The sequence below is a fragment of the Consotaella salsifontis genome, from assembly GCF_900167365.1.
GTDB classification, from domain to species: domain Bacteria; phylum Pseudomonadota; class Alphaproteobacteria; order Rhizobiales; family Rhizobiaceae; genus Consotaella; species Consotaella salsifontis.
Window position 1 is genome coordinate 164936 of sequence record NZ_FUXL01000003.1, and the last position, 113867, is coordinate 278802.

The following is a 113867-nucleotide window of genomic DNA, read 5'->3' on the forward strand; positions in this document are numbered from 1 at the left end:
TTTCGCCGCCCGGCTCTCGATGGCGTGGCGACGGGCAGGGGGCTCGGGCCCACGGCCAGTCACCCATCTTCGTCAAAAGCCCGCTATCCGAAACGCTTCCGATCGGCTTTGGTTGAGAGTGGACCGAAATACTTCAGGATATGGTTAACCAAAAGATAAAAATGTAGGTTTATCGCCGGTTTCTGCATTGTCTTCGATGCGAGGATGAGACGGTCTGTTAATCGCAAGGCGCTAACCTTTCTCCAGGAAGAGAGAGGCCATCATGCGCGCGAAAATGACTGCGTCACAACTGCACGAGCCGCGGTTGTCCCTGCTGCGCTCCAATGCCGACGTCGAGCGGGGTGTTCCTGTCGTGCTCGATCCGGAGCCCGTTATCGATGACGATGCGGACCCCGTGATCAAGATCGCCGGCGGGCTTCTCGTGGCGGCAACTCTCGGCTTCTTCATCACGGTCCTCCAGATCTCGCACCTCGACCCGGATTTCTTCGACGAGCAGTACTTTGCCAAGCTTGAGCGGCAGGAGCGGGCGCTCGACCCGATCGTCACCGGCTCGACCGAGAAGCTGCCGGATGGGCCGATACCCGTCCCGCAGGTGGTTCGCGCCCATGTGCCGGAGCCGCAGGACTTTTCCGTCGTCATGATCTTTGGAGACGAGGCGCTGGTCGCGACCAAGAGCGAGCTCTGGCGTGTCCAGGTAGGCTCCATCCTTCCAGGGCTGGGCGAGGTGGAGAAGATCGAGTCTTCCTCGACGGGGGGGACCATCGTCACCGAAAAGGCCGTGCTGGCGCTCCAGATCGATGATGGCGGGCCGGCGACAAAGGCCATGGCGCCGGGCGAGGACTGATGGTCCTCAGCCCGTGTCAAGGTGAGGGCGCCTGGATCAAACCAGGCGAGGATGCGGCCGCTATTTCTTTTCCAGAAGCAGCGTTCCCTCGCGCTGAATGACGCCTTTCACCTTGCCGGCGATGGCGGCGAGGAAGCCCGGGAGATCGACTTCGAGATGCACATGATCGTCGAGCACGTCCAGGCGTCCGACGACCGACTGGCCCATCATGCCGGCGCGAAAGTCCAGCCTGTCCCCGCTCCACGTGTCCTCGAACTTGACGAAGCCGCCGACGGCGTCGTTTCGGACTCGACCGAAGCCACTTTCGATGCGCTTTCGCGCATCCTCGCGGGTCAGCTTGTGAGGGATGTCGATCGTGATGGTCTCGGCCATGCTGCACCTCTGGATTGATCCAGGGCTTTATGTGGCGACGAACCATGCTCTGAACAATGTCGCTCAAGCAAAAGGCCGGAGCGTTGCCCCGGCCTTTTCCCAGTGATCAGATCAGGCGAAGGCGGTCAGCAGCACCTTCTCACCGTCGGTCCGCGACCCGCCGGCCTCGCCCCCGCCGCCCTTGGCGCGTTTGCCCCGCGGCGGGCGAGCCTTCTTCTCGTCGGCGACCCTGGGGGATGTCGCGACAGCCTTGCCGGGGCCCTTCCTGGGCCCAGAGCGCGCGTTGCGTCCGCGAGCCTCGAAAGGCTTTCCGCCCTTGCCCGCCTCGCCGGGTGAACGCCGGGGCTCGTTCCGGCGCTTCTGGGGCGCGGCCTTCCTCGGCTGCGGAGCGCTGTCCGGCACATCGGGCAGGGAAGGGTCGACCTCCAGCGTGAAGCGCTGGTCGGTGAGCTTCTCGATCGCCTTCAGCTTGGCGCGCTCGGACGGGTCGACGAGGGCAACGGCGAAGCCGGACTTGCCGGCCCGCGCGGTGCGACCGATGCGGTGGACGTAGCTTTCCGCCTCTTCGGGCAGGTCGTAATTCACGACGTGAGAGATGTCGTCGACGTGAATGCCGCGGGCGACGAGATCGGTGGCCACCAGCACGCGCGTGCGGCCGCCGTGAAACTCGGCGAGGGCCTTCTGGCGCGCGCTCTGGCTCTTGTTGCCGTGGATCGCGAGGGAGCCGATGCCCGCCTTCTCCAGATCCTCGGAGAGCCGGTTGGCGCCCCGCTTGGTGCGGGTGAAGACGACCACTTTCGTCATTTCGGGCTGGGCGAGCCGTTTGATCAGCCAGTGCTTCTTCTGCTTCTGGGGCACGAGGAAGGCGCTCTGGTCGATGGCTTCCACCGCCACGACCTGCGGCGTCACCTCGACGCGCACCGGGTCCTTCAGAAGATCGGCGGCAAGCGAGGAAATGCTCTCCGGCATGGTGGCGGAAAAGAGCAGCGACTGGCGCTCCTTGGGCAGCGCCTTCTGAATGCGGCGGATGTCGCGGATGAAGCCCATGTCGAGCATCCGGTCCGCCTCGTCCAGAACGAGATGGCGCACGCCGGCGAGCGACAGGGCATTCTGATCCATGAGATCAAGCAGACGGCCTGGCGTCGCGACGACGATGTCGAGCCCGCGAGCGACATTCTGTATCTGCGGGCGGATGCTGACGCCGCCGAAGATCACGGCGTGACGCAGCGGGGTGCCTTTCGTCAACGACTGGATCGTTTCGGCGATCTGGCTGGCGAGCTCTCGCGTAGGGGCGAGAATCAGCGCCCGGCATGTCTTCGGCGTAGGCTTAGCCTTGGACGAAAGGAGAGCATCGAGAAGCGGAAGCGCGAAGGCCGCCGTCTTGCCGGTGCCGGTCTGGGCGAGGCCAAGAACGTCGCGCCCTTTCATGACATGGGGAATGGCTTCGGCCTGGATCGGCGTCGGCGTGACGAGCTCCATCGCCTGAAGCGCGGAGAGAAGCGCATCGGCAAGGCCGAGCGCCTGGAAATTCGAAGAGGTCAAACAGAACCTTTGAAGAATAATGCAGGGATCTAGCGCCCCGCGAAGGGCCGGTTCTCGCCAGCGCGGGGCGATAAGAAACGGCGGGCCGTGTCCGGGTTTTGTAAAACCCGGCTGCGCTCCAGGAAATCCGACATAGGACGGGAGACGGGCGCAACGCGCGTCACGGCGTGACAGCACTGCATATCGGGCGTTTTGTCACATCCGTCAAGGGGAAGGGTTGGATCAAGGTTGCGGGCCTTTGATGAGGGCAGTGCTCGACGACGGCGCAATACGGGGAATGTCCATGCACGAAAGCTCGGCCATGAAGGGCATCATCAACGCGTTCCCTGCAAGCCTCATGCTCTGGCTTCTGATTTTTCGGGCCGCTGCGGCATGGTTTTGAAATCCGGATTTCGCTGATCGCTTCCTCCACTCCCTGCTATGACAGCGGGATGAAGACCAGCGTCGGATTCGAGAAGTGGTTTCACCGGGCGGAAGACGAGAGCTTTCCCGTCGTGTTTCCTGACGGCTGCCGCGACGTGCTCATCGTTCGCCGGAAGGGCGAACCAGCGAAGGTTGTCTTCACCGAGTTCGACCATCGCCCGCGCCGCGCCGCCTTGACCGCCGGTACGGAGATCACGGGTTATCGGTTGCGCCCCGGAGCGTGCATTGAGCCTGATGCCCTCGACGCGCTTGCGCTTGAGCCGGAGGCCGCGGCCATCATCCTCACCCGCGCGCTGGCAGTGGCGGCTGAGATCGACGAGGCGATCATGGCATTGACGAAGCCGCATGCGAGCCTTCGCCGTGTTTCCGCCGATCTCGGCGTCTCGCCGCGTACGCTTCAGAGGCGGTTTCGCCATCTTGCGCTGCCGGGACCGGATTATTGGCGGCTGTTGGCGCGGGCGCGACGAGCGGTGGCCATGTTGGCTCTTCCCGCGTCGCTGGCTGACATTGCGGGCGAATGCGGCTACAGCGACCAGGCGCATATGACGCGAGAATTCGCCCGCTGGTTCGGCGCGACGCCGCACGGCGTCCGACGAAACAAGCATCTGTTCCGTCTTCTGTCTCAGCCGGCGCTCGGCAACTGGATCGGAGAGCAGATTTCGACGAGATAGCCATCGGGATCGCTGACATAGGAGGTGGTCTGTCCCCAGGGCTCGCGGCGCACTTCCTGGACCAGCCTGGCGCCAGCGGCGAGCGCGGCCTGAAGCGCGGCGCTGACATCGTCCGTCTCGAAGGCGATTTCGAAGACGGGCGCTCCCGCATCGGCCTTGGCCGCAGCCTTGCCGAGGCTGCGCATCAGTGCCTTGGAGGAAAAGGCGAGCTTCGTCTGACCGGTGGACAGCTCGCCATAGTCGCCTGAAGGGTGCAGGAAGCCCTTTTCGAGCCCGAATGCGCGTTCGTAGAAGCCGAGCGAGCCGGCAACGTCGTCGACATAGAGGATGGTATATCGGAAGATCATGGCCTTGCCTCGCGTGTGCTCTGTCTCGGCGAGGCTCTATCGTGCAGCGTCTGGCGGGTCTTGAAGGATCGCGACAGGGGCGTTCGCGATCCTCCCCGTGTCCGCTCTTTCAGCCTTCGAGGTCCGCCCGCAGCATTTCGAGCTCCAGCCATTCGTCCTCGGCGGCGGCGAGATCGGCGCGTGCGTTTTCCAGCTCCTCGCTCGCCTTGGCAAAACGCGCGGCGTTCTTGGAAAAGAGCGCGGGGTCGGCAAGCTCCCCCTCCAATTTGGCGATCGATTTCTCCAGTGCCTCAATGCGGCCGGGCAGCGTCTCCAGCGCGTATTTCTGCTTGTAGGAAAGCTTGGTCGCGGCGCTCGCCGGCTTGGCCGCGGGGGGCGGCGCCTTGGACGCCGAGGCGGCCGGTTTCGCCGCTTTCGTCTCGTCCCGTCTCTGGCTCAGCATGTCCGAATAGCCGCCGGCATATTCGATCCAGCGTCCGTCCGTATCGGGCGCGATGGTGGACGTCACCGTGCGGTCGAGAAAGTCGCGGTCGTGGCTGACCAGGATCACCGTGCCGGGATAGGCTGCGATCAACTCCTGAAGGAGGTCCAGCGTCTCCATGTCGAGATCGTTGGTCGGCTCGTCCAGCACCAAAAGGTTGGCGGGGGTCGCCAGGGTCTTGGCGAGGAGCAGGCGGGCGCGCTCTCCGCCGGAAAGATTGCCGACCGGCGTCCTGATCTGCTCGGGCTGGAAGAGAAAGTCCTTGAGGTAGCCGGCGACATGGCGCGGCTCGCCGTTGACCATCACCTGGTCGCCACGTCCGTCCGTCAGCGCTTCCGAAACCGAGACGTCGTCGCGCAGCGCCGCGCGCTTCTGGTCGAGGAAGGAGAGATCGACATTGGCGCCGATGCGGATCGTGCCGGCATCAGGCTCCAGAACGCCAACGAGCATCTTCAGCAGCGTCGTCTTGCCGATGCCGTTGGGGCCGACGAGGCCAACGCGGTCGCCGCGCAGAATGCGCGTTGAGAAATCGCGGACGAGGGTGCGCTCGCCATAGCTCTTGGCGATGCCTTTCGCCTCGATCACCAACTTGCCGGATTGGGCAGTCTCCCCCATCGTCATTTCTACGGTGCCGACGGCGCGCCGTGTGTTCTTGCGCTCCGCTCGCATCGCGTGGAGCTGAGCGAGGCGCCTCTCGTTGCGGGTGCGCCGCGCGGTCACGCCATAGCGTAGCCAATGTTCCTCGCGCACGATCTTGCGGTCGAGCTTCTGGAGGTTTCTTTCCTCCTCCTCCAGCACCTTGTCGCGCCAGCCCTCGAAGGAGGCAAAGCCTTCCTCGAGGCGCCGCGCCGTCCCGCGATCGAGCCAGACCGTGGCGCGCGTGGTGTTCTGGAGGAAGCGGCGGTCGTGGCTGATGGTGACGAGCGCGCTCTTCATCGAGGCGATCTCGCCTTCCAGCCACTCGATCGTCGGCAGGTCGAGGTGGTTGGTCGGCTCGTCGAGCAGCAGGATGTCGGGCTCCGGCGCGAGAACGCGCGCAAGCGCCGCGCGCCGCGCCTCGCCACCTGAGAGATCGGCTGTGCGCTGGCTCTCGTTGAGGCCGAGGGCCTCGACAAGAAACGTCACCCGGTAGGCATCATCGCCAGGGCCAAGGCCAGCCGCCACATAGGCGCCGACCGTCTCGGCCGTGCCGAAGTCGGGCTCTTGCGGGAGGTAGCGGATGGTCGCCTGCGGCTGGCGAAAGACCTCGCCGCCGTCCGGTTCGATCTGCCCGGCGGCGATCTTGAGAAGCGTCGACTTGCCCGAGCCGTTGCGGCCGACCAGGGCAATGCGATCGCCCGGAAGGACGTTGAGCTCGACGCCGGCAAGAAGCGGCGTGCCGCCGAAGGTGAGGCGAACGCCATCGAGGCGCAGAAGGGGAGGGGGTGCCATGACCGGCTCCTTACCCGAAAGCGGGCTCAGAGAGAAGCGGGGACGGCCGCATCTCGCGCAGCTGCCTCATCCGCTTCTTCTTCGGCTTCCGCCTCGCGCTCGGCCTCCGCCAATTCGCGGTCGAGGCGTGCCTGGGCCTCGGCATGAGGACGCGAGAAGCGGGCGAGCGCCAGATAGGCGACCGGGGTGAGGAAGAGGGTGGCGATGGTGGCAAGGCCGAGGCCGCCGACCATGACATAGCCCAGCGCGGCGCGCGCCTCGGCGCCGGCCCCCGAGGCCACCACCAGCGGCACGCCGCCAAGAACGGTGGAAATCATGGTCATCATCACCGGGCGAAGGCGGATCATCGCGGCCTGCTCGATTGCCTCGCGAACGCTCATTCCCCTGTCGCGGAGCTGATTGGCGAACTCGACGATGAGGATGCCATTCTTGGCCATGATGCCGACCAATAGCACCAGCCCGATCTGGCTGTAGAGATTGAGGCTCTGATTGGTGATGACGAGCGCGAAGACGGCACAGGCGAGGCCGAACGGCACCGTCGCCATGATGATCAGCGCCGAGATGAAGCTCTCGAACTGCGCGGCCAGCACCAGAAGAATGATCACCACCGCGAAGCCGAAAGTGACGGCGAGCCCGCTGGAGGTGTCTTTCAGCGTCGCAGCCTCGGCCAGAGGCACCAGACGGTTGCCAGGCGGCAGAATTGTGGGCGCGAGCGCCTGGAGCTCCGTCCAACCCTGCTGGATCGACATGCCGTCTGGTAGATCGGCGGATAGCGAAACAGCACGGGACTGGTTTTCGCGCGTCAGCGTCGGCGCGATGGCGCGCTCCTCCGTCGTCGCGATCGTCGACATCGGCACGATCCGCCCGTCGCTCGCCTTGAGGAAGATGTTGGCAAGGTCGCCGGGATCGTTGACCGGATCGGAGGTCGAGACGAGGCGGATCGGCACCGCGTCGTCCTCGATATAGGTCGTGCCGATCTGGCGCCCGTCGAGAAGCGCCTGCATCGCGGTGGCAAGGCCATCAATGGAGATGCCGAGGTCGGACGCCTTCTCCCGGTCGATGACGATGGAAAGCTGGGGCTGCGTCGCATCGTTGGACAGACGCACGCTGCCCCAGCGCCCGTCCGCTTCCATCGCGTCCTTCAGCTTCTGCGCCGTCTCGGCAAGCTGGTCGTAATTGGAGCCCGCCACGGCGAATTGCAGGCCGTTGCCGCCTCCGCGAATGCCGAGCGAATTGGGCTGGATGGCGAAGGCGCGAACGCCGGGCACCTGCTCAATGCGGCGGTTGATCTCGGCGACGATTTCCTGCTGGCTGCGGGCGCGGTCCGCCCAGTCGGCGAGGGTGAGGACGACGAAGGCTGAATTGGAGCTGCCGCCCATCCCCGAGATGGCGAAGACGCTCCTTGCCTCGCCGCTGTCGACATAGGGCAGCAGGATGTTTTCCACCTTGCGCACCTGGGAATTGGTGTAGTCCAGGCTGGCGCTTTGCGGCGCCGTGATGCGGATCAGCGCGACAGCGCGGTCCTCGCGCGGGGTGAGCTCCTGCGGCAGGGACTGAAATCCGATCCAAGCGATGACCGCCGCGACCGCCGCCGCCGCAACCACCAGAAGCGGAAAGGCGAGGCAGAAGCGCAGCATGGCGCCGTAGATGCCGGCGAGGCGTTCGCCGACCCAGATCATGGCCCGCGCCACCGGCCCATGGCCACGCTCCTCACCATGGTCCTTCAGAAGCCGCGAGGCGAGCATCGGGCAGAGCGTCAGCGCGATGAAGGACGAAAGGGTGACGGCAATCGCCAGCACAAATCCGAATTCGCGGAAGAGCCCGCCGGCCTGCCCTGGCAGGAAGGAGATCGGAACGAAGACGGCGGCGAGCGTTGCCGTGGTGGAGATCACCGCGAAGAACACCTCGCGTGTGCCGATGACCGCCGCGGCCTGCCGCTTCATGCCCATGGACCGCCGCCGCACGATGTTTTCGAGCACCACGATAGCATCGTCCACCACCATCCCGGTGGCGAGCACGATGGCGAGCAGCGTCAGGATATTGATGGAAAAGCCGGCGAGATAGATGAAGGCGACGACGCCGATGAGCGCCACCGGCATGGTGACCGCGGGAATAAGCGTCGCGCGGAAATTCAGAAGAAAGACGTAGATGATGACGACGACGATCGCCACCGCCAGCATCAACGAACTCACCACTTCGGTGATGGCGCCGTTGATGAAGGTGGCGTCGTCGCTGGTCACGGTCATGGAGACGCCGTCGGGCAGGCTCTGGTTGAGCTCCTCCACGGCGGCGCGCACGCCCTCCGAAATATCGAGCGTCGAGGAACCCGCCTGCCGGATGATACCGAGGCCGATGCCCGTCTTGCCGTTGACGCGCAGCTGTGAGGCGGCCTCGTCCGGGCCGAAGCGCACGCTGGCGACATCGCCAAGGCGCGTTCTATCGTTGAGCGCGATGGCCTCGAAATCGGCGGGCCTCGTGACGTACGCATTGGCGCGTACCACGAGGTCCTGGGTCGGCGAGGCGAGGGAGCCTGCCGGAACGTCCATGGCCACGGTCGCCAGCGCGTTCGAGACATCGGCGAGCGTCAGTCCGCGCGTCGCCAGCCGATCGGGATCGACATCGACATAGATCAGGCGTTCGCGATCGCCGTAGACCTGGACATCCGCGACGCCCTCAACCGCGGCCAGCCGGTCTTCGACACGGTCATTCACCAGCGTCGTCAGGTCCTCGATACGCATGTTGGGCGCGAAGACGCCGAGGCGCATGATGGCGCTGGCGTCGGCATCCGCCTTGACGATACGCGGCTGATCGATGTCATCGGGCAACTGGTTGGCCACTCGCCCGACAGCATCGCGAATGTCGCTCGCGGCGACGTTGAGATCGGTGGAATCGGTGAACTCGGCGGTGACGCGGCTGTCGCCGAACCGCGACCTCGACGAGATGGAGGAGATGCCGGGCACGCGCGCGACGGCACTCTCGATCACGCTCGTCACCTGCCGGTCGATCGCCTCGGGGGCCGCGCCGTCAAGATCCGTGCTGATCGAGATCACGGGCCGGTCGACATTGGGCAGTTCGCGCACCTCAACGGCGTTGAGCGCGGCAAGGCCGGCAACGACGATGAGCATATTGACCACGATGGTCAGCACCGGCCGCCGAATGAAGAGGCTGGTGAAAGCCGTGACACCCGAAGCGTTCTTGCCACCGCTCATCGGGCAACGGTTCCGCTGGCGCGCGTCTCGGCGCGCGCGTCGGAGACGACGCCGTTGTTCGCCTCGGCCGGCTGAGGGGAAGCGTCTCCGGAGGAAGGGGCGGCGTGCGGAGTTTCCTGAATCGTCACTTTGCCGCCCGGACGAATGGACTGCTGGCCCTCCACCACGACCGGATCGCCAACCTGAAGATCGTCGGCGGCGACGAGAACCCGGTCGACATTGCGCTCGATGATGCGCACCGGGGTCTTTTGCGGCGTATCTCCATCCAATTTCCAGACAAACGGTCCCGCCCGCTCCCACTGAATGGCGAGAGGATCGACCGACAGATAGTCATCGCCAGGGAAGAGGAGTGTCAGCGCGAAGGACATCCCGGGGCGAAGCTCGTCCTTGGGGTTGTCCATGGTTGCTTCGACACGGACGGTTCGGCTCGCCTGGTCGAGGCGGCTGTCGATGGCTGAGACTTCGCCGCGATAAATCTCGGCCGGATTGGCGACGCTGACGGCCTCGACGGTCTGACCGATGGAAAGGCCCGAGACGAAGCTCTCGGGAACGTAGAACACCACCTTGAGGCGGGCGCGGTCGTCTATGGTGGCGATCAGCGTCTGGCTGGAGACAAGGTCGCCGACATCGATATCGGCGATGCCGACGCGCCCGGAAATGGGCGCGCGGATCGTTCGCTTGGCCAGCGCGATCTCGGCCGAGCGCAGATCAAGCCTGGCGTTTTCGACCTCGCGCTCGACATCGGCGACTTCCACCGCCGTGGTGGTGCGGGCGGAGGCGAGGCGCTGATAGCGGCCGAGCTTGTCCTGGGCCGCGCTGAGGGCGATGCGCGCCCGGTCGAGCGCGAGCTCCTCGGCCGACTTCTCGAGCACTACGAGGACCTCGCCCGCCTGGACCGCCGCCCCGGAAGAGAATGCAACTTCAGCCACAAAGCCGCTGACGTCCGGATAAACCGCGACGGAGCGCTGAGCCTCGCCCGAGCCGATCGCGCGAAGGCGGCTGCGGGTGGTGGCCTCGGTCACGGCATCGACGACGACCAGAGCGGTCTGCCCCCTGCCGCCGCGTGAGCGCCCGGCCCCTCCCGCCTTTGGCTTTTCATCGGCTGGCGTCGCGCCTGCGATCTTCGCATCGTCCTTCGGCGCGGCGATCAGCGCGATGGTCTTGAAGCTGTTGGGAAGCCAAGCCTGCTGGCGAATGAGAGACGCAGCGCGCTCGTCGAAACGCACCCATAGGATGCCGGCGATAGCGAGCACCACCAGGGTGACAAGGACCTGCTTCACGAAATTCATCGGCACTTCTTCAGACGGATTGCGGGGCGCGCGGGCAACGTGCGGCTCGTCGCGGCATCAACGCTTCCCCTCGGGCGATCCGTCGGGAAGGGTGCAAATCTATCATGCCGGCCCTTCAACGGAAAAGGCCCGCGCGGAGCGGGCCTTTTCTCTATTTGTTGATCGCGTCTTGATCGCGAAATTACTGCGCGGTCGTGGTCGACTGGACCCGCATGGTGTCGCGGTTCTGCGCGTAGGTGTCCTTATTGTACTCCGGAGCGTTCTCCAGCTGATCCTGGGTGAACTTGGTGTACAGATAGAGGGTGTTGTTGTCGTCGCGCATGATCTGGATGTTGTCCATGGCCAGGGCAACCGGCTTGGCACCGATGCCGAGGAAGCCACCGACGTCCACGACGATCGCGTCAACCTGGCCCTTGGCCGTCAGCGCGATATCGCCAACCGAGCCGATGCTATCATCGTTCGGACCATAGACCGTCGTGCCCATCAGGTTGTCAGCCGACAGCTGGTCGCCGGTCACGGGCTGAAGATTCTGACGCGTGTCACCACCGGTCGAGGCGGTCATGTCCGAATTGGCGGCAGGGGCGGTCGCAGCGCCCGTTCCGACCACGCCAGCAGCCGGAGCGTTGGCGGCCATCTGACCGTCATTAGCCTGATCGGTAGCGGGGGCGGTCTGCGCCATCTGATCGTTGGAGCCGGCCGGGGCCGCATTGTCCGCAGTCATGGCACCGGTGGCGTTGTTGGTCATCGTGCCGTCGTTCTGGGCCATGGCGGCATCACGATCGTCGTCGAACTCTGGCGCCGACTTCAGCTGATCCTTCGTCGCCTGCAGAACGCCCGTCAGCTCGTTGTTGTCGGTGCGATTGAAGGCAACGCGTTCGAACGGAACGGCAACGTCCTTCTCGCCAATGCCCAGGAACCCGCCGACGCCGATGACGGCCGCATCCACCTGACCATTCGAGGAGACGACGAGATCGTCAATTTCGCCGAAATCGTCGGAATCGTCACCTGCCGCCGAGCGCACATCCGCGCCGATCAGGTTGGAGGTCAGGTACTGGTCAGCGCCGACATTGGTCGCAAAGCCGGAAGCCGAAGCCATCTGACCGTCAGCTGCGCCATTGGCCGTGCCCGCTGTACCGGCGGCGGTGTTGTTCGCGGCCATCTGACCGTCAGTGCCGGTGCCTGCAGCGCCCGTCGTGGTGGTCGCGGCGTTGTTCTGAGCCGTGGTGGCCGCCGTGTTGGCGTCACCCGCCGGAGCCATGGCAACGCCTGTGCCAGCCGCGCCAGTACCGGCCGCAGGGGCCGTCGCAGCAGAATTCGTCGCAGCCGCAGCCTCAGGCGTCATGAAGGCAGGCGCCTGCTTGAGCTCATCAATGTTGCCCTTGTAGACGGCGCGAACGTCGTTGTCGTCATCGAGCGACCAGGCGATCTGCTCGAACGGCACGGCAATCATGCGCGACTGGTCACCGAGTGCCGAGCCGCTGTTGATGAGCGCGGCAGCAACTTTGCCATCCTTGCCGACGAGGAAGTTGTCGATATCGCCGAGGCTGTCGGCGTCCTCGGCATTGCTGCCGTAGAGCGACGTGTCAGAGAGGTTGCTGGCGAGATACTGGTTGGGCGAAAGCTTCTGCAAGTAATCGCCGCCCGTCTGGGCCTGGGCCTGCGTCTGTCCCGCCTGCATCTGCTGGTTGCCGGCCGGCGCGGTCGCCGCCGGCTGATCGGTCTTCGGCGTCGTCGCCGCGTCCTGAGCGAAGGCGCCCGTCGCAATCACGGTCGCCAGGGCAGTGGTAGCCAAAAGCGTACGGAGCATGGTCCTATCCTATGTTATATTTAAGTTTTTCCGCCAGATCTGAACTTTGAGCCAGGGCGGTATCGGTGAGCTAAACTCCTGATCACCTCATCGGTTCCGAGAGGCTTGGCCGTTTTTAAGGAAGCCTACCGGAAGGAGAGGCGAGTGGCGAAGAATTCGCCTTGCAAAATCTTCAACTTAGGCGAGAACCATAAAGCCGAAGAGAATCATCAGAAGAAGCCCGACGAGAACGATGAAGATCAGTATTTTGGCGATGCCCGCCGATGCGTTGGCAACGCCGCTGAAGCCAAGAAGGCTCGCGATCGCCGCGACGATCAAGAGGATGATGATCCACTTCAGCAAGGTCTGTTCTCCTTCGTTCCAAACTGACGCGCTTCGCGAGAGCGAGGCTGCCGGGAGAACGGGGAGGAGGGGAGTGGGTTCCAGATCAAATGCGGCTTTCCTTGGGTTTGCCTTTCTTCCTTCCTCGCTGCTTGCCCTAAATAGAAGCGCTACAAAGCATCTTCGGAAGGCTCCTGAATGCGCATCCACGTTATCCTCAACCGGCACGGCGGAACCCTGAAAACGGCCAACCTCGATGAGCTTTCCGGCTTCATCGGCGACGAGTTTGCGTTGCATGGCCATGCGCTGACGCTGGAAACGCCGGAAAAGGAAGAGCTGGCGAAGGCGATCGAAGCGGCCTCCCAACGCGCCGATATCGACGTTCTTCTGGTCGGAGGCGGGGACGGCACCGTCTCGGGTGCGGCGGCGGCGCTCACCGGCAAGTCAATCGCCCTGGGCGTCTTGCCGGCCGGAACAATGAACCTTTTTGCCAGGGCTCTTCAGATACCCCTGGATCTGAATGAGGCGGTGCGTCTGCTTGCCGCAGGGCGGATCACGGACGTCGACATCGCCACGGCCAACGGCCGTCCCTTTGTCCACCAGTTCGCGGTGGGTCTCCATGCGCGCATCGTCCGCATCCGTGACCGTCTCAACTATGCGTCCCGCTACGGCAAGATTCTCGCTTCGATGCGGGCGATGTGGATGGTGCTTCAGCGCCTTCCCATGATGGAACTCGAGATGGAAATCGACGGCACCGTTCGGCGCATCAAGACGCCCGGCGTGGCCGTTTCCAACAATATCTACGGCGAGGGCCACGTGCCGTACGCCGATGACCCGCGCGGCGGGGTGCTGGGTGTCTATATCTGCAAGTCGCGCGATCCGCGCCGGGTGGGCCGGCTGATCGTCGACATCATGCTCGGCATCTGGCGCTCCAACGCTTCGCTGGAGGTGCGCAGCGCACACAACGTCACCATCGACATATCGGGCCACAAAGGACTGCGCGCCGTTATCGACGGCGAATTGACGGCGCTCGAGCCTCGCACCTTCGTGGAAATCCACCCCCGCAAGCTGCGTGTGCTGGTGCCCGCTGAAGCCGCGTTTGAATCCGATAAAACGGAGACTACGACAGCGTCGCAGGTGCCACAATAAGCGAAATGCCCAGGCCAGAGGGCTCCGGGCATCGTCGATATCGAAACGGCGAAAGGCGCCGGCAGGAGTTCGCGTCAGGCTCTTTGCTCAGGATCGCCGTCTTCCACATCACCCGCGTCGGCCTCGTCGTCGAAGCCTAAAGCATCGACCGTTCCATAGGTGTGCCCGCCTTCGGCCAAAAGCGCCAAAGCCTCGCGGATCTGCATCTCGAGGAGGCTTGGCTCTCCCGGTTCGTCGCCGCGCTCGGCTGCGGCATAACGGGCCATCGCCTCGAGGCGCGCCTGACGGTCGTCAGGCTCGATCTCGGGGTCGTTCAGCACCGCGTGGACATCGTCGTGCGTCAGCGGCCGATCAGGACGGGGGAACGCCTCAGAACCGTCCGATGCCTCCAGGGCGGGACTGCGTTCGATGGGCTTTTCAGTCGTCATGTCTCATTTCCTCCCGTGACCAGGCTTACGCACCCTATCAACTCTATCAGTTTGTCTTCTCGGGGGCAGCCGGCGCCTGCTGAATGCCCGCGTCGGGAGACACGGTCACGGGTGCCGCGTCGGCAGGCGCGTTGGAGGCGTTCGCCGCCGGGCTCGCCCCTGCCGTCGGCGGCGGCGGCGCATCCGGCAGAATCCAACCATAAATGCCCAGACCGATAAAGGCGATGGCCGCCAAGCTCAGCGCCGCGATCAGGATAATCAGAATGGGTGCGCCCCTTCGGCCCTGGCGGGCATTCTCGGGATCAAGCTTCGGCATCGTCGAGAATCTCCGTTGTTCGAATTTCGTGCGGTGCTCGACGCGCGGCTGGGCCACCCGCCTCATCTGTAAACGCAAGGAGATGGTCGGAGGTTGCTCTCCGCGGCCACGGGGAGGGCAGGGAAACTCGCAAGCAAGAACCTGGGATGGCGAACCCGCATTTAATTGATGTGCGGCGCATGAGAGCGAATGAGCTCTACCCGGCGAGATCAATCGCCGAGCAGCGACCCATAAAACCCGCGAGGGCGGAGCTACTCGCTCCGCCCTTGGCGCTTGCGAAGAACGCGATAGGCGACCAGACCCCCGAGAAGGCCGGCGGGGACAAGAATAAGACTCTTGCGGTTTTTCACGGCGCCCGCCGCCTGCGAGGCCGTGGACATGGCGGCGACTCCGGCCAGGGAGTTGATGTCCCGCTGAAGGCGTCCGCTGGACGCCTTGCGTCCTTGACGGCGCGCCATGGCCAGCATGATCCATACGATCAACGTCACGACGAGCCAGAAGGCCGCGAAGCCCAAAGCGGCGTAAAGCGGCCCGAACTCGAGGGCCGCCCAGACATAGATGGCGAGAAGCAGAGATATCAGAAGACATAGGGCGCTTCCGGCAAGCAGTCCGTACAGGACCGCGAGCCGCTTCAGCCGGGCTATGAACGCCGTGACCTCGCCCAAGGCGAGGCCCATCAGAACTTGCGCTATCATGCCTTAGCGTCTGAACAAACGAGCGTAGAGATATCCTGCTGCCGCTGCGATCAGGACGCTTTTGATCGGCTCGGCGCGGACGCGCTCCGAAAGCTGCTCCTCGATTTCGCCGACGCTATCCTGCATCTGCCGCATGTAGCGCTCCCCGCGCTCGCGAACGTCATCGCGAAGGGCGTAAGCCTGCTGCCGGGCTCCCTCGGCGCGCTCACCCGCCAAAGACCGCAGCGCTTCGGCGACGCCCGCAACGTCTTCCCGCAGCTTGGCGACCTGAGCCTCGAGGTCGGAGGAAGCCGGTGTTTCTGCTCCAGCGGATGCGCCGGCATTGGGGATGGATTCGGACGGCATTGCAACCCTCTCTAATACTGACACGCCGGCTCATCGGCCGCGGAAGCTCGCCATTGGCGAAGAGGCCGGCCACTCGATGTTCCGCCAGAGCTGAACGCCGCTGGCGCCCGGCGGTTCCCGGCCGCCTCAGGCGGCCGGCGCGACGCCGATGATCTGCGACGCGACGGAGTCGGGGCCGTAGTCGCCGTCGCCTTCGAGGCCGAGCAAATCGGCCAGACGGGTACGGGCGCGCGAGACGCGGCTCTTGATGGTTCCCACGGCACAGTTACAGATCACGGCGGCCTCCTCATAGGAGAAGCCCGAGGCTCCGATCAGGATCAGGGCTTCGCGCTGGTCGTCCGGAAGCTGGTCCAGGGCGGCGCGGAAGTCCTGGAGGTCGAGGTGTCCCTGCTGCTCCGGATGCCCGGCGAGGCGCATGGCATGCAGGCCGTCGACGTCCTGCACCTCACGCCCCTTCTTGCGCATCTGGGTGTAAAATTCATTGCGCAGGATGGTGAACAACCAAGCCTTTAGGTTGGTGCCGGGCTGAAACGTGTGTTGCTTGTCCCAAGCCTTGACCAGGGTTTCCTGTACGAGGTCGTCGGCACGATCCGACGATCCCGCCAGCGAGGCGGCAAAGGCACGCAGGTTCGGGATGATCGAAATCAGCTCCCGACGAAATTCGGGCGAAGTGTCAGTCATGATCACTCCTCTCAGCTTGAGCGCTTCGAGGCTAATTCGGCAGCATCCAGCGCGTCGAGGAGACTCAAGAACCTGTCGGGGACCGGTTCACTCGCTACATCCTCGTAATACGCCTTGAGCCGGCGGCCGATGGCGGTGTTGGGGCCAAGATCAGGCGGCTCCGAGCCTCGTTCCGCGGGTGCAGTTTGCAAGGCGTTTTCCTCACGATCACTATCTTCCATTCGCCTTCTCGCAGGGTCCCGCTGGCGCCTAGCCTGGTCTCATAGACAGTGGCACCAAAATCGATCTCATTTCCGCATTAGATGTAGAGGTCTTCGCATTGCTCAACCCCTTACGTCCATCATCTCTCTTTTTGCGTTTCTGAATTATGGACCGAGCGGGAACTCTCGCATCTTCGAGGCGACGTCCTATCTATAAGGGCCGAACCGGCGTTGCGGTTCCACCACACTGGAACTTTCGCAACGCTGCATCATTTTTGCCAATCGATCTGCGTCGTTGTGGCGCGGGCCGATGCCATTCGATCTATCGATCGACAGGAGGGGTAGTAATCAATGTCGATGTCCTCCCGCATAGCGCCGCATATTCCTTATCTGCGACGGTATGCACGTGCTCTTACCGGCTCCCAGGCTTCCGGGGATGCTTACGTGGCCGCCGTCCTTGAGGCGCTGATCGCGGACCCGACGCTCTTTGATGCGGATAAAAACCCTCGCATCTCGCTCTACCACCTCTTCTCCTCGCTGTGGCAGTCGCTGGAGGTGAACATTCACGAGGACGCGCCGTCCTCGGCTTGGGAGGAGCGGGCGTCCCGGAACTTGCGTGCCATCGCGCCGTTGCCTCGCCAGGCTTTCCTGCTGGTAGCCGTTGAGGGATTCACGACGGCCGAGGCGGCGACGATCCTTGGGGTCGACGACCCCGAGTTCTCCAGCCTCATCGACCAGGCCAGCGCCGACATCGGGCGCCAGATGTCCACCAGCGTCATGATCATCGAGGATGAGCCGCTGATTGCCATGGACATCGAGCAGATGGTGGAAAGCCTCGGTCATAGCGTCACCGGCATCGCGCGCACGCACAAGGAGGCTATTCATCTGTTCGACGAGCAGAAGCCGGGGATGGTGCTCGCAGACATCCAGCTTGCCGACGGCAGTTCCGGCATCGACGCGGTCAACGATATCCTGTCTCAGGTTTCCGTGCCGGTTATCTTCATCACCGCTTTTCCTGAGCGCCTTCTGACTGGCGAACGGCCCGAGCCCACCTTCCTGGTCACGAAGCCGTTCAACCCCGACATGGTGAAGGCGCTGATCAGTCAGGCTCTGTTCTTCAACTCTGACAAGAAGGCGGCCGCATAGCGGATGGCCTTGCGATAGGGCGGCGGCACGCGGGAACGGGGCCCTGCCTCAGTCTCCCGGGCGTGCCGCAGCCCTTCCTCTAGGGGAGTTTTCCACAGGATCGGGACGGGGTATAGGAACCTTGGTCCGTCACTTTCGTTCTGGCTGGACGACTAGGAGTTTTTTCGAAGCATCGGGGAGATGAAGTCGGTTGGTCGTGATGGCGCCGACCTCAGTCGGGCGGTGCGCGTTTCGCTCGACTTCATGTTGTCGGCTTCAGAGAATGCAACGAGTACGCCTCATGTTTGTTCGATTGCGAGCGTCTGCGCATGGTCGCGTATAAGACGCTCAAGGCCCTGGCCAACACGGACCTTGCGGTGTTCGCGCAAGATGTCGGGTTGCGCTATCAGTGGGTCTTCAATGGCGGTAACTCTTGGTTGCAGTCGGATGTGACCGGCAAGTCCGACCTTGATGTGCTCGGCGGCGCGGCTGGGGAGAGGGCATCTGCCGTCAAGCAGGAAGTCCTGGACCGCCAAGTGCCGGCTCGGTTTGAGCTGGCCGTTCCTTCTCAGCGCGGGTTGAGGTGGTTCGACGTCCGTGTCGATGTGGACCGTGACGATGATGGGGTCGTGGTCGGCATCATCGGGACGTCGATGGAGATCACCGAGCAGAAGCGTCGCGAGGAAACCCTAAAGACGCTGCTGCGCGAACTTTCCCATCGTTCCAAAAATCTCCTCGCGATCATTCAAAGCTTGGCGAGTCAGACGGCGCGACATGCCGTCACCGTTCCGGAATTCCTCGTGCGGTTTCGCGGGCGCATCCAATCCCTTGCGTCGTCTCAGGATATTGTGACGGATGCCGATTGGCGCGGCGCCGATCTCGCCAGCCTTATCGCCATGCAGGTGGAGCGCTATGCGCCTGACGGCATGCAGCAGATCATGTTCACGGGCCCAGACGTTTATCTGACGCCGACGGCGTCGCTTCACGTTGGACTTGCGCTGCATGAACTCGCAGTCAACGCCGCTTCCTATGGCTCTCTGTCGGTGCCGGGCGGGCGGGTTGCCATCCGCACTGCCCTCGTCGAAAGTGAAGGGGGGGATATTCGCCTGAGTCTGTCCTGGGTCGAGACAAACGGCCCTCGTGTCAAAGCCGATCGCGACGCGCGGTTTGGCACCTCGACCCTTGAGCGCATCGTGCCCAATTCTGTGGGGGGCGAGGCGCGGCTCGAATACCTGCCGGAAGGCATTCGCTACACTTTGCTGGTTCCCGACTCTCAGTTCGAGCTGATCGATGAGAAGGCCGCGAGCTAGCGAGCGATGATTCGCGGCATTTGATCCGTTCCCGTTGACCGTCGTTCACGCTGTCGTCAAGTGCCATTCGTTGTTAAGACGGGAACAAGACTTCCTCTCCGACATTGTTCAGGCAAAGGAGAGGTATCATGGAACAGATTGCTGCTTTCATGTTGCTGGTCGGTTGTTCTTCCGATCTTGGCACGTGCACCGAGGTGCCTGTTCCCGTCGCCGCCTATGAATCCGTCGACGCTTGCCGGGCGGATCTTTCCCTGCAGATGCGGTTGAGCGGGTCGCCGGCTCCGAAGATGTTCGGTGCCTGCACTCAGATCGATTCGCGTATGTTCCACGAGGCCGCGACGGTGGCCTGGGAGATCAGCGGGGACGGGCGCCTGATCGTGGATGTCGAAACCGACCACAACCGCGAGCCCCAGAGGGTCGCATCTCGTTAAGGCTTTTTGAAAATCTTACCGAGTTAGGATGGACTGCATTTTTCGCGCGCCTACTTGGAACGCGGCCGGCTGTTGAGCATTGTGCGGCTGGGACGAAAGTTTAAGAGAGGCGTCTGACATGAAGAAATTGCTGGTCGTGGGGTGTGCTGCCCTGACACTCGGCTTTGCCGGATGCACCGCGGAAGACCGTGCCACTGGCACCGGCGCGGTGGTGGGTGGCCTCGGAGGTGCCGCGATCGGCGCTGCGGTGGGCGACACCAAGGGCGCGGTCATCGGTGGTGCCGTTGGCGCCATGAGCGGCGCCGTGGTTGGAAACATGGTCGGGCGCTCGCAGAGCGGTGACTGTATCTATCAGGATCCGCGCACCGGTCGGCGTTATGTGGCGGCTTGCCCGCGCTAAGCCCGCCAGTATTGTGAGACATCGGGGCACCGTCTGCGATCGCGGGCGGTGCCTTTTCGTAAAGGGGGATGCCATGCTCGCTGCCGATGTTGTCGCTTCGGCGCCAAAGCGCCGTGGACGAGCGCGGCGGTGCCTTCGCCTTCCGGCCCGACTGGCTGTTTTGAGCTGCGTCGGCATTCTTTCCGGGTGTACCGGCGGCGGCGACCTTCCTCCGGTTTTCAATGCGGTCTTTGGTCTCCGCAATGCTCGGGCCGTTCCCCATGAGGTCGGCACAATCCCCGAGCGTCAGGTCTCGGCGCGCGATCACCTCATCGGAGGAGCCGCCAACGATCCCGGCTCATGCATCTATAACGACACGGCCGGTCGGCGGTTCAAGGCTGCCTGTCCCGACGGCTACGAAATCCCTTGACAGAGTGAGCTTACAGCGGGCTCGCGGCCTATTCGGAGGCTTCCTCGCCGCCGCTGTCCAGCAACTGCTTGAAGAGCATGTCGTAATCGTCGGGCGTACGCGCAGGGCGAGAGAAGACGATGCGCTCGATCCGATCGCCCAACATCATCTCAAAACCGGTCGGGTCAAGCGTCGCCACCCGCCATCCGAGTTCGTCGGAGCGCAGGAGGCGGCTCGCCAAGTTTGCCGCCACGTCTGGCGCCGTGGAGAGGCGGTCTATGATGTCGGCCTCCGCCTCTGCGAGCGCCTCTTCGACAGACGCACACAGATCATCGGGCGAAAGAGCATAGGCGCGGGCAAAGCCGCCGTTGAGGCGGGCGCGCTCAATGGCGATGGCAACGAAGGAAAAATCACCAAAATCAGCATAGGTCGTGGATTTGCGGTGACGAGAGAGGAAGCGGCGGCGCACACGCGCATGCCGCGGGTCGCCGCTGGCGAGGAGCTCGGCGCGGCCCGACACGGTTAGTCGCGGATGGGCGAGGGGGTCTCCCTTGCCAGGTTCGCCGAATAGGAGCGAGCAGCGCGAATCATTGGCGAGAGCGGCCGTATGGGGCGCGAGGCTTGAGACGAGGAGAGTCGGCGCTCCGTCCGCGTCAGTCGCGACGGCGACGCGGCTTGCCATGGGATAGCCAGTTTCGGGCTCGACCGTGGCGAGGGAGGCGTGACGGGCTGTGCGCAGAAGAATTTGCGCCATGAGGCGCGCGTCATCGTCGAGGCTGCGCAGCACGTCGTCAGGCGGATTTGTCATCATCATCCTCGCTGTGGTTTGACCTTCCCCCTGGCAGAGGGTCTATAGCTGGTTTTGAAGTGGCTCGCCGCAAGGGAGAAGTATCGTGTCCGACACAGTGCGCCAATCCATTCTCGACATTCTACGTCAGATGAATCCCCCCGACGGGAAGGGCGACGTCGTCTCTCGAGGCATGGTCTCAGAAATCTTCGTTGCCGACGGTAAGGCATTCTTTTCATTGACGGTCCCGGCTGGTCAGGCAGCGGCGTTCGAGCCGTTTTGCCGTGCGGTGGAAGAGCGGGTGCGTACGGTCGAGGGGGTTCGCTCTGCCGTCGTGGCGCTCACGGGCGAGCGTGAGGCAGGGCAGGCTGGCGCTACGCCGCCATCGCGCCCGGCGGCCGTTCCGCAGGTGGGCCGTCCTGCCCGCGCCAAGCCGGAGGTTCCCGGCGTGAAGTCCATCATCGCCGTTGCTTCCGGCAAGGGCGGCGTCGGCAAGTCGACGACCTCGGTCAATCTCGCGCTCGGCTTCGCCGCTTTGGGGCTCAAGGTCGGCATTCTGGACGCGGACGTTTACGGCCCGTCCATCCCGCGCCTTCTCGGTCTCTCTGGAGCGCCGGCGTCCGAGGGGCAGGTGCTCCTCCCCAAGGAGGCGTTCGGGCTCAAGGCCATGTCCATCGGCCTTCTCGTGGAGGAGGACACGCCGATGATCTGGCGTGGTCCCATGGTCATGTCCGCCCTGACCCAGCTTCTGCGCGAGGTCGCCTGGGGCGATCTTGATCTTCTGGTGGTGGACATGCCTCCGGGCACCGGCGACGCTCAGCTGACCATGGCTCAGCAGGTCCCGCTGGCCGGTGCGGTGATCGTCTCCACGCCCCAGGATCTGGCTCTTCTCGATGCGCGAAAGGGCATCGCCATGTTCCAGAAAGTGGACGTGCCCGTGCTCGGCGTGGTCGAGAACATGAGCTATTTCCTCTGTCCGTCCTGCGGCACGCGTTCCGACATCTTCGGTCATGGCGGGGCGAGGGCGGAGGCCGAGCGGCTTGGCGCTCCCTTCCTCGGAGAGGTGCCGCTTCACATGGCGATCCGTGAAAAATCCGATGCGGGGCAACCAGTGGTCGCAACGGAGCCGGACGGGCCTCACGCCGCAATCTATCGCGAAATCGCGGCCAAGACGCTTGCAGAATTGGACCGCGTCGAGGTCGGCCGGGACAGCGGGCCGCGCATCGTCTTTGAGTAGCTGCCCATTGTTTGGGCTTGCAACAATGGCGAAAATGTGTGGGATGCCTCTTTTCGGAGAGCCCGCCGGCTCTCCCGAAATTCAGGGAGACGTTCTAGATGAAGACAACGATGAAGCTCCTCGCGGCGACCGCCCTGGCGGTGACGCTTGGCTCCGCCGCTTCCGCAAAGACTCTCGTCTACTGCTCCGAGGGTTCTCCGGAAGGCTTCGACCCAGGCCTCTACACCACCGGCACCACTTTCGACGCCGCCTCGCGCACGGCCTATAACCGTCTGGTTGAGTTCAAGCACGGCTCGACCGAGGTCGAGCCGGGCCTCGCCGAATCCTGGAAGGTTTCCGACGACGGCACGGAGTACACCTTCAAGCTCCGTCCGGGCGTCAAGTTCCAGACGACCGAGTACTTCACGCCGAGCCGCGAGCTGAACGCCGACGACGTCATCTTCTCCTTCGAGCGCCAGCTCAAGAAGGACAACGAGTGGAACCAGTACGTCGCCGGCGCGAGCTGGGAATATTCGGATGGAATGGGCTTCCCCGACCTGATCAAGTCGATTGAGAAGGTCGACGATCTCACGGTCAAGTTCGTCCTGTCGCGGCCCGAGGCGCCTTTCCTGGCCGATCTCGCCATGGATTTCGCCTCGATCCTGTCGAAGGAATACGCCGACAAGCTGGCGGCCGATGGCAACAAGGACCAGCTCAACCAGGAGCCGCTCGGCACCGGGCCGTTCCAGTTCGTCGCCTACCAGACCGACGCGGTGATCCGCTTCCAGGCCAACCCCGACTACTGGGGCGGCAAGCAGCCGATCGACGATCTCGTCTTCGCCATCACCAGCGATGCCTCCGTCCGCATGCAGAAGCTGCAGGCCGGCGAGTGCCACATCATGCCGTATCCGAACGCGGCGGACGTGGCGACCCTGAAGTCGGACCCGAACCTGACGGTTCTCCAGCAGAACGGCCTCAACGTCGCCTATCTCGCCTACAACGTCACGCAGCCGCCCTTCGACAAGCCCGAAGTGCGCAAGGCGCTGAACATGGCGGTCAACAAGCAGGCGATCGTCGACGCCGTGTTCCAGGGCGCGGCCTCTGTCGCCAAGAACCCGATTCCGCCGACGATGTGGTCCTACAACGACGACGTCAAGGACGACCCCTATGATCCCGAGGCGGCCAAGAAGATGCTGGCCGACGCGGGCGTCAAGGATCTCAGCATGAAGCTCTGGGCCATGCCCGTGAGCCGTCCCTACATGCTGAACGCCCGCCGTGCGGCCGAGTTGATGCAGGCGGACCTCGAGAAGATCGGCGTCAAGGCCGAGATCGTCACCTACGAGTGGGCCGAGTACATCGAGCGCTCGAAGGCGAAGGACCGTGACGGCGCCGTCATGCTCGGCTGGACTGGCGACAACGGCGATCCGGACAACTTCCTTGATACGCTGCTCGGCTGCGACGCCGTCGGCGGCAACAACCGCGCCCAGTGGTGCGACAAGGACTTCGACGATCTGATGACGAAGGCCAAGGAGACCTCCGATCAGGCCGAGCGCACCAAGCTCTACAAGCAGGCGCAGGTCATCTTCAAGGAGCAGGCTCCCTGGAACACGCTCGATCACTCGGTGGTGTTCATGCCGATGAGCAAGAAGGTCAAGAACTTCGTCCAGGATCCGCTTGGCTACCACCGCTTCGACGGCGTGGACATCGAGGAATAGGACGGCAATAGCAAAACCGGAGGGGCGGGCTTCAAGCTCGCCCCTTCTGCTTTGAAAGAAGCCAATCGCGCGCCGCACCGCTGCCGCACAAGAGCCGGGCCCGCCGGACCTTCACGGTCTTTCACCGAAAGACTTGCTCTGGCCCCTTGCAGGAAGCCTCGCGCTGCGGCAGACACCGGCCTAAAGCCGGTATGGTAGGCCGAACTCGCGGAGGAGGCCATGTTCAAGTTTCTTTTGTCTCGCGTGGCGGTTCTGATCCCCACCTTCATCGGGGTGTCGATCGTCGCCTTCGCCTTCATCAGGCTTCTGCCGGGCGATCCGGTCCAGATGCTCGCGGGCGAGCGCGTCGTCTCGCCCGAGCGGCACGCCGAAATCATGCATGCCCTGGGCTACGACCAGCCCATCATCATGCAGTACCTCGATTATATCTGGCGCCTTCTCCACGGCGATTTCGGCACGTCGATCGTCACCAAGCGCGGTGTTATCGGAGAGTTCTTCAAGCTCTTCCCGGCCACGCTGGAGCTCTCCTTCTGCGCCATCATCTTTGCGGTCGCCCTTGGCGTTCCGGCCGGCGTCTTCGCGGCGGTCAAGCGTGGCTCCTGGTTCGACCAGACGGTGATGGGCGCGGCGCTCGTCGGCTATTCGATGCCGATCTTCTGGTGGGGATTGCTGCTCATCATCCTGTTCTCGGGCACATGGCATCTGACGCCCGTCTCGGGGCGGATCGACCTGCTCTACTTCTTCCCGAAGGGCACCGGCTTCATGATCTATGACGCCGCTGTGTCGGGGCAGAAGGGCGCGCTGAGGTCGGCGCTTTCGCACCTCATCCTGCCGGCGATCGTGCTCGGCACCATCCCGCTCGCGGTGATCGCGCGCCAGACGCGCTCGGCCATGCTGGAAGTGCTGGGCGAGGATTATGTGCGCACGGCCAAGGCCAAAGGCCTGTCACGCTTCCGCGTGGTCGGCATCCATGCGCTGCGCAACGCGCTGATCCCGGTGGTCACGACCATCGGCCTTCAGGTGGGCGTGATGATGGCGGGCGCCATCCTCACCGAGACCATCTTCTCCTGGCCCGGCATCGGCAAGTGGATGGTCGATAGCGTGTTCAAGCGCGACTATCCGGTGGTCCAGGGCGGACTGCTGCTCATCGCCATGGTCATCATGTTCGTCAACCTCGTGGTCGATCTGCTCTATGGCGTGATCAACCCGCGCGTTCGCGTGCGCTAGCTCAAGCGGAAGGACCCTCATGAGCCATATCGAGGCCCAGGAAGCTGAAGCGGGCGTGGGCGAGAGCCTTCCCGATCGAGCGCCGCAAAAATCCGTGCGCCGGCAGATGCTGGCGGAGTTCTGGTTCTATTTCTCGGAGAACAAGGGCGCGGTCATCGGCCTGTGCGTCTTCGCGCTGGTCGTGATCATCGCGCTGGCGGCCCCGATCATCGCGCCGCATTCGCCGACTCTCCAGAATCGCGACGCGCTGTTGATTCCCCCCTTCTGGGAGGACGGCGGGCGCCTCAGCTACCTTCTCGGCACGGATGCCGTGGGCCGCGACATTCTATCGCGCCTCATCTTCGGCGCGCGCTATTCCCTCTTCATCGGCGTCATCGTCGTGGTGATCGCGGTGTCGCTGGGCATCGCCGTCGGCCTCATCGCGGGCTATGTCGGCGGCTGGGTCGATACCGTCATCATGCGTGTGATGGACATCATCCTCGCCTTTCCCTCGCTGCTCCTGGCGCTCGTTCTGGTGGCGGTGCTGGGACCCGGACTGACCAACGCGATGATCGCCATCGCGCTCGTGCTCCAGCCACACTTCGTGCGTCTGACCCGCGCCTCGGTGATGGCAGAGAAGCAGCGCGACTACGTGACGGCGGCGCGCGTGGTGGGGGCGGGGCCGATTCGGCTCATGGTGGTGACGATCCTGCCCAATTGCCTTGGCCCGCTCATCGTCCAGGCGACGCTGTCCTTCTCCAACGCCATTCTCGACGCCGCGGCTCTCGGCTTCCTCGGCATGGGGGCTCAGCCGCCGACGCCGGAATGGGGCACCATGCTGGCCGAGGCGCGGGAATTCATCCTACGCGCCTGGTGGGTGGTGACGTTCCCTGGCGTCGCCATCCTGATCACGGTGCTCGCCATCAACCTCGTCGGAGACGGCCTGCGCGATGCGCTGGATCCGAAAATGAAGAGGAGCTGAGCGAAATGTCTCTTCTGACCATTCGGAACCTCTCCGTCACCTTCGCCACCGCCTCCGGTCCGTTTCGCGCGGTGGACGGGGTCGACATGACCATCGCTCCGGGTGAGGTCGTCGGCATCGTCGGCGAGTCCGGTTCGGGCAAGTCGGTTGCCATGCTCGGCCTCATGGGGCTTCTGCCGGATTCTGCGACGGTTACGGCGGACGTCATCTCGTTCGAGGGGCGCGACATGCTCAAAATGAGCAATCGCGAGCGCCGCAAGATCATCGGCAAGGACATCGCCATGATCTTTCAGGAGCCCATCGCCAGCCTCAATCCCTGCTTCACCGCCGGCTACCAGATCGGCGAGGCGCTGAAGACGCATCTCGGCCTCGACAAGAAGGCGGCCCGCCGGCGCACCATCGAGCTGCTCAGCCAGGTCGGCATCCCCGAGCCCGAGCGCCGGATGACGGCCTATCCGCATCAGCTCTCAGGCGGCATGAGCCAGCGCGTCATGATCGCCATGGCCATCGCCTGCGAGCCTAAGCTGCTGATCGCCGACGAGCCGACGACCGCCCTGGACGTGACCATTCAGGCCCAGATCCTCGATCTTCTGCTCGATCTTCAGCGCGAGCGCGGAATGGCGATGATCCTCATCACCCACGACATGGGCGTGATCGCGGAGACGGCCGAGCGCGTGGTGGTGCAATATGCCGGCCAGCAGGTGGAGCGGCAGAGCGTTGCCAACCTTTTCGAGACGCCGCGCCACCCCTATACCTCCGCTTTGCTTGCCGCGATGCCGGAGCGGGCGCGCGGCGGCCGCCTGCCCACCATTCCCGGCGTCGTGCCGGGGCAGGGGGACCGGCCGACCGCCTGCCTCTTCAATCCCCGCTGCCCCAAGGCCGACGAGCGCTGCCGCACGGTGGTGCCGCCGCGCCAGCCGGCGGAGCTGGGCGAGGCCCTTTGCCACTATCCGGTTGGGGCGGACCCGCGTCCGCCCGAAGCCATCCCGCCCGGGTTCGGGCCGCTTTCGCGCCAGCCTCTCGAAGGCGGCGCCCGCGCCTCGACCATCGCTCCGGAAGTGCCGGGAGACGCCCGATGACCGCCATCGTCACCGCCAAGAATCTCAGCCAGATCTATGAGCTGAAACGCGGCATGTTCGCCAAGCCGCTGGCTCTGAAGGCGGTCAAGGAAACCAGTTTCACGGTCGAGCAGGGGGAAACCCTTGCCATCGTCGGTGAATCCGGCTGCGGCAAGTCGACGCTGGCGCGCATGCTGACCATGATCGAGCCGCCCACCGAGGGCGAGCTGACGATCGACGGCATCCGTATCGCCGAGGCCAGCGACAGCGATCTGAAACGGCTGCGCTCGATCGTCCAGATCGTCTTCCAGAACCCCTATGGCGCGCTCAACCCACGGCAGAAAGTGGGGGCGATCCTGGAGGAGCCCCTGAAGATCAACACAAGCCTGTCGGCGGCCGAGCGCCGCGAGCGGGCCGAGAAGATGCTGGCGGAGGTGGGGCTTCGGCCGGAGCATTACGGGCGCTATCCGCACATGTTCTCCGGCGGACAGCGCCAGCGCATCGCCATTGCCCGCGCCATCATGCTGGAGCCGAAGATCCTGGTGCTCGACGAGCCGGTGTCGGCCCTCGACGTGTCGATCCAGGCGCAGATCCTGAACCTCCTCGCCGAGCTGCAGGAGCGGCTGGGACTGACCTACATCTTCATCAGCCACGACCTTTCCGTGGTTCGCCATGTGGCGACGCGCGTGATGGTGATGTATCTCGGCCGGCCGGTCGAGATCGCGCCGGTGGAAGAGCTTTACGCCAATCCGCTGCATCCCTACACGCGCGCGCTGCTGGCGGCGACGCCTGCCGCCCGGCCGGGAAGGCGCGGGGCGCGCCAGCGGCTGACCGGCGAGCTACCTTCGCCCATCAATCCGCCGACGGGCTGCGCTTTCCATCCCCGCTGCCCCTACGCCGACGAGCGGACAAAGCGCGAGCGCCCGGAGCTGACGCAGCACGGCAAGACAATGGTCGCCTGTTTCGCCGTCGACGAGGGGCGGTTGCCGCCGCCCGACGCCGCGGTGGTGGAGACGCCCGAGCCGCGCGCCTGATCTCTCGCGGAAGCGGGGCAGGGGCTTGTAACGCTCGACGGACGCATGCTTCGAGAAACACGCTAGGTGGGCATCCTATACCGGGTGCCCGTCTCAGCTCGCGCAAAGCGGGGATCAGCCGTTTGACAGATTCGGCTGGCCGATGCCCGGATGTTCGGGTGTATATTTTGCCAGCTACAGGAAAAGCAGCGGAAATCGCGCTGATCTTGCCCTGTAGGTGAGTGATCACAGAGCGTCCATGCGTCTCATGGTTGTTCGAAACACTTGCGGTACGCCTCAAGTTAAGCTCTATTGGCTATCGACCCGGCGCTGCATGCCTGGGGAGATAGGGCGTCCGGGGTGGGGGCTTCACAGCAGCGCTCAACAAGAGTTGTCATCTCCCTACGGGGAACCTGAAAAGATGTCTGGTGTGAAAACACACGCGCCATGGCTTTTGCTTGGCGTGGTCGGCGCACTTTGTCTTGCCGTCGTCGCCACGCAAAGAAGCGAGCCGGTCAACGCGCTTTGGATCGTCGTCGCGGCGATCTCGATCTATCTCGTCGCCTACCGCTACTACAGCCGCTTCATCGCCGAAAAGGTGATGCGCCTCGACCCCGCCCGCGTGACGCCGGCGGTGCGCCACAACAACGGCCTCGACTACGTTCCGACCGACAAGTACGTGCTTTTCGGCCACCACTTCGCGGCCATCGCCGGCGCCGGCCCGCTGGTCGGACCCGTTCTGGCCGCGCAGATGGGCTATCTGCCGGGTACGCTCTGGATCATCGCCGGCGTGGTGCTGGCCGGCGCCGTCCAGGACTTTATGGTTCTCTTCGTTTCCATGCGCCGCGACGGTCGCTCGCTGGGCGAGCTGATCCGCTCCGAAATGGGGCCGATCCCCGGTGTCATCGCGCTGTTCGGCACCTTCATGATCATGGTGATCATCCTGGCGGTTCTGGCGCTGATCGTCGTCAAGGCGCTGACCAACAGCCCGTGGGGCACGTTCACCGTCGCCGCCACCATTCCGATCGCCATCTTCATGGGCGTCTATACGCGCTTCATCCGGCCGGGCCGCATCGGCGAGGTGTCGATCATCGGCTTCATCCTTCTCATGCTGGCGATCGTCTACGGCCAGTCGGTGGCGCTCAGCCCGACGCTCGCGCCCCTCTTCACCTTCACCGGCACACAGCTCTGCTGGATCCTGATCGTCTATGGCTTCGTCGCGTCGATCCTGCCGGTGTGGCTGCTGCTCGCACCGCGCGACTATCTGTCGACCTTCCTCAAGATCGGCACCATCATGGCGCTGGCCATCGGCATTTTCGTCATCGCGCCGCCGCTTCAGCTGCCGCCCCTGACCAAGTTCGTCGACGGCACGGGCCCGGTGTGGTCGGGCTCGCTCTTCCCGTTCCTCTTCATCACTATCGCCTGCGGCGCGGTTTCCGGCTTCCACGCCCTGATCTCGTCCGGCACGACACCGAAGCTGATCGATAACGAGAGGAACGCGCCGTTCATCGGCTATGGCGGCATGCTGATGGAGTCCTTCGTCGCCATCATGGCGCTGGTCGCCGCCAGCGTCATCGATCCGGGCGTCTACTTCACCATGAACAGCCCCGCCGCCGTCGTCGGCACCACCGCCGAAACGGCGTCCGCCGCCGTCACGCAGATGGGCTTCGCGGTGTCGCCGGACGTCATCACGCAGACGGCGTCCGACGTCGGCGAGACGACCATCATCTCGCGCGCCGGCGGTGCGCCGACGCTTGCGGTCGGCATGGCCCACATCCTGTCGAACACCATCGGCGGCAAGGCTATGATGGCCTTCTGGTATCACTTCGCCATCCTGTTCGAGGCGCTGTTCATCCTGACGGCGGTGGATGCCGGCACGCGCGCCGGGCGCTTCATGCTGCAGGACCTCATCGGCATGTTCGCGCCGAGCTTCCGCTCGACATCGAGCTGGGTGCCGAGCATCGTGGCGACGGCGCTGTGCGTCGCTGCATGGGGATACATGCTCTATCAGGGCGTGACCGACCCGCTCGGCGGCATCAACACGCTGTGGCCGCTCTTCGGCATCTCCAACCAGATGCTGGCCGCCGTCGCGCTTGTCCTCGGCACCGTGGTGATCTTCAAGATGAAGCGCCAGCGCTATGCCTGGGTGACGATCCTGCCGACCATCTGGCTCGTCCTCTGCACGTTGACCGCGGGTGCGCTCAAGGTCGTGTCCTCCGATCCCAAGGTCGGTTTCCTCGCCCATGCCCGCATCTTCTCGGATGCGCTCGCGAGGGGCGAGGTGCGCGCACCGGCCAAGGACATCGCGCAGATGAACCAGGTCATCATGAACGACTACGTGGACGCGGCGCTGTCCGTGCTCTTCATCCTGGTCGTGGCCAGCATCGTCATCTACGGCATCGGAGCCTGCATGAAGGCGATGCGCGAGCCCACCTGGACGGCGAACGAAGTGCCGTCCTCGGCCGTGGCCGCCGAATAAGGAGGCATGATGGAGGAAACCGCTTCTTCTTCCACCGTCGCGGGTCGCCTCTTCGCGATCGGGCGTTGTCTTTGCGACAGCGCCCGGTTGATGGTGGGTATGCCCAACTATGACAACTACGTCGCCCATGTGAGGGCGACGCATCCCGATCAGGAGCCGATGAGCTACGAGGCGTTCTTCCGAGACCGCCAGAACGCCCGCTATGGCGGCGATGGTCGCGGCGGCTTCCGTTGCTGCTGATTTCTTGGTGATGTGAGGAAGGGCTTCGCTCTCAGACCACGAGGGCGGAGCTGTTCTTGATCTCCTCCATGACGGCATAGGTGTGCGTTTCGCGCACGCCGGGCATCGAGAGAATCGCGTCGGAGAGAAAGGTCCGATAGGCGTCCATGTCCTTGATGCGTGCCTTGACCAGATAGTCGAAGCCGCCGGCCACCATATGGCATTCCATGATGTCGGGATTGGCCTTGGCGGCGAGCGCGAAGTCGGCGAAGACTTCGTTGCTGGTGCGCTCTAGCTTCACCTCGACGAAGACGATGAGCCCGCGATCGAGCTTGTCGGGCGAAAGCCGCGCCCGATAGCCGAGGATGTAGCCGTCGCGCGTCAGGCGGCGGACGCGATCTGCCGTTGCGGTCGGCGAAAGGTGCACCCGCTCCGCCAGCTCCAGATTTGTCAGCCGGCCGTTGCTCTGAAGCTCACGGAGGATTTTGCGGTCTTTTTCATCAATCGCTGTCATGTTCTCTGTTTCGAGGTTCCTGAATGGCGAAGGATGCGCCTTGAGGGGCAATCTTTAGTGAGAATCGCGTCGGGCTTTCACCGTATCCTTTGCTGATCCGTTGTCCAGAGAAAGACGAAGATGAGCGACACGCCGCCCCCTTTCGCCGCCCCCTATGCCCCCGATCACGAAGCCGCCGTCTCCGATGTCCTTCGCCGCGCGGAGGCGCTGCCCTTCGACAGGGCGGCGGCGCAGGCGCGGGCACGGGAGCTCATCCTGGGCATGCGCAAGAAGGCGCGCGGCATAGGCGCCGTCGAGGATTTCATGCGCGAGTTCGGCCTGTCGACGCGTGAGGGCCTGGCGCTGATGATCCTCGCCGAGGCGCTGCTGCGCGTTCCAGACGCCCGCACCCAGGACCGGCTGATCGAGGACAAGATCGGCGCCGGCGGCTGGGACGAGCGCGTCAGCGATGGCGAAGAACCCTTGCTCATCGCGGCGTCCGCCTGGGCGCTCGGCGTCACGGCGCGGGTGATCCGGCCGGGCGAGACGCCGTCCGGCATTCTGCGCTCGCTGGTGAAGCGGCTCGGCGCGCCGACCGTGCGCACCGCGACGCGCCAGGCGATGCGCTTTCTCGGCCGTCAGTTCGTTCTTGCCGAGACGATCGAGGATGCCCTTGGCCGTGCTAAAGGCATGGAGAAAAAGGGCTATCGCTATTCCTACGACATGCTGGGGGAGGGCGCGCGGACCGGTGAGGACGCCGAGCGCCATTTCGCCTCCTATGCCCGCGCCATCGAGGCGATCGGGACCCGCGCCGGCAACCGCCCTCTGCCGGATCGCCCCGGTATCTCGGTGAAGCTCTCTGCGCTTCATCCGCGCTATGTCGCCACCCAACGCGACCGGGTGATGAACGAGCTGGTGCCTCGCCTTTCCGACCTTTGCGAGCGGGCCAGCCGCTATCAGCTCAACCTGACTGTCGATGCCGAGGAAGCTGACCGTCTGGAGCTTTCGCTCGATGTCATGGACGCCGTTGTCCGCAAGGGCGACTTTTCCGGCTGGGACGGCTTCGGTCTTGCGATGCAGGCCTACCAGAAGCGCATTGTCCCGGCCATCGACCATGTCGACAGCCTGGCCGCCGCGAACCGCATGCGCATGATGGTGCGTCTGGTGAAGGGCGCCTATTGGGACACCGAAATGAAGCGCGCCCAGGAGCGTGGCCTGGACGGCTTTCCGCTTTATACCCGCAAGGCGGCGACGGACCTTTCCTATGCCGTCGCCGCCAAGGCGATGTTCGACCGGCGCGAGCGGCTCTATCTCCAGTTCGCCACACACAACGCGCTGACGGTCGCGACCATTCTCGAACTTTCCGGCGGCGACCATAGCGGATTCGAGTTCCAACGCCTCCACGGCATGAGCGAGTCGCTTTACGAGACGCTGCGCGAAACCGGCGTGACGGTTCCCTGCCGGATCTATGCTCCCGTCGGCCACTATCGCGATCTTTTGGCCTACCTGGTTCGCCGTCTCCTGGAGAACGGCGCCAACTCCTCCTTCGTCTCCAAGGTCGGCGATGACGACGTGCCGGTCGATGAACTGCTGCACCTGCCCGAGACCCTTCTGAAGGGAAAGCCGGCGCGGAACCCCAATGTCAGCCAGCCGGCGGCGCTGTTTCCGGGCCGATCGAACTCGGCAGGCGTGGAGTTCGGCGACCGCAAGGCGCTCGCCGCGCTTCTCTCGGCGCGGGACCGGGGCGGCGTGGGGGGCATCGAAGCCCGCTGCGCCCTGTCCGGGATCACCGGGCGGCGCGAGGTCGTGCGCTCGCCGGTGGACGGCGCGGAAATCGGCGCCGCCCATGTCCTCAGCGCGGAGGAGGCTAGACAGCTGGTCGACGAGGCGCGCCGCCATGTGGCGCGAGCGGAAAGAATCCCCGCGCGTGATCGCGCGTCGGCGCTACGCTGCGCCGCCGACGAGATGGAGCGCCGGCGCGGTCCTCTTCTCGCTTTGCTCGCCCGCGAGGGCGGCAAGACGCTGGACGATGCTCTCGCCGAGCTTCGGGAGGCGGTGGATTTCTGCCGGTTCTACGCGGGAGAGGCCGAGCGGCTGTTCGCCGTGCCGCAGGTCCTGCCTGGGCCAACGGGCGAGGACAACCGCCTCGTCTATCGCTCGCGTGGTGTCGCCGTCGCGATCTCGCCGTGGAATTTCCCGCTTGCGATCTTTACCGGGCAGGTCGCGGCGGCGCTCGCGGCGGGCAACGTCGTGATCGCCAAACCGGCGGAGCAGACGCCGCTGATCGCTGCCGAGGCGATCGACATTCTCCATTCGGCGGGTTTCCCCAAAGAGATCCTTTATCTCGCGCCGGGCGACGGGGCGACGGGCGCGGCGCTCGTTTCCCATCCGGCGACGGCTCTCGTCGCCTTCACCGGCTCGACGGAGACGGCGTTTGCCATCAACCGGGCGCTGGCGGCGCGAAACGCGCCGATCGCCCCGCTGATCGCCGAGACCGGGGGCATCAATGCCATGATCGTCGATGCGACGGCGCTCCCCGAACAGGTGGCCGACGATGCCGTCGCCTCTGCCTTCCGCTCGGCCGGCCAGCGCTGCTCCGCCCTGCGCCTGCTCTTCGTCCAGGACGATGTGGCCGACGCCATGACCAGGATGATCGCGGGGGCCGCCCGAGAACTCACGATCGGCGACCCGGCCGATCCGGCCACCGACATCGGGCCGGTGATCGATGATGGGCAGCTTCGCATGCTGAAGGAACACGCCGAGCGCATGGCGCGCGAGCAGAAAGTTGTCTACGCCGGATCGGTGCCGGGCAATCTGCCGGGTGCCGGACACTGGTTCGCGCCGCACATCGTGGCCCTCGACAAGCCGCAGGCGCTGGATAAGGAGGTCTTCGGCCCGATCCTCCACATCGTGCGATGGAAGGCGGGCGAACTCGACAAGGTCTGCGAGGCCATCGAAGCGACCGGCTATGGGCTCACGCTGGGCATCCACAGCCGCATCGACGAAACCATTCGCGTCGTCAGCGAGCGGATGACCACCGGCAACATCTACGTGAACCGCAATATTATCGGCGCCGTCGTCGGCTCCCAGCCCTTCGGAGGCTCGGGCCTGTCGGGAACGGGGCCGAAGGCGGGAGGACCCAACTATCTCGCGCGCTTCGCAAGAGAGCAGGTGGTCTCGGTCAACACGGCGGCCGCCGGCGGCAATGCCGGGCTTGTCGCCATGGGAGAGGATTAGGGCGGTGCATTATCACGGGAATGTGCGTAAGCCCCACACCAGTAAGTTGCGCTATCTCTTGTTTGGTCGAAGCAAGGCGATCGCGGATTTCTCCTCCCTGTCCGCAGGACGCCGCTGAGACTGAATGGCAAGGCCGCCGTCCCGGTGATCCTCCCACACCGGCGATGAAGCGGAATGATCTGGCCCGGGCGATCTCTCGCCCGGGCCATTTTTTCTTTATCAGGCTGCGTCTCGGCGAGGCGTTCAGCCCTTGCCGAACTTGTCCGCCGGCGCTGATTCCGGAAGATACTGATAGGCCCAGGTTTCAGTGAGCGTCTTGCCGTCCTGGGTCATGTAGAGGCGCATCTCCACCGGCTCCGTGCCCTCGACCGTCAGGTCGAACATCGCGCGCCACGCCGTGCCGACCTTGACCGAGTAGCAGGAGATGTCGGTCAGCTTTCCGCGTGAGGCGGTGACGACTGCCTTGATGCCCTCGGCGAAGCGCGGCAGTTCGGCGACGGGACCGCCATCGAAATCGACAACAAATTTGACGAAGCCTTCCGGGTGTTCCTGGCCGGGCCGGCCACCGCGCCCGAGCCGGGTGGCCACCACGCGGCCCATGGTGGAGAGATGAGGCTCCTCGTCGCTCCACGTCAGCAGGTAGTCCAGCGCGAGCTCGTCACCGGCCTTCACCGGCTTTTCCGCGACCCAATAGGCGACGATGTTGTCGGACGTCTCGTCATCGGTTGGGATTTCGACCAGCTGAACCGCGCCCTTGCCCCAGTCACCCTTGGGCTCGATCCAAACGCTGGAACGCTTGTCGTAGAAAACGCCGTCGTCCTGGTAGTTCTCGAAGTTGCGGTCGCGCTGGAGCAGGCCGAAGCCCTTGGGGCTCGTGTCCATGAAGGACGACGTCATCACCCTGTGGGGATCGTTGAGCGGCCGCCACAAGCGCTCGCCGTTGCCGGACCAGATCGCGAGGCCGTCCGAATCGTGGATTTCGGGACGCCAGTCCTTGCGCCTCGACGGATCGGTCTCCGAATACCAGAACATCGAAGTCAGCGGCGCCAGCCCGACGCGGGGGATATCCTGGCGGGCGAAGAAGCGCGCCGAGATGTCCATCACCACCGGCCCGTCCTTCTTGCAGTCCATGCGGAAGGCGCCGGCGATACGGGGGCCGTTGATGAGGCAGTTGATGACGATCGTTCCATGCTCGGACGGCGCCAGATAGAAGTCGGTGAAGCGCGGAAACTCCTCGGCCGTGGGCATCGCCGTATCGAGGGCGACGGCGCGCGCTGAAAGCCCGTACTGCCCGGATTGGCCGGAGGAGCGGAAATAGGCGGCGCCGAGAATGGCCAGCCAGTCGGTCTCTTTGCCGGGATCGAGGACGCGGAAGCCCGCAAAGCCGATATCGTGCGGCAGTTCGCGCGCTGGGCTGTCGTCGGGCATGCAAAAGAGGGAGGGGTCGTAGATCAGCCGCTGCGAGGTGTCGCCACCGACCACATGGATGTTGACCGGAAGCTGGAAGTAGCGGCCGAGGTGGAAGAAGCGGACAGGCGCCTTGCCATCCGCGATCTCGAGGGTGGCTTCGGGCCGGTACTTGATCTTCCAATGCTCGTCGAAGTCGATCCGCTGGAGAACGTCTCCGTTGCGGACCGTTTCAGGGTGATAGGGGCGGCTCGCCATTTCCCGCGCCCGCTCGACCAGAAGGTCGAAGGAGAAGGGCTCAGGCGGGTCGAACTGGAGCGGCGACTTGGTGTCGCTAGCGCGCGCCAGGGATGGAAACAGCGCAAGCGCTGCGAACTGAGTGAGGATATCCCGTCGGGTGAGATCAAACATCGTCGTTCTGGAGGTTGACGCAAGGACGCGGCCGATAGACGGGCGCAGAATCTCCTTGCGAGGGCCAAGCGCAAGACGTTGCGACGCAACATTTCCCCAAGACGGTGAATGGGGCGTCGCTTCATGAGCCGGCAAATGCGACGATCTCGCGGCCATGTTGGCCAGTCTTGCATATAAAGCATCACAGGCATGCGTTAATCGCAATTCTTGTTGGCCTTCGGCGAGGGCGGAAACCCACGCCCGCGAGGTGGTTTTGCCGTTGCCCTTTCCGTCGTCCTCCGCTATCGATCGAGGCATGAGCAGAATGATCGACAGCAACAAGTGGTGGCAGGTGCGCATCTAGCGGCCTTGTCATTGCGCGCAGGATTATTTCTGCCAAAGGCCGCCTCGGAACCCCCGGCGGCCTTTTTCACATGCGCCGACGGGTGTCCGGGGCCTTTCGGAAAGAGCGGAATCATGACGTTGGAAGTGCTGAAGGACGGTGCCGAGCGTTACGTCACCCGGGGCGGCATTGCCGTAACCCGCCGCCGCGAGGCGACACCTTACGAGGGGGCGCTGGAACCCTATCTCGACAGGCTCGACAGCCGGCGGGGCGCGGTTTTTTCCTCCAACTACGAATATCCCGGCCGCTATACGCGATGGGATACCGCCATCACCGATCCTCCGGTGGTCGTCACCGCCGCGGGCCGCAAGGTTCGGATCGAGGCACTCAACCCGCGCGGCCGCGTTATCCTGCGCTTCATCGGCGAGGCACTCGCCGGCCACCCCGACCTTGCCGAACAAACCGTCTCCGAGGAGCTGATCGAGGCGACAGTCAAGCGCCCTGATCGGACCTTCACGGAAGAAGAGCGCTCACGCATGCCCACCGTGTTTTCGGTGCTGCGGGCGATCACCGATCTCTTCCACGCCGAGGAGGATGCCGATCTCGGCCTCTATGGTGCCTTCGGCTACGATCTCGCCTTCCAGTTCGATCCGGTGCGGGAATTTCTGGAGCGTCCGGCCGACCAGCGCGATCTCGTGCTCTTCCTTCCGGACGAGATCCTGATGGTCGACCATTATTCGGCCCGCGCCTATGTCGAGCGCTACGATTTCGAGAAGGGTGGGACCTCGACGGAGGGGCTTGCCGGCGGCGGCGAGGACGCGCCGTTCCTGAAGTCCAACATGACGCCGCCGCGCAGCGACCATGAGCGCGGCGAATACGCCAAGCTGGTGAAGGCCGCGAAGGAAAAGTTCATGCGCGGCGATCTCTTTGAGGTCGTGCCGGGACAGACCTTCTTCGAGCGCTGCGAGACCGCTCCGTCGAAGATCTCCCGCCGCCTGAAGACCATCAATCCCTCGCCCTATTCCTTCTTCATCAATCTCGGCGAGAACGAGTTCCTGATCGGCGCCTCGCCGGAGATGTTCGTGCGCGTGTCCGGGCGCCGGGTCGAGACCTGCCCGATCTCCGGCACAATCCGGCGCGGCGAGGATGCGATCTCGGATTCGGAGCAGATCCTCAAGCTGCTCAACTCCAAGAAGGACGAGGCCGAGCTGACGATGTGCTCGGACGTCGACCGCAACGACAAGAGCCGCGTGTGCGAGCCGGGCTCGGTGCGGGTCATCGGCCGGCGTCAGATCGAGATGTATTCGCGCCTCATCCACACGGTCGACCATATCGAGGGACGGCTGCGCGAGGGCATGGACGCCTTCGACGCCTTCCTCTCCCATGCCTGGGCCGTCACCGTGACGGGGGCCCCGAAGCTCTGGGCGATGCGCTTTCTCGAGCAGAACGAGAAGAGCCCGCGCGCCTGGTACGGCGGCGCGATCGGGATGGTGCATTTCAACGGCGACATGAACACCGGACTGACGCTGCGCACCATCCGCCTGAAGAACGGCATTGCCGAAGTTCGGGCCGGCGCGACGCTGCTCTTCGACAGCGATCCTGAGGCGGAAGAGGCGGAGACGGAGCTCAAGGCCTCGGCCCTGCTCGCCGCCATTCGCGAAGCGGGCAAGGAAGAAGCAGCCGCAACGGTGCGGCCCGGCTCACGCGTGGGGGAGGGGCTCAAGATCCTTCTCGTCGACCATGAGGATTCCTTCGTCCACACCCTCGCCAACTATTTCCGCCAGACCGGCGCCGAGGTGACGACGGTGAGAACGCCGGTGCCCGCCGAGGTCTTCGATAGGGTCTCGCCGGATCTCGTGGTGCTGTCGCCGGGGCCGGGCAGTCCCTCGGACTTCGACTGCAAGGCGACGATCGCGGCGGCGCGCGAGCGCGGGGCGCCGATCTTCGGCGTCTGCCTCGGCCTTCAGGCGCTCACGGAGGCCTTTGGCGGAACACTGCGCCAGCTTCGCGTGCCGATGCACGGCAAGCCCTCGCGCGTTCGGGTTTCGCATCCCGGCATCATCTTCGATGGCCTGCCGCGCGAGGTGACGGTTGGGCGCTACCATTCGATCATCGCCGATCCGGTGCGCCTGCCGCGCGACCTCGAAGTCACCGCCGAGACGGAGGACGGCGTGGTCATGGCCATCGAGCACAAGAGCGAGCCGGTCGCGGCCGTGCAGTTTCATCCCGAGTCGATCATGTCTCTGGGCGGTTCGGCCGGCATGAGGATGGTCGAGAACATCGTCGCGCGGCTCGCCCGCCGTTCGCGCGAAAAGAGCGGCCAGGGCCACTGATATGGCAATGCGTTCCGCCGTCCTGATCCAGCGCGTGGCGCTCGGCTCGATCCTTGTCGCGCTGAGCGTGATGGCCCTGAAATACGTGGCCTACGCGATGACTGGGTCGGTGGCGCTGCTGTCGGACGCGCTGGAGTCCATCGTCAATCTGGTGACGGCGGTGATCGCTCTCTGGGCCGTGCGCCTCAGCTATAAGCCGGCGGATAAGGATCACCCCTTCGGCCACCACAAGGCGGAGTATTTCTCCGCCGTGGTCGAGGGGGTGCTCATCGTGGTGGCCGCGCTGCTGATCCTTCAGCAGGCGTGGGAAGCCCTGCAGAACCCGCGCACCCTGGACCAGCCGATGGAAGGCATGGCCATCAACTCGCTTGCCACGCTGATCAACCTTGGCTGGGCCATTTATCTGATCCGCACGGGCACTCGCAAACGCTCTCCGGCCCTGTCGGCAGACGGTCATCACCTGATGACCGACGTCGTCACGTCCGTGGGCGTCCTCGCCGGCCTCCTTCTCGCGACGGCGACGGGTTGGACGATCCTCGACCCGCTGCTTGCCGCGCTCGTGGCCGTCAACATTCTCATGGCGGGCTACAAGGTTGTCCTGAATTCGCTCAGCGGCCTGATGGATCAGGCGATCGATCCGGCCGAGGAGCAGCAGGTTCGCGAGATCATCTCGGCCAGCGCCAACGGCGCCATCGAGGTCCACGACCTCAAGACCCGCCTGGCGGGCCGTGCCATCTTCATCGAATTTCATCTCGTCGTTCCCGGCGAAATGACCGTCGGAAAGGCCCACTGCATTTGCGACAAGATCGAGGATGCGCTCAAGGCGTCGTTCCAGGGCGCGCGCGTGTCGATCCATGTCGAGCCTGAGGACGAGGCGAAACAAACCGGCGTTCCGGTGCTTTGAGAGGCCGCTTTACCTCGCCTGAAGATTTGCTCGGCGACCGCCGCAAACTGCGTGACGGGGCCGATTCGATCCTGCTATAGCCGCCGACGGCCACGACCATAGAACCTGTGCGCCGAGGACGAAGCGAGGCAGCACGTGGTTGATATAGTCGGTGGCAGCGGCAGCGTGGCGAACCCTTCCGGTCCGCTTCGGCTGGTCCAGGTCGTTCTGGGCGCGACCGATCGCTTCCGTCGGGGCGGACTGGAGCGCTGGGGTGCCGCTCTGCTCGCCATCCTTGCGAGCTTCGCTCTGCGCTATTGGCTCGATAGCGATCTACCGGCGGGCTTCCCGTATCTCACCTTCTTTCCGGCAGTGATCCTGACGACGTTCTTCGTCGGCCTTGGGCCGGGCATCGCGGTGGCCATAGGCTGCGGCCTTGCCGCCTGGTATTTCTTCATCGCTCCCTTCAATTCCTTCGCACTCAGCGGCGGCGGACTGCTGGCGCTTCTCTTCTACGTCTTCATTGTTGCCGTCGACATCTCGCTCATTCACTGGATGCATCTGGCGCTCGACCGCGTGGTGGTAGAGCGGGAGACGGCGGCACAGCTTGCCCGCCAGCGCGATCTGCTCTTCCGCGAGCTTCAGCATCGCGTGTCGAACAACCTCGCGGTGGTTTCCTCCATTCTCAACGGGCAGGGCAGGGCGCTCGGCGGCGAGGCGGCAGCCGTTCTCGCACAGGCTTCGGCGCGTATCGCGCTGGTCGCCAAGATCCAGCGCCAGCTCCATGATCCGGCGCGGCAGAGCGTCGACTTCGGTCCCTATCTGGAAGGCCTGGGACCGGACCTCATCGAGGCGGCTGGCGCGCATCACGTGACATATGAGGTCGAGGCCGAAGCCGTGGCGATCTCCGCCCAACTCGCCGTGCCGCTGGGGCTGATTACCACCGAGCTGATTTCAAACGCCATCGAGCACGCTTTCGCCGACGGGCGCCCCGGCCGTCTCTCTGTTCAGCTCTATTGCGAACCTGCGGCGATTTCCGAGCCCCAGTCGTTGGTGCTGCGCGTGGTTGACGACGGGCCAGGCTGGCCGTCTGATTTCGCCATCGGGCAGTCGCGCAATCTCGGCATGCGTATCGTTCAGGCTCTGGCTCAGCAGATCGGCGGCAGGGTCTCCTTCTTCAACGACGGGGGCGCTGTGTGCGAGCTGCGCTTCACCCAGGACGACAAGCAAATCAGCGCTTGAACTTGGCATCGAATCGGCTACGTTGCCTTTCCATGAACAGGATGAACGCCTCTTTGCTGATCGATGCTGCGCCTTTCGCGCCGTTCGGCCGCGTTCTTCGCCTTGACGCGCTTCTTCTTACGCTCCTTAGCGGCGATCGTCGGACCTGCTGATCAAGGGGCGTCCGGCGGTCGAGCCCAGGCGCGCCCCGCGCGCTTTGCCCCTTCGCTTACGTCATTGATGGATCAATTCAGCGAAAGACCGCTCGTGTCGATGGAACCGCGGGCGAGTGTTTCGGTCAGCGCACAGGCAAACATCCCATGCCCGACACTTCTGCCGTGATGTCCAAGGCCGGCATCAAATATCAGCCCTATCCCCGCGTCGATCTGCCGGATCGCCGATGGCCGAGCCAGACGATCGAAAAACCGCCGATCTGGTGTTCGGTGGACCTCAGAGACGGCAACCAGGCTCTGGTCGATCCCATGGGGCACGAGAAGAAGGCGCGCTTCTTCGCGCTCCTGAAGGCGATGAACTTCAAGGAGATCGAGATCGGCTTTCCCTCGGCCTCCCAAACCGACTTCGACTTTGCCCGCTGGTGCATCGAGGAAGGTGACGTCGCAGACGATGTGTCGCTCCAGGTGTTGGTGCAGTGCCGGCCGGAGCTGATCCGCCGCACCTTCGAGGCGCTGGAGGGGGCGAAGCATCCAATCGTCCATTTCTACAACTCCACCAGCGAATTGCAGCGCCGGGTCGTCTTCCAGAAGGATCGCGCGGGCATCAAGCAGATCGCGACGGATGCCGCCAAGATGGTGACGGACATGGCGGCGGCGGCCGGCGGCGGCTTTCGGTTCGAATATTCGCCCGAGAGCTTCACCGGGACCGAACTCGATTTCGCGCTGGAGATTTGCAACGCGGTCGCCGAGATCGTCCGGCCGACGCCCGAGAACCGGCTGATCATCAACCTGCCGGCGACGGTCGAGATGTCGACGCCCAACATCCATGCCGACCAGATCGAATGGATGTGCCGCAATCTCGACAACCGCGAGTCGATCATCGTCTCGCTGCATCCGCACAACGATCGCGGCACGGCCATCGCCGCCACCGAGCTCGGCTTGTTGGCCGGCGCCGACCGCGTCGAGGGAACGCTCTTCGGCAACGGCGAGCGGACGGGCAATGTCGACCTCGTGACGCTGGCCCTCAACATGTTCACCCAGGGGATCGATCCTGGGTTGGATGTTTCCGATGTCGGCCGGATCAAGGACGTCTACGAGCATTGCAACCAGATCGCCATTCCCGAGCGGCACCCTTACGTGGGCGAACTGGTCTACACGGCCTTTTCCGGCTCGCATCAGGACGCGATCAACAAGGGCATGAAGGCGATCAAGAGCGCCAACAAGGAACTGTGGGAGGTGCCTTACCTGCCCATCGACCCGCGCGATGTCGGGCGCTCCTATGAGGCGATCATCCGCATCAACTCCCAGTCGGGCAAGGGCGGGATCGCCTATATTCTGCAGGCCGACTACGGGCTCAACCTGCCTCGCAACCTGCAAATCGAGTTCCGCGAGGACATCCAGCGGATCACCGACGAGGAAGGCAAGGAATTGCCCTCGAAGCGTATTCATCAACGCTTCCTCGAACTCTACGTCGAACAGCCCGGCGCACGGATCAAATTCGTCGACCACTTCACGCGCCCGAGCATGGACGTGAAGGGTGAGCGCATGGTGGAGGCGACGATCCTAGACAACGGCGTCGAGAAGACCATTCGCGCCATGGGAACCGGGCCGATCGACGGGTTCATCGACGCTCTGTCCGCCTATCTCGGCATCGAGATGTCCGTCGCGGACTACTCCGAACATTCGCTCCAGCGCGGCTCCGATGCCTTCGCCATCGCTTATGTCGAGGTGGAGCATCCGAGCGGTAAGCTCTTCGGCGCAGGCGTCAACAAGAACATCGTTTCCGCTTCGCTCGAGGGCATCGTGGCGGCGGCGAACCGTGTGCTCGACCTCGCCAAGGGCTGAGCACTTTCCATCACGTCGGCCGCGCCGGATATTCTCCGACGCGGCCTTGCCTCGATCAGCGGCGCTTTGTCCGCCTGCTGCGGCCGCGGCGCGATTTTGTCTTGCATGGCCGCGCCTTATGGTTAACGAAAGCTGAACGCGTCATAATCGACGCGACTGGTTCGCTTTCCGACGAGGCCGCCATGGCAGAGAACAGACCGATGCCGGCAATCCCGGCCCCATCGCATCGCCTTGCGGACGCCGTGCGCGCCGCCAAGATCGCTGCCGCGCAACGTTCCGACGTGGTGATCGACATTCGTGAAGCCGATCGCGCCCGGCTGGAAATCCTTTCCGAGGAGCTTCAGCCACTGCTGGAGGACCTGCCGGCGGACGACGACTTCTTCGACTTCGCCCTATCCGGGGGACCGCAGCCTCGCCTTTGGATCGATGCGACGGCGAACGTCATCATGGCGCGCGACCGGCGCACCTACCGTTTCGTGCGCGAGACGAGGCTTGGACGTCTGACGCTTGCCGAGGCGCAGGAGCCGCGCGTCATCGCCGACCGCATCACGGATTACGTGGCGGAGCGGATCATCGAGCGGGAGAAGGCGTTCGCGCTGAACGACGGGGTCGGCGAACGCATCGCTGAGCGCGCGAGGCAGCCGCGCGCCGCCGCCGCCGATCCAATTCGCGTGGGGCCGCCGGCGCGGCCGAGGTCGACCGACTTCGTCATTGCCTTCACCTGGATGATCATCGGTATCGTGATCGGCGTGGCGGCGCTCTACGCCTTTGCCGCCTGGCAGGGGCTGCTTCCGCCGCGCTGACGTTGAAACCGAGGGCTGGCTTGCGGGCGACTGCGGAGCGGCGAGGGTGGCGTACCGCCGCCGCTGCTCGTGGATACAAGGGCCGGCCTTCGGCTGAATCCCGGCCGGCCAAGCCTAAAATCAGGCAGGGCGCGCTTTCGTGGAGCGCGGCGCTGACGGTCCGAGCCCGATCGAGCAAAGCCAGTTCAGAACCACTTCCCGCGTGACGTGCTTGTTGTCGACCTGGCAGTGTTCCAGCCCGCCCAGCCGGCGATCCTCGATCGGCAGGAACGTCTTGTTCTTCGATCCAGCCTGTTCATAGTTGGTCAGAGCCTGCCAAAGCGGGGTGGGTTGCACCAGCGCTTCCTCGGCGCCGTGAACGACCAGCAGGGGGCACTCGATCCGGTGCAGGACGCCTTCGAGGTCGTAGGCAAAGCGGGGATCGTTCGCGAGTTCGTCGAGACTGCTGGCACCGAGGATGCGCAGGCCGTGCGCGGCGAGGCTGGGGGGCATCCACCGGAGCATCGCCGCCCAGTCGAACTTGTGCGTCCCGCCGTCGGAGATTACCGCGGCGATGCGCTGATCGAACGAGGCGAACCTCAGAGAGTCGTAACCCGAGAAGCTTTCTCCGAACACGATGATCTTGTTCGGATCAACCTCCGGTCGCGTGAGAAGGAAGTCGATGGCCTTGGAGTGGAACGCCTCGCTGTCGGCGCGTCGCGTCTTCCCCTTTTCGTACAGCGAAAGGCTGGTTCCCGGCTGGTCGTAAACGAAGAAATTGTACCCGCTTTCGATGAAGGCCGGGCCGAGATTGAAGTAGTTCTCGGTGGAGTGCTCTTCGCCGCCGTTCAGCGCGAACAGGGTCGGCTTCGGGCCCTCGATCCAGTCGGGCGAGAAGAAGTAGCCGTCGAGCATGGCATCTTCATAGGGGACTTGCACCTTCTCGGGGCGGACGTCGAAGTACCGCCCGGCCTTCTCGAACAGCTCCGTCGACTTGCGGATGAGCCGCACCTTCTCGGCCTCGTCGTCCTTCACCATGAACTCGGCGGTCCGGGTGTAGTTGCAGGCGCGGGCGTAGGCGTCCCGCGCGGCGTACCAGTTGCCGACCGCCTCGGCCTGCCTGCCGTGTCTCTCGACGGTCTCGGCCGTGGCCAGCCATTCCTTGACCCACGTCTCGTCGTTGTCGGGATCGATGTTCTTGCAAGCGGCGAAGATCTCCGTGGCGTCGGCGAACCCGAGGGATGCGAGCCCCAGGATCTTGGTCACCTGGAAGGATTTTCCGTAGTTCGCCGGCCAGCGGCTGAATTCGATGGTCACCGTTTCTGCTCCTTTGGCAAACGTATGCCGTTCCGCAGGGGCCTGAATGACGGCCCGGTTCGTGCTGCCTGCGGCACGGGACTGCAAGAAAGCGCCATGCCGGGACATCGCGAGGCGCATTTGCCAAGGGACGATCCCATAATTTTTCGCAACACGCAAGTTTGCCTGTTGTGAACTAATTGTGAGAGATCGATACCGCATCGCCTGGGCGCGCTTTGCACCTACCAAGCGACGTTTGGTGAAGTCGAAGCCGTGGCTATCGTTCATAGTCGCGAGAGTGCGACCAGAGGGGCTGGCGCGCGACCTGTTCCTTTCAAGGCCGCTCACCGGTATTGTTTGTTGCCGGAAACCCGATGATAGGCCTCTGCGCCCGTGGTCTTTGCGCCCGCCGATGTGTAATTCGAACGAATGAGCATGGACAAAGCCAATATGGGCCTGCGCGAGCGCAAGAAGCGCGCGGTGCGAGCGACCCTGAGTGCCGTCGCGCTTCGCCATGCGCTGGAGCGCGGCGTCTCGCAGGTGCGTGTCGAGGACATCGCCGCGGAAGCGGACGTCTCACCGCGCACCTTCAACAACTACTTTCCGAGCAAGGAAGCGGCCATTGTCGGCGGCGTTTCCATCCGCTCGGACCAGTTCTGTGAAATCCTCAGCCGGCAGCCCGGCGAGATGCCGTTGCACGACGCGCTTTGTGCCACCGTTCTGAAGGTGTTCGAGGCGGAACCCGATCGAGACTGGATCGCGCGATCGCGGCTGATCCGCACCGAGCCCTCCTTGTTTGCCGAGGCTGCGAAGGCTGACCTTGCCGTCGAACAGAGCATCGCGCGGGAAGTCGGCCGACGGACACGTACCGATCCGGCGACATGCCTGGCGCCCCGCATTGCCGCTGCGACGGTCGTGGCGGCGATTCACGCGGCGGTCGAGTTCTGGCTTGATGCCGATCATGGTTCGCTGAGCGATGTGCTCGCCCAGGCCATGGAGCGGTTTCGGATCGCCGACATCGACCCCGACCAGAGCGACATGGCGTCCGACTGAATCGCGCCTGCGCTCGCGACCGTCCGGGATCATGCGGAAGTTAGAGCGGCCGTTCCTGCTCCGGCTCGCGCGCTGGCCGCGCGTCGGCTCGCGGTTTGGCATTGACCGTCGTGCCGTTGTCGAGAATGGCGCGCTCGCGGATCCAGTCGACGCCCTGGCCGCTCTCGCGGTGGCCGCGCTCGCGCTGGGTGAGTGACCAGTTGCCTGCCTCTCCCTCGATCTCGAAGATGTTGTAGCGCGCCGCCGGCTTGTCCGTACCGGGAGCCTGACTGGCCGATGGAACGCCGACGACCGGTACCCTGCCGTTGGGGCCGTCGAGCCAATAGATGGTGTCGAGGTGGGTATGGCCGTGCAACACCAGTTCGGCGCCGACCTCGCGGATGATCTTGGAGAACATCTGCTTTCCGTGCAGGCGCTTGGCCCAGGCCGCAGCGCCGGGAACCGGCGGATGGTGAATCATGACGACGCGGAAATGACCCGTTGTCCGGCAGTCGTCGAGAAGACGGGCCATGGCAATCGCCTGTCGGCGCTTGAAGGTGCCGGTGGCGAAGAACGGCGCGGTCGCCTCGGCGCTGGACAGGCCGATGATGGCGATCGGGCCGCGTACCCTGAGATAGGGAAAATAGCCGCGCACCGAGGCGAGGGGACTGTCGCCCACCATGTAGTCGTGCCACTCCCCATAGGAGCGCTTCAGCGCGCCGGGCACGTAAGCATCGTGATTGCCGGGAATGGCCGAGACACGGTCGGGCGTGCCGAGATCCTCAAGCCACGCGCGCGCCGCCACGGCCTCTTGTAGAGTGCCGAGGTTGACGAGGTCCCCCGTGACGCAGATATGGTCGGGGTGCTGGTTCTTGAGGTCGGCCACCAGCGAGATCAGCGTATCGCCGAACATGAACCGCTTGCGGTTCTGCTGCCAGTTGACGTAGCCGATGATCCTCTTGGAGGCGAGCTGGCGCCAAGACAGTGCCGGCAGAGGACCAAGGTGAATGTCGGAGAGGTGGGCAAGGCGAAACATCGTCTGACATCTATACGATCCGACCCGCATGGGAAGGGAAATGGCGAGCGCGTCGAAAATCTATCTGCGTCTCATGCACGTCGCCCACCTTCTGCGGCGGCCGATGACACTGGGCGTGCGAGGCGCGGCCTTCGATGCCGAAGGGCGCGTCTTCCTGGTGCGCCACACCTATGTTTCGGGGTGGCATATGCCGGGCGGCGGCGTTGACCGGGCTGAAACGGCCGAAGCGGCTCTCGTTCGCGAGATGTGGGAGGAGGGGAGGATCACGTTGAGCGGCGAGCGGCGCCTTTTCGGCGTCTACCTCAATGACCATGCCTCGCCCCGCGATCACGTCCTCTTCTATCGCTGCGAGGGCGCCGAGCAGACCGAGGCCTTTCGCCCGAACTACGAAATTGCAGAAGCGGGCTTCTTCCACCCCGAGGCTTTGCCGGAAGGGACGACGCCTGGAACGCGCCGCCGCCTTGCCGAACTTCTTCACGGCGCTCCGCTCGCCGACCGCTGGTAAGGCGTCAGGCGCTCAGCTTCTCCCGCCCATGCGCCTGCCATAGGTCCTGATCCGGGCCGAGAGGCACGATGCCGGTGGGATTGATGGTCTTGTGGCTCGAATAATAGTGGCCCTTGATGTGGTCGAAATTGACCGTCTCGGCGACGCCCGGCGTCTGATAGATGTCGAGCATGAAGCCGAAGAGCGCTGGGTAATCGGCAATCCGCCGCTTGTTGCACTTGAAGTGGCCGAAATAGACCGGATCGAAGCGGATCAGCGTCGTGAACAGGCGGATATCGGCCTCGGTCAAGCGATCGCCCAGGAGATAGCGCCGGCGCGAGAGAATGACCTCCACTTCGTCGAGGGCCTTGAAAAGCTCGCGATAGGCCTCTTCGTAGGCCTCCTGTGTGGTGGCGAAGCCGGCCTTGTAAACGCCGTTGTTGATGGCGTGGTAGACCCTGTCGTTGATCTTGTCGATCTCGGGCAAGAGCTCCTTCGGAGACAGGTCAAGAGATGCATCTCCCCACTCGTTGAATGCGGAATTGAAGATGCGGATGATCTCGGCGGATTCGTTGTTGACGATCGTCCCCGTCTTCTTGTCCCAAAGGACAGGCACCGTCACCCGCCCGGAATAGTGCGGATCGGCGGCCAGATAGACCTCGTAGAGCCGCGTCTTGTGGTTGACGCTGTCGGGGATGGCGCCCGACCGGCCGGAGAAGACCCATCCCTCTTCGCCCATGTGGAAGTCGACTACCGAGAGCGAGATCACATCGTCGAGCTTCTTCAGCTTGCGCGTGATCAGCGCGCGGTGCGCCCAGGGGCAGGCGAGGGAGACATAAAGGTGGTAGCGATCTCGTTCGGCGGGAAGCGCCTCCTGGCCCTCAGGGCCGGGCTCGCCGCCAGGAGTGATCCAGCGTCGAAACGTCGTGGTCGTGCGCTTGAAGCGGCCGCCCGTCGACTGGGTGTCGTACCACTTGTCCTGCCATTTCCCGTCGACGAGAAGTCCCATCGTGCCTGCCCCATGCTCTCATTGCCGTTTCGAGAAACAAGTCGGGTGTGCCGCGCCGCGTTCCAGGGTCGGTTCGGCGAACAGTGCGTCGCCGCTGGCGCAAATGCCCGATAGACGGCTGGTGAGAAGAATGCTAATCGCAAATCTCAACCGACCCTGGATGAGAGCGAAGGGCCTTCCGATGCGACGACGAACCGAGATCCTGGCCGCTTACCGACCGATCTAACGCCGTTCCGTCGCCTTGAGGGGTGCGGGCGGCGCGACAGCCGCAACGGACCCCCTCCATGGATGCCATCTCCGACGTCCTGTACCTTCTGGACAGCAGTGAATATGACGACGCCGTCGCCGCGATCACCGACGAGGCGTTCGGCCCCGGCCGTTTCGTTCGCGCCGCCGAGCGCGTGCGCGAAATGGCGCCACACATCCGCGCCCTATCGTTTGTCGCGATTCAGGGCGGGGCGGTCGTTGGCTCCGTGCGCCTGACGCCGGTTGCGATCGGGAAGACGCCGGTGCTGATGCTCGGGCCACTGGCGGTGCGCCCTGGCTACAAGAACCGCGGCATCGGCAAGGCGCTGATGAGGATGGCCGCCGATGCTGCGAAAGCCGCTGGCGAAACGGTGATCTTCCTGGTGGGCGACGAGCCCTATTACGGGCCACTCGGCTACCGACGCCTCGCAATCGGCAGCGTCACCATGCCGAGGCCTGTCGATCCTACCCGCATCCTTGCGCTGCCGCTCGTCGAAGGGGCCTTGGTGGGCCTTGAAGGACGGGTGCAGCCGCGCTGAGCCGCAACAGGGGCGGCCGTCTACCGCCCCTCGCGATACCACGTCGCCGAGAACGCGAGCAGCAACACTGCGAGCCCAAGGAACCCCGCGAAGAGCGGAGTTCTGTCGACGCCTCTCAACACCGTCTCGTCGGTTGTGCGCAGGCCGATCCATCCCGGCCCCGTAGTGTTGGCGCGTCCCGCCACCGGCACGATGCGCGGCACCGAGACAGCTTCGCCCTCGGCGGAGGCGAGCCGGCGCACGCTGCCGCGTGTCGCCTCGACGATGGGAGCCAGCTTTTCCGTGGTCGACACCGCGCCCCGGAATTCCTGCGGGTTTGCCGGGCCGACATTGGCAAGCGTTCTCAGATCGCCGTTGCCGATCTGGTAGAGGCCGAGTTCACTCACCTTCAGGCGGCCCTCCCAGCGGCCGGGCTCGCTGCGTTCCAGCGCAAGGGGCACGGCGGCGCCGGACGGCGTGATGACGGTGGCCTCGCCCGGATCGTCGCCGATGGTCTGGCGCGTGACCACGAGCTCCTCGCCGCGCGCTTCGGCTGACAGCGCCTCCTCTTCCAGCTCCGGTTCCTTCATCAGCCAGTGGGCGAGGCGGCGGAAGAGGGCGACATGCGGCCCGCCGCCCTGAAAATCACGGGCCCACAGCCAATTCTGGTCGGAAAGGAGCAGTGCGATGCGCCCTTCGCCAGCCCGGTCGAGAACCAGCAGCGGCTTTCCATCGGGGCCGTTCATCACCGTCTCGCCCTTGACCGGCCCGACGTCGATGCTGCGGAACCACTGGCTCCAGGCCGGCGGGTTTGTTTCCGAGCCGGGAAGGTCGCGCGTCACCGGGTGCCGGCGGCCGAGGTCGGAGAGCATGGGGCGGAATGGCACCTCCTCGACGCCGCCCGTGGGCAGGGCAGGGAGGATGGATTCGAGGGGCGTAGTGGCCACCGAATCCGGCCCCGCATATTCAGGGCCCGAGGCGATCAGCATGGCGCCACCTTTTTCGACATACTGCGCCATGTAGTCGAAATAGAGCGTCGGCAGCACGCCGCGCCGCTGGTAGCGGTCGAAGATGATGAGGTCGAAATCGTCGATCTTGTCGACAAACAGCTCGCGCGTCGGAAAGGCGATGAGCGACAGCTCGTTGATGGGCGTGCCATCCTGCTTTTCCGGCGGGCGCAAAATGGTGAAGTGGACGAGGTCCACCGAGGCGTCCGATTTCAGAAGATTGCGCCAGGTGCGCTCGCCGGCGTGGGGCTCGCCCGAGACGAGCAGGACGCGCAGGTTCTCGCGAATGCCCTCGACCTCGGCGATCGCCCGATTGTTGACGTTGGTGATCTCCTTCGGATCATGCGCCACCGCGACCTCGAGGATGCTCTTTCCGGCGCGCGGCAGGTTGAAGGGCACGGTTCGCGTCTCGCCGGGGCGCGCCCTTTCGCGGTGGATGAGGTCGCCATTGAGATAGAGCGTCACATCCACCAGCTGGTCGGAGGCCGCCGGACCGTCCTCGATGACGCGGTAGGTCAGGTGCTGCTCGTCCGCCACCAGGCCGAAGCGCGGCGCCGTGACGATCTCGACCCGGCGATCGAACTCGTCCGGCTGGCCGGTGACGAGCGCGTGAACCGGAGCGTCGAAGCCGAGCGCCTTGGCATTGTTCGGGATGTCGTGGACCTGCCCGTCCGTCACCATGATCGCGCCCGCCACCCGCGCCGGCGGGACGTCGTGCAGCGCAGATTGAAGGGCGGAGAACAGCGCGGTCGAGGCATCGCCGGAAAGGTTGCCGTCTGCCGACCGTGCCTCGACCGTGCGAAGCTCGAACTCGCGAAGCGGCCCGATGCGCTCCTTCAGTGCGGCGACTGCCTCCTCGGTTTGGCGCGTGCGCTCGCCGATGGTCTGGCTCTGGCTGTCGTCGACCACCAGGGCAACGACGCTCTTCAGCGGGTCGCGCTCCTCGCGCAGTACGACCAGATTGGTCAGCGCGAGAATGAGCGCGGCGATGGCCAGGATGCGCAGCGGCCATCCCCGCGTTCCAGCAAAGGCCAGGATGAGCGCCAGGATGACGGCCGGAACGGCCAGCGCGGCGATGATCTGCCAGGTAAAGAACGGCGAGAAGTGCACGGACCAGTTCATTGGCCGAGCCTTTCGAGCAGCGCCGGCAGATGCACCTGATCGGCCTTATAGTTGCCAGTGAGCACATACATCATGATGTTGACGCCGGCGCGATAGGCCAGCTCGCGCTCACGCGGGTCCGCATTGTCAGTGGGGTAGAGGAACTGCCCGGAATCATCGATCGCCCAGGCGCTGGCGAAGTCGTTGGACGTGATCATGAGCGAGGAGACGCCGTCGCCGCCCCGGGCCGGTCGCGCCGCGCCCTCGGGATCGGCCGCCAGAGCCTCCACCCAGAGTTCGGAGCCTGAGTGACGGCCGGGAAAGCGCTCCATCATGTAGAATGACTTGGTGAGCACATGATCGGGCGGCACCGGCTCCAGCGGCGGAATGTCGAGATCGGCGAGAATGTTGCGCAGGCGCTTTTGCGCCGGCGAAACAGCGCCTGAAAGATCGGTCAGCGCATCGTCGTGAATGTCGAACAGAACCGTGCCGCCGTTCTTCATATAGGCGTCGACGCGGCTGATGGCGGCGGCGTCGGGCATCGGCGCGCTCGCCTCGATCGGCCAGTAAAGGAGGGGATAGAAGGCAAGCTCGTCGGCCGCGATGTCGACGCCGATCGGGTGGCCCGGCTCCAGCGACGTCTTCGCCGCGATATAGCGCGTCAGCCCTTCCAGCCCGGCGCGCGAGATTTCGTCGACGGCGTCCTCGCCCGTTTCCACATAGGCAAGGTGTGTCGTGCGGGTCGCCTCGATGGCCTGGTCCACGTCGAGCCGACCCGCCTGCGGAGCGCTGTCGTTCATCTGCTGGGCATTGACGGGCGAAGCCATCAGCGTCGCGACGACGAGAACCGACAGAAGGACGACCGACAGTCCCGCCGCCGCGCCGGAGCCGCCCGACAGCCGGCGTCGGAGCCTCGCCAGCCCGCCGTTGAGCGCGAGCAGCGCCAAAGCGTCCAGCGCGAAGAGGATGAGCGCCAGGGAGAACAGCCAGGGCATGAGATCCAGGGACTCGCTTCGTCCATAGCCTCGGGCCTCGACCGGCGCGCCGAGGTCCACGTCGGGCAGCGGGCGCAGCGTCGCGTCGGGCGAGAGAAGATTGACGGCGGCATAGCCATCCTCGGTGCCGTAGAGCCCCGGAGGATGGGCGCGGCCGACCGCCGGCGCCTCGCCCGCGCCCACCGTCAGCGGCTCGACATCCGGCCCCGGCGTCGTCAGTCGGCCGCGTCCGTCGAGCACGCGATAGGGGGGCAGGGTGCGTCCCCCCGCTTCACTTCCCGCATTTCCGCCCCCGGCCCGAGACAGCGATACGACGCGGCGCAGCATGCCGACGAAGGCGCCCGAGAGCGGCAGGTTCGACCACGTCGCCTCGGCGGTGACGTGGAAAAGGACGATGGAGCCGGCGCCCACGGTTTCGGCCGTCACCAGCGGCGTGCCGTCGGCGAGGCTGGCCCAGGTTTTCTCGGAAAGGTCGGACGACGGCTCCGCGAGCACCTGTCGCGACACGGTCACGTCGTCGGGAATGGCGATGCCGGCAAAGGGGCTCGAGGCCGCCATCGGTGCCACATGCTGGGGTTCGGCCCAGGAGAGCGCGCCGCCGAGCTGGCGCTCTCCGCGCCTGAGGCGCACGGGCACCAGCTTGTCCTCGCCGGTCTGCGCGGCGAGGCGCGGACCGGCAAAGCGTAGCAGCGTCCCACCGTTTTCGACATAGGCCTGGAGCGCCTCGGACGCCGCCTGCGGCAGCACGCCGATGTCGGCCAGCACGACGACGGAAGGATGACGCTGAAGGAGTTCGGGCACGGAGGTCGCCAGATCGGCTGACTTCGCCGGGTCGAGGTCGGCAAAGGGCTGGAGCGCCCGGGTGATGTAATAGAGCGGCGAGAGCAGCGGCTGGGCGAGATCCGAGGATTCGCCCGAGATCAGCGCGACGCGCCGCCGCCGGAAGCTGTCGTCCACGAGGCGGACGGCGCCGGCGGAAAGGCCGTCTTCGACCTGAAGGCGGGCGATGTCGTTGCGCAGTTCCACAGGAACATCGAAGCGCGCTTCCGCCGTGCTCGCGTTCGCAGCGAAATCGAGCGGTGCGTGGCCGAGCTCGCGGCCCTGCTCGTCGAGAGCATGAACCGTAAAGCTCGCGCCCTGGCTGCTGCCTTCCGGCCGGACGGCCTGGACGACCAAGGCCTCGGTCGAATTATCGGCCGAAGTGAGCCCGACGACGCCGTCCAGTGGCGGGCGATAGACCACCGCCTGTTCCGGCGAAAGGCCCGCGAGGGTCTGCAGCGCATCGTCGGTGCGGGGGCTGTCGAGCCCATCCGTGAGGAGGACGAGGCTCGGCTGCGCGCCTCCGCTGAGGGCGGTGGAAAGACGGGTCGCCGCCGCCGCCCGGTCGGTCGGGATGGGGCGAGGCTCGGCGGCGCGCAGGCGAACCAGCGCCTCGTCTGCCTCTGCCGGCGTCGCATCGTCGGACGAGCCTTCCGCGGTGAAGGCGAGGGCGACCGGCCTTCCGGCGTCCTTGGCTTCCCCGATCAGCGCCTCGGCGGTCGCCTGCCTATCGTCCCAATCCGGGCCGGACGCCCAGCCGTTGTCGATCATGAGCGCCAGCGGACCGGAGCCGGAAAGGATGCTATCGCGCGGGTTGAGCGTCGGCGCCGCCAGGGCGAAGATCACCGCGGCGGCCAGAAGAAGTCGCAGCAGCACGAGCCACCATGGCGTCTTCTGCGGCGTCTCCTCGGTTTTGAGGACGGAGCGCAGGATCGCCAGCGGCGGGAAGGTTTCAGTCTGTGGCTTGGGTGGCGTCAGGCGCAGCAGCCACCAGATCGCCGGAAGCGCCAGGAGGCCGAAGAGCACCAAAGGCGCACCGAAGGAAAGCGACAGGCCGCCCATCATATGCGCCTGCCGCTGGCGTGGAGGCCGCCCGCGAGGCGGGCATGGACGGCAACCAGCGCCTCGGAGGCGAGGCGATCCGTGCGGTGGGCGAGAAAGCCCCAGTCGAGCTTGCGGCAGGTATCTGCCAAAGCCTCGCGATGGGCCGCAAAGACGCGCCGGTAATCTTCGGTCAACGTCTCGGCACGTCCGGCGGTGAGCCGCGCGCCGGTTTCAGGATCGCGAAATTCGGTGCGGCCGGCATAGGGGAAGGTCTCCTCGGCCGGGTCCGCCAGCGCGACGAGATGGCCACGCACGCCGCGCCGGGCGAGGCGTTCCATGTGGCCGAGCACCTCGTCGACAGGATCGAGAAAATCGCTGACGAGCACGATCTCGCTGAAGCGCTGCAGGCGATCGTCGGGCGGGAATCCCGGCTTCTGGCCGATCGTCATCAAGGCCGCGGCGATCTTCTCCGCCGCGTTGCGCGAGATGACCGGGTCCATGACGCCGGGATAGCCGATGCGCTCGCCCGAGCGTGCGAGCAGTTCGGCGAGGGCAAGGACGATGACGAGGGCGCGCGATTCCTTCGAAACGCTGGCGCCGCGCGACTGGTAGAGCATGGAGGGCGAGGCATCGGCCCACAGCCATACGGTCTGCGCCGCTTCCCACTCCTGGTCGCGCAGATAGACATGGTCGTCACGGGCGGAACGGCGCCAGTCGATCCGCGCCACCGATTCCCCATCGACGAAGGGCCGGAACTGCCAGAAGTTCTCGCCCGCGCCGCGCCGGCGGCGTCCATGCCAGCCGGAGATGGTGGAGGAAACCACCCGCTGCGCCTCGACCAGAAGATCGGGGAGGAGGGCCGCGCGCTGGCGCGCCCTTTTCAGGGCGTCGCGGCTTGGCGTTGGGGAGACGGTCTGTCCGATCGGGGGCATTCGGCTCTCAGGTCTCAGGCGGCGGCGCGCTTCAGCGCCGCGATGACGTCGCGCACGCTCATGCCGTCGGCGCGCGCCGAGAAGTTCAGCGCCATCCGGTGCTGGAGGATGGGCTCGGCCAGGGCCATGACATCGTCGATCGAGGGCGACAGGCGACCGTCGAACAGCGCGCGCGCCCGGACGCAGGTCATCAGAGCCTGGGAGGCGCGGGGGCCGGGCCCCCAGGCGACATGAGCGTCGGCCTCCTTGTTGCCGTTGCCGGGGCGGGCCGAGCGGACGAGGGACAGGATCGCTTCCACCACGCTCTCGCCCACCGGGATGCGGCGAATGAGCCCCTGGATCTGCTTGAGCCGATCGGCGGAAAGCACAGCGACAGCCGCCTGTTCCTGACTGCCGGTGGTTTCCAGGAGAATGCGGCGTTCCGCCTCGATCGAGGGATAGAAGACGTCGACCTGCATGAGAAAGCGGTCGAGCTGCGCCTCGGGCAGGGGATAGGTGCCTTCCTGCTCCAACGGGTTCTGTGTTGCCAGGACGTGGAACGGGCTCGGCAGGTCGTGACGCTCGCCCGCCACCGTGACGTGGTACTCCTGCATCGATTGCAGCAGCGCCGACTGGGTGCGCGGGGAGGCGCGGTTGATCTCGTCCGCCATCAGAAGCTGGGCGAACACCGGCCCGCGCACGAAACGGAAGGAGCGGCGGCCGTTTTCGTCCTGGTCCATGACCTCGCTGCCGACGATGTCGGAGGGCATCAGATCGGGCGTGAACTGGATGCGCCGCGTGTCGAGGCCGAGGGCGACGCCGAGCGTTTCGACCAGCTTCGTCTTGGCGAGGCCGGGCACACCGACGAGGAGGGCATGGCCGCCCGCCAGGATCGCCACCAGCGACTGCTCGACGACGCTCTCCTGACCAAAGATCACGCGCCCGATGGACGCCTTGACGTCGGCGACGTCGGAAAGCGCCTCTTCCGCGAGGGCGACGATCGCGGCGTTATCAAGGGCGGAGTCCCGCGGCGCGATCAGCGTCATCTTGTCTTCTCCATGAATGGCGGGAGCCGGATCGGCAAAGCGCGACCACGATCGACTCGAAGGGGTGTCGTTCAAAAAGCCATATCCGAACGCGAGAAAGGGCGCGATGGGCCACCACATATTCGTGACCATGAACACGGGGCCAAAATGTGACTGGCGCGCGGCGCCGAGCCCGATCGCTGGTCAATCCTTGCGTTCTCGAAGTCAGAAACTCGTGAGCGGCATCGTCGTTAGCCGCGAAGAGGCCTGTCTCAGACGCGCGCCCAGGGTGGCGCGGCCCCGCTCGATCTGCCAAGAGAGGCGACATGCACGCTTTCGATCCTTCCTCGCCCTTGTTCTCGGCCAGCCAGCAGCTTGACGCGGCGCCTTATTCACCCAAGGGCTACGACGCTTCGGACTTTCGCCGCCGGGTGGCGCTGCGCGGCAGCTCTGGCCTCGACGCCGAGCATGGCGACCAGACGCTCAATCCGAGCCTCAACGGCCTGATCGACCGCGCCAGCGCGCGGGCGGCGGCGGTGCTCATCGCTGTGGTCGATCGCGGCGAGGCGGCAAGCGTGCTTTTGACCAAGCGGACGGCGCATCTGCGCCAGCACTCGGGGCAGATCGCGTTTCCGGGCGGCGGGATCGAGCCCGGGGATGCCTCGCCCGAGGCGGCGGCCCTGCGCGAGGCGCAGGAGGAGACCGGGCTCGATCCGGCGTTCGTTGAAACCCTCGGCCGCCTGCCGCGCTATTTCACCGGGTCGGGCTTCCAGATCACGCCGGTGCTCGCCGTCGCCCGCCCCGGCTTCACGCTGACGCGCAACGAGGACGAGGTCGACGACATCTTCGAGGTGCCGCTCGGCTTCCTGATGACCGTCGCGAACCATCGCAAGGAGAGCCGCGTCTGGAACGGACAGGAGCGGTTCTTCTACGAGATGCCCTATGGCCCTCACAGGATCTGGGGCGTGACCGCCGGCATCATCCGCCTGCTTTATGAAAGGCTCTACACGTGAGCACACAGAGGATCGAGGCCGATTGGCTGAAGGACGAGGCGTTGCAGCGCCTCCTGCTCGCGCTGTCGGATGGCGGGGAGGCGGCTCGGGTCGTCGGCGGCGCCGTCCGCAACACGCTGCTTGGCCTTGCCGTTACCGATGTCGACATCGCCACGACGACGCTACCCGAGCAATCGTCCGAGCGCGCCAGGGCGGCGGGCTTCAAGGTGGTGCCGACGGGCATCGATCACGGCACCGTCACCGTGGTCGCGGACGGGCGCGGCTACGAGGTGACGACGCTGCGCCGGGACATCGCCACCGATGGCCGTCATGCCACCGTCTCGTTCGGCCGCGATTGGCGGGCCGATGCCGAGCGGCGGGATTTCACCATGAACGCGCTCTACTGCGAGGCGTCGGGCGAGGTGATCGACCTCGTCGGCGGCCTGGAGGATCTTTCGGCGCGGCGGGTGCGATTCATCGGCGATGCCGACCAGCGGATCGCCGAGGACTATCTGCGCATCCTTCGCTTCTTCCGGTTCTTCGCATGGTACGGGGAAGGGCGCCCGGACGCCGCCGGTCTTAAGGCGGTGACGCGCCTTCGCGGCGGTATGAAGCGTCTCTCGGTCGAGCGCGTCTGGGCGGAACTGAAAAAGCTTTTGGCTGCGCCGGACCCCTCCCGCGCGCTTCTCTGGATGCGCCAGACCGGCGTTCTGACCGAGGCTCTGCCTGAAACCGAGAAGTGGGGCATCGACGCCATTCCGGGCCTGATTGCCGCAGAGGCCGATCTTGGCTGGAAGGCGGATGCGATGCTGCGCCTCGCCGCGATCGTGCCGCCGGACGCGGCACGTCTCGCCGCCATGGCCCAGCGTCTGCGCTTTTCCAACGCCGACCGGGATCGCCTCCTCGCCTTTGCCAATGCCGAGGCGCCACGGCCGGACGAGAGCGAGGCGGTTTTCCGCGCTCGGCTCTATTTCGGCGACCGCACGGCCATTGTCGACCGGCTGCGTCTGGCGCTGGCAGGTACGCGGGTGAAGGCGGCGGAGGACATGGCCAAGCTCGCCGAGGTGGCTGCCCTTCATCGCATGCTAACGACCGCCGAAAAGTTCTCGCCGCCGGCCTTTCCGCTCAGCGGCAATGATCTTTTGGCGTCGGGGGTTTCTGCTGGGCCTGTCCTGGGCGAGACGTTGAAGCGGCTCACCCGCATCTGGGTCGATAGCGGCTTCGTGCTCGGGAAGAAGAGCCTTCTTGAGCGTCTTTGACGGTTCTCTGAACCGGCGACAAAAGAAAAGCGGGCCGCGAACGGCCCGCCCGATCTCAATCCGCGTCCGAAAACGTCAATGCGACGTGTCGTTGGCGCCAGCGCGGAATTCGGTTGTCTTTGTGCGGAACGAATCCATCATCGAGGGTGTGATTTCCTCGATGCCGAGCTGCTTCGCCTGAACGACGGCCCGGCGGATCACTTCCGCTTGACTGTCCGCGCGAATGACGCGGCTGCAGCCCGGTATCACACCAGCACAGTTGAGTTCATACATAAGACGCCTCCCGTCCCGTTTCGTATGTACCGAAGATAGTGCTATTCGCCCTCGAGTTGAAGACGAGGATTATGGCCACTTCACGATTGGGGGGAGCGAAGAAAGGATTGACGGCACATTACCACCGGTCTTGAGGCCGAAAATCGTGCCGCGATCGTACAGAAGATTGTACTCCACATAGCGGCCACGGCGGATCAGTTGCTCTTCGCGATCCGCCTCGGTGATCGGCGCTGCGGCGTTGTGGCGCACGAGATGAGGATACACCACCTGGAAGGCGCGGCCGACGTCGCGGGTGAAGGCGAAGTCCGCCTCCCATCCGCCGCTCTCCTCGCCCGAGTGCAGCCAATCGTAGAAGATGCCGCCGACGCCGCGCGGCTCGCCCCGATGAGGCAGGAAGAAATATTCGTCGCACCACGTCTTCAGGCGCTCATAGTCGACGATGTCCTGATGACGCTCGCACACGAAGCGCATGGCGCGGTGGAAGGCGGCGGTGTCCTGATCCTCCTGGGTGCGCCGCCGCTCCAGCATGGGCGTCAGGTCGGCTCCGCCGCCGAACCATTGCCGGGTCGTGACCACCATGCGGGTGTTCATATGCACGGCCGGCACGTTCGGATTGCGCGGGTGGGCGATGAGGGAGATGCCCGAGGCCCAGAAAGCCGGGTTCTCCTCCGCGCCCGGAATCTGGGAGCGAAACTCGGGCGAGAATTCACCGAAGACGGTGGAGGTGTGGATGCCGGCCTTCTCGAAGACGCGGCCTTTCAGCATGGACATGAGGCCGCCACCGCCGCCCTCACGCGCCCATTCGGTTTGTTCGAAACGGCCGGGGGGAAGACCTTCCTCGCCTGCCAGTTCATCCTCCAGCGATTCGAACGCCGCGCAGAGGCTGTCCCTCAGCTCCTCGAACCAGGCGCGGGCGCGCCCTTTCTTCTCCTCGATCTCCTCGGGCAAGCCTTCCGGCAGGTCGGGGCGTTCCATGGGCGTCCTCTCTCATACGCTATTCCAACCGTGCTGATCCGACGCGAGACGCGGAACGCACAGCAAGCGGCTGGTCACTTTCCTCCGCTGGTGCCACCACCTAGTGCGGCTTTTCAAGCGATGGAGTCGCCTACGACCATATCGTTCGCGCTTGCGGCTGAAGCAGCCCCGGACGGGGCGCGGGATTCGCATTCCCCGATCGCTCGCGCTATCTTGTCGTCGATCATCGCAGCCCATCACCGGACGGCAGAACGCAGGATGACGCGCCTTCCTTCACCGCCTCTCGACGGTCTGAGACGCCAGCTTCGTCGGGGCAGGGCGGTCGCTCAAACCAAAGAGGACATTTTCGTGCGCCAGACCTACACGCTGCCGCGCGAGGCCGCGCGCGTGAAGGCCAAGGAATGGTTCGAACGATATCCGAAGGCCGCCTATTGGACATCGGTCGAAAGCTGGCGTGTCCTGCCCGACGACGAGGTGGAATTCACCATGCGCCGGCTTCCGAGCGCCGACTAGGCTCTCGCCTGCGTGAAGCGAGGCGTTGATCAGCGCTCGGCCAGCATGAGCTTGAAGGACAATCCGACGAAAGCGGCGGCGAAGCTTCGCCTCAGCCAGGTCATCACGCTCGGCCGCGAGGTCACGTGGCTGCGCACCGACGCGGCAAAGGCGCCGTAGAGCGCGAACACCGCAAAGGTCATTGCCATGAAGACGACGCCCAGTTCCACCATCTGAAGCAGAGGGTGGGAGGCGTCCGTCGCGATGAACTGCGGAAGGAACGCCAGAAAGAAGACCGAGAGCTTCGGGTTGAGAATGTTGACGAGGATCGCCGAGAGGATGATCCGGCTGGACGAGCTCTCGGATTGTCGCGCGGACATGCCAAGAGCTCCGGTTTCGCGAACCGTCTTCCAGGCCATGATGAGCAGATAGACGACGCCGGCATACCGGATCACCTCGAAGGCGACGGCGCTCGCATGAAGGAGGGCGGCCAGGCCGGTGATCGCGGCTGCCATGTGGGGCAGAATGCCCAGCGTGCAGCCGAAGGCGGCCAGAAGGCTGGCGCGAAAGCCCCTCGTCAGGGCCGCCGACAAGGTGAAGATCACCCCCGTGCCGGGAAGCAGCACGACGACCAGGGCGGTGACAAGAAACTCGAGACTCATTTCCTTATCCCTCGAACCCAAAAGAAGAGATTGCCCAGATCATACGGCAAGGGGAGCGTGGGAAAAGGAGTGGCAAACAGAAAAGGGGGAAAAACCGAACGGCCTTTCCCCCTTTCCGATGCCGAGTTGTTTTCTGCCGAAGCGATCAGCGAACGCGCAGCACCTCGCCGGTGAAGCGATCGATATCGACGCGAATGTCGTCGCCGCGCCGGTCGACGCCCGCGACGCGATATTGGCTGCGGGTCTTGGTGACGCTATCGACCTCGGAAAGACCTTCGCTGCGCGCGATGCGCACAGCCTGACGCTCGGAAATCTCGCGTTCCTGCCGCATGGGACGGCGCATGTCCCGATCGCGGTCCCGGGTTTCCGGTGTAAGGACGCGAACCCCGTTGGGGCCGATCTCGATGCCCTGCGCGAAGCTGGGCTGGGAGGCGATCACCGAAGAGGCGGCGAGGAGCCCCAATGCCAGGAGTTTAGCTTTCATGATGCTTGTCCATCGTAAAACTTATCCCGGTTTCCCGGTGGGTGACGCAATAAAGCGCAGCGGGCGCCGCAAGTTCCCGGCGATCTTCCACTGCGAGTAAATTTTTATTGCTGCGACGATAGACTTGTTTATTCCTGTTGCCCTTCGGCCCCGACTTGGCGGCGCGCCTCGCCGGCGGCCATGGCCGCCGCCACCGCGAGATTGAGCGAACGGGCCTTAGGGCTGATCGGGATGACGAGCCGCGCGTCGGCGCTTTCGTGGAGCCATTCCGGCGCTCCGGCGCTCTCACGTCCGAAGAGAAGCACATCCGATGGTTGGTAGGCGAAGTCGGTGTAGGAAAGGGCGCCCCTGGTGGTGAAGAGAACCAGCCTTCGGCCCTCCGCCCGCCGCCACGCGTCGAAGGCGGAAAAATCGACATGGCGGGTGAGGCGCGCCATATCGAGATAATCCATGCCCGCGCGCCGCAGTGCCCGGTCTGACAGATCGAAGCCCGCCGGCAGGATCACGTCGATGCCGATTTCGAGGCAGGCGCCGAGCCTCATGATGGTGCCGGTGTTGCCGGCGATATCCGGCTGATACAACGCTATGCGAAGGTCCATGACGACTGGCCATGAATGATTCGCCTCGTCGCGGAAAGTCCTGTGCCGTGACACCGCTGAAATGTTCCCTATATGTGCCGGGCTGGAGCGTGTTCGCCGCCTGTGCGCTCGCATCGGCCGGTACGCACCGGCGCAAGACGAATTCGGAAAGACATCGATGTTTCAATTCTTCGAACGCTGGGTCGACGCGTTCCCCGACGACCGCACGGATCGGCCGCCCGCCAAGCTTCTCGCCTTCGCCTGGCACTATGCCCGCCCGGTCTGGCCGGCGCTGGCTCTGATGGCGGCGACCTCCGCCGTCATCTCGGTTCTCGAAGTCTCGCTGTTCGGCTTCCTGGGCAGTCTCGTGGATTGGCTGTCCTCGGCCAATCCGGAGACCTTCCTTGCCGATGAGGCCTGGACGCTGGCGGGGATGGCGTTCGTCATCCTCGTGATCTTGCCGGGCGTTGCCTTCCTGCACTCGCTCGTGACCTTCCAGTCGCTGGCGGGAAACTTCCCGATGCGCTTCCGCTGGACGGTCCACAACTGGCTGCTCGACCAGTCCATCGCCTTCTTCCAGGACGAGTTCGCCGGTCGCATCTCGACCAAGCTGATGCAGACGGCCCTCGCCCTGCGCGAGGCGATCATGAAGCTGGTCGACATCTTCGTCTATATCGGCGTCTATTTCACCGGCATGCTCGTGCTGGTGGCCGCCGCCGACTGGCGTCTGGCTCTGCCCTTTGTCGGCTGGCTCGCGCTCTACGTCGTCATGCTGCGCTATTTCGTGCCGCGCCTGGGCAAGATCGCCGCGCGGCAGGCCGACGCGCGCGCCGCGATGACGGGGCGGGTGGTTGACGCCTACACCAACATCTCCACCGTCAAGCTCTTCGCCCATACCGAGCGCGAGGCGGTCCACGCCAAAGACTCCATGACCACCTTTCTCGGCACCGTGCATAGCCAGATGCGCATGGTCACGGGCTTCCAGACCAGCCTCTATGCCCTCAACGCCCTGTTGCTCTTCGCCGTCAGCGCCTTCGGCATCGGTCTTTGGGTGAACGGCCTCATCACCATCGGCGCCGTCGCGGTCGCCGTGGGCCTCGTGCTTCGGCTGAACGGCATGGCGCAGTGGATCATGTGGGAGGTCGCCCAGCTCTTCGAGAACATCGGCACCGTCCAGGACGGCATGGGCACCTTCGCCCGCACCCACGCGATCGAGGACAGCAGCCAGGCCAAGGCCCTGGACGTCAAGGACGGGGCGATCCGCTTCGAGAACGTCACCTTCGCCTATGGCAAGAAGCGCGGCTCCGACCGGGTGATCAAGAACTTCTCGCTCGATATCCGCCCTGGCGAGAAGGTGGGGTTGGTTGGTCGCTCGGGCGCCGGCAAGTCGACGCTGCTCAACCTGCTTCTGCGTTTCTACGACGTGGAGGGCGGGCGCATCCTCATCGACGGCCAGGACATCTCGCAGGTGACGCAGACCTCCTTGCGCAGCCGCATCGGCATGGTGACGCAGGATACGTCGCTGCTCCACCGCTCCATTCGCGAGAACATCCTCTATGGCAGGCCGGATGCCGACCCGGCGGATCTCGAGCGGGCGATCGCGCGGGCAAGCGCCGGCGAGTTCATCAAGGAACTGGTGGACAGCCACGGCAATCGCGCGCTCGAGGCAGAGGTGGGTGAGCGCGGCGTCAAGCTTTCCGGCGGCCAGCGCCAGCGCATCGCCATCGCCCGCGTCATGCTGAAGGATGCGCCGATCCTGCTTCTCGACGAGGCGACCTCGGCGCTCGACTCGGAGGTCGAGGCGGCGATCCAGGAGAATCTCTATCGCCTGATGGAGGGAAAGACCGTCATCGCCGTCGCCCATCGCCTCTCCACCATCGCGGCTCTCGATCGCCTGGTCGTGCTCGACAAGGGACAGATCATCGAGGAAGGCACCCATGGCGAGCTGATCGCGGCGGGGGGGCTCTATTCCCAGCTTTGGGCGCGGCAGGCGGGCGGCTTCATCGATCCTGGCGATGAGGAGGCCGATGGCGCGCCGGCCCGTTCGGCGGCGGAGTGATGGACCGTTTTCTCGAGCGCTTCGAGAATCATATCGATCCCTTCGGCGATGGTGCGCCGGAGGGAGACGCGCTCTCGCAGCGCACGGGCCATCTGACGCCGCTTCCGTCAGAAACCAACCGCTTCATCTGGCATTTTTCGCTGGCGGCAAAATGGCCGCTCATCGGCCTTCTCGTTACCGGCGGCCTTTCCGGCGCCGTCGAGGCGGGGATGTTCACCGGCGTCGGCTGGATCGTCGACGCGCTGGGACGGGTGCCGCCGGATGAGCTGCTTCGGCGCGAGGGCTGGCTTTTGGCGGGGCTTGCTCTCCTCGTCCTGGTGGTGCGGGTCGTCGTCGTCCTTGCCGCCTCGATCCTCGAACAGCAGGTGATCTCGCCCAGCCTGATCAACCTTATCCGCTGGCAGGCCTATCGGCGGCTGATGGACCAGCCCTACACCTTCTTCCAGAACGACTTTGCCGGGAGGCTCGCCCAGAAGGTGCAGCAGGTCGGGCAGGCGACGGGCGACTTCGTCACGACGCTGCTCCAGTCCTTCTGGTCGTTTCTTACCTTCGTCGTGCTGACCGGCACCATTCTCGCCACGCTGGATCCTTGGATGACCGGCGTACTCGCGCTGTGGTGCGTCGGCTACTACTGGATCATCACTCGTCTTCTGCCGCGCATTCGCCAAAGGGGCCGCGAGCGCGCCAACGCCAATTCGGTCTGGTCGGGACGGGTGGTCGACAGCTTCACCAACATCCTGTCCGTCAAGCTCTTTGACGCCAGCCGCAGCGAGGACGGCTTCGTCAAGGACGGCTTCGCGCGCTATGTCGAGGCGGTGCGTCGTCTGACCCGCGCCATCACCACGGTGCGCTTTGCCGTAACGGCGCTCAACGGCCTGATGATGACCGGTGTCGGCATCGCCGCGCTGATCGGCTGGCGGGCCGGCACCGTCTCCACCGGCGGCGTGGCGACGGCGCTCTCGCTGGTGCTTCGCCTCAACCAGATGTCGGGCTGGATGATGTTCAACATCAACGGCCTCGTGCGCGACTACGGCACGATCCAGGATGCCGTCTCGACCATCGCCGTCGCGCCGGCGCTGACGGACCGCGCCGACGCCGTGGCGCTCCGGCGGGGCCCCGGAGACATCCGCTTCGAGGGTATCACCTTTCACTACGGCAAGGGCAGCGGCATCATCGATGACTTCTCGCTCCATATCCGCTCCGGCGAGAAAGTCGGTCTGGTCGGTCGCTCGGGCGCGGGCAAGACAACCTTGGTCAACCTGCTCCTGCGCCTCTACGACCTGGAAGGCGGGCGCATTCTCATCGACGGTCAGGATATCGCCGGCGTCACGCAGACATCGCTGCGCGCCGCGATCGGCGTCGTCACGCAGGATACCTCGCTGCTTCACCGCTCGATTCGCGACAACATCACCTTCGGCCGCCCCGATGCGGACGACGACGAGGTGCTGGAAGCCGCGGCGCGGGCCAACGCGGAGGATTTCATTCCTTCGCTGCGCGATCCGAGCGGCCGGCAAGGCTACGCCGCCCATGTCGGCGAGCGCGGCATCAAGCTCTCCGGCGGGCAGCGCCAGCGAATCGCGATCGCGCGGGTGCTCCTGAAGAACGCACCGATCCTGATTCTCGACGAGGCGACGTCGGCCCTTGATTCGGAGGTGGAGGCCGCGATCCAGGATAACCTCTCCACCATGATGGAGGGCAAGACGGTTCTGGCCATCGCTCACCGCCTGTCGACCCTTTCGGCGATGGATCGCCTGATCGTCATCGACAAGGGACGGATCGTCGAAGCGGGCAGCCATCGCGAGCTGGTGGCGGCCGGCGGGCTTTATGCCGAGCTTTGGGAGCGCCAATCCGGCGGCTTCATCGGCGCCGAGGCCGCACAATAGGGGCGGCGGCTTGAAGCATGCAGATCGCGCAGCAAGGCATCGTCGAAGCAGGACCTTAAGGTTTAGTTGGTAGGCAAGGCTCCTGTGATCGACGGTATCGGCTCACGCCCTCGTCAGGTTCTTCACGCAGGAGAAAAGCATGGACTGGTACGTCTACTGCACCGCGCCCATCGACTTCGGCTGGTCGTTACTTCCCGCGGTCGCGGACGTGGCGTCGGAGTTCGCCAAGACCGAGGCGGCGGAAATGATCGACGGCTACGGCGAAGAGAGCGACGTCGGCACCGCCACGACCTTCCTCGCGGACTTCGAGAAGGCACGGGAGCTCGCGCGCGAGCATGGCTGGGAAGGCAGCTACAGCGACGGCGCGAAGCCGCACGTCTTCTGGCTGCCGCATGAGGGACAGTTCATCTACGGCTTCGTCTGGAAGCAGATCCACAGCGGACACACCTTCATCATCTCGCCGTTCAAGCTGCCCTGGCTGGAGGAACGCCAGCGCGTTCCCGCTGCCGAACCGGGGCCCCAGTCCGACGTCTGAAGGGTGCGACGATCTGTCAACTTCGTTTGTCGAAATCGCGATTGGCGGCAAAAGTGCGCCGGTGTGTCCCGTCGCGCCTGGACGAATGCATTGATAACCCGCTAAACACCGAGAATCGTTCTAAATCGAGTTCCCGCCATCAGTGTCCAGCACTGCCTTACCGTTGCAACAGAACGCCCCACTATCCAGTGGCCGGGCCCCGTGCCGCAGCTCTTCTGCGGCTGGACATCGCTTGGTGGCCCGACTAAGAGGACACGCCGGGGAGTTGCGGCAAGACAGCGCACCTGACAACAACTTCCAGCTGCCACAGGATCAGGCGTGAAACAAAACGCCCACGATCGAGAGGAGGCCGTTCATTGAGTGTCGATCATCCCATCGAGCCGACTCGCCGGGACTTTCTCTTAATCGCGACGGGTGCCGTCGCGGCCGTCGGCGCGGCGGCGGCCATTTGGCCGTTCATCGATCAGATGAACCCGGATGCCGCCACGCTCGCGCTCGCCTCGATCGAGGTCGATGTCAGTCAGGTCGCGCCGGGACAGTCGATCACCGCCAAGTGGCGGGGACGGCCGGTCTTCATCCGTCAGCGCACCGACGAGGAGGTCAAGGCAGCCAAGGGCGCTCCGCTCGGCGACCTCAAGGACCCGGTCGCGCGTAACGCCAATTTGCCGAGCGACGCGCCGGCGACGGACGAGAACCGCGCCGCGCCAGGCAAGGAAAACTGGCTGGTGATGGTGGGCGTGTGCACCCATCTCGGCTGTATCCCGCTTGGCCAGTCGGGCGATTACGATGGCTGGTTCTGCCCCTGCCACGGCTCGACCTATGATACCGCTGGCCGCATCCGCAGCGGCCCGGCGCCCGAGAACATGGCGATTCCGCCATTCGAGTTTACTTCCGACACCACGCTTCGCATCGGCTGACGAGGGGGAAAGCTGAAGACATGAGCGGTCATTCTTCCTACGTGCCGACAAACCGGTTCATGCGGTGGGTGGATGCCCGCCTGCCGCTGCCGCGTCTGGTCTACGATTCGTTCGTCGCCTTTCCGGTGCCGCGCAATCTGAACTACGCCTATACGTTCGGCGGTATTCTTTCCCTGATGCTGGGGATTCAGATCGTCACGGGCGTGGTCCTGGCGATGCATTACAGCGGCAATTCGGCGCTGGCCTTCCATTCCGTCGAGCAGATCATGCGCGACGTGAACTGGGGTTGGCTGATGCGCTACATGCATGCCAACGGCGCCTCGTTCTTCTTCGTCGCCGTCTATATCCACATCTTCCGGGGTCTCTATTACGGCTCCTACAAGGCGCCTCGCGAGATTCTCTGGATTCTCGGCGTCGTGATCTTCCTGTTGATGATGGCCACGGCTTTCATGGGCTACGTGCTCCCCTGGGGGCAGATGAGCTTCTGGGGCGCCACGGTTATCACCGGGTTCTTCACTGCCTTTCCGATCATCGGCGACCCGATCCAGCAGCTGTTGCTCGGCGGCTTCGCGGTCGACAACGCCACGCTCAACCGCTTCTTCTCGCTGCACTATCTGCTGCCCTTCATGATCGCCGGCGTGGTGATCCTCCACATCTGGGCGCTGCATGTCACCGGGCAGACCAATCCGACGGGTGTCGAGGTCAAGACCAAGGACGACGTGGTGCCCTTTACGCCGCATGCCACCATCAAGGATGGTCTCGGCATGGTCGTCTTCCTGCTCTTCTATTGCTGGTTCGTGTTCTACATGCCCAACTTCCTAGGGCATCCGGACAACTACATTCCTGCGAACCCGCTGAAGACGCCGGCCCACATCGTGCCGGAGTGGTACTTCCTGCCGTTCTACGCGATGCTGCGCGCCATCACCTTCAACATCGGGCCGATCGACTCCAAGCTCGGCGGCGTGCTGGTGATGTTCGGCTCGATCATCGTCCTGTTCTTCCTTCCCTGGCTGGACACGAGCCGCGTCCGCTCGGCCGTCTACCGGCCGATCTACCGGATCTTCTTTTGGGTCTTGGTGGTGGACACCATCTTCCTCGGCTGGCTGGGCTCGCGCCCCGCTGAAGGCATCTATCCGACGCTCGCGCTCATCGGCACCATCTACTACTTCGCCCACTGGCTCGTGATCCTGCCGGTGCTCGGCCTGGTCGAGACGCCGAGGAAGCTGCCGGCTTCCATCGCAGAGGCCGTGCTCGGACCGAACTATGCCAGCGGGACCGCCGCCGGGGCTGCGCCGCCATCGGGCTCGGTATCGGCACCGGAAAATCGCTGAGGGGGCGACTTGAGATGAAAAAGCTTCTTGCAGCCCTGCTCGCCGGCGGACTGATGATCATTCCGGCGGCCCATGCACAGGACAAGGAGGGCGAAGCGGCTTCGCCCTCGCCCCAGGCCGCCGCACCCGCCCCGAGCGAGAGCGAGGTGACTTCCAATGTCGCCGGCGATGAAGCCGCGGCAGAGGAGGGGGAACATGAGACCCCCCATTACCCGCTGAAGCGGCCCGCTGAGCTCGCCTGGACTTTCGCCGGACCTTTCGGCCACTGGGATCTCCAGCAGCTTCAGCGCGGCTACAAGGTCTACAAGGAAGTGTGCGCGGCCTGCCACTCGATGGAGTTGGTGGCCTTCCGCAACCTTGAGGCTCTTGGCTACAGCGAGGACCAAGTAAAGGCGATCGCTGGCGATTACACGGTCACCGACGGGCCGAACGGCGACGGCGACATGTTCGAGCGTCCGGCGATTCCTTCGGACCACTTCCCGTCGCCCTTCGCCAACCCCGAGGCGGCCGCTGCCGCGAACAATGGCGCGGCGCCGCCGGACCTGTCGCTGATCGCCAAGGCTCGTGCGGTGGAGCGGGGCTTCCCGCGCTTCGTCTTCGATACCGTCACGCAGTATCAGGAAGCCGGCCCGGACTATATCCACGCGCTGCTGACCGGCTATGGGCAGAATCCGCCGCCGGGAACCGTCATCCAGCCGGGAACCCACTTCAACCCCTACTTCATCGGCGGGCCGGCTCTGGCCATGCCGCCGCCGCTGTCGGCCGACGCCGTGACCTATGATGATGGCACGCCCGGAACTGTGGATCAGTATGCGCGGGACGTTTCCTCTTTCCTGATGTGGGCGGCCGAGCCCCACCTCGTCGAACGCAAGGCGACCGGCTTCGTCGTCATGCTTTATCTCCTCATCTTCGCGGCGTTGGTGTATCTGGTGAAGAAGCGGGTTTGGGCCAACACGCCTCATTGAGGCGGCGCCACTCCCTGTCGATCAGCAAAGGGGCCTCTCGGCCCCTTTTTCCTGTCTGCAAAGGAAGAACACGTCGATGGCAGACGCACAGTTCGATCTCGCCGGGGCGATCCGGACCATTCCCGACTATCCGAAACCGGGGGTGATGTTCCGCGACATCACGACCCTGCTTGCCGATCCCGTCGCGTTTGGCGAGACGGTGGAGCGGCTGGTCGCGCCCTTCCGCGATATCGGCGCGGACAAGGTGGCGGGCGTGGAGGCGCGCGGCTTCATCCTCGGCGGTGCGCTCGCCCATCAGCTCTCGGCCGGTTTCGTGCCCATCCGCAAGCGCGGCAAGCTGCCCCATGAGACGGTGCGCGTTGCCTACTCGCTGGAATACGGGCTCGACGAGATCGAGATGCACCGCGACGCGGTGAAGGCGGGCGAGAAGGTGATCCTCACCGACGACCTCATCGCGACCGGCGGAACGGCCGAAGGCGCCGTCAAGCTGCTCCGCCAGCTGGGCGCCGAGATCGTCGCCGCCTGCTTCGTCATCGACCTGCCCGACCTCGGCGGCCGCAAGAAGCTTGAGGCGCTGGGCGTGCCGGTGCGCACCTTGGTTGAGTTCGAGGGCGATTGACGCCGGCGGCGAAGCGCGCAACTCTTGGCTGGTTGCTCCGGTGGCGCGCCATTCGGAGCAGGGCTTTCCTGCCGATTCCACCAGGAGTTTTCCCATGAAGAGACACGTCCTCCTCGCCGCGCTGGGCGCCGCCGCTCTCGCCATGCCATCGCTCGCCTCGGCTGAGGATAAGGCCGCCGAAGCCGCTACTGGGCCGAACGATCTGCTCAACGCGACGCTGTGGATGCAGACCTCGGTGGAGTACAAGGCCAACTCGATGGCCGTTTACGCTCTCGCCAAGCTCCGCTTGGACGAGGCGCTCGCGGACAAGAGCGCCAGCGCACTGGACCAGAAGGACGCCGGCGACCTTCCGCCTGCCATTATCCTCGACCTCGACGAGACGGTGATGGACAATTCGGCCTATGAGGCCGGCCTGATCACCTCCAACACCGACTTCAGCTCCAAGACCTGGACGGAATGGACCGACGCCAAGGAGGCCAAGGAGGTGCCCGGCGCGCTCGACTACATCAAGTATGCCGATTCGAAGGGCGTGAAGGTCTTCTACGTGTCCAACCGCACGTCGAAGGAGGAGGCGGCGACCCGCGACAACATGGAAGCGATGGGCTTTCCGATGGGCGGCAATGTCGACGTGTTCCTGACCAAGGGTGAGAAGGACGACTGGAAGTCCGACAAGGAGACGCGCCGCCAGTACGTTGTCAAGGATTACCGGGTGATCGCGATGGTGGGCGACAATTTTTCCGACTTCACCTCCAAGGGCGGCTCGATCGAGGACCGCGCCAAGGCGTTCGATGAGTTGAAGGACCACTTCACCAAGGACTGGTTCATGCTGGCGAACCCGACCTATGGCTCATGGGAATCGTCAGCCTTCGGCGACAACTACAAGCTCTCGAACGAGGAGCGCCGGGCGATGAAGGTGAAGGCTCTCGACGGCTGGACGTCGAAGGCGCCAGCGAAATAGGCCGGGAGGCGGGGCAGGGCGCTCGTGCGCTATGCCCTCCGCTCCTTCCGCCTCCCTCTCCGTCATCCCCGTGGCAAACACGGGGATGAAGGGGGAAGATGATCCGTCAGAAGCCGGGTGCGGCCGGATAGTCCTTAGACGTTGAACTTGAAGAGCATCACGTCGCCGTCGGCGACGAGGTATTCCTTGCCTTCGTCGCGCGCCTTTCCGGCCTCGCGCGCCGCGACCTCTCCGCCGAGCGAGACGAAGTCGTCATAGGCGATGGTCTGGGCGCGGATGAAGCCACGCTCGAAGTCGGTGTGGATGACGCCGGCCGCCTGCGGCGCCTTGGCGCCATGCTTCACCGTCCAGGCCCGCGCCTCCTTGGGACCGGCCGTGAAGAACGTAATGAGGTCGAGCAGCTCGTAGCCGGCGCGGATCAGGCGGTCGAGCCCCGGCTCCTCGAGGCCCATGGCCTCCAAATAGTCCGGCACGTCCGAGTCTGGAAGCTGGGCGATCTCGGCCTCGATCGCCGCCGAGATGATGACGCTCTTGGCGCCCTGGCGCGCCGCCATCTCCTCCACCGCCTTCGAATAGGCATTGCCGGCAGCCGCGTCGCTTTCCGCGACATTGCAGACATAGAGAACCGGCTTGGAGGTCAGAAGATTGAGGTTGCGAAGCTCGCGCCGCCCCTCGGGATCGAGATCGGGCAGAATGGTGCGGGCGGGTTCGCCGTTCTGGAGCTTGGCAAGCGCCGCCTCCATGACGGGGAGCTGCTGGATGGCGTCCTTGTCCTTGCCGCTCGCCTTCTTGCGCGTGGCGACGACGCGACGCTCCAGGCTCTCCAGATCCGAGAGCATCAGCTCGGTCTCCACGGTTTCGGCGTCCGCCACGGGGTCGATGCGGCCCTCGACATGAGTGATGTCGTCGTCCTCGAAGCAGCGCAGCACGTGGACGATGGCGTCCACTTCGCGAATGTTGGCGAGGAACTGATTTCCGAGACCTTCACCCTTCGAGGCGCCGCGCACGAGGCCGGCAATGTCGACGAAGGTGATGCGCGTCGGCACGGTCTGGGCCGACTTGGCGACCTTGGCGATGGTATCGAGGCGTTTGTCGGGAACGGCGACATCGCCCGTGTTGGGATCGATGGTGCAGAAGGGATAGTTCGCGGCCTGCGCGGCGGCGGTCTTGGTGAGCGCATTGAAGAGGGTCGACTTGCCGACATTCGGCAGGCCGACGATTCCGCATCTGAAGCCCATTTCAACTTCCCTGTTGATCTGCGTTTGTTTGCCGCCGAGACGGCCGTGCAATTGAAAATCCGGTCAAGGCGCCGGACACCGTTGTCAGTCTCTGGCGCCGCCGAAGAGCTTTTTTAGCATATCCGCCATCGGCCCTTTCGCCGGCACCTTCGGCTTGGCGGCGGCGGCTCTTGCCTGAAAGACATGGCTTTGGCCCTTCGCCGGCGCCTTTTGCGCCGTCTCGCGCATGGCCGGCGCGACGGCCGATCCCTTGGCGGACGGCGGTTCTTCCGAACTCGTCGCTACCGCGATCCGGTTCATGAAGAGCCCGTCCTCGCCCTTCACCAGCACCTCGGCATGGCGGGCGATGGCGTCCAGCAGCGGGGCGAGCCATTCCTGGTCGGCCTTGGCGAAGTCCGACAGCACGTAAGGGCTGACCAGATCCTTGACGCCCGGGTGGCCGATGCCGATCCGCACGCGCCGATAGTCCTTGCCGAGATGGGCATCGATGGATTTGAGGCCGTTGTGGCCGCCATTGCCGCCGCCGGCCTTCACCCGCACCTTTCCAGGAACGAGATCGAGCTCGTCATGGATGACGACGACGTCGGCCGGGGTCAGCTTATAGAAGCGCGCGGCCTCGCCCACCGCCTGGCCGGAATTGTTCATGAAGGTCGCGGGCTTCATGAGAAGCACCTTTTCGCCGGCGATGGTGCCGTCAGCGATTTCAGCCTGGAACTTCTTGGTCCAGGGGCCGAAGCGATGCGCCCGCGCGATCTCGTCCACTGCCATGAAGCCGACATTGTGCCGGTTGGCGGCATAGCGGGAGCCCGGATTGCCCAATCCCGTGATCAGAAGCATGTCCCGGACTCCCCGTGTTGTGTCGACGACCGGGTTATTCTTCGGTCTTGGCCGTCACGACCTCGGGCTCAGCCGTCTCTGCCTCGGCTTCCTCGGAGAGGAGGGCCGCCGGAGCCGCGATGGTGGCGATGGTGAAGTCGCGGTCGGTGATGGTGAAGCGCACGCCCTTGGGCAGCGTCACCTCCGAGGCGTGGAGCGAATCGCCGATGTCGAGCTTGGAGACGTCAGCCGTCAAGCTGTCGGGGATCGCCGAGGCCGGGCAGTGGATCTCGACCTGATGGCGAACGACGTTGAGCACGCCGCCGCGACGGATGCCCGGGCAGGCGTCCTCGCCAGCGAAGTGCACCGGCACCTCCACCGTGACTTCAGACGTCTCGGAAACGCGCAGGAAGTCCACGTGCATCAGGAAGTCGCGCACGGGATCGAGCTGGTAGTCCTTGGGCAGGACCTTGATCTGTTGTCCGTCGACTTCGACGGTGGCGATCGTGGTCATGAAGCCGCCGGCGTGGAGCTTCATGAAGGTTTCCTTGTAGGGAATGGCGATCGGAAGAGGGTCCTGCTTGGCGCCGTAGATCACGGCGGGCACCATTCCGGTGCGACGCAGGTGTCTGGCGGCCCCCTTGCCGACCTTCTCGCGCAGCTCGGCCTTGACCGTGTAGGTCTCGCTCATGGCTGAAAGTCCTTCGTTTGGTTCGTGAGGTGGTCGCGCCGCCCGGCAATGCCTTTGGACACGACGAAAAGCGGCCTGGAAGGGCCGCTCTCCTCCGCGCTGCCTCCAAGGGTGTCTGCGCGGACGCTGGCGCTTATAGCGGCAGGCGCGGCCGTCGGCAAGGCGCGGACAGTCTCCGGCGGCACATGCTCGACTTTTCCGCCCCACCGGGGCATGTCTCGCGGTCAAGACATGTTATCGCGAAGGAGGATGCGCTGAAAATGGCGAAGAGTCTTCTCGTACTGAACGGCCCGAATCTCAATCTCCTTGGCACCCGCCAGCCGGAGGTCTACGGCTCGACCACCTTGTCCGATGTCGAGGCCATGTGCCGCGCCGCCGGCGAGCGCCTTGGCCTTGCCATCGAGTTTCGCCAATCCAATCACGAGGGCGTCCTGGTGGATTGGATTCACCAGGCCAAGGGGCGGCACTCAGGCATCGTCCTCAATGCGGGCGCCTACACCCATACCTCCATCGCGCTGATGGACGCGATTTCATCCGTGGAGCTGCCGGTCGCCGAGGTTCACCTCTCCAATATCCATCGGCGCGAAGCCTTCCGCCATGTCTCCTACATCTCGAAGGTCGCGCTCGGCATGATCTGCGGCTTCGGCCCGTTTGGCTATGTCATGTCGATCGAGGCGCTTGCCGACCATATAGGCCAAAAGAGCTAATCTGCCTGCCCGCAAGGCAGGCCACGTGCATGGGAGGTGAGAGTGTTTCTTTCGGTCTTCGACCTTTTCAAGATCGGCATCGGTCCGTCGAGTTCGCACACGGTCGGGCCCATGGTCGCCGCCCGGCGTTTCCTGGACGAGATTATCCACGGCGAGTGGCCCCGCCCGCGCGGCGCGCATGTGGCCCGGATCGTGGTGTCGCTTCATGGCTCGCTTGCTTTCACGGGCAAGGGCCATGCGACCGATCGCGCGGTCGTGCTGGGCCTTTGCGGCGAGCATCCCGAGACGGTCGATCCCGAGGCGATTCCCGCCGTCCTGGAGCGGGTGGAGCGTGAGCGGCGCGTGAACCCGCCGGGCCATCCTGGGTATGACTTCGATCCGGCGCGCGATGTGATCTTCGATTTTGAGGAGACGCTGCCGGGGCATACCAACGGCATGACCTTCACAGGCCTGGACGCGGCGGGCGTCGCTATCCTCAAGCGCATCTACTACTCGGTCGGTGGCGGCTTCGTCGCCGACGATGTGGAAATCGCCGCCGCCCGCCCACAGCAGAGCGACGACGATGTTCCCTTTCCCTTCCACAGCGCCGCCGAGGCGTTGGAGATGGCTGCCCGTGCGGGGCTGTCCATCGGCGCGCTGCAGGCGGCCAACGAGGAAAGCCGGCATCCGCGACGCGAGGTCGAGGCGAAGCTGGACGTCATCTGGAACACGATGGATGAGTCGGTCGATCGCGGCCTCAAGGCGCGCGGCGAGCTTCCCGGCGGGCTGAGGGTGAACCGCCGGGCGGCGGCGATCCACGGCCGGCTCGATGCCGATTGGCAGAAGAACATGCTCTCGCCGCTCTCGGCCAACGACTGGCTGACGGTCTATGCCCTGGCGGTGAACGAGGAGAACGCGGCGGGCGGGCGGGTCGTGACCGCTCCGACCAATGGCGCTTCCGGCGTCATTCCGGCCGTCGTCCGCTACTACTTGAAGTTCGATCCGACCGCGAGCCGGGAGGCGGTGCGCGAGTTTCTGCTGACGGCGGCGGCCATTGGCGGTCTGATCAAGCGCAATGCCTCGTTCTCCGGCGCCGAGGTCGGTTGCCAGGGGGAGGTGGGGTCGGCGTCGGCCATGGCGGCGGCGGGCCTGACGGCGGTCATGGGCGGCACGCCTGCCCAGGTGGAGAATGCCGCCGAGATCGCGCTTGAGCATCATCTTGGCATGACCTGCGATCCGGTGGCGGGGCTGGTTCAGATCCCGTGTATCGAACGCAACGCTTTCGGCGCGGTGAAGGCCGTGACCGCCGCCTCGCTGGCGCTCAAGGGCGATGGCGCCCATCGCGTGCCGCTGGACTCTTGCATCGAGACCATGCGCCAAACGGGGCGTGACATGGACTCCAAGTACAAGGAGACGAGCCTCGCCGGGCTTGCGGTCAACGTTCCGCAGTGCTGACCGCGAAAAAAAAAGGCACGACGATGAATCGCCGTGCCCAAAAGGCCCGATGGTCGACCGGGCAACTGCCGCCGGCCGCCGAAGCGGCCGGCGTTGATCATGGGAGAGCCTGCCTTATTCGGCGGCGCCCGCTGGCGCTTCGAAGACCGTCACCTTCGGAAGGTCGCCAGTGAACTTCTCGACATCGGCAATCGCGGTGTGGCCGCAATTGCCCTGGGCCAGCTTTGAGGTTCCGATGTCAACCGTGAGGCAGTTCGGGTCGCCATAGGCATCGAGGCTACCCGGCTTGCCCGGCTCGACGGGGCTGTACCAGGCACCTTCCGAGAGCCGGATGACGCCCGGCAGGATGTCGTCGGAGACGAGCGCGCCGGCCAGCACCTGACCACGGTCATTGAAGACACGCACGACGTCGCCATCGGCGATGCCGCGCTTCTCGGCGTCCTTGGTGTTGATCATGCAGGGCTCGCGGCCCGCCACCGAGTACGTCTCGCGCAGCTTCGTGCCGCAAAGCTGCGAGTGGAGGCGCGAGATCGGGTGCGCGGTATCGACGTGCAGCGGGAACTTGGCCCCCTTGGCGTTGGCGCGCTCCACTGGCTCCATCCAGGTCGGGTGCGCCGGGCAGTCGTCATAGCCCATCTTCTCGATATTGCTGGAGAAGATTTCGATGAGACCGGACGGCGTGCCGAGCGGGTTGAGCAGCGGGTCTTCCCGGAAGGTGCTGTAACGCACGTAGGCCTTGGCCTCGTCCGGCACCGAGAACTCGACGATCCCGTCCTTCCAGAAGGTATCGAAGTCGGGCATGTCGATCTGGCGCTGCTTCGCCTGCTCCTGCGCCGCGTCGTAGAACGACTTCAGCCAGGCCATCTCGTCCTTGTCTTCGGTGAATTCCTTCTCCTTGCCGAGACGCTTGGAGATTTCAGCGAAGATGTCGAAGTCGGAGCGCGCCTCGTAGACCGGGTCGATCACCTTCTTCATGGCGAGGATCGCCTTCAGAGCGTAGTCGCCAACCTGCTCGATGTCGTTGCGCTCGTAGGACGTGGTTGCCGGCAACACGATGTCGGCTTGGCGCGCCGTCGGCGTCCACTGGAAGTCATGGACGATGAACGTATCCAGCTTCTGGAACGCCTTGACCATGCGGTTGCGGTCCTGGTGATGGGCAAAGGGATTGCCGCCCACCCAGTAGGCCATCTTGATGTCGGGATAGGTGTTCTTCGTGCCGTTGAAGTCGAACTCCTTGCCGGGGTTCTCCAGCATGTCGACGATGCGGGCCAGCGGGATCGCCGCAGCACCGCTGGTGGAGAGCCATTCGGCACCCTTCACCGCCTTGCCGCCGTCGGTGATGCCGCTGAGGACCGGGCTGTCGGCGCTGGGCGCACCGCCATTGGCATAATGGTAGGAAAGACCGAAGCCGCCACCGGGTTCGCCGATCTGGCCGAGCATGGAGGCCAGCGTCACCATCATCCAGTGGGCCTGCTCGCCATGATGCTGGCGCTGCATGCCCCAGCCGCCGGCGAGCATCGTGCGCTTCGAGGCGAAGAGGCGGGCGAGTTCCTTGATCTTGTCGGCGGGAACGCCGCAGATCTCCGAAGCCCATTCGGCGGTCTTGGGCGTGCCGTCGCTCTCACCCATGAGGTAGGGCAGGAACTTATCGAAGCCGGTGGTGTAGGTGTCGAGGAAGTCCTGGTTGTGGAGCTTCTCGGTGTAGAGCGTGTGGGCGATGCCGAGCATCATGGCGACGTCGGTCTGCGGCTGAACCGCGACCCACTCGGCATTCATTTCCTTGGCCGTCTCGGTGCGGATCGGGTCGATGCAGATCACCGTCTTGCCGGTCTTCTTGAAGGCTTCCATGCCCTCGAAGCCGCCATGATCCGGGATGACCCAGCCGATCTGGTTGGTCTTGTAGGGGTCGGCGCTCCAGAACACGAGGACTTCCGTGTTGTCGACGACCACGGGCCACGCCGTCTGCTGCTCGTAGACCTCCAGCGTGCCCATCACGTGGGGCATGATCACCTGGGCGGCGCCGGTGGAGTAGTCGCCGATGTGGTTCACGAAACCGCCGGCGAGATTCATCATGCGGCTGAGGAGGGTCCGGCAGTTATGCAGCTTGCCGGGGCTCTTCCAGCCGTAGGAGCCGGCGAAGATCGCCGCCGGGCCGTGATCCTTCTCGACGCGCTGGATCTCCTTGGCGACGAGATCGAGCGCCTGGTCCCAGGACACGCGCACGAAATCGCCCTTGCCGCGGGTCTCGGGCTCGGCGCCGGGGCCTTTTTCCAGATAGGCGCGGCGCACCATGGGATAGCGGATGCGGGTCGGGGAGTAGATGGAGTCCAGAACGCCCGGAAGCTGATGGCTCGGCTTCGGGTCCTTGTCCCAGGCGGCGATGGAGACGGCGCGGCCGCCCTCGACCTTGGCCTTGAAGATGCCCCAGTGCGAACCGGTCATCACTTCGCCATCGGCGCCCTCAGCGCGCGCGCCGAATGTCAGGAGCGACGGCCCGACGAGGCCGGCGGCTCCCAGCATGGCGCTGGTCTTCAGAAACGAACGGCGCGAAACGCCGCTCGCCAACGTATTCTTGATCATCATCGTCATGGCAAATCTCCTCACCATTTCACGTCAATGGGCGATTGCGCTTGCTGCCCGGCACTCGCGGGCAAGGAAGGCGCGAAGGGCGGATGCCGCCGCGGCGTAGAAGCCGAACGGATCACGCGAGAAACAGGCATCCGCGAAAGCCGGAATCCAGCGATCCAGCCGCGTGAGCATGGCGCGCGCCTGCGGATCTCCGGTGGCCGTCAGAAGCGCGGCAATTTCGAGTTCGACCGAGATGTGGTCGGCGGGTTCATGGAAATCGGACACCACGGATAACCCGAGGTGGCGGAGCAGCGCGTCCATTTCCATGGTCGGCTGGCCGAAGGTGCGGTCGCTCTCTCCCACGTGGCAGGACTCGTACGGCGCGACCGTGTTGAAGCCGCCGACGCCGAGGAAGAGATGCGAGAAGGCGACGCCGAGCTGCGCTGTGAGGGCCTTCACATCCGGTTTGGCGGCGAGAAGGCCGCGCATATAGTTGATGTCGGGGCCGAGCGCGGGGTCTTTGGAGAGGCCCTCGAGAAAGGCGGCTGCCGGACCGTGGACGAGCGAAGCGACGGTCTCTTCCGTCGGCGCCTCGCGAAAGAGACCCGCGAACCAGCGCAGCACCAGCAGCCTCTCTTCGAGCGTTTCGGTGATGCCCGCCGCTCCGCCGACGTCGGCGGGAGCGGCGGCGATGGAAATCTCATTCATGGCCGCCCTCCATATCCTTGGCGTGGAGCTGGACGTATTTCTGAAGGAAGCGGAACTGCTCGTCGTCCAGCGGCGCGAAGCGCTTCATGGCGTTGAGCGTGCCGATCCATTGATTGGCGAGGTAATGCTTGGTGTCGGGCAGGGCGTGGCAGCTGCCGCAGGAGGCGCTGTACATCTCCGAGCCGTAGTCCCAGAGCTTGTCCGCGTCCGCCGTCATCTTCTCGTTCTTGACCCAGCCGGTGGCGATGACGTCGGTCCAGTTCTGTCCGGTATCGGCATCCGGCTTGGTCTCGCCCTTCTTGACCTCGTTGGCCGCGGCTGGGGTGAGGGCGACGGCGAAGATGCGCTTGCCCTGATTGGCGTAGAGCATCCGCTCCGCACCTTCCTGCTGCCAGCCTTCGGCTTCGACCTTCAGCCAGTCGCCATCTTTGTCCACCACCTTGAGCGGGGTCGCGGAAAGAACCTTGCCGGCCGCCTTGCCCTTGCCATCCTTGGGCTCTTCGAGGAAGAACTCGGTGGTCTCGAGCGGATAAACGACGTCGCCGGTCTTGGGCGAAAAGTCGCTCGACGCGGCGACGAGGTCGTTGAACAGCGCCTTGTATCCGGCGGCCATGTCGGGGAGCTTGTGGGCGATGCCCTTGTGGCAGGAGATGCAGGTGTCGCCGTTCTGCATAGCGGTCTGCATTTGCTTGGCCGCCTCGGGCTTCTGCTTGTCGAAATCCATGTGGGCGAAGTCGTGGCAGCTGCGGCACGTGGCGGAGTCGGTCTCCTCCATGTGCTTCCACACCTGCTTGGCCAGACGCAGGCGGTTCTGCTCGAACTTCTCCGGAGTGTCGATGGTGCCGCGGATCTCGCCCCAGATGTCGCGCCAGGCATTGAACTTGTCGACATAGGCGGCAAGGCCGGTCTTGCGCTCGTGGCAGTCCGCGCACTCGGCCTGAACGCCGGCCGGGTTCTTGAAATGGATGGACTGGACGTATTCAGGATAGACGTTGTCGCGCATCGAATGGCACGACACGCAGAACTCCAGGCCGCTGGTCTTTTCCATCGCGTAGTGCAGGCCGTTCCAGCCGAGGACGCCGACGAAGATGCCGCCAATGAGAAGGACGCCGAGGCCCCACTTCATGCTAGGGCGCCAGAACGCCTTCCATGCGCGTTTGATCATCGATTCTTTCCGGTCTTCCTGTTGCCAGGACCACCGGTCGTCACCCGGGCCCTGAAGCATCCTTCTTCGGGTGGCGAACATGGCGCGGCGGTGTAAATGACATTTCGGGCGGGCGTAAACGCGAGCGCCAAGTTGTAAATGAGATGAAAATGGCATGCCGGGTGCGACGGCGCGCCGCGCTAGGCGCCCGCCATCCGTGGCTGGTTGATCAAGGTCAACGCGGGCGCGGGCGCCAAGGCGCAGGCTCCAGCGCCAAACGAACCCAGGGAAGGTAAACCCATGTCGGCATCGTCACAGGTTTCGCCCGGTTCCGCCGAGACGTCATCGCCCGCCCTCCCGTTAATGTTCGAGCGCGGGCCGTTCGACAGCGGTCGCGAGGTCTGGCTGGGAGCAATCGCCACGGACGACCGTGCCGGCCTCGACCGACAGCTCGGCGTCATCCTCTCCGAGATGAAGGGGCGTGGCGCGCGCATCATCGGTCTGCTTCAGACTGTCCTCGACGACAGCGACTGCGACTGCTCCAAGCTCGCGGTGCGCGATCTGGCGAGCGACGAACTCATCCCCATCACCCAGTTTCTGGGGCACGAATCTCATTCGTGCCGTCTCGACACGCGCCGCCTCGCTGAGGTTTCCGGGCTGCTGGAGAAGCAGATCGAACCCGGCGTGGAGCTTCTCCTCATCAACCGGTTCGGCAAGGTAGAAGCCGAGGGGCATGGACTCCGTGATCTGATCTGTCAGGCCATCGAACTCGGCATTCCGACGCTGGTCACGGTGCAGACGAGTCATCTCGACGCATGGGCATCCTTCGAGAGCGGCCTCGCCCAATATCTGCCGCCCGAGCCCGAGGTGGTGCGGGCATGGTGCGAGGCGGCCGTCAAGGCGACTGTGGAGCGAAAGGCGATCCGTGTTTGATCACCCACGGGTAACGTTCGAAGGGGACGGCGCGCCGGAACGAAACGAACCAGCCATCGCTATACGGATCTCGGCACCGCCGCGCCATGGCCGTCATTCTTCTCCGCTGCGCTCCGTGCCGCCGGTCGCCGCGCTGCATCGTCTTCTGCGCGACAACGAGCTGTGGCTCGTCCGGCGCACCATCGAGCACCACAAGAAGCGCAACTATCTCGGCTTCGTCTCCACCCTTGAGGAAGCCTGGCGCGCCGCCGTGGTGGGCCTGATCGACGCCCTGGAGGCGGCCGAGGCGAAGAACGGGCCAGTGGGGCCGTTGCTCGCCCGTCTGAACTACGCCGAGGACCCGGTTGCCGGATACGGCATAGAGGTGGCCGAGCGCCACCGCGCCCGTGGCGTTGACCTCGCCCTGTTTCTCGGCTCGCTGAAGATCAGCCGCCAGGCGTTCCTTGATCTCGTCGCCGAATGCGATCTTCCCGCTGCTGTCCGCCGCGGCTATCGCGAGCGGGTCGACAACTATTTCGACCGCGTCGAGGCCGGGCTTTGTTCACGCTGGGCGAGTGTTGATCATGAGACGGATATCGCCGCGCTGCGCGAGCGCAACAGGGCGGTCGTCAACGAGAAGAACAAGTATCTGACGATTTTCGAGAGCCTGAAGGACCCGGTGGTTCTTCTCAACGAACAGGGCGAGATCGAAAATTTCAATGCGGCGGCGGGCGCGCTGGTCGGCATTCCCGCCCGCCCAGGTGCCGCCTATTACGGCGGCCCCCTTCCCGGAGAGGTCAGGGCGGCGCTGAATCACCTCCTGGAGACACGCCGACCGACCTCGGAAGACGGGCGCATCGAATGCATGTTGCGCACGCCCGCCGGCCTCAGATGCTTCGAGGTTCGCCGTCAGGCCATGATGGACGTCTCGCACAAATACTCCGGCGAGGTGGTCATTCTCTCCGACGTCACCGACTACAAAACCGCCTGCGACCGCGCGGAAGAGGCGAGCCGCGCCAAATCCGCCTTCCTCGCCACCATCAGCCATGAGATCCGCACACCCATCAACGGCATTCTCGGCCTCTCCCGCCTCATGCGCGACAACCTCGGTGAAGCTCGCGGCCGACACCATGTCGATGCGATAGCAACCTCGGCGAAGACTCTGCTCGCCACCGTCAATGATATTCTCGACTTCACCAAGATCGAGGCCGGCACCATCGAGCCCGACCCGGTGGACTTCTCGCCATCGGCCTTGCTCGCCGAGGCTCTCGCCCCGTTCGAGGCTCCTGCGCTCGGCAAGGGCCTTTCGCTTTCCTCCTCGGTGGCGCCGGAGGTTCCGGAGCGGGTGCGGGGCGATGTCACCAAGCTGCGGCAGGTGTTGATCAATCTGATCTCCAATGCCGTGAAGTTCACCGAGCGCGGTGCCGTCGTGATCCGGCTGTCGGGCCAGGACCAGGGCGCTCATGCATTTCGGCTTCACATGACGGTCGAGGACAATGGCGTCGGCATCCCGCCGGAGGCCATGGAGACGATCTTCGATCCCTTCGTTCAGGCCGATGCTTCCATCGCGCGGCGCTTCGGGGGAACCGGGATGGGGCTCGCCATCTGCCGGCAACTCGTGGCGATCATGGACGGAGCGGTTTGGGCTGAGAGCCGGCCCGACGGGGGAAGCATTTTTCACGCGACGGCTGTGGTGGAGTGCGCTTCCCCTCAAGATGACCGGGGCGAGGCAGCGCCCTCCGGCGCGCCAGCAACGGACGATGCTTCGCTTTCGGTTCTGATCGTCGACGACAACGATATCAATCTGATGGTGGCCGAGGGCTTTCTCACTCGCTTCGGCCACCGCGCCACGCTTGCGCGTGACGGCACCGAAGCGCGGCAATGCCTTGCAGTCGAGACCTTCGACGCGGTGCTGCTCGACCTCCGTCTTCCTGATGTCGACGGCCTGACGCTTCTCGCCGAACTGCGCGAGCGGGAGCGGCGGGAAGGGCTCGTGCCGGCGGTCGCCGTCCTCTGCACGGCGCAGCGCGACGAGGCGCTGGTCGGCGCAAGTGCCGCTCTCGGCGCCTCCACGCTCGGCAAGCCGTTCGCGCCGGAGGAGCTACGCGCCGCCTTGCGGCAGGCAGCGCCGGAAAGGACCCATGATACCGGCGGGGCGGCCGGCGAGGGAAAAGAGACGGAGCCGATGGTGGACATGACGCTTCTCGGCGAACATGCCGCCATGCTTGGGGCGGCGCCGATGCTGCGCGTGATCGAGGTCTTTCGCGTCTCCGTTCCGCCCATGGTGGAGACGATCGGCCGGGAGGTGGCTGCCGGGCGATTGAGTGAGGCGGGGCGCGAGGCCCACCGTCTGAAGAGCGCTTGCGCCAATCTGGGGCTGAGGCGTCTTGCGAGCCGCGCTGCAGCCATCGAGGCGGCGTGCGGCAGCGGTGCTGGGTCTGAGGCGCGGGCGCAGGCCGAAGGCCTCTCGGCGCTCCTCAGCCTATCGCTGGACGAGCTTTCTCGCTGCTGGGCCGCGCTTGCGGGGAATTGAAGTCGGCGCCGGGCGCCGGACTCCTGCGAAGCGGTTGCCGTTCATCTCCTTGGAGCGCAACGGCGCGGCAAAGACATAGCCGACGCCATGAACTGTCACGATGTGGTGCGGGTTCTTGGGGTCTTCCTCGATCTTGCGGCGCAACCGCCCGACAAGGACATCGATCGTCCGATCGCTGGGCGCCCAGTCTCGGTGGCTGACGCAGTCGAGCAAACTGTCGCGATTCATCACCTGGCCCGGACGGTTGAGAAAGGCGCTGAGCAGCTCGAACTCGCCGCGCGTGAGCTTCACCTCGGTGCCGTCCGGGGCGAAGAGCAGCCGGCCGGAGAGGTCCAGGACCCAACCGTCGAAATGTTTCTCGCTGCCCGTGCCCATGTCGGCGGCCGCGGCCCGCGCCGCGACGGTGCGGCGCAGAAGGTTGCGCGAGCGGGCGAGAAGTTCACGGGCGTTGAAAGGCTTTACGACATAGTCGTCGGCGCCCATCTCGAGCGCGACGATCCGGTCGATGACGTCAGTTTTGCTCGTCACCATGATGACGCCGACCTCGGAGACCGAGCGGATGTCCCGCAGGAGATGGAGACCATCGACCCCTGGCAGGCGGATGTCGAGAAGAACGAGATCCACAGGCTCGCGCGCCATCAGTTCGGCCATTCCCTGGCCATCGTCGAGGGCGCTCACGCGGTAGCCTTCGGCACTGAAGTAGGCGGTCAGCATTTCGCGCGCGACGGGATCGTCTTCAACCACCAGGATGTGATGGGGCGCCATGGGTGTCTTCACCTTCTCATTGTCATTGCGGCCGCGCCGGGCGTTCCGGCGGGGCCGGACAGCCAAGCAGCAGTATCCTTCCTTCGTCCGGCGGCTGCCGGATACGGCGCGGAAGGTCGCCGGAGCTGTCAGCCGCCCAGAGCCGACATGTGGCGGGCCAGCGCCGGCTGGCCGTCTCGATCGATCACGAAGTCATGGCCTTCCGGCTTCTCGCCGATCGCGCGATCGATGGCCGCCATCACCGGCCCGTCGCTCTCCGAGTTCCGCAAGACAGATTTGAGATCGACCCAGCCCTCCTGGCCGAGACAAGTGTAGAGTTCGCCGGTACATGACAGCCGGACGCGATTGCACCCTTCGCAGAAGCAGCTCGTGAGCGGCGTGATCAGGCCGATGCGCCCGCCGGTCTCCGCCACCCGCATGTAGCGCGCGGGCCCTCCGGTGCGGTCGGGCAGGGGCGTGAGGCTCCAGCGCTTTTCGATCGTCTGCACGAGGTCCGTCAACGGCAGATACTGATCTGCCCGATCGGCCTCGATCTCGCCGAGCGGCATGGTCTCGATGAAGGTGAGGTCCATGCCCTGACCATGGGCAAAGGCGATCATGTCGTCGACTTCCTCGGGCGTCGAGTCCTTCAGGGCGACGGCGTTCAGCTTGATCTTGAGGCCCGCGTCCTTCGCGGCCTTGAGCCCGTCCATGACGTTGGAGAACGAGCCGCGCCGCGTCAGGGCGCGGTAGCGGTCGGCATCGAGGGTATCGAGCGAAATGTTGATGCGCTTGATGCCGGCCTGCGCCAGATCCTCGGCGTAGCGCGAGAGGAGGGTGCCGTTGGTCGTCAGCGTCAGTTCGTTGAGCCGGCCGGATTTCAGGTGACGCGACAGCGACTGGATGAGGCTCATGATGCCCTTGCGCACCAGCGGCTCGCCGCCGGTCAGCCGCAGCTTGTTGACTCCGCGTTCGATGAACATCGTGGCGAGGCGGTCGAGCTCCTCCAGAGACAGGAGCTCCTTGTGCGGCACGAAGGTCATGTGTTCGCACATGCAGTAAACACAACGCAGGTCGCACCGGTCGGTGACGGAGACGCGAAGATAAGTGACGTGACGACCGAACCGGTCGATCAGCGAACAGGTCATTCCATTCCTCCGCCCGAGGGGCGCAGCCGCTCTTCGGCGTCTTTCGTGTCCGGTTCGGCTCCTCGGCCGAACGCATGTTGTCGGTCGCCTTGGTGCTGGAAGTGAGCTTGCCACGCGCCTGCGGCCGATGTTCGGGTTGGTTTCGGAGCAGTGAGGACGACATCCTCACCGCTCCTGCCCGTCCCTCTCGCGCACCATAGAGGCAATCACCGAGGCTCGTTTGATCCCGGTCAAAGTGGACGAACTGTTGAAACTTGTCCCTGGAAGGCGGCGCGCATCTCAGCGCTCGGGGTGGTTGTGCTCATCCTCGCCGCGATGAACGTGGACCTCGTCGCTGACGTGCCGATGTCGGTGGAGCCGGGCGGGTGTGAGGCTTCCGTTCTCCAGCAGTACCGCCCGCGTCGTCAGCCCTTCCAGAAACCTATGGTCGTGCGAGACGATCAACATGGCGACCTGCGTTTCCGCAAGAATTTCTGTCAGGCGGCGAAGATGGGCTTCATCCAGCGCATTCGTCGGCTCGTCGAGGAGTAGGGCCTCCGGCTTCATGGCAAGGACGGAGGCGAGGCTGACCAGCCGCTTCTCGCCGCCCGAAAGATGATGGGTGATCCGCTCCTTCAGGTGGAGCAGGCCGAGCTGTTCCAGTGTTTCCTCGGCGCGCCGCGCAGCATCGGGCAGGGAGAGCCCCAGATTGAGCGGGCCGAAGGCAACGTCTTCCATCACCGTCGGTGAGAAGAGTTGGTCGTCGGGATCCTGGAAGAGCAGGCCGGCCCGCGCCCGAACCTCGCGAAAATCCTTTTCGACGCGGCGCTCGGCTCCGAATGCGATCAGGCGCCCGCTCTTGATGCTCTCGAGGCCGACGAGGGTTCTGAGCAAAGTCGTCTTGCCCGCGCCGTTGGCTCCGACCAGCGCCAGCCGCTCGCCCGGATCGAGCGTCAGCGATATCCGGTCGAGAACGACGCGGCCGGAACGGGACACGGTGACGTCGTCGAGGGAGAAGAGGGCTGTCACGCGATCCGATCCGCAAGGAGTATGAGGGCGAGGGCACACGCGAGAAGGCCCACGAAGGCCGCATCGCGCGCGCCGAAGGTCGAGGTCGACAGCAGGGGGAAGCGGCCGTTGAAGGCGCGGCAGCGCATTGCCTCATCGACCCGTTCCGCCCGTTCCAGGGCCTTGACCAGAAGCTGGCCGAAGAAGTGGGCGAGCGTCCTTGCCGTGTGGCGGGAGGTGCGCGGAACGAAAGCCCGCGCGCGCAGCGAGTCGTGAAGCCGCCGTGCCTCTTCGCCGATCAGCGTGACATAGCGCGCAGAAAACAGGACGAGATGGACAAGCTTGGCCGGGACACCGAGGCGGGCCAGGGCATGGGCGGAGCTCACCGGTTCCATTCCCGACAGCAGGGTGAAGAGGATCAGGATGGAGAGGTTGGCGCGAAGCAGCAGAAGGACGGAGAGATGAAGCCCTTCCTGCGACAGGGCAAGCGGGCCGATATGGGCGATTGGCGCACCCGCGACGGTGAAGGGCAGCAGCACGACGAGGATGACGAGGAAGCCCTCGACATGGGCAAGGCGCCTGAGGACGCGCCCGATGGATAAGCCCGCCAGGGGGATCAGGGCAAGGCTGATGGCGAGCGCGCAAAGGAGCGCAAGCGGAGAGCGCAAGACGAGCACGCAGACAATAGCGGCGAAGGCGGCAAGGACGCGTGTGCGCGCGTCCAATGCGTCGAGACGGGCATTGCCACTAAGCCTCAGGGAGCCGAACGTCTCGCTCACGCGCTTGGGTCCGACCGGTGGGCGCTTCCCTTGCGCCGCGCCATGGCCCAGGCGCCGAACCCGGCGAGGCCGACGATCATCCCGACGCCTCCCATGATGTCGTTGAAGCGAAGGCGTCCATCGGCTTGCGCATAGGCTTCGAGCAGGGGGCGCGTCTGGCGCTCGACCGCGGCATCCACCGAAGCGTCGATCATCGCCTGAAGCGTCTTCGGGTCGACGGTGATCGGCGCCGGGTTGGCGGGATCGGGCGCGGCGTTCGAACTGGATGATGCGGAAACCGAGCTGGGAGAGGCTACAAGCTGCTTTGCTCCAGCCGGCGCAGCGCCGGAGAAGCGCTCGGCGGAAACCGTCTCGCTGGCGAAATGTCCTTCGCCCGTGTCGACCGTCAGCACGTATTCGGCGGGCGACGGCGCGGTCCAGGAAAAGCCGCCCGCGTCATCCGTCTTGCCGACGTAGACCTCCCCGCCATCCTTAGCTTTCACGGTGAAGGCGACGCCTTGGGGGCGACCGCCGCCGATGAAGAAGGCATAGCCGGAGACGGTCATACCCTCGACGGTGGCGAACAGCTTCAGCCGGTGCGCGCTGGCTGGCGCCGTCAGGCCCGACAAGGCGAGTAGGCATAGCAAGAGGAGCGCGCCGAGGCGCGACAGCGGTCTCATTCGGCGGGCTCCGGAAGCGTTCCGGCGAAGAGAGCCTCCGGCTTCACCTTGCCGAGATAGCCGGCGATGAGCGCGGTGATCACGCCTTCCGCCGCAGCAAGGGGGAGATAGGTCGCGGCGATGATGGCAAGCGTCGGCGCATAGGCAGGCGACGACAGCCAGAGAGAGAGGCAGAGCAGCGCGGCCGTGCCGAGGACGGACAGGGCGCCGACCATGCCGGCGAGAGCAACGCACCGGCTCGTCGGCGCCTGCGCCATCAGCGGGCGTGCGGCGAGCGCCAGGAGAACCCCCGGCAGGGCCATGTTGACCGTGTTTACGCCCAGACTCGTCAGCCCGCCCATGCCGAAGAACAGCGCCTGGAGAAGCAGGCCGACAAAGATCGCCGGGAAGGCGCCGAGGCCGAGGATCAAGCCGGCGAGCCCGCCGAGGAGAAGGTGAACGCTGGTCGGCCCGATGGGCACCGCCACGAGCGACACGACGAAGAAACCCGCCGACAGGATCGCCGTCTTGGGAATATCGCGCTCGTCGAGCCCCTTGAGGGCAAGGGCCAGCCCGCCGATGCAGAGCGCGCCACCGCCGATCAGGACAGGCGCCGAGAGAATGCCGTCGGGAATATGCGCCATCGTCGCGCCCTTATTGCTTGATGAGCAGCTTTGACGCCGCCGACATGTCGCTCGCCTTGACCCAGATCAGGCCGCCGAGTTCGCTGTCCGCCTCGCTGCCGTCGGGGGCCTTGGTCTTTGGTCCGTCGATCAACGCCGCAAAGCCCCACCAGCCGGCATGGGGCATGGCATAGGCGAAGACGCCGTTCCCATCGGCCTTGATGACTTGAGTGATGAAGGCCTCGTTGGGCGTCGTCACCGAGCCGTCATTGACCCATTCGACCTCGATTTCCGCGAAGGGTACGGGCTTTCCGTCGTTCCGGACGATGCCGCGAAAGAGATTGCCGGTCCAAAGCCCCGTCGGGCGAACGAGGGGCTCGATCTCGACCGGCAGGCCGACCATTGCGTCCCAGCCTTCACCGGAGGCGTAGGAATCGACGATCACCTTGGAATAATGCGTGATCCACTTCTTCTCCGCCTGCTCCCAGTAGGGCTGGGGCTCAACGAAGTAGACGGCCGCTCCGGGCTCCTGAAGCGTGTCGGAGAGTGTCCATGCCGATTTGCCGTCGACCTTCTTCTCCTCGATAGCCGGGGTCAGGTCGCGCACCGCGCCATTGGCCATAACGCCGACGCGTGCCGGCCGCGCCATGTCCATGGTCGGCCCGCGCTCCATCGGATGGGTGAAGACAAGATCGATCGTGACGGTTCCGCCCTCCGGCAGAACGTCGTCCGACGGCAGGATCTCCTGAAAATGGGCGGCGGCCGGCGTGGCGACGAGGGCAAGGAGAAGGGCGGAAACGGCAAGACGCATGGCAACATGACTCTGCTGGACAAGATGCCACGATAATAAGACGAGTTTCAGAGAACGTCATACAAAAATTGTCGCAGCGTCCGCGTTTCGCCGGCCAGGGGACGACAGGGATCAATCGTCCTTGGTTTGTCCGTGCGAGTGCGAGTGCGAATGGGAGGAGCCGTCTTCATGGGAATGGTCGTTGTGGTGCGAGTGCCCGCCTTTGCCTTCACTCTCCACTGAGCGCTCAAGCGGCACGGCCACCACCTGGCCATATCGAACGCCGCGCTCCGCGATGATCTGCGCGCCCATGTCGCGGATATCCGCCAGCTCGCCCCTGAGCACGGAAACCTCCATGCAGGTGTCGGAATCCAGATGGACGTGGAGCGAGGAAAGCGACAAATGGTGATGGCTGTGGAATGTCCGCGTCAGGCGCTTGGAGAGCTCGCGGGCGGCGTGGTCGTAAACATAAACCAGCGCGGCGACGCCCGGCCCCTCGTCAGCGGTGCTGTCAGACTTCTGGAGCAGGCCGTCGCGAACCAGATCGCGCACCGCTTCCGAGCGGCCCTGATAGCCGCGCTCGCTCGCGAACCGATCCACTTCGGCAAGAAGATCCTCGTCGAGGGTGATGGTGACACGCTGCATGATGGGAACTCCGTTTCCACGGCTTCGATTGAGCCGAATGTGCCGCCATCGCGACAGGGGAGGCAAGAACCACCGATCGTTCGCTGGCCTCTCGTCTCGCACGGCTCATGGAAGTGCTGTATGGCGTGATTGACCGGAGATAAAGGAGGAAAACCATGACGATCGCGAAACGCGCCTTTGGGCGCACCGGTTGGACCGTGTCGGAGATCGGCTTCGGCGCCTGGGCGATCGGTGGCTCGTGGGGCGACGTCGGCGAGGCGGAGGCCAAGGACGCCTTGAACGCCGCGCTCGATGCCGGCGTGTCCTTCATCGACACGGCGGATGTCTATGGCGACGGGCGTTCGGAGAAGATTATCCGCGATGTTCTGAAGGCGCGGGGCGGGGTGGGGCCAATCGTCGCCACCAAGGCCGGCCGGCGCCTCGATCCGCACGTGGCGGACGGCTACACCAAGGAGAACCTCACCGCCTTCGTCGATCGCAGCCTAAAGAATCTCGGGCTCGACTGTCTCGATCTCGTCCAGCTTCATTGTCCGCCGACGGAGGTCTTCTATCGGCCCGAGGTCTTCGCCGCTCTCGACGACCTCGTCGCTGCCGGAAAGCTGCGTCACTACGGCGTTTCTGTGGAGAAGGTCGAGGAGGCGCTGAAGGCGATCGAGTATCCCGGCGTCGTTTCTGTCCAGATCATCTACAACATGTTCCGCCAGCGCCCCGCCGGGCTGTTCTTCAGGGAAGCCAAGCGGCGCAATGTGGCTGTGATCGTGCGCGTGCCGCTGGCAAGCGGCATGCTGACGGGCAAGATGAAGGCCGACACGGCGTTCTCCACCGATGACCACCGCGCCTTCAACCGCCACGGCGAGGCGTTCGACGTGGGCGAAACCTTCGCGGGCGTGCCCTACGACGTCGCGCTGGCGGCGGTCGAGGAGTTGAGGCCGTTGGTGCCGGCGGGCGCGACGATGGCGCAAATGGCCCTCAAGTGGATTCTCATGGAGGAGGCCGTTTCCGTGGTCATTCCGGGCGCCAAGAATCGCGCCCAGGCTGAAGCCAATGTCGCCGCCAGCGCGCTTGAGCCTCTGTTGCCCGAAGCGATGGAAAAGGTGCGCGCCATCTACGAGGCGAAGATCGCACCACACGTTCACCACCGGTGGTAGCATTTTCGCTTCGAATGGTGACGACGCCCTTCAGAGACCGACGATCGGGCTGGACCTTGGCAATCTAAAAGTGCAAAAAACGAATCAGGTCGGCTGTTGAACGAGGAGGCGGGACGAATTTGGCGCCCCGCCCGCAGAGATAGGATGCGGCTCTTCGCTGAAGGATGCGACGGGCACGTTTGTGTGTGGAGGCAGAGCGCGCGAGCCGATGTGCCGGATCGCGCTGTTTTCTGCCTCGGTGTGAGGCTTCCGGTTGCCTGGCGGTCTCTCAAGGCTCGTCAGCGGAAGTCGGTCGGTGCGGAAATATCTCGTTCCTGCGGCCATCCTGGTCGTCTCTTGTGCCTTCGCTCTCGCCCTCGCGGCGCTGGTGTGGCGCTCGGGCACGGATGGCGACCGGCTGCGCTTCGACGGGTTTGCCGATGACGCGGTCGGCAGGATCGGAAACCGAATCTCGCTCCATATGTCGCTGCTCGAGGCGACGCGCGCGCATCTGCGCGTCACCAACGAGCTGCGCAACAAGGACGCGTTCTCCGCCTATGTGTCCGGCCTCGACCTTTCCCACCGCTACGGAGGCATCCAGGGCATCGGCTATGCCGAGGCGGTGAGGGCAGGCGATACGGCGGAAGCCGCGTCCTTCCTGAGCTCGACCTACAACATCGAAACGGGTGTCTGGCCGGCTGAAACCGACCAGCCAGTGCGCACGCCGATCCTGCTGCTCGAGCCGCAGGACCGCCGAAATCAGGCGGCGATGGGCTACGACATGCTGTCGAATCCGGTTCGGCGGGAGGCCATGGTCCGGGCGGCGCGGGAGGATACCTTCGCCGCCACCGGCCCGGTTGAGCTCGTCCAGGAGATCGATGAGAACCGGCAAGCCGGATTTCTCGTGTATCTGCCACTCGAGACGGAGGGTGCTTCCGCCGATGCGGGCAAGGCGGTCCTCCTGGCGAAAGGGTTCGTCTATGCGCCATTCCGCGCCGGCGACTTCATCACGGCGGCGCTGTCCTCCGGCAGCGCGCTTCCTCTGAAGCTGCGGCTCTATGACAGTCGCATTGCCCCTGAGCAGCTTCTCTTCGACAGCACCGGAGCTGGCCCGTTCGAAACGACGGGCGACTTCAGAACGTTCAGGCGCATCGATTTCGGTGGCCGAAACTGGATCGTCGATTTGGCGCCGGGAGAGGATTTCTCCCGCACGGCGTCGGACCTGCCGGCGGTGCTCCTGGCGGTGCTTGGTGTCGCGCTGTCCATTCTGCTCTCGGCGCTCGCCTTTCTCCAGGCGCGCCGGGCCGAGGCTGTCGCGGCGCTGGCGGCGGCAAGCGCTGAAAGCCTCGCCCAGAAGGATCTTCTCCTGCGCGAGATGAACCATCGCATCAAGAATTCGATCACGAGAATGCTGGCGATGGCGCGTCAGACCAGCCGGCATTCGAGCGATATGGACGAATTCATGATGTCCTATGAGGCGCGGCTCGGCGCCATGGCCAAATCCCAGGAGATCCTGACCCGCTCGGGCCGGCGCGGCGCCACGGTGAAGGAATTGCTCGAGGCCGAGCTTGGTCAAGTGTTCGGCGGAAGCCTCCAAAATTGCGAGCTCTGCGGACCCGAGGTTGAGATCGACGAGAAGGCGGTTCAGGCGCTTGGCCTCACCTTCCACGAGCTGGCGACCAACGCCCTGAAGTACGGAGCGATCGCCGAGGACGATGGAACTCTGACGGTTGTCTGGAGCCTCACGGCGGGCGAGATCGCCATCGAGTGGATGGAGAAGGGCGCCGAACGACCGGAGCGATCCGAGCCCGTTCGCAAAGGCTTTGGCACGCGGCTCATCGAGATGAACATCGAGCGGGAGCTGGGTGGCCGTATCGAACGCAATTTTGCTGCGTCGGGTCTCACCGTGGCGCTGCGTTTCCCCCAGGCGGCCTCCATTGCCGCCAACGCGCGCCCAAAGCAATCAGCGACGGTCGGCCAAGCCTGACGCCGGCAGGCGCGGCGTGGCAAGCCTGATTTGTTCGTCTCTCTTGCTTCTTTTCGGCAAATCGGCTAATGGCCGATGCCCTGACCAACGAACCGGAGGAGAAGTGCATGATGCAGAATGACTTCGTATCCGGTCCCGCGCGCGCCTAATCATCCCGCGCCCGCCCGCCTGACCGCCGGGCCTTTTCCATCCTCCAACGCATTTCGCTGACAATCCGGCCGCGCCTTTGCGCGACGCCGCATCGTTGGATCATCGGCTTTCAAGTTTAGGGGGCGTCGCGGCTTCGATCGGAAGCGCGGCGCGTTCGTCATGGCCTTCTCGTTTTTCGCCGGCCGTGCCACCGCGTTCCGTTCGGTGCTCGGCTTCACGTTCTCTCACTGGCGTGCCCAACGGCTGCGCGCCTTCGCCATCGCCGCCACCATGGGGCTGGCGACGCTCGCTGACATCCTGACGCCGCTCTATTCCGGCCGCCTGGTCGACGCCATCGCCAAGGGCGGACCCACGGACGAGGCGGCGGTCTCGGCAGCCCTGTCGGCCTTCGCCATCCTGGTCGCCTTGGCGCTCTGGGCGGCGGTCATGCGCTATGTCTGCTTTTCCGTGCTCGTCGCGTTCACCATCAAGATGATGCGCGTGGTGATCGGCGAGGCCTTCGCCCGCGTCCAACGCTTTTCGACGGATTGGCACGCCAGCAGCTTCGCCGGCTCGACGGTGCGCAAGGTGACGCGCGGCGTGTGGGCGCTCGACCTCTTGAACGACACGCTGCTCATCGCCCTCCTGCCGGCGGCGGCCATGCTGATCGGCACCGCAGCCCTTCTCGGCTGGCACTGGCCGGTGATGGGGCTGGTGACGGGCCTCGGCTCGCTGGCCTATCTCGGCCTCACGGTCACACTCTCGCTCGGCTATGTCGCGCCGGCCGCGAGCCTTTCCAACGCCTGGGACACGCGGCTCGGCGGCGCTCTCGCCGACGCCATCTCGTGCAACAGCGTGGTCAAGGCCTTCGGGGCGGAAACGCGCGAAGACGGCCGGCTCGCCTGGATCACCGAGAAATGGGGGCGTCGCACGCGGCGCGCCTGGATGCGCGGCACAATCAACGGCACGGCCCAGCTCTTCGCATTGCTGGCGCTGCGTGCGCTGCTCATCGGCCTCGCGCTGGTTCTGTGGACGAGAGGGCAGGCGGACGCGGGCGATCTCGCCTTCGTCCTCACCTCGTTCTTCATTCTCCAGGGTTATTTGCGCGAGATGGGCATGCACATCCGCAACCTTCAGCGCTCGGTCAACGACATGGAGGAGCTGGTGGAACTTCAGCGCCATCCGCTCGGTGTTCTCGACAGACCGGCCGCGAAGCCCCTCGCGGTCAAGGGGGGCGAGATCGTGTTCGATCGCGTCACCTTCCACTATGGCGCTCACGCCGAACCGCTTTACCGCGATTTCTCATTGAAGATCGCAGCGGGGGAGCGCGTCGGGCTGGTCGGCCATTCCGGCTCGGGCAAGACGACGTTCGTCAAGCTGGTTCAGCGTCTCTATGACGTCACCGGCGGTCGCATCCTGATCGACGGCGAGAACATCGCCGATGTCGAACAGGCGTCGCTGCGCGGCAGGATCGCCATCGTTCAGCAGGAGCCGATCCTGTTCCACCGCTCGCTGGCGGAAAACATCGCCTATGGTCGACCGAGCGCGACGATGGACGAAGTCGCCGAGGCAGCGGAGCTTGCCAGCGCCCACGACTTCATCGCGCGCATGCCGAACGGCTACGGCACGCTCGTGGGCGAGCGGGGCGTGAAGCTCTCGGGCGGCGAGCGCCAGCGCGTCGCCCTGGCGCGCGCCTTTCTCGCCGACGCGCCGATCCTGGTTCTGGACGAGGCGACGTCGAGCCTCGACTCGGAATCCGAGATGCTGATCCAGCAGGCGATGGAGCGCCTGATGGTGGGACGCACCACGATCGTCATCGCGCACCGCCTGTCGACGGTCCGGGCGCTCGACCGCCTCCTCGTCTTCGACCGAGGCAGAGTGGTGGAGGAGGGCGACCACGAGCCCCTCGCGCAGCGCACCGGGGGCATCTATCGCAGGCTCTTTGAGCGTCAGGCGATGGAACTGGTGAAGGGGCTCTCCCAGCCGAGCGGCATCGCCGTCTCGGCGTAGGGTCGCGCGAGCCGGGGAGGGGCGGATTGCGCCGCCTCTCCCCGCTCGGCCGCCGTTTGCACCCATGCCTTTCACGGGGTCGTTGTCGCCGCGTGAATGCAGCGTCAGGGTGCGTGATGATACCGGTCCGCGCCGGTTTTCGTCGAGGAAAGCCGCCGTGGCGGAAAGTCGAGCGACATCACGGGGATGTGCGCGGATCGCCTGGGCGAGGAAGATGGTCCCGGTTGCTCACGTTCGTTCGCTGAAGATATGATGCAAAGGCATTTTCCTCTTCTTGAACTCCGAAGGATGATGAGGCCGTCGCTGCCGGGATCCGCGTCGAGTGGTCCGGCAAGCGTCGCAACCCCTTGAGGAGGTCCCACGCATGAAGATGCTTCTCGTCGCCGCCGTCGCCCTCGGCGCGTTTTCGCACTCCGCGTTCGCTGCCGACGACATGACCTGCGCCAGTTTCACCGCCATGGATTCCAACGGTCAAATGTCGGCGGTCCACGCCATGAACACCGGCATGATGAGTGGCGGCGACATGGCGGACAAGGATTCGGCGTCCAAGGACGCGATGGCGAAGGGCACGAATACGTCCGGTGCCATGATGTCCGACGAGGACATGGCGATGAAGGTCGCCAAGGCGTGCGACGGCCATCCCGACATGATGGTCAAGGACGCCATGCACGAGAGCGCCATGTAGGCTGGCGGCGGCGAAGCGGCGCGACGCCGCCCGGCGCCGCGCCATATCGTCCCGGAATGGTGCCCAACCGGAGGAGAACCCTGTCATGACCGCAGTCGACCGCGAGATGGCCGCTGCTGAATCCGCTCCGGCGGCACCGGCCGTCGTCTACCGCCACCGCGTCTCGACCCGCCTCTGGCATTGGACCAACGTCGTGACGTTGGTCGTCATGCTGATGAGCGGGCTGATGATCTTCAACGCCCATCCGCGCCTTTACTGGGGTGCCTACGGTGCCAATCAGGATCATCCCTGGCTCGAAATCGGCTCCACCAACGGGGCGGGCGTTCTGCGCGTCGGTTCGCTGACCGTGGAGACCACTGGCGTGCTCGGCCTCTGGCAGGATGGCGACGGGCGGTGGAACAGGACCGCCTTTCCGGGCTGGGCAACCATCCCCTCGAACTACAACCTCGCGCTGGCGCGCCGCTGGCACCTCACCTTCGCCTGGCTCTTCGCCGCCGGCATCCTGCTCTACCTGATCTGGAGCCTTGCCAACCGGCATCTTTGGCGCGACCTTGCGCCGAGCCGCTCCGAACTCGCGCCGCGCCACATCGCCGGCGACATCAGGAACCACGCTCTCCTGCGATTTCCGAAAGGCGAGGCGGCGCGACGCTACAACATCCTCCAGAAGCTCGCCTATCTTGGCGTTCTCATCGTCCTCATCCCGACGATGGTCCTGACCGGCCTCACCATGTCGCCCGCCATGGATGCCGCCTGGCCGTGGCTGCTGGACCTGTTCGGCGGACGACAATCGGCGCGTTCGATCCACTTCATCGCCGCCGGGTTGCTGGTCCTATTCATTCTCGTCCACCTCGCCATGGTCGTGCTCGCCGGACCCATCAACGAAGTCCGCTCCATGATCACCGGCCGCTACCGCCTGCCGCAGGAGAAGCGCCAATGACCGGTCCGCTCTTTTCGCGCCGCCGCGTCCTCGCCGCCGGCGGTCTTGGCGCGACCTCGCTCGCGCTCTCCGGCTGCGACGACCTCGGCAGCAATGAAACCTTCCACGACACTATCCTCACGGGCGGCGAGCGTCTCGCCTATCGGGTTCAGCGTTTCCTCGCGGGAGACCGGCTTGCGCCGGAATATTCCGAAGCGGAGAAATCGCCGTTCTTTCGCACCAACGGCAACAACCAGATCGCCGCCCCCGATTATCGCCGCCATATCGCCGATGGCTTCGCCAATTGGCGTCTCGACGTCAGCGGGCTGGTGGAAGCGCCGCGCGGCTTCTCGCTGGATGAGCTAAGGGCGATGCCGGCGCGCACACAGATCACCCGTCATGACTGCGTCGAGGGGTGGAGCGCCATTGGCGGCTGGACCGGGGTGCCGCTCGCGGCGCTGCTCAAGGAGGTCAAGGTGAAGCCGGCGGCCCGCTTCGTCGTCTTCCGCTGCGCCGACCAGTTCGGCGGCATCAACTACTATGAGAGCATCGATCTTATTGATGCCTTCCATCCCCAGACGATCCTTGCCTATGCGATGAACGGCGAGACGTTGCCCGAGGGGCATGGCGCGCCGCTGCGCTTGCGGGTCGAGCGCCAGCTCGGATACAAACAGGCGAAGTTCATCATGCGCATCGAACTCGTCTCGGTCCTTTCCGGCATCGGTGGCGGCAAGGGCGGTTTCTGGGAGGATGTCGCCGATTACGAGTGGTATGCGGGGGGCTGACGCAATGACGATGGATCGTTCCTCGAGGCTCGCGGTTCACCTTGACGGTTGACCGGCAGGCCCTTTCAGCCCTGCTCGGCCGCCCGCTCGATCTTGAGGCGGAGATCCTGTCCGAGAAGGCCTCCGCCCTCGGCCGCGCCGGCCAGAAGGTGGAGCGGGCGCTTGCCGCTTTGCGTGAGGCTGCGCCCGATGCGGAGGAGCGGCCGGCGCTTTTGCGTGCCGCCGCCCATGCGGTCCACCATTACTTCATCCAGCGCGAGATCTGCGGCTTTCGGCGCCACGGCGACATCATTCGCGAATACGCCATTCCGCCGGAGGTTCTGGCTCGTCTCGGTGCGCAATAAGGCCGGGAGAGGGAGCGTTAGCGTGCTGTTCCGCTCGCGACGCGCGGGGCTCGAAAATCCTGTCACAGAATCTTTGCAAAGGGGCTGTTCATATCGGCCCGTCTCGCTTATATCGACGTCACCGGACGCTTCGTCCGGCCATGACGCGGGGTGGAGCAGCCCGGTAGCTCGTCAGGCTCATAACCTGAAGGTCACAGGTTCAAATCCTGTCCCCGCAACCATATTGGTAAAAGGCCCGCTCTCTGGCGGGCCTTTTGCTTTTTGGAAGCGGTACTCCAGCGCATCCAGATCAGGCGCGGAGCGCCTCGCGCGGGTCCACGTACTTCTTGCCCAGCGCCTCGGCGACCGCCCGATTGGTGATGGAGCCGCGATGGACGTTGAGCCCCGCCAGGAGATGCGGATCGGCGACGAGCGCCGCAAAGCTCCTGTCCGCCAGGGCCAGGCCGAAGGGCAGGGTGGCGTTGTTGAGGGCATGGGTCGAGGTGATCGGCACGGCGCCCGGCATGTTGGCGACGCAATAGTGGATGACACCGTCGATCTCGTAGGTCGGCTCGGCGTGGGTGGTGGCGTGGGAGGTCTCGAAGCAGCCACCCTGGTCGATGGCGACATCCACAAGCACCGCGCCCTTCTTCATTCCCGACAGCATCTTGCGGGTGACAAGCTTGGGCGTCGTCGCGCCGGGGATCAGGACCGCGCCGATCACGAGATCGGCCTCGAACACGGTCTCCTCCACCGCCGTCGGCGTTGAATAGACGGTCTTGACCCGTCCGCCGAAGAGCTCGTCCAGCTCGCGCAATCGGGGGATGGAGCGATCGAGAATGGTGACCTCCGCTCCGACGCCGAGCGCGATGCGCGCGGCCTCCTTTCCAACCACGCCGCCGCCGATGATCGCCACCTTTCCGGGCGGGACACCCGGCACGCCGCCGAGCAGAAGACCGCGCCCGCCATGGGCCTTTTCCAGCGCGCTCGCGCCGGCCTGCACCGAGAGGCGCCCCGCCACTTCCGACATGGGCGCCAGGAGCGGCAGCCCGCCGCGATTGTCCGTCACCGTTTCATAGGCGACGCCTGTGACGCCTGAGGCGAGCAGTCCCTCGGCCTGTTTGGGGTCGGGCGCGAGATGGAGATAGGTGTAGAGGATCTGGCCCTCGCGCAGCTGCGCCCACTCGCCCGGCTGAGGCTCCTTGACCTTCACCACCATGTCGGCCGTGGCGAAAACCGCGTCGGCCGCATCGACGATCTCCGCCCCCGCGGCTCGATAGGCATCGTCCGAAGCGCCGATGCCGGCGCCGGCGCCGCGCTCCATCAGCACGGTATGGCCGTGGGTTACATACTCTCGCGCGGCTGCGGGCGTGAGGCCGACGCGGTATTCGTGGTTCTTGATTTCCTTGGGGCATCCGACGCGCATGTGTTTCTCCCTGTGGAGCGCGATGATGGCTGAGGAAAGCCCCGCACGCGAACAATGTCCAGGGAGCTGTTGTCACAACCTGACGCTGCGGGAGGCCAGACCTCAATCGCGGGCGAGCGCCACCACCGGATCGAGCCGCGAGGCGTTGCGTGCCGGCAGATAGCCGAAGACGATGCCGATCGCTGTCGAGCAGGCACAGGCCGCCACGATCGAGGTCGTCGAATAGATCAGGTGAAAGGTCGGGCTGAAGAAGGAGAAGACGGCGCCGAAGGCGAGCGCCGCGCCGACGCCGGCGAGGCCGCCGATGAGGCAGACCAGAACTGCCTCGATCAGGAACTGCTGAAGGATATCGCCGCGCCGCCCGCCGACCGCCATTCTGACGCCGATCTCGCTGACCCGCTCCGACACCGCCACCAGCATGATGTTCATGACGCCGATGCCGCCGACGACCAGCGAGATGACGGCGATCGCCGCGATCAGCAGCGTCAGCGTTTCCGTGGTCGAGGTGATGGTCTGGCGGATGTCGTCGGTGTTGAGGATGAAGAAGTCCTTGGTGTTGTGGCGCAGCGTCAGGAGCTGCGTCACGCCTTGTTCGGCGAGATCGGGCGAGACGTTGTCGGCGACGCGCACCGTAATCGAGCGCAGGGACTGCGAGCCCGTGAAACGGCCCTGGACGGTGGTGTACGGCAGGAAGAGTGAGAGGTTTCGCGAGGAGCCGAAGCCGCCCTGCTGCGCCTGCATCACGCCGACGATGCGGCACGGCACATTGCCGATGAGCAGAACCTCGCCGATCGGGCTTGCGCCGTCGGCGAAGAAGGTCGTGCGGGTGTTGTCGTCGATGACCACTTCCTGCGCCATGCGCGTGACGCTGCGCTGGTCGAAGAAGCGGCCTTCCGCGAGCTTGGAGCCGCGGACCTCGAAATACTGCTCGCCGACACCGTTGACGAGCGCGCTGGCCTCCTTGCCGCCGAAGCGGACGCTGCTCGATGTCGAAACGGTGGGTGTGACGCCCGCGACATAGGACTGATGCTGGAGCGCCCGCGCGTCGCCCATCACCAGCGTCTGGATCTTGCCGGAGCGCATGTCTCCGAAGTCCTTGCCCGGAAAGACCTCCAGCGTGTTGGTGCCGAGACTGGAGATGTTGGCGAGCACCATGGCGCGCGAGCCGGCGCCGAGCGCCACGACGGAAACCACCGAGGCGATGCCGATGATGATGCCGAGCATCGTCAGGAAGGTGCGCAGCCGGTGGGCCGCCATGGAGAGCAGCGCCATTTGAAGCGCTTCGCGCAGCCGGTCGGCGAAGGCGCCGACGGCGCTCCGCCGGCGCCGGTTGGGGCTCTCGGCTCGCACCGGCGCCGAAAGGGCGGCCGGCTTGCTTCGGTCGCCGACGATGACGCCGTCGCTGATCTCGATGATGCGGTCGGCGCGCTCCGCCACCGCCATGTCGTGCGTGACGATGATGATCGTCTTGCCGTCGGCGTGGAGTTCGTCGAGGATGCGCAGCACCTCCTCGCCGCTATGCCTGTCGAGCGCTCCCGTCGGCTCGTCCGCCAGGATGACGTTGCCGCCGTTCATCAGGGCGCGGGCGATGGAGACACGCTGCTGCTGGCCGCCGGAGAGCTGACCGGGGCGGTGCTCCGTGCGCTCGCCCATGCCAAGGCGCTCGAGGAGGGCGCGGGCGCGTTCGTCGCGGACCGCGGGGGGCTCGCCGGCATAGATCGCCGGGATTTCGACGTTGCCGACCGCCGTCAGCTCCGCAAGCAGGTGGTAGCGCTGGAAGATGAAGCCAAAATGCTCTCGCCGCAGCTCGGCCAGTTCGTCGGGATCGAGCAGCGCGGTTTCGCGGTCGCCGATCCGGTAGCTGCCGGAGGTGGGGCGGTCGAGACAGCCGAGAATGTTCATGAGCGTCGACTTGCCTGAGCCGGAAGCCCCGACGATCGCCACCATCTCACCTTCCTGGATGACGAGATCCACGTCTTTCAGGACGACCAGCGTCTCCTCGCCGGCCGGAAACTCCTTGCGCAGCTTGTCGAGGACGATCAGAGGGGCGTTCATGTCAGAATCCCATAGGCGGGCCGCGTCGTCCGCCGAACGAGCTCGTCCTTGGCCCTCCGCTCGCCTGACCGGTGACGACCTTGTCGCCGGCCTGGAGGCCGCTCTTCACCTCGGCCGTGACGTTGTCGTTGAGCCCGACGGTGATGGACCGGGAAACCACCTGATCCCCTTCCAGCACGTCGACCTCATAGCTGCCATCCCGGTTTCGGCGCTTGAGCGCGGCGGAGGGAATGGTGAGCACGTTCTCGGCCTTGCCGACGACGATGTGAACCTCTGCCGTCATGTAGGTCTTGAGGTAGCCGTCGGGGTTCGGCACCGTGAAGACGCCGTTGTAATAGATCGCGGTGGATGAGGACGACGAACTGCTCGCCGCGGATGACGACGAGGTGACGGCGCTGTCGCTCTTGATCGACTCGGGCGCGGGTTCGATGGATTCCAGCTTGGCTTCGAAGCGCCGGCCGGGATCGCCGAGGATGGTGAAGTAGATCTCCTCACCGGGCTTGACCTTAGTCACATCCACCTCGGAGATTTCCGCGCGGATGATCATCGTGTCGAGTTGGCCGAGAATGACGATCGTCGGGGCGGATTGCGTGGCGTTGACGGTCTGCCCCTCCTGCGTCACCACCGCGAGAACCGTCCCGTTGATGGGCGCGGTGATATGGGTGTAGCCGAGATTGAGTTGGGCCGTGGCCACGGCGACTTCGGCTTTGGCCATCTCCGCGTCGAGCGCGGCAATCTGCGCTTTCGTGGTCTCGACGGCCGCCTGCGCCGTGTCGAGGTCCGCCGCGGTCGAAACCTGTAGGGCCGCCGTCTTCTGCTGGCGCGCCAGGGTCGCCACATTGAGCGCCAGCGTCGCCTCCCGTTCGTCGCGCTCGGCCTTGATCTGGGCGAGGGAGGCCTCGGCGGTCTTGAGATCGTTCTCACGCGTCTTCGGGTCGATCTGGCCGACAAGATCGCCCGCCTTCACCTTCTGGCCGACGACCACGGGCACGGACACGACCCGGCCGGACACCTGCGCGCCCACGGCCACGAGCTTCAAGGGCTTCAGCGTCCCGTCCGCAAGAACGGTTTCCTCGACTGTGCCGACGGTGACGGGGGCCGTCAGGACATTTGGCGCTGTCGTGGCCGGATAATACCGATTTTTCGCATACCAGCCGCCGGCGGCGACGAGCAGGAGGAGGACCAGGAAGATGAGGAGACGGCGCCCGCGCGACGGTTTCTTGCGCCGTGGGGGCCGCCTGACTTCCGGGCTGGGACTGGCGACGGGGGAGGGCTTGAAGCCAACCGGGATGTCTTGCACGGTGGCGCCCGTTTCTGGTCGCTCTTCGGCGGAAGAGGCGTCCAGCCGTGGTGTCTGCTCGGCGTCGCCGGCGTGGCGGGCGGCGCGCGTCTCTGCGGTCATGGTGTTCATCCTGCGATGGAGGTAACCACCGCGCGCCGGGCAAAGTCCAGTTTCAAAACGTATCCGCGCTGCCGGCGCAAATCCCGCAGGTCAGGCTCCGAGGGGCGAATCCTTGGCCGTCGCGGGGCGCCCGACACCGGTATAGGTGAAGCCGAAGCGGGCAACCTCGTCCTCGCGATAGATGTTGCGCAAATCGACGAGCACCGGCTGACGCATGACCGACTTGAGACGGGAAAGGTCGAGCGCGCGGAAGGAATCCCACTCCGTCACGATCACCACCGCGTCCGCCCCTTCGGCGCAATCATAGGGGCCGGAAGCGAAGGCCACCGAGGCATCGAGAAGCGGTTTCGCCTGGTCTATGCCCTCGGGATCATAGGCTTTCACCTCGGCTCCCTGGTCGATCAGCGCCTGGATGATGGACAGCGACGGCGCATCGCGCATGTCGTCGGTATTCGGCTTGAAGGTGAGGCCGAGGACGGCAACCGTCTTGCCCCTGACGCTGCCGCCGCAAGCGGCCATCACCTTGCGCCCCATGGCGCGCTTCCTCTGATCGTTGACGGCGACGGTCGTCTCGATGAGGCGCACCGGGCTCGCCGCGTCCTGGGCCGTTTTCACCAGCGCCAGCGTGTCCTTGGGAAAGCACGAGCCGCCGTATCCAGGGCCGGCATGAAGGAACTTGCCGCCGATGCGGTTGTCGAGGCCGATACCGCGCGCCACGGCCTGGACGTCGGCCCCCACGGCCTCGCAGAGATCGGCCATCTCGTTGATGAAGGTGATCTTCATGGCCAGAAACGCGTTGGCCGCGTACTTGATCAGTTCCGAGGTGCGGCGCTCGGTGAAGAGCAACGGCGAGTGATTGAGATAGAGCGGCCGGTAAACCTCGGTCATTACATCGCGTGCCCGCTCGTCCTCGATGCCGACGACAATTCGGTCGGGCCGCTTGAAGTCGCTGATGGCGGCACCCTCGCGCAGGAATTCGGGATTCGAGACGACAGCGAAATCGGCTTGCGGGTTCTCCTCGCGGATGATGCGCTCGACCTCGTCGCCGGTGCCGACCGGAACCGTCGACTTGGTGACGACGATCGTGAAACCGCGAATGGAGGCGGCGATTTCGCGCGCCGCGCCATAGACGTAGGACAGATCAGCGTGGCCATCGCCGCGCCGCGAAGGCGTGCCGACCGCGATGAAAACCACGTCGGCCGCGGCCACCGGCTCTGCGAGAGCGGTCTCGAAGGTCAGCCGCCCGGCCTTGACGTTCTTGGCGACGAGTTCGTCCAGGCCCGGCTCGAAGATCGGAATGCGTCCGGCCTTCAGTGCCTCGACTTTGTCGTCCGCCTTGTCGATGCAGACCACGTCATGGCCGAAATCCGCTAGGCAGGCCCCGGACACCAGGCCGACATAGCCCGAGCCGATCATCGCAATCTTCATGGGAACTCCGAGTTCACAGCCGATCCATGGTTGATCGTGCTCGAATATCCGCAGCGCGCCTCGCGCTCAAGAGCGGGACGCCACTTGTGCGAAGGTCGCACTGGAATGGACCGGCCTCGAGAGGCTTTTCCGGCCACTATCCAGCCAGACAAATTCTGACGCGGGAAGCGCGGAGGCGGTTTGCGCTTGGCTTCGCAAGAGGTTATAGAGCGCTCGCATCGCGGCTCTTGGGGCGTCGCCAAGTGGTAAGGCAGCGGTTTTTGGTACCGCCATTCCCAGGTTCGAATCCTGGCGCCCCAGCCATATCGTCCAAGTCCTTGTTTTTACTGAGGTCATTTCCAGCTGGGGCGCATGTGCCCCCGAGTGGGACACAGGATTGCGACACAACCGTGGGACACGGGGTGTCGAATGGCGATCGGAATGGGGCTCGAGCGACGGGGCGCGGTCTACTATTGGCGCAAGCGCCTGCCTGACCCCCTCGCGCGGCGAATCGGTCTCGCCCATATTAAGATGAGCCTTCGAACACGCGAGGATGGTCCGAGCGAAGCAATCTGCGCTGCCGACCGAGGACCGCTGGCGACTTTGACCATCGCGGTCGACGCGGTCGGCGAAACGCTGATCGCCACGAGGTTGACGGATGAGGCGTGGGCTCTGGCGGAAAGCACACGGGGAACCGACCCTTATTTCTTCAACCCTCTCTTTGAGCGGGCAGTCCCCGAGGGTGCGGGGGACGCGGTTTTCGCCTTTCAGTAGTCTTGCCGGCGGCCGTGATGGGCTAAGCCTATCAGGCAGATGGTGTCATGCAACAGGGCGCCCTTGGCGCGCACCGTTCGATCCCGGACGGTAAAAATGCTCTCGATGGGAATGGCCGTGGGCAGATGATCCCGATGCTCGACCGGAAAGTCGAAGAAGGCCAGGAGCGCCACGCACTCGTCGACCGCGCGGTGCCGGTCGCGACGATCTGCAGAGAAACGTCCGGGCGACCGAAGCGGTCAGTAAGCCCATCAAAGCGCCTCCAGTTTCAGAAGACCACCACCCCCGGCCTCCAGCCGCGACAGATAGACGGCCGGGTCAAGCACCTGGAACGGAAAATACAGTCCGGGCGACGTCGGTGGTTTCCCATCAAGCCCCGTCAGTCGTTCGAGGAGCATTGACACTCCGAGCGCCGTCAGCGGTGCCGCTCCCCGTGGATGGAAAACCGCATGACGGGTGCGAAGTGTTTGGCCCAAATGATCCCGCCCACTCAGCTCGATGATGATCTCCGTCGATTTCGGCTCACCGCGGCGGCGGCTGGAACTGACGCCAGTTGCGATATTGAACTGGACGTTGGGCGCGCCGGTCGCGGCGGCCAGGCCGACGACGTCAATGGACGAGAAGCCGGACGCTTCCATCCTGGTGCCGTCGATGGCCTGGAACGAGGCCACGGCATCCTCTTCGCCGCGCCAGAGATAGGCGCCGTCACGCCGCGTAAGCGCGGATGGCATCATCCTGTGTAGGCGCTCGAAGTCCTCAGCCACGGCTGGACCTCCGCCGTCCTCTTCGTCGACGAGAGCTCCGATGACGATGTCGTCGATCCGATCGTACGCTCTAGCCGCCTGAAGGGTCGCAACCGTTGTCGCTCCGACCAGCCACTCGTAGCCGAGAACGACGGGTGATGCCGTCGGCTTCAGCATGAAGCTGCCGATTTCGGGGGCGATCTCGTAGACACCTGAGGAAATGCCGAGATGCGGCACGCCGCGCGACAAAGCGAACCTTAATCCGGCAAGGCGATCGTCCGAATAGAAGACGGCGACGGCACGAGCCGGGCGCTTGCCGAGGCCGAGATCATCCGCGCCCGGGTCGAGAACGACGCCCTCCGCCTCGCCCAACTCGGCGGCCGCTTCCCGGGCTTTGGCGAGATCGCGACCGCCGATCAACAGCGGGAGATCGGGGTAGCGGGACCGCAACTCTCGAGCGGCAAGGCGCCCGATCGCGCCGTAGCCTCCCATCAGAAGGATCGGATCCGGTGACATGACAATATTCCTTTCCCGATATATAACCTACAAAAGGTAGGTAGAATATTCTTTACCTACTATTGGTAGGTTATGCAAATGGGGCGCGCGGATGCCAGTTGGGATCAGAAAGGGAACGGGAGGAAACGGGACGGGAGGAAAGGGCTCGCGCAGGCTGTCGAAGACCGAGCGCCGACGTCAGCTGCTCGATACGGCGCTCCTGATCGTCCGGACGGAGGGAGCGGATCGGCTCACTCTGGGCCATCTTGCCGAGTCCGCAGGCGTCTCCAAGCCGGTCGCCTACGATCATTTCAGCACCCGATCGGGCCTGCTCATCGAACTCTACCGTTGGATCGACACGGAGCGGGTGAACGCGTTCCGCGACGCCATGGCCACGGGAAGCCGAAGTTTCGACGAAACGGCGGGTCTGCTCGCCTCCGCCTACATCGACTGTGCTGCCGACATGACCGACGAGTTCCATTCCGTCGGCGCCGCCCTTGCCGGCAGCGAGGAAAAGGCGGCGGTGTTCCAGGAATTGCTCGACCACTCCGTCCAGATGTTCGTCGCAGTCCTCAAGCCTCACGCCGCCTCGCCGTCGGAGGAATTGGAGCAGCGTTGCATCGGCCTCGTCGGGGCAGGCGAGGCGCTTTCGGCAGCGGTGGTGCGCGGCAAACTCCGAAGGAGCGAAGCCGCCGAGGTCTTTGCATCCTTGATAAGGGGCAGTCTTGATGAGCGTAACGCCCGACCCGGCACGGGCGGGAGAACACCCTTTAATAGCTGATGTCTCGAAAAAGCGAACTCTCCAACGAAATAGGTGCTTTATCCGCTATGGCTCGGCATGGTCGAATCCGGACTGAGAGCTTCCACCCTGACGGGGCATGTTTGGGGGCACTCAGGATGGGCCGAAAGGAGACTGGCAGCTCTGGGGCATGTTTGGGGGCGAGCATGCCGGCGTGAAACGCACCGCCCAACGTCTTTTCTCAGGGCATGTTTTTGCCGTCAGCTCGGCCTGATGCGGTTGGTGGCGGCCAACCTCGTCTATAATGTTCCGGCCGGCCTGGATCGCGGCGGCGGAGCCCGAGCATCGGCTAAGTGGCTACATCTGCTCCGAAGGGCCGTTACCGGCTCAGCCGACGGCTCCGACGCTTGGAAGCAGGCGATCGATCCAGGCGTTGGCGAGTCCGGGCCAAGCGTCATGGGTGCCGCCATGATCGCGCAGGGCGAAGCCGTGCGGCGCGCAGCCGAAAATGTGAAGGTCGGCGTCGAGCCCTGTTTCTGCGGCTGATCGGGCGAGGTTGAGTGCGTGATCGACTGGCACCGAACGGTCGTGGAGCGCATAGGCCATGAAGAGCGGCACCTTCGGCATCGCGTGCGGATGCGCCCGGATGCCGACGGGCCAGGCATCGTAGAACGCCTGCTTCTCGGCCGGAGGATAATCCGGCTTGCCAGCCGGCGCCTTGTATTCGCGGTGATTGGCGTTGATCGGGCCGTAGGCGATGATGGCACCCACGGCGCTCGGCGCGTTCGTCTGGCAGGCCATGACGCCGGCGAGATGACCGCCCGACGACAGGCCGACATGGATCAGCGGCAGGCTTCTCTCGTCCTGGGCCAGGTGATCGAGGCCCGCAAGCGCGTCGCGCAGCGCGATATCGAAGGGAAGAGGAGCGCCGTCTGGGCCGGGGGCGCCCGGCAGTCGGTGGATCATCACGTGGGCGTCGAGCCCAAGGCCGTTCAGCCAGCGCGCGATTTCGATGCCTTCCTTGTCGTAGACGAGTTCGAGATAGCCGCCGCCGGCGTAGATCATGGCCTGTCCGCGGGGCTGGGAGACCCGGAAGCTGTGCAGCTCGGGCCGTTCGATCCGGCGCATCATCCTGTCGGGCCACTGGCCGCTAAGCCGGTTTTCCGGCCCCTCGGCCAGGACGGCGACGTCGGGCCGGGGAGCGTTATCGTCAGCGTCCGAGCCGTCTTTCTGCAAGGCCTTATTCCCAGTGTTGTCGTTGGCGCGCGAAGAGCGGCCGAGGCGCGTATCCGCCCCGGCCATCCCTCTGTTCTCACATGCCGAAATAACGTGGCAGGGCCATCGTCACCGAGGGGACATAGGTGACGAGCAGCAGGATCGCCAAGATGACGACATAGAAGGGCAGCAGCGCGACGACCGCGCGTTCCACCTTCACCTTGCCGATGCTGGCGCCGACATAGAGGCCCGTGCCGACGGGCGGGGTGATGGTTCCGATGGCAAGGTTGTAGATCAGGACCACGCCGAATTGCACTGGGTCCATGCCCACCTTCATGGCGATGGGCAGGAGGATGGGCGTGAAGATGAGGATGGCCGGTCCGATATCCATGAAGCAGCCCACAACGAGCAGCACGACATTGATGATGAGCAGGACGACGTACGGATTGTCGGAGATGCCAAGGATGAGGCTCGTCACGGCCGCCGGAATGCCGGTGAAGGCCATGGCGAAGGAGAGGGCGGCCGAAGCTGCCAGCAGCAGCATGATAGCGCCGGTCATTTCCGCCGTTTCCAGGAGAAAGGATGGGAAGCGAGCGAATGGCACGGTTCGATGGACGAGGAAGGCGAGGACCATCGTGTAGACCACCGCGATGGCCGAGGCTTCCACCGCGGTGAAGACACCCAGCACGATGCCGCCGATGATGAGGACGATGAGAAAGAGGCTCGGCAGGGCCTCCACCACGATCTTGACGGCCTCGGACGGACGCACGGGGGTGGAGACGGAGTAGCCGCGCTTCTTGGCGATGATGAAAGTGACGATCATGAGGCCGAGGCCCCAGAGGGAGCCGGCCACCGCGCCGCCCAGGAAGAGAGCGCCCACCGACGTGCCGCCGCTCACCAGCGCATAGATGATGAACGCGGTCGTCGGTGGGATGAGCATTCCGGTCGGCGCCGAGGCGATATTGGCCGCGGCCGCGAACTCGCGGTCGTAGCCCTCGTTTGCCTGAAGAGGGATCATGACTCCGCCGATGGAGGTCGAAGCGGCGATGGCCGAGCCTGAGATGCAGCCGAACAGCATGTTCCCGGCGATGTTGGTCTGAGTGAGTGAACCCGGGATGCGCCCAGCGATAAGCTTGGCGAAATTGACGAGGCGGATGGCGATGCCGCCGGAGTTCATGATGACGCCGGACAGGATGAAGAAAGGAACCGCCAGGAGTGAGAAGGCATCCAGGCTGGCCAGCATCTTCTGCGCGGCGGTGAAGAGCGCCATGTCGAAGGGCGCAACGAGAAGCACGCCGGCGATCGCCGCCGCCACGATCGACAGGGCCAGGGGAATGCCGAGGGCAGCGAGGACGAGGAAGACGCCGAGAAGGACGAGGCTCGATTGGGCGGCCATGCTCACTCTCCCATAACGCTGTTCTTCTCGATCGTCGGCTCAGGCATCGGCTTGCCGGTCAGCTCGTCGACGAGGTTGAGCACACTGTAGGCCGCCATCAGGACGCCGCTCGTCGGCAAGGCCGCGTAGATCAGGCCCATCGGGACCTGAAGGACTGCCGTGTACTGGGACCCAGCGATGTTGACGGCATGCATGCCGCCGACGATGAGGACGGCAACGGCGAAGATAAAGAAGCCAACCTGGATAACGAGGTTGAGGACTTTCCGTCCGTTGCCGCCCAGCATCTCTTTCAGGAGATCCACGGACATGTGCTTGTTTCGGCCGGTGACATAGGCTGCGCCGATCAGCGACAGCCAGATGACGCCAAAGCGGAGCAGTTCTTCCGAGAAGGTGCTGGGATCGTTGAGCACATAGCGGCTGAACACCTGCCACGTGACGACGACGATCATGATCGCCAGCACGACGCAGCAAAGGCCCCCGGCCAACCGATCAAGAACTAGCCGTGCGAATCTCATGGTCTTCCTACTTGGCCTCGGCCCGGATCGACTCGAACACCGGGTAGATGGTCTCGTTGCCCTTCAGGTCGTCGTACATCGGCTGGACGGCCTTCTGGAACTCGGACACATCCGGGTAGATGAACTTGACGCCGAACTTCTCCTCGCACTCCTTCTTGGCCTCGGCGACGGCGTCGTTCCATAGCTTCTTATGATATTCCGTGGACTCCTTCGCCGCGTCCCGGACGGCCTGCTGCTGCTCGGGGGAGAGCTTGGCCATGGCCGCGGTGCCGATCAGCACCACGTCCGGAATGCGGGTGTGGACGTCGTAGGTGTAGAACTTGGCAACCTCGGCATGGCGGGCGACCGTCATGGCGAACTCGTTGTTCTCCGCGCCGTCGAGCACCCCCTGTTGGAGCGAGGTGTAGACCTCGTCCTGGCTCATGGCGACAGGCGCAGCGCCCAGCATCTGCACCATGCGAATCGAGGTCGGGCTCTGCAAGACGCGGATCTTCAGGCCCTTGAGATCTTCCACCTTCTCGATGGGCTTCTTGGAGGTGTAGAAGCTGCGCGCGCCGGAGTCATAGTAGGTGAGGCCGATCATGCCGCGATCCGCCGTCGACTGGTAAATCGGCTCCATGATCTTCGGGTCGTCCATGACCTTGTAGTAGTGATCCTGGTCGTCGAAGAGATAAGGCAGCGAGAAGACGCCGTAGACCGGCGAGAAGCTCTCCATCAAGCCACCCGAAACCTTGGTCATGTCGAGAAGGCCGCTCTGGACCATCTCCACCAACTCGCGCTCGCCGCCGAGCTGGCTGTCCGGGAAGTAGCTGACCGTCACCTCGCCATTGGTCTTTTCCGAGAGGATTTCGCCGAACTTTGCCATCGCCTCCTTGGTGGGCGTGGCGTTGCTGGCATAGGCGAAGCGCAGGTTCACCGACGCCGCGTCGGCCGACATGGCCGAAACGGCGAGAACGCATGTGGACGCGGCGAGCGTCATCAGAATTTTCGTCATTTCTTTCCTCCGTCTTGTTTGGAAACGCAGCGGCCGATGGGGCCGTGCGGGTGTTTGACCACTGGGCGGCGTTGATCGCGCCGCCCGACATCCCTCATGCCTGCCATGGCGCCACGCGCCGTAGCGGGCGCTTCTCGCTCAAAGGTAGCTGCGCAGGTATTCCGATAGGCAAAGGATCGCCATCGCCTGTCCGTAGGGCATCGAGGTGAGCTTGATGTTGCGGTAGAAGTCGAGGTCAGAGCCCATCGCCGTGCCGAAGGAGACCTGCAAAAGCTCGCCCTCCGGGTTGATGTTGGCGACGATCCCCTTCACGGCCTTCTCCGCGACCGCCTGATAATCGGCTCCGATGTAACGCTTGCGCGCTGCCTTCATCAGACCGTAGGCAAAGCCGGCGGTGGCGGACGCCTCGACATAGCTGCCCTTGTCGTCGACCAACGTGTGCCAGAGGCCCGTCTTCTCGTCCTGGAACTTCGCGAGGGCGGCCACCTGGCGCTCCAGCGTCGCGATGAGATGGCGGCGCGTCGCATCCCCCGGCTCAAGGCCGATCATCTCGATGAACTCGGGAATGGCGATCGTGATCCAGCTGTTGCCGCGGGCCCAGAGCGCCTTGGCGAAGTTATGGTTGCCATCGAAGGTCCAGCCATGGAACCAGAGGCCCGACTGGCGGTCGGCAAGATACTGGATGTGGAGGAGGAACTGATACTTCGCCTCCTCGACATATTCGGGTCGGCCGAGCAGCATTCCGATCTTGGCGAGAGGCAGCACGCTCATCATCAGCGTGTCGTCCCACATCTGCTGGTCGTTGACGCTGTTGTAGACGATGTGCTGCAGCCCGCCCTCGCGGGTGCGGGGCATGTCGTACATCACCCAGTCGGCCCAAGCCTCGAGATAGGGGATGTAGGTGTGGTCGCGCGTGTGCTCGTAGAGATTGGCGAGCGTCAGGAACGGGCAGACCGTGTTGATGTTCTTCGACGGCGTTCCCTCGGCAAGGCGAGCGGCAAACCAATCCTTGATGATCGCCATCGCCTTTGGATCAGCGGTCAGCTCGTAATATTTGAACAGGCCATAGAGCCCGATGCCGTGGGTCCATTCCCAGCCGGCCCAGCCCTTGGTGTCGATGACGCGGCCATCCTCCAGGCGAAGGAGAAATTCACCCGTCTCGTCGCGGATGTTGATGAGGTTGTCGGCCAACCGTCCGATGAGGCTGACAACCTCACCACGGGAAACGAAGTGCTCTTTCTGTCTGAGAAGTGGATGCAAGGGCACGCAACAAACCTCCGTTAACGCAGCGTCCGACGAATGCCTGAGCCTTTGCGGGCGGGATAGGCCGGCCTAGGGGCGGATCGATGCCGCCCGCCGAGCTTGGCCAAAGGGCATAAGCCCCTGGCATCTCGCCGGCGAACTCCCGTCAGAACCGAGGCTGAACCACGTCCAGGCAATTCTAGGAAAACGTTCTAGCCTGCCGCTGCATCGCCAGCCTTCGTGAAACTGTCACCCGCGACAGGCCTGCTGGCAGAAAATCGGAGGCGTCACTGAAAATGTGACGCGAACGACCTTGTTGGACCGGAGCGCGGGCTGCTTGTCGCGGCGTGGTATTCAGAGGGAGGCGGTGCTTCGGGCATGCGAGATGCCAATGAGACGAGCCAAGGCCGTCGTCTCCTCGTGACCCATCAAACCGAAAATGGGGCGTTCAGGAATCGAGATGATGCGGCAGGCGTCGGTATTCGCTCGGGGACATGCCCGTCATCTTGCTGAAACTGTAGGAGAAGTAGTTGCTGTCGTTGAAGCCGCAGGCAAAGGCGACGTCGGTGATGCTCTCCTCGCTCTTGCGCAGAGCCCGCATCGCCCGGCTGAGGCGCAGCTTGACGAGATAGTTGTGTGGCGTCGTCGCGGTCGCATCGCGAAACAGCCGATTGAAGGTGCGCGACGAATAGCCGAACCGGCGCGCCAGATCGTCGAAATCGATATCCTCGGTGCAGTTGTGCCGCAGGTAATTGAGGATGTGGCCGAGTTTCGCGCTCTGAGGGATGCCGGTTTCGTCGTCCGCGAAGCGGGCGCGGGACAGAAGCACCGCGAGCTGGCTGAACAGTGCCTGCGCCATCACTTCGGCATGGATGCTCGATGAATGGGTTTCGCGTTCAAGGGCG

General features: G+C 64.8%; 103 protein-coding genes and 2 tRNA genes (1 of these 105 cut by a window edge). 50 read left to right on the plus strand and 55 right to left on the minus strand.

Going from position 1 to position 113867, the window contains the following annotated elements:
• The first annotated feature begins 262 nt into the window (after positions 1-262).
• The gene (locus B5D38_RS05035; protein WP_131829867.1) at positions 263-844 is read left to right on the plus strand and encodes a hypothetical protein; all 582 of its coding nucleotides are present in this window, start codon (positions 263-265) and stop codon (positions 842-844) included.
• Between the two features lie 60 nt (positions 845-904).
• Here B5D38_RS05035 and B5D38_RS05040 read toward each other — a convergent pair whose 3' ends face one another.
• Complete coding sequence (locus tag B5D38_RS05040; protein WP_078707287.1) at positions 905-1216, minus strand: polyhydroxyalkanoic acid system family protein; 312 nt, start codon at positions 1214-1216, stop codon at positions 905-907.
• A 111-nt stretch (positions 1217-1327) separates the two neighbouring features.
• Entirely contained in the window at positions 1328-2758 is a 1431-nt protein-coding gene (locus tag B5D38_RS05045) for a DEAD/DEAH box helicase (protein ID WP_078707288.1), read from the minus strand.
• Positions 2759-3189: 431 nt separating this feature from the next.
• Between B5D38_RS05045 and B5D38_RS05050 the strand changes: the two genes are divergently transcribed.
• Complete coding sequence (locus B5D38_RS05050) at positions 3190-3852, plus strand: AraC family transcriptional regulator (protein WP_078707289.1); 663 nt, start codon at positions 3190-3192, stop codon at positions 3850-3852.
• Here B5D38_RS05050 and B5D38_RS05055 read toward each other — a convergent pair.
• The 6 genes from B5D38_RS05055 to B5D38_RS05080 form a co-directional block, all read right to left on the minus strand.
• Positions 3804-4199, minus strand: coding sequence for a VOC family protein (locus B5D38_RS05055; protein ID WP_078707290.1), 396 nt, complete (start codon positions 4197-4199; stop codon positions 3804-3806). The genes B5D38_RS05050 and B5D38_RS05055 overlap by 49 nt on opposite strands.
• Positions 4200-4308: 109 nt before the next feature.
• Positions 4309-6111: an ABC-F family ATP-binding cassette domain-containing protein gene (locus B5D38_RS05060; protein WP_078707291.1), complete on the minus strand. Its 1803-nt coding sequence runs from the start codon at positions 6109-6111 to the stop codon at positions 4309-4311.
• Positions 6112-6137: 26 nt separating this feature from the next.
• Complete coding sequence (locus tag B5D38_RS05065; protein ID WP_078707292.1) at positions 6138-9320, minus strand: efflux RND transporter permease subunit; 3183 nt, start codon at positions 9318-9320, stop codon at positions 6138-6140.
• Positions 9317-10609, minus strand: a complete 1293-nt coding sequence (locus tag B5D38_RS05070) for an efflux RND transporter periplasmic adaptor subunit (protein ID WP_078707293.1) — start codon at positions 10607-10609, stop codon at positions 9317-9319. The genes B5D38_RS05065 and B5D38_RS05070 overlap by 4 nt, the downstream gene beginning before the upstream one ends.
• A gap of 181 nt (positions 10610-10790) precedes the next feature.
• Complete coding sequence (locus B5D38_RS05075) at positions 10791-12416, minus strand: PRC-barrel domain-containing protein (protein WP_078707294.1); 1626 nt, start codon at positions 12414-12416, stop codon at positions 10791-10793.
• A gap of 177 nt (positions 12417-12593) precedes the next feature.
• On the minus strand, positions 12594-12758 hold the full coding sequence (locus B5D38_RS05080; RefSeq protein ID WP_078707295.1) for a DUF1328 domain-containing protein: 165 nt from the start codon (positions 12756-12758) through the stop codon (positions 12594-12596).
• 177 nt (positions 12759-12935) lie between these two features.
• Here B5D38_RS05080 and B5D38_RS05085 point away from each other — a divergent pair, with 177 nt between their 5' ends.
• Positions 12936-13886, plus strand: a complete 951-nt coding sequence (locus tag B5D38_RS05085) for a diacylglycerol/lipid kinase family protein (protein ID WP_078707296.1) — start codon at positions 12936-12938, stop codon at positions 13884-13886.
• Positions 13887-13960: 74 nt separating this feature from the next.
• On the opposite strand, the gene B5D38_RS05090 is transcribed toward B5D38_RS05085, so the two are convergent.
• From B5D38_RS05090 to B5D38_RS05115, 6 genes are all read right to left on the minus strand, one after another.
• Entirely contained in the window at positions 13961-14314 is a 354-nt protein-coding gene (locus B5D38_RS05090) for a hypothetical protein (RefSeq protein WP_078707297.1), read from the minus strand.
• A 46-nt stretch (positions 14315-14360) separates the two neighbouring features.
• Positions 14361-14630, minus strand: coding sequence for a hypothetical protein (locus tag B5D38_RS05095; RefSeq protein WP_078707298.1), 270 nt, complete (start codon positions 14628-14630; stop codon positions 14361-14363).
• Positions 14631-14881: 251 nt separating this feature from the next.
• Positions 14882-15325: a hypothetical protein gene (locus tag B5D38_RS05100; protein ID WP_131829868.1), complete on the minus strand. Its 444-nt coding sequence runs from the start codon at positions 15323-15325 to the stop codon at positions 14882-14884.
• A 3-nt stretch (positions 15326-15328) separates the two neighbouring features.
• Entirely contained in the window at positions 15329-15670 is a 342-nt protein-coding gene (locus B5D38_RS05105) for an ElaB/YgaM/YqjD family protein (RefSeq protein WP_078707300.1), read from the minus strand.
• Between the two features lie 126 nt (positions 15671-15796).
• Positions 15797-16351 (minus strand): sigma-70 family RNA polymerase sigma factor, encoded by a 555-nt coding sequence (locus B5D38_RS05110; protein WP_078707301.1) that lies wholly within the window; start codon positions 16349-16351, stop codon positions 15797-15799.
• 11 nt (positions 16352-16362) lie between these two features.
• Entirely contained in the window at positions 16363-16572 is a 210-nt protein-coding gene (locus tag B5D38_RS05115; protein WP_078707302.1) for a NepR family anti-sigma factor, read from the minus strand.
• Positions 16573-16902: 330 nt separating this feature from the next.
• Between B5D38_RS05115 and B5D38_RS05120 the strand changes: the two genes are divergently transcribed.
• The 4 genes from B5D38_RS05120 (at position 16903) to B5D38_RS05135 (ending at position 19817) form a co-directional block, all read left to right on the plus strand.
• Positions 16903-17697 carry a response regulator gene (locus B5D38_RS05120; protein ID WP_078707303.1) on the plus strand — a complete coding sequence of 265 codons (795 nt, stop codon included), beginning with the start codon at positions 16903-16905 and terminating at the stop codon, positions 17695-17697.
• 308 nt (positions 17698-18005) lie between these two features.
• Positions 18006-18986 carry a sensor histidine kinase gene (locus tag B5D38_RS05125; protein ID WP_078707535.1) on the plus strand — a complete coding sequence of 327 codons (981 nt, stop codon included), beginning with the start codon at positions 18006-18008 and terminating at the stop codon, positions 18984-18986.
• A 128-nt stretch (positions 18987-19114) separates the two neighbouring features.
• A complete protein-coding gene (locus B5D38_RS05130; protein ID WP_078707304.1) occupies positions 19115-19417 on the plus strand; it encodes a hypothetical protein in 303 nt (100 codons plus the stop codon).
• 118 nt (positions 19418-19535) lie between these two features.
• Entirely contained in the window at positions 19536-19817 is a 282-nt protein-coding gene (locus tag B5D38_RS05135; RefSeq protein WP_078707305.1) for a glycine zipper domain-containing protein, read from the plus strand.
• Between the two features lie 437 nt (positions 19818-20254).
• On the opposite strand, the gene B5D38_RS05145 is transcribed toward B5D38_RS05135, so the two are convergent.
• Positions 20255-21013: a HugZ family pyridoxamine 5'-phosphate oxidase gene (locus B5D38_RS05145; protein ID WP_165690790.1), complete on the minus strand. Its 759-nt coding sequence runs from the start codon at positions 21011-21013 to the stop codon at positions 20255-20257.
• A gap of 85 nt (positions 21014-21098) precedes the next feature.
• Here B5D38_RS05145 and apbC point away from each other — a divergent pair, with 85 nt between their 5' ends.
• From apbC to B5D38_RS05185, 8 genes are all read left to right on the plus strand, one after another.
• Positions 21099-22229, plus strand: coding sequence for an iron-sulfur cluster carrier protein ApbC (gene apbC, locus B5D38_RS05150; protein WP_078707308.1), 1131 nt, complete (start codon positions 21099-21101; stop codon positions 22227-22229).
• Positions 22230-22327: 98 nt separating this feature from the next.
• A complete protein-coding gene (locus B5D38_RS05155; RefSeq protein ID WP_078707309.1) occupies positions 22328-23923 on the plus strand; it encodes an ABC transporter substrate-binding protein in 1596 nt (531 codons plus the stop codon).
• A gap of 219 nt (positions 23924-24142) precedes the next feature.
• On the plus strand, positions 24143-25150 hold the full coding sequence (locus B5D38_RS05160; RefSeq protein WP_078707310.1) for an ABC transporter permease subunit: 1008 nt from the start codon (positions 24143-24145) through the stop codon (positions 25148-25150).
• Positions 25151-25256: 106 nt separating this feature from the next.
• A complete protein-coding gene (locus B5D38_RS05165; protein WP_245318853.1) occupies positions 25257-26111 on the plus strand; it encodes an ABC transporter permease subunit in 855 nt (284 codons plus the stop codon).
• Positions 26112-26116: 5 nt separating this feature from the next.
• Entirely contained in the window at positions 26117-27190 is a 1074-nt protein-coding gene (locus B5D38_RS05170; RefSeq protein WP_078707312.1) for an ABC transporter ATP-binding protein, read from the plus strand.
• Entirely contained in the window at positions 27187-28203 is a 1017-nt protein-coding gene (locus B5D38_RS05175; protein ID WP_078707313.1) for a dipeptide ABC transporter ATP-binding protein, read from the plus strand. Before B5D38_RS05170 ends, B5D38_RS05175 begins: the two co-directional genes overlap by 4 nt.
• Positions 28204-28603: 400 nt before the next feature.
• The gene (locus B5D38_RS05180; RefSeq protein WP_078707314.1) at positions 28604-30661 is read left to right on the plus strand and encodes a carbon starvation CstA family protein; all 2058 of its coding nucleotides are present in this window, start codon (positions 28604-28606) and stop codon (positions 30659-30661) included.
• Positions 30662-30670: 9 nt separating this feature from the next.
• Entirely contained in the window at positions 30671-30901 is a 231-nt protein-coding gene (locus tag B5D38_RS05185) for a YbdD/YjiX family protein (protein ID WP_078707536.1), read from the plus strand.
• A 31-nt stretch (positions 30902-30932) separates the two neighbouring features.
• On the opposite strand, the gene B5D38_RS05190 is transcribed toward B5D38_RS05185, so the two are convergent.
• Positions 30933-31394 carry an Lrp/AsnC ligand binding domain-containing protein gene (locus B5D38_RS05190; protein WP_078707537.1) on the minus strand — a complete coding sequence of 154 codons (462 nt, stop codon included), beginning with the start codon at positions 31392-31394 and terminating at the stop codon, positions 30933-30935.
• A 120-nt stretch (positions 31395-31514) separates the two neighbouring features.
• On the opposite strand from B5D38_RS05190, the gene putA reads away from it, so the two are divergent.
• Complete coding sequence (gene putA, locus B5D38_RS05195) at positions 31515-34610, plus strand: bifunctional proline dehydrogenase/L-glutamate gamma-semialdehyde dehydrogenase PutA (protein WP_078707315.1); 3096 nt, start codon at positions 31515-31517, stop codon at positions 34608-34610.
• 243 nt (positions 34611-34853) lie between these two features.
• On the opposite strand, the gene B5D38_RS05200 is transcribed toward putA, so the two are convergent.
• Positions 34854-36428: an OpgD/OpgG family glucan biosynthesis protein gene (locus B5D38_RS05200; RefSeq protein WP_078707316.1), complete on the minus strand. Its 1575-nt coding sequence runs from the start codon at positions 36426-36428 to the stop codon at positions 34854-34856.
• 456 nt (positions 36429-36884) lie between these two features.
• On the opposite strand from B5D38_RS05200, the gene B5D38_RS05205 reads away from it, so the two are divergent.
• From B5D38_RS05205 to B5D38_RS05225, 5 genes are all read left to right on the plus strand, one after another.
• The gene (locus B5D38_RS05205) at positions 36885-39083 is read left to right on the plus strand and encodes an anthranilate synthase (protein ID WP_078707317.1); all 2199 of its coding nucleotides are present in this window, start codon (positions 36885-36887) and stop codon (positions 39081-39083) included.
• A gap of 7 nt (positions 39084-39090) precedes the next feature.
• Positions 39091-39987 (plus strand): cation diffusion facilitator family transporter, encoded by an 897-nt coding sequence (locus B5D38_RS05210; protein ID WP_078707538.1) that lies wholly within the window; start codon positions 39091-39093, stop codon positions 39985-39987.
• A gap of 135 nt (positions 39988-40122) precedes the next feature.
• Positions 40123-41208, plus strand: coding sequence for a sensor histidine kinase (locus B5D38_RS05215; protein ID WP_078707318.1), 1086 nt, complete (start codon positions 40123-40125; stop codon positions 41206-41208).
• Between the two features lie 299 nt (positions 41209-41507).
• Entirely contained in the window at positions 41508-43205 is a 1698-nt protein-coding gene (gene leuA, locus B5D38_RS05220; protein WP_078707319.1) for a 2-isopropylmalate synthase, read from the plus strand.
• A 182-nt stretch (positions 43206-43387) separates the two neighbouring features.
• Complete coding sequence (locus B5D38_RS05225) at positions 43388-44008, plus strand: hypothetical protein (protein ID WP_078707320.1); 621 nt, start codon at positions 43388-43390, stop codon at positions 44006-44008.
• A gap of 120 nt (positions 44009-44128) precedes the next feature.
• Here the strand turns inward: B5D38_RS05225 and B5D38_RS05230 are convergent, their stop codons facing one another.
• Complete coding sequence (locus tag B5D38_RS05230) at positions 44129-45304, minus strand: alpha/beta hydrolase (protein WP_078707539.1); 1176 nt, start codon at positions 45302-45304, stop codon at positions 44129-44131.
• A 414-nt stretch (positions 45305-45718) separates the two neighbouring features.
• On the opposite strand from B5D38_RS05230, the gene B5D38_RS05235 reads away from it, so the two are divergent.
• Entirely contained in the window at positions 45719-46336 is a 618-nt protein-coding gene (locus B5D38_RS05235; RefSeq protein WP_165690791.1) for an acyl-CoA-like ligand-binding transcription factor, read from the plus strand.
• A gap of 40 nt (positions 46337-46376) precedes the next feature.
• Here B5D38_RS05235 and B5D38_RS05240 read toward each other — a convergent pair whose 3' ends face one another.
• Entirely contained in the window at positions 46377-47351 is a 975-nt protein-coding gene (locus B5D38_RS05240; protein WP_078707322.1) for a metallophosphoesterase family protein, read from the minus strand.
• A 40-nt stretch (positions 47352-47391) separates the two neighbouring features.
• On the opposite strand from B5D38_RS05240, the gene B5D38_RS05245 reads away from it, so the two are divergent.
• Positions 47392-47856, plus strand: a complete 465-nt coding sequence (locus B5D38_RS05245) for an NUDIX domain-containing protein (protein WP_245318843.1) — start codon at positions 47392-47394, stop codon at positions 47854-47856.
• A gap of 4 nt (positions 47857-47860) precedes the next feature.
• Here the strand turns inward: B5D38_RS05245 and B5D38_RS05250 are convergent, their stop codons facing one another.
• Positions 47861-48844, minus strand: a complete 984-nt coding sequence (locus tag B5D38_RS05250; RefSeq protein WP_078707324.1) for a glutathione S-transferase family protein — start codon at positions 48842-48844, stop codon at positions 47861-47863.
• 284 nt (positions 48845-49128) lie between these two features.
• Here B5D38_RS05250 and B5D38_RS05255 point away from each other — a divergent pair, with 284 nt between their 5' ends.
• Positions 49129-49629, plus strand: a complete 501-nt coding sequence (locus B5D38_RS05255) for a GNAT family N-acetyltransferase (RefSeq protein ID WP_078707325.1) — start codon at positions 49129-49131, stop codon at positions 49627-49629.
• Positions 49630-49649: 20 nt separating this feature from the next.
• Here the strand turns inward: B5D38_RS05255 and B5D38_RS05260 are convergent, their stop codons facing one another.
• The 4 genes from B5D38_RS05260 to B5D38_RS05275 are packed head-to-tail and all read right to left on the minus strand — an operon-like array spanning position 49650 to position 56531.
• The gene (locus tag B5D38_RS05260) at positions 49650-51737 is read right to left on the minus strand and encodes a hypothetical protein (protein ID WP_078707326.1); all 2088 of its coding nucleotides are present in this window, start codon (positions 51735-51737) and stop codon (positions 49650-49652) included.
• A complete protein-coding gene (locus B5D38_RS05265; RefSeq protein ID WP_078707327.1) occupies positions 51734-54592 on the minus strand; it encodes a DUF4159 domain-containing protein in 2859 nt (952 codons plus the stop codon). The genes B5D38_RS05260 and B5D38_RS05265 overlap by 4 nt, the downstream gene beginning before the upstream one ends.
• On the minus strand, positions 54592-55506 hold the full coding sequence (locus tag B5D38_RS05270) for a DUF58 domain-containing protein (RefSeq protein WP_078707328.1): 915 nt from the start codon (positions 55504-55506) through the stop codon (positions 54592-54594). Before B5D38_RS05270 ends, B5D38_RS05265 begins: the two co-directional genes overlap by 1 nt.
• Before the next feature lie 14 nt (positions 55507-55520).
• Complete coding sequence (locus B5D38_RS05275) at positions 55521-56531, minus strand: AAA family ATPase (RefSeq protein ID WP_078707540.1); 1011 nt, start codon at positions 56529-56531, stop codon at positions 55521-55523.
• A 305-nt stretch (positions 56532-56836) separates the two neighbouring features.
• On the opposite strand from B5D38_RS05275, the gene B5D38_RS05280 reads away from it, so the two are divergent.
• A complete protein-coding gene (locus B5D38_RS05280) occupies positions 56837-57523 on the plus strand; it encodes a CoA pyrophosphatase (protein ID WP_078707329.1) in 687 nt (228 codons plus the stop codon).
• Positions 57520-58761 (plus strand): CCA tRNA nucleotidyltransferase, encoded by a 1242-nt coding sequence (locus B5D38_RS05285; RefSeq protein WP_078707330.1) that lies wholly within the window; start codon positions 57520-57522, stop codon positions 58759-58761. The genes B5D38_RS05280 and B5D38_RS05285 overlap by 4 nt, the downstream gene beginning before the upstream one ends.
• Before the next feature lie 75 nt (positions 58762-58836).
• Here B5D38_RS05285 and B5D38_RS05290 read toward each other — a convergent pair whose 3' ends face one another.
• Together B5D38_RS05290 and hemF are read right to left on the minus strand one after the other, a co-directional pair.
• Positions 58837-59034 carry a DUF1059 domain-containing protein gene (locus tag B5D38_RS05290; protein WP_078707331.1) on the minus strand — a complete coding sequence of 66 codons (198 nt, stop codon included), beginning with the start codon at positions 59032-59034 and terminating at the stop codon, positions 58837-58839.
• A 69-nt stretch (positions 59035-59103) separates the two neighbouring features.
• Positions 59104-60009 carry an oxygen-dependent coproporphyrinogen oxidase gene (gene hemF / locus B5D38_RS05295; protein ID WP_078707332.1) on the minus strand — a complete coding sequence of 302 codons (906 nt, stop codon included), beginning with the start codon at positions 60007-60009 and terminating at the stop codon, positions 59104-59106.
• A gap of 258 nt (positions 60010-60267) precedes the next feature.
• Between hemF and B5D38_RS05300 the strand changes: the two genes are divergently transcribed.
• A complete protein-coding gene (locus B5D38_RS05300) occupies positions 60268-60522 on the plus strand; it encodes a hypothetical protein (RefSeq protein WP_078707333.1) in 255 nt (84 codons plus the stop codon).
• A 29-nt stretch (positions 60523-60551) separates the two neighbouring features.
• Here B5D38_RS05300 and B5D38_RS05305 read toward each other — a convergent pair whose 3' ends face one another.
• The 3 genes from B5D38_RS05305 to B5D38_RS05315 form a co-directional block, all read right to left on the minus strand.
• Positions 60552-61163 (minus strand): LysE family translocator, encoded by a 612-nt coding sequence (locus B5D38_RS05305; RefSeq protein WP_078707334.1) that lies wholly within the window; start codon positions 61161-61163, stop codon positions 60552-60554.
• Positions 61164-61308: 145 nt separating this feature from the next.
• The gene (locus tag B5D38_RS05310) at positions 61309-61647 is read right to left on the minus strand and encodes a PepSY domain-containing protein (RefSeq protein ID WP_078707335.1); all 339 of its coding nucleotides are present in this window, start codon (positions 61645-61647) and stop codon (positions 61309-61311) included.
• A 128-nt stretch (positions 61648-61775) separates the two neighbouring features.
• A complete protein-coding gene (locus B5D38_RS05315) occupies positions 61776-62246 on the minus strand; it encodes a tRNA (cytidine(34)-2'-O)-methyltransferase (protein ID WP_078707336.1) in 471 nt (156 codons plus the stop codon).
• Positions 62247-62403: 157 nt separating this feature from the next.
• Here B5D38_RS05315 and B5D38_RS05320 point away from each other — a divergent pair, with 157 nt between their 5' ends.
• From B5D38_RS05320 to B5D38_RS05355, 8 genes are all read left to right on the plus strand, one after another.
• A complete protein-coding gene (locus B5D38_RS05320) occupies positions 62404-64284 on the plus strand; it encodes an ABC transporter ATP-binding protein (RefSeq protein ID WP_078707337.1) in 1881 nt (626 codons plus the stop codon).
• On the plus strand, positions 64284-66167 hold the full coding sequence (locus tag B5D38_RS05325; protein ID WP_245318844.1) for an ABC transporter ATP-binding protein: 1884 nt from the start codon (positions 64284-64286) through the stop codon (positions 66165-66167). Before B5D38_RS05320 ends, B5D38_RS05325 begins: the two co-directional genes overlap by 1 nt.
• A 139-nt stretch (positions 66168-66306) precedes the next feature.
• Positions 66307-66702: a hypothetical protein gene (locus tag B5D38_RS05330; protein ID WP_078707339.1), complete on the plus strand. Its 396-nt coding sequence runs from the start codon at positions 66307-66309 to the stop codon at positions 66700-66702.
• 356 nt (positions 66703-67058) lie between these two features.
• Complete coding sequence (gene petA / locus B5D38_RS05335) at positions 67059-67619, plus strand: ubiquinol-cytochrome c reductase iron-sulfur subunit (protein ID WP_078707340.1); 561 nt, start codon at positions 67059-67061, stop codon at positions 67617-67619.
• A 20-nt stretch (positions 67620-67639) separates the two neighbouring features.
• Positions 67640-68950 carry a cytochrome b gene (locus tag B5D38_RS05340; RefSeq protein ID WP_078707341.1) on the plus strand — a complete coding sequence of 437 codons (1311 nt, stop codon included), beginning with the start codon at positions 67640-67642 and terminating at the stop codon, positions 68948-68950.
• A 14-nt stretch (positions 68951-68964) separates the two neighbouring features.
• Positions 68965-69915 (plus strand): cytochrome c1, encoded by a 951-nt coding sequence (locus B5D38_RS05345; protein ID WP_078707342.1) that lies wholly within the window; start codon positions 68965-68967, stop codon positions 69913-69915.
• 76 nt (positions 69916-69991) lie between these two features.
• Positions 69992-70534 (plus strand): adenine phosphoribosyltransferase, encoded by a 543-nt coding sequence (locus B5D38_RS05350; RefSeq protein WP_078707343.1) that lies wholly within the window; start codon positions 69992-69994, stop codon positions 70532-70534.
• A gap of 94 nt (positions 70535-70628) precedes the next feature.
• Entirely contained in the window at positions 70629-71492 is an 864-nt protein-coding gene (locus B5D38_RS05355; RefSeq protein ID WP_078707344.1) for a 5'-nucleotidase, lipoprotein e(P4) family, read from the plus strand.
• 134 nt (positions 71493-71626) lie between these two features.
• Here the strand turns inward: B5D38_RS05355 and ychF are convergent, their stop codons facing one another.
• The 3 genes from ychF to B5D38_RS05370 all read right to left on the minus strand — a co-directional run bounded on the left by ychF (position 71627) and on the right by B5D38_RS05370 (position 74237).
• A complete protein-coding gene (ychF, locus tag B5D38_RS05360; protein ID WP_078707345.1) occupies positions 71627-72730 on the minus strand; it encodes a redox-regulated ATPase YchF in 1104 nt (367 codons plus the stop codon).
• Between the two features lie 84 nt (positions 72731-72814).
• A complete protein-coding gene (gene pth / locus B5D38_RS05365) occupies positions 72815-73567 on the minus strand; it encodes an aminoacyl-tRNA hydrolase (protein ID WP_078707346.1) in 753 nt (250 codons plus the stop codon).
• A 34-nt stretch (positions 73568-73601) separates the two neighbouring features.
• Positions 73602-74237, minus strand: a complete 636-nt coding sequence (locus tag B5D38_RS05370) for a 50S ribosomal protein L25/general stress protein Ctc (protein ID WP_078707347.1) — start codon at positions 74235-74237, stop codon at positions 73602-73604.
• Between the two features lie 260 nt (positions 74238-74497).
• On the opposite strand from B5D38_RS05370, the gene aroQ reads away from it, so the two are divergent.
• On the plus strand, positions 74498-74944 hold the full coding sequence (aroQ, locus tag B5D38_RS05375; protein WP_078707348.1) for a type II 3-dehydroquinate dehydratase: 447 nt from the start codon (positions 74498-74500) through the stop codon (positions 74942-74944).
• A gap of 42 nt (positions 74945-74986) precedes the next feature.
• Positions 74987-76378 carry an L-serine ammonia-lyase gene (locus tag B5D38_RS05380; RefSeq protein WP_078707349.1) on the plus strand — a complete coding sequence of 464 codons (1392 nt, stop codon included), beginning with the start codon at positions 74987-74989 and terminating at the stop codon, positions 76376-76378.
• 114 nt (positions 76379-76492) lie between these two features.
• Here the strand turns inward: B5D38_RS05380 and torA are convergent, their stop codons facing one another.
• The 3 genes from torA to torC are packed head-to-tail and all read right to left on the minus strand — an operon-like array spanning position 76493 to position 80819.
• Positions 76493-78967, minus strand: a complete 2475-nt coding sequence (gene torA / locus B5D38_RS05385) for a trimethylamine-N-oxide reductase TorA (RefSeq protein WP_078707350.1) — start codon at positions 78965-78967, stop codon at positions 76493-76495.
• A 24-nt stretch (positions 78968-78991) separates the two neighbouring features.
• A complete protein-coding gene (locus tag B5D38_RS05390) occupies positions 78992-79654 on the minus strand; it encodes a molecular chaperone TorD family protein (protein WP_078707351.1) in 663 nt (220 codons plus the stop codon).
• A complete protein-coding gene (torC, locus tag B5D38_RS05395; protein WP_078707541.1) occupies positions 79647-80819 on the minus strand; it encodes a pentaheme c-type cytochrome TorC in 1173 nt (390 codons plus the stop codon). The genes B5D38_RS05390 and torC overlap by 8 nt, the downstream gene beginning before the upstream one ends.
• A gap of 279 nt (positions 80820-81098) precedes the next feature.
• Between torC and B5D38_RS05400 the strand changes: the two genes are divergently transcribed.
• Positions 81099-81731, plus strand: a complete 633-nt coding sequence (locus B5D38_RS05400; RefSeq protein WP_078707352.1) for a DUF2478 domain-containing protein — start codon at positions 81099-81101, stop codon at positions 81729-81731.
• Entirely contained in the window at positions 81724-84243 is a 2520-nt protein-coding gene (locus tag B5D38_RS05405) for a hybrid sensor histidine kinase/response regulator (RefSeq protein WP_078707353.1), read from the plus strand. The genes B5D38_RS05400 and B5D38_RS05405 overlap by 8 nt, the downstream gene beginning before the upstream one ends.
• Here the strand turns inward: B5D38_RS05405 and B5D38_RS05410 are convergent.
• The 8 genes from B5D38_RS05410 to nikR all read right to left on the minus strand — a co-directional run bounded on the left by B5D38_RS05410 (position 84193) and on the right by nikR (position 90597).
• A complete protein-coding gene (locus tag B5D38_RS05410; RefSeq protein WP_425349312.1) occupies positions 84193-85074 on the minus strand; it encodes a response regulator in 882 nt (293 codons plus the stop codon). The two genes, B5D38_RS05405 and B5D38_RS05410, sit on opposite strands and share 51 nt — an antisense overlap.
• Positions 85075-85136: 62 nt before the next feature.
• Complete coding sequence (gene moaA / locus B5D38_RS05415; protein WP_078707354.1) at positions 85137-86135, minus strand: GTP 3',8-cyclase MoaA; 999 nt, start codon at positions 86133-86135, stop codon at positions 85137-85139.
• A gap of 279 nt (positions 86136-86414) precedes the next feature.
• A complete protein-coding gene (locus B5D38_RS05420; protein ID WP_078707355.1) occupies positions 86415-87143 on the minus strand; it encodes an energy-coupling factor ABC transporter ATP-binding protein in 729 nt (242 codons plus the stop codon).
• Positions 87140-87901 carry a cobalt ECF transporter T component CbiQ gene (gene cbiQ / locus B5D38_RS05425; protein WP_165690792.1) on the minus strand — a complete coding sequence of 254 codons (762 nt, stop codon included), beginning with the start codon at positions 87899-87901 and terminating at the stop codon, positions 87140-87142. Before cbiQ ends, B5D38_RS05420 begins: the two co-directional genes overlap by 4 nt.
• Positions 87898-88560, minus strand: a complete 663-nt coding sequence (locus B5D38_RS05430; RefSeq protein WP_116002586.1) for a cobalamin biosynthesis protein CbiM — start codon at positions 88558-88560, stop codon at positions 87898-87900. Before B5D38_RS05430 ends, cbiQ begins: the two co-directional genes overlap by 4 nt.
• A complete protein-coding gene (gene cbiM, locus B5D38_RS05435; RefSeq protein ID WP_078707357.1) occupies positions 88557-89183 on the minus strand; it encodes a cobalt transporter CbiM in 627 nt (208 codons plus the stop codon). Before cbiM ends, B5D38_RS05430 begins: the two co-directional genes overlap by 4 nt.
• Before the next feature lie 10 nt (positions 89184-89193).
• Positions 89194-89973 carry a DUF4198 domain-containing protein gene (locus tag B5D38_RS05440; RefSeq protein ID WP_078707358.1) on the minus strand — a complete coding sequence of 260 codons (780 nt, stop codon included), beginning with the start codon at positions 89971-89973 and terminating at the stop codon, positions 89194-89196.
• Between the two features lie 111 nt (positions 89974-90084).
• Entirely contained in the window at positions 90085-90597 is a 513-nt protein-coding gene (gene nikR / locus B5D38_RS05445; RefSeq protein WP_078707359.1) for a nickel-responsive transcriptional regulator NikR, read from the minus strand.
• A 161-nt stretch (positions 90598-90758) separates the two neighbouring features.
• Here nikR and B5D38_RS05450 point away from each other — a divergent pair, with 161 nt between their 5' ends.
• The 8 genes from B5D38_RS05450 to B5D38_RS05485 all read left to right on the plus strand — a co-directional run bounded on the left by B5D38_RS05450 (position 90759) and on the right by B5D38_RS05485 (position 98801).
• Positions 90759-91745 carry an aldo/keto reductase gene (locus tag B5D38_RS05450; RefSeq protein WP_116002595.1) on the plus strand — a complete coding sequence of 329 codons (987 nt, stop codon included), beginning with the start codon at positions 90759-90761 and terminating at the stop codon, positions 91743-91745.
• Positions 91746-92040: 295 nt separating this feature from the next.
• Entirely contained in the window at positions 92041-93711 is a 1671-nt protein-coding gene (locus B5D38_RS05455; RefSeq protein ID WP_078707361.1) for a CHASE domain-containing protein, read from the plus strand.
• Positions 93712-94020: 309 nt separating this feature from the next.
• The gene (locus B5D38_RS05460) at positions 94021-95850 is read left to right on the plus strand and encodes an ABC transporter ATP-binding protein (RefSeq protein WP_078707362.1); all 1830 of its coding nucleotides are present in this window, start codon (positions 94021-94023) and stop codon (positions 95848-95850) included.
• 364 nt (positions 95851-96214) lie between these two features.
• Positions 96215-96535, plus strand: a complete 321-nt coding sequence (locus B5D38_RS05465; RefSeq protein WP_078707363.1) for a hypothetical protein — start codon at positions 96215-96217, stop codon at positions 96533-96535.
• 106 nt (positions 96536-96641) lie between these two features.
• Positions 96642-97472 carry a cytochrome b/b6 domain-containing protein gene (locus B5D38_RS05470; protein WP_078707544.1) on the plus strand — a complete coding sequence of 277 codons (831 nt, stop codon included), beginning with the start codon at positions 96642-96644 and terminating at the stop codon, positions 97470-97472.
• Positions 97469-98236 carry a molybdopterin-dependent oxidoreductase gene (locus B5D38_RS05475; protein ID WP_078707364.1) on the plus strand — a complete coding sequence of 256 codons (768 nt, stop codon included), beginning with the start codon at positions 97469-97471 and terminating at the stop codon, positions 98234-98236. The genes B5D38_RS05470 and B5D38_RS05475 overlap by 4 nt, the downstream gene beginning before the upstream one ends.
• Before the next feature lie 41 nt (positions 98237-98277).
• Positions 98278-98580, plus strand: a complete 303-nt coding sequence (locus B5D38_RS05480; RefSeq protein WP_078707365.1) for a DUF6665 family protein — start codon at positions 98278-98280, stop codon at positions 98578-98580.
• 144 nt (positions 98581-98724) lie between these two features.
• Positions 98725-98801 (plus strand) — tRNA-Met (locus tag B5D38_RS05485).
• Positions 98802-98869: 68 nt separating this feature from the next.
• Here the strand turns inward: B5D38_RS05485 and ald are convergent.
• The 4 genes from ald to B5D38_RS05505 form a co-directional block, all read right to left on the minus strand.
• Positions 98870-99985: an alanine dehydrogenase gene (gene ald / locus B5D38_RS05490; RefSeq protein ID WP_078707366.1), complete on the minus strand. Its 1116-nt coding sequence runs from the start codon at positions 99983-99985 to the stop codon at positions 98870-98872.
• A gap of 102 nt (positions 99986-100087) precedes the next feature.
• Positions 100088-102040 (minus strand): MacB family efflux pump subunit, encoded by a 1953-nt coding sequence (locus tag B5D38_RS05495; RefSeq protein ID WP_078707367.1) that lies wholly within the window; start codon positions 102038-102040, stop codon positions 100088-100090.
• Position 102041: 1 nt separating this feature from the next.
• A complete protein-coding gene (locus tag B5D38_RS05500) occupies positions 102042-103442 on the minus strand; it encodes an efflux RND transporter periplasmic adaptor subunit (RefSeq protein WP_078707368.1) in 1401 nt (466 codons plus the stop codon).
• Positions 103443-103532: 90 nt separating this feature from the next.
• Positions 103533-104870, minus strand: coding sequence for a UDP-glucose dehydrogenase family protein (locus B5D38_RS05505; RefSeq protein WP_078707369.1), 1338 nt, complete (start codon positions 104868-104870; stop codon positions 103533-103535).
• 228 nt (positions 104871-105098) lie between these two features.
• Here B5D38_RS05505 and B5D38_RS05510 point away from each other — a divergent pair.
• A tRNA-Gln gene (locus B5D38_RS05510) sits at positions 105099-105173 on the plus strand.
• A 105-nt stretch (positions 105174-105278) separates the two neighbouring features.
• Positions 105279-105623: a DUF6538 domain-containing protein gene (locus B5D38_RS05515; protein ID WP_078707370.1), complete on the plus strand. Its 345-nt coding sequence runs from the start codon at positions 105279-105281 to the stop codon at positions 105621-105623.
• Here B5D38_RS05515 and B5D38_RS05520 read toward each other — a convergent pair.
• Together B5D38_RS05520 and B5D38_RS05525 are read right to left on the minus strand one after the other, a co-directional pair.
• Positions 105617-105796, minus strand: a complete 180-nt coding sequence (locus B5D38_RS05520; protein ID WP_078707371.1) for a hypothetical protein — start codon at positions 105794-105796, stop codon at positions 105617-105619. The two genes, B5D38_RS05515 and B5D38_RS05520, sit on opposite strands and share 7 nt — an antisense overlap.
• Before the next feature lie 78 nt (positions 105797-105874).
• Complete coding sequence (locus tag B5D38_RS05525; protein ID WP_078707372.1) at positions 105875-106882, minus strand: saccharopine dehydrogenase; 1008 nt, start codon at positions 106880-106882, stop codon at positions 105875-105877.
• Between the two features lie 91 nt (positions 106883-106973).
• Here B5D38_RS05525 and B5D38_RS05530 point away from each other — a divergent pair, with 91 nt between their 5' ends.
• Positions 106974-107642, plus strand: coding sequence for a TetR/AcrR family transcriptional regulator (locus tag B5D38_RS05530; RefSeq protein WP_207552894.1), 669 nt, complete (start codon positions 106974-106976; stop codon positions 107640-107642).
• Positions 107643-107987: 345 nt separating this feature from the next.
• Here the strand turns inward: B5D38_RS05530 and B5D38_RS05535 are convergent, their stop codons facing one another.
• The 6 genes from B5D38_RS05535 to B5D38_RS05560 all read right to left on the minus strand — a co-directional run.
• On the minus strand, positions 107988-108836 hold the full coding sequence (locus B5D38_RS05535; protein WP_207552895.1) for an alpha/beta hydrolase: 849 nt from the start codon (positions 108834-108836) through the stop codon (positions 107988-107990).
• Between the two features lie 76 nt (positions 108837-108912).
• Positions 108913-110211 (minus strand): TRAP transporter large permease, encoded by a 1299-nt coding sequence (locus B5D38_RS05540; RefSeq protein ID WP_078707374.1) that lies wholly within the window; start codon positions 110209-110211, stop codon positions 108913-108915.
• A gap of 2 nt (positions 110212-110213) precedes the next feature.
• Positions 110214-110726 (minus strand): TRAP transporter small permease, encoded by a 513-nt coding sequence (locus tag B5D38_RS05545; protein ID WP_078707375.1) that lies wholly within the window; start codon positions 110724-110726, stop codon positions 110214-110216.
• 7 nt (positions 110727-110733) lie between these two features.
• A complete protein-coding gene (locus B5D38_RS05550) occupies positions 110734-111720 on the minus strand; it encodes a TRAP transporter substrate-binding protein (protein WP_078707376.1) in 987 nt (328 codons plus the stop codon).
• 138 nt (positions 111721-111858) lie between these two features.
• Positions 111859-112986: a beta-galactosidase BglB gene (gene bglB / locus B5D38_RS05555; RefSeq protein ID WP_425349313.1), complete on the minus strand. Its 1128-nt coding sequence runs from the start codon at positions 112984-112986 to the stop codon at positions 111859-111861.
• A 424-nt stretch (positions 112987-113410) separates the two neighbouring features.
• Positions 113411-113867 carry the 3' portion of a helix-turn-helix domain-containing protein gene (locus tag B5D38_RS05560; RefSeq protein ID WP_078707378.1) on the minus strand. The gene runs 383 nt beyond the window's last position, so only the last 457 of its 840 coding nucleotides appear in the window; its start codon lies off the right edge, out of view; it ends in the stop codon at positions 113411-113413.

Coding starts and splice junctions, on each gene's coding strand:
- B5D38_RS05035 (WP_131829867.1), top strand. CDS start 263: ATGCGCGCGAAAATGACTGCGTCACAACTGCACGAGCCGCGGTTGTCC.
- B5D38_RS05040 (WP_078707287.1), bottom strand. CDS start 1,216: ATGGCCGAGACCATCACGATCGACATCCCTCACAAGCTGACCCGCGAG.
- B5D38_RS05050 (WP_078707289.1), top strand. CDS start 3,190: ATGAAGACCAGCGTCGGATTCGAGAAGTGGTTTCACCGGGCGGAAGAC.
- B5D38_RS05055 (WP_078707290.1), bottom strand. CDS start 4,199: ATGATCTTCCGATATACCATCCTCTATGTCGACGACGTTGCCGGCTCG.
- B5D38_RS05060 (WP_078707291.1), bottom strand. CDS start 6,111: ATGGCACCCCCTCCCCTTCTGCGCCTCGATGGCGTTCGCCTCACCTTC.
- B5D38_RS05065 (WP_078707292.1), bottom strand. CDS start 9,320: ATGAGCGGTGGCAAGAACGCTTCGGGTGTCACGGCTTTCACCAGCCTC.
- B5D38_RS05070 (WP_078707293.1), bottom strand. CDS start 10,609: ATGAATTTCGTGAAGCAGGTCCTTGTCACCCTGGTGGTGCTCGCTATC.
- B5D38_RS05075 (WP_078707294.1), bottom strand. CDS start 12,416: ATGCTCCGTACGCTTTTGGCTACCACTGCCCTGGCGACCGTGATTGCG.
- B5D38_RS05085 (WP_078707296.1), top strand. CDS start 12,936: ATGCGCATCCACGTTATCCTCAACCGGCACGGCGGAACCCTGAAAACG.
- B5D38_RS05090 (WP_078707297.1), bottom strand. CDS start 14,314: ATGACGACTGAAAAGCCCATCGAACGCAGTCCCGCCCTGGAGGCATCG.
- B5D38_RS05095 (WP_078707298.1), bottom strand. CDS start 14,630: ATGCCGAAGCTTGATCCCGAGAATGCCCGCCAGGGCCGAAGGGGCGCA.
- B5D38_RS05100 (WP_131829868.1), bottom strand. CDS start 15,325: ATGATAGCGCAAGTTCTGATGGGCCTCGCCTTGGGCGAGGTCACGGCG.
- B5D38_RS05105 (WP_078707300.1), bottom strand. CDS start 15,670: ATGCCGTCCGAATCCATCCCCAATGCCGGCGCATCCGCTGGAGCAGAA.
- B5D38_RS05110 (WP_078707301.1), bottom strand. CDS start 16,351: ATGACTGACACTTCGCCCGAATTTCGTCGGGAGCTGATTTCGATCATC.
- B5D38_RS05115 (WP_078707302.1), bottom strand. CDS start 16,572: ATGGAAGATAGTGATCGTGAGGAAAACGCCTTGCAAACTGCACCCGCG.
- B5D38_RS05120 (WP_078707303.1), top strand. CDS start 16,903: ATGTCGATGTCCTCCCGCATAGCGCCGCATATTCCTTATCTGCGACGG.
- B5D38_RS05125 (WP_078707535.1), top strand. CDS start 18,006: ATGGTCGCGTATAAGACGCTCAAGGCCCTGGCCAACACGGACCTTGCG.
- B5D38_RS05130 (WP_078707304.1), top strand. CDS start 19,115: ATGGAACAGATTGCTGCTTTCATGTTGCTGGTCGGTTGTTCTTCCGAT.
- B5D38_RS05135 (WP_078707305.1), top strand. CDS start 19,536: ATGAAGAAATTGCTGGTCGTGGGGTGTGCTGCCCTGACACTCGGCTTT.
- B5D38_RS05145 (WP_165690790.1), bottom strand. CDS start 21,013: ATGACAAATCCGCCTGACGACGTGCTGCGCAGCCTCGACGATGACGCG.
- B5D38_RS05155 (WP_078707309.1), top strand. CDS start 22,328: ATGAAGACAACGATGAAGCTCCTCGCGGCGACCGCCCTGGCGGTGACG.
- B5D38_RS05160 (WP_078707310.1), top strand. CDS start 24,143: ATGTTCAAGTTTCTTTTGTCTCGCGTGGCGGTTCTGATCCCCACCTTC.
- B5D38_RS05165 (WP_245318853.1), top strand. CDS start 25,257: ATGCTGGCGGAGTTCTGGTTCTATTTCTCGGAGAACAAGGGCGCGGTC.
- B5D38_RS05170 (WP_078707312.1), top strand. CDS start 26,117: ATGTCTCTTCTGACCATTCGGAACCTCTCCGTCACCTTCGCCACCGCC.
- B5D38_RS05175 (WP_078707313.1), top strand. CDS start 27,187: ATGACCGCCATCGTCACCGCCAAGAATCTCAGCCAGATCTATGAGCTG.
- B5D38_RS05180 (WP_078707314.1), top strand. CDS start 28,604: ATGTCTGGTGTGAAAACACACGCGCCATGGCTTTTGCTTGGCGTGGTC.
- B5D38_RS05185 (WP_078707536.1), top strand. CDS start 30,671: ATGGAGGAAACCGCTTCTTCTTCCACCGTCGCGGGTCGCCTCTTCGCG.
- B5D38_RS05190 (WP_078707537.1), bottom strand. CDS start 31,394: ATGACAGCGATTGATGAAAAAGACCGCAAAATCCTCCGTGAGCTTCAG.
- putA (WP_078707315.1), top strand. CDS start 31,515: ATGAGCGACACGCCGCCCCCTTTCGCCGCCCCCTATGCCCCCGATCAC.
- B5D38_RS05200 (WP_078707316.1), bottom strand. CDS start 36,428: ATGTTTGATCTCACCCGACGGGATATCCTCACTCAGTTCGCAGCGCTT.
- B5D38_RS05205 (WP_078707317.1), top strand. CDS start 36,885: ATGACGTTGGAAGTGCTGAAGGACGGTGCCGAGCGTTACGTCACCCGG.
- B5D38_RS05210 (WP_078707538.1), top strand. CDS start 39,091: ATGCGTTCCGCCGTCCTGATCCAGCGCGTGGCGCTCGGCTCGATCCTT.
- leuA (WP_078707319.1), top strand. CDS start 41,508: ATGCCCGACACTTCTGCCGTGATGTCCAAGGCCGGCATCAAATATCAG.
- B5D38_RS05225 (WP_078707320.1), top strand. CDS start 43,388: ATGGCAGAGAACAGACCGATGCCGGCAATCCCGGCCCCATCGCATCGC.
- B5D38_RS05235 (WP_165690791.1), top strand. CDS start 45,719: ATGGACAAAGCCAATATGGGCCTGCGCGAGCGCAAGAAGCGCGCGGTG.
- B5D38_RS05240 (WP_078707322.1), bottom strand. CDS start 47,351: ATGTTTCGCCTTGCCCACCTCTCCGACATTCACCTTGGTCCTCTGCCG.
- B5D38_RS05245 (WP_245318843.1), top strand. CDS start 47,392: ATGGCGAGCGCGTCGAAAATCTATCTGCGTCTCATGCACGTCGCCCAC.
- B5D38_RS05250 (WP_078707324.1), bottom strand. CDS start 48,844: ATGGGACTTCTCGTCGACGGGAAATGGCAGGACAAGTGGTACGACACC.
- B5D38_RS05255 (WP_078707325.1), top strand. CDS start 49,129: ATGGATGCCATCTCCGACGTCCTGTACCTTCTGGACAGCAGTGAATAT.
- B5D38_RS05260 (WP_078707326.1), bottom strand. CDS start 51,737: ATGAACTGGTCCGTGCACTTCTCGCCGTTCTTTACCTGGCAGATCATC.
- B5D38_RS05265 (WP_078707327.1), bottom strand. CDS start 54,592: ATGGGCGGCCTGTCGCTTTCCTTCGGTGCGCCTTTGGTGCTCTTCGGC.
- B5D38_RS05270 (WP_078707328.1), bottom strand. CDS start 55,506: ATGCCCCCGATCGGACAGACCGTCTCCCCAACGCCAAGCCGCGACGCC.
- B5D38_RS05275 (WP_078707540.1), bottom strand. CDS start 56,531: ATGACGCTGATCGCGCCGCGGGACTCCGCCCTTGATAACGCCGCGATC.
- B5D38_RS05280 (WP_078707329.1), top strand. CDS start 56,837: ATGCACGCTTTCGATCCTTCCTCGCCCTTGTTCTCGGCCAGCCAGCAG.
- B5D38_RS05290 (WP_078707331.1), bottom strand. CDS start 59,034: ATGTATGAACTCAACTGTGCTGGTGTGATACCGGGCTGCAGCCGCGTC.
- hemF (WP_078707332.1), bottom strand. CDS start 60,009: ATGGAACGCCCCGACCTGCCGGAAGGCTTGCCCGAGGAGATCGAGGAG.
- B5D38_RS05300 (WP_078707333.1), top strand. CDS start 60,268: ATGACGCGCCTTCCTTCACCGCCTCTCGACGGTCTGAGACGCCAGCTT.
- B5D38_RS05305 (WP_078707334.1), bottom strand. CDS start 61,163: ATGAGTCTCGAGTTTCTTGTCACCGCCCTGGTCGTCGTGCTGCTTCCC.
- B5D38_RS05310 (WP_078707335.1), bottom strand. CDS start 61,647: ATGAAAGCTAAACTCCTGGCATTGGGGCTCCTCGCCGCCTCTTCGGTG.
- B5D38_RS05315 (WP_078707336.1), bottom strand. CDS start 62,246: ATGGACCTTCGCATAGCGTTGTATCAGCCGGATATCGCCGGCAACACC.
- B5D38_RS05320 (WP_078707337.1), top strand. CDS start 62,404: ATGTTTCAATTCTTCGAACGCTGGGTCGACGCGTTCCCCGACGACCGC.
- B5D38_RS05325 (WP_245318844.1), top strand. CDS start 64,284: ATGGACCGTTTTCTCGAGCGCTTCGAGAATCATATCGATCCCTTCGGC.
- B5D38_RS05330 (WP_078707339.1), top strand. CDS start 66,307: ATGGACTGGTACGTCTACTGCACCGCGCCCATCGACTTCGGCTGGTCG.
- B5D38_RS05340 (WP_078707341.1), top strand. CDS start 67,640: ATGAGCGGTCATTCTTCCTACGTGCCGACAAACCGGTTCATGCGGTGG.
- B5D38_RS05345 (WP_078707342.1), top strand. CDS start 68,965: ATGAAAAAGCTTCTTGCAGCCCTGCTCGCCGGCGGACTGATGATCATT.
- B5D38_RS05350 (WP_078707343.1), top strand. CDS start 69,992: ATGGCAGACGCACAGTTCGATCTCGCCGGGGCGATCCGGACCATTCCC.
- B5D38_RS05355 (WP_078707344.1), top strand. CDS start 70,629: ATGAAGAGACACGTCCTCCTCGCCGCGCTGGGCGCCGCCGCTCTCGCC.
- ychF (WP_078707345.1), bottom strand. CDS start 72,730: ATGGGCTTCAGATGCGGAATCGTCGGCCTGCCGAATGTCGGCAAGTCG.
- pth (WP_078707346.1), bottom strand. CDS start 73,567: ATGCTTCTGATCACGGGATTGGGCAATCCGGGCTCCCGCTATGCCGCC.
- B5D38_RS05370 (WP_078707347.1), bottom strand. CDS start 74,237: ATGAGCGAGACCTACACGGTCAAGGCCGAGCTGCGCGAGAAGGTCGGC.
- aroQ (WP_078707348.1), top strand. CDS start 74,498: ATGGCGAAGAGTCTTCTCGTACTGAACGGCCCGAATCTCAATCTCCTT.
- torA (WP_078707350.1), bottom strand. CDS start 78,967: ATGACGATGATGATCAAGAATACGTTGGCGAGCGGCGTTTCGCGCCGT.
- B5D38_RS05390 (WP_078707351.1), bottom strand. CDS start 79,654: ATGAATGAGATTTCCATCGCCGCCGCTCCCGCCGACGTCGGCGGAGCG.
- torC (WP_078707541.1), bottom strand. CDS start 80,819: ATGATCAAACGCGCATGGAAGGCGTTCTGGCGCCCTAGCATGAAGTGG.
- B5D38_RS05400 (WP_078707352.1), top strand. CDS start 81,099: ATGTCGGCATCGTCACAGGTTTCGCCCGGTTCCGCCGAGACGTCATCG.
- moaA (WP_078707354.1), bottom strand. CDS start 86,135: ATGACCTGTTCGCTGATCGACCGGTTCGGTCGTCACGTCACTTATCTT.
- B5D38_RS05430 (WP_116002586.1), bottom strand. CDS start 88,560: ATGAGACCGCTGTCGCGCCTCGGCGCGCTCCTCTTGCTATGCCTACTC.
- cbiM (WP_078707357.1), bottom strand. CDS start 89,183: ATGGCGCATATTCCCGACGGCATTCTCTCGGCGCCTGTCCTGATCGGC.
- B5D38_RS05440 (WP_078707358.1), bottom strand. CDS start 89,973: ATGCGTCTTGCCGTTTCCGCCCTTCTCCTTGCCCTCGTCGCCACGCCG.
- nikR (WP_078707359.1), bottom strand. CDS start 90,597: ATGCAGCGTGTCACCATCACCCTCGACGAGGATCTTCTTGCCGAAGTG.
- B5D38_RS05460 (WP_078707362.1), top strand. CDS start 94,021: ATGGCCTTCTCGTTTTTCGCCGGCCGTGCCACCGCGTTCCGTTCGGTG.
- B5D38_RS05465 (WP_078707363.1), top strand. CDS start 96,215: ATGAAGATGCTTCTCGTCGCCGCCGTCGCCCTCGGCGCGTTTTCGCAC.
- B5D38_RS05470 (WP_078707544.1), top strand. CDS start 96,642: ATGGCCGCTGCTGAATCCGCTCCGGCGGCACCGGCCGTCGTCTACCGC.
- B5D38_RS05475 (WP_078707364.1), top strand. CDS start 97,469: ATGACCGGTCCGCTCTTTTCGCGCCGCCGCGTCCTCGCCGCCGGCGGT.
- ald (WP_078707366.1), bottom strand. CDS start 99,985: ATGCGCGTCGGATGCCCCAAGGAAATCAAGAACCACGAATACCGCGTC.
- B5D38_RS05495 (WP_078707367.1), bottom strand. CDS start 102,040: ATGAACGCCCCTCTGATCGTCCTCGACAAGCTGCGCAAGGAGTTTCCG.
- B5D38_RS05500 (WP_078707368.1), bottom strand. CDS start 103,442: ATGACCGCAGAGACGCGCGCCGCCCGCCACGCCGGCGACGCCGAGCAG.
- B5D38_RS05505 (WP_078707369.1), bottom strand. CDS start 104,870: ATGAAGATTGCGATGATCGGCTCGGGCTATGTCGGCCTGGTGTCCGGG.
- B5D38_RS05515 (WP_078707370.1), top strand. CDS start 105,279: ATGGCGATCGGAATGGGGCTCGAGCGACGGGGCGCGGTCTACTATTGG.
- B5D38_RS05525 (WP_078707372.1), bottom strand. CDS start 106,882: ATGTCACCGGATCCGATCCTTCTGATGGGAGGCTACGGCGCGATCGGG.
- B5D38_RS05530 (WP_207552894.1), top strand. CDS start 106,974: ATGCCAGTTGGGATCAGAAAGGGAACGGGAGGAAACGGGACGGGAGGA.
- B5D38_RS05540 (WP_078707374.1), bottom strand. CDS start 110,211: ATGGCCGCCCAATCGAGCCTCGTCCTTCTCGGCGTCTTCCTCGTCCTC.
- B5D38_RS05545 (WP_078707375.1), bottom strand. CDS start 110,726: ATGAGATTCGCACGGCTAGTTCTTGATCGGTTGGCCGGGGGCCTTTGC.
- B5D38_RS05550 (WP_078707376.1), bottom strand. CDS start 111,720: ATGACGAAAATTCTGATGACGCTCGCCGCGTCCACATGCGTTCTCGCC.